Here is a 94,673-nt window from a genome sequence, read left to right as displayed (position 1 = left end):
GAGACCAGCCCCGCGACGCGGCGCAAAAACACCGCCGCCTGCGCATCCCTTCTCACAACACGGTATCAACTTGTCCAAGAAACCGCAGCGCCCGTCCGGGAGCCGCATCGGCCGGCGCTCAGTCTCCGCTGTGGAGCGAAGCGCCGAGGCCGCATCATCTAGAAGCTTCGACGTTCGATGTCAAGCGGTCATTTCTTCCTGACCGCCGCCGTCTACTTCGTCTTGTCTTCTGTTTCCCTTGCGGCGTCGCCGTTTCGTTGGCGGCCACCGCGTCGGGAGGCGGTATATAGGCCGGTCGGCCGAGCCGCGCAACACCTTTTTTCCGAAGGATGAGCTTTTCCGGTCAGGGCGGCGCGGCGCGTTGGGCTTTTGCTCCACGCGACCACAGCACTACCTTCGACATCGAATGACCAAAAACCTCTGACCTCGGAGACAGCCGACCGCTCTTAAGAGTATGAGCGCCCACTTTTTCGGAATGATGTTGGAACTGATCCCGTCACGTAAAGTTGGCAACAATTATATCGCTCTTAAACGGTGATGCCACCGTGAGGTGACGCGCCCAACCGGTCAAGCGATACGTCGAAAGACCAGTGCCATGCCGAACAAGACGCTGCCGAGCGCCATCTACTGGCGCGCGCTCAAGGAAGCTCGTCCTTGGTATCCGCAGTTGGGGCTCATCGTCGCGCTTGGTCTTTTGGCGACGCCCATTGCTCTGCTGGCGCCGCTTCCCGTCAAGATCATCGTGGACAGTGTGCTCGGCGATCAGCCATTGCCGTCCTTTATGACGCGCTGGTTGTCGCCCAGCATCACCGATGACAAGAATCTGATTTTGTACCTGTGCATCGGCTTCGGCGTCCTGGTCGGCCTTCTGACCGTGCTGCACGGCGTCGGGGAATGGCTCTACCGCGAAACGGTGGCCGACCAAATGGTGCGGCGGTTCCGCGCCAAGGTGCTGGGGCAGGCTTTGCGCCAGACTGCCTCGCGCGACGCCGGACGCGGCGTGGTGGATCAGGTCTTCCGCATCAGCCAGGACGCCCCGGCCTTGCAGGCCATGACCATCTGGGGCGTGATCCCGCTGGTCACGAAAACCGGCTCGGTCGTCTGGGTCGTGGCGATCACCTCCATGATCAGCCCGCAGGTCGCCGTCATCGCGCTGGCGTCGTCGGTTCCGCTGATCGTGCTGATCGTGCTGAAGCAGCGCCCTCTGTGCGACCGTTGGCACCGGTCCCGCCAACTGGAAAGCCGCCTGACGCAGCTCGCTTACGAGGTGTTGGGCGCGCGGCGCATCGTGCTGACCTCCTGCCAGGAGGAGCATGAGGTCCAGCGCCTGATCGACCAGGGCCGCGCCTGCTTCATGGCGCGCCTGTCGGTGATGCTGATCGAGGCCGGCTTCCGCGTGGTGCTGACGCTCGCGATCGGCTTTGGCACCGCGGGTATCCTCTACATCGGCGTGCGCGACGTGCAGGCTGGCGCGCTCAGCGTCGGCGACCTGATCGTGCTGCTGGCCTATATGACCCAGCTCTACGAGCCCCTGAAGGCGATTGCCGAGCACATCATCGCCCAACAGGCCGCCTTCGCCTGCGGCGAGCGCGCCTTCGAGCTTCTGGAGGCCCCACCCGCCGTTCCGGACAAACCGGCCAGCCCCGAAAAAAAGGCCCGGCCACGGCGCACACAGGGCAACCTGTCCTTCGACCGGGTCAGCTTCGCTTACCCCGAGGGTCCGGAGGTGCTGCGCAACACGTCCTTCGACGTGCCGGCCGGCACCTGCGTCGGTGTCGTCGGGCGCACGGGGTCGGGCAAGAGCACGCTGACCAACCTTCTGGTCCGGCTGATCGACCCAACCGGCGGCAGCATCCGCCTGGACGGCCGCGATTTGCGCGATTTCCGCCTGTGCGAGTTGCGCCGCCAGTTCGCGATCATGGAACAGGAACCGTCCCTGTTCTCCACCACCATCGCCGAAAACATCGCCTATGGCCACCCCGAGGCCAACCGTGGGGAGATCGAGGAGGCGGCGCGCCGGGCGCACGCGCACGACTTCATCATGGCGCTACCGGACGGCTACGACAGCATGGTCGGCGAGCGCGCACTGACCCTGTCCGGCGGCGAGCGCCAGCGCGTTTGCCTCGCCCGCGCCTTCCTGAAGCAGGCCCCGATCCTGATCCTGGACGAGCCGACCAGCGCGCTTGACCGCGACACCGAAGCGGCCATCACCGACGCGATCGAGGAGCTGATGCGCGGGCGCACCACCTTCATCATCGCGCACCGCCTGTCCACCCTGCGCCGGGCCGATCTGATTTTGCGCGTCGAGGACGGCCAGCTTCAGGTGGAGCGCCGGGGCAGCCTCGCCGCCGCGCTGGACGCCGGGCAGACTGAGCAGGGTGTGGCGGCGGGCGGCCGCGTCATTGATGCCGCCCGGTGGGCGCAGCAGCACGGCAAAGGAAACACGCTGCGGACGCTCGACACGCTTTGAGAAGAACTCACGCACAGGCCGGGACCTGAACGGCGGGCAGCCCATTCCACAGGATCGCGATCAGCGCCGCCCCGGCAGCGAATGCCGTGAACCAGCGGATGAAACGGCGCGGATCCTCGCTGGCCCGCGCCGCCGGTCCGCCACCCCACAGCGCCGCCAGCAGCACGAGCGCGGCCAGCAGAAGCGCCGCCGCCGTCGCGGCCAGCACCAGCGCGCTTGCCAGCGGCAGGCTAAACAGCTCCATGGTGTCGAGATTGCGGGCGCAGATCAGCCCGTTGATGCCGTAGATTGCCCCGAAATGCGCCGCCCAGATCAGGAAGGCGGCCATCATGCCGGCGAAGGTGACGGGAAAGCTGTGCTTCTCCATGGCGTCCGCCCTACACCGCAAGCCGGGGGAACAGATGCACCAGCAGCAGGGCCACCGCGCCTTGCCCGCAGCTGTAGTGCCACATCAGCATGGTGTTGTCGAAGGTGACCCGCCGCCGGGCGTGCAGCTTCCCGGCGAAGGAGCGCGCCAGCGTGTAGCCGGTCATCAACAGCAGCACCGCGACGTGGAAGCCCTGCCACGCCGCCAGCATGTAGACGGCCGCGCCATAAGCGCTGTCCGCCCCCTTCAACCCGGATTGAATGTGGGGATAGGGCTGCAACACGGCTGCGGCGAGCAGCAGCAGGAAGCCAATGACCAAGGCGATCCGCATCGGCCAAGGACGGTTGCGCGCCACCGCCCGGCTCGCCGCCAGCATCGCTCCCGCCCCCAGCGCCCACAGCGCCACGCCCCCCGCCAGCCATTCCAGACCGGGAAGGACCGCCACATCGGTGGGCCAGACCTCGGGGCTGACCGTCCACAGGAACAGGTAGGTGAAGATCAGACAGGCGAAGGCCGTGCCGTCCACCAGCAGCAGCACGACCACCGCCCACCAGGAATGGCTCTCCGGCCCCTGGACGTAGACCGGCACGCGCCAGCCGCCGCCGATGTCCTGGGGCGGGTGGTCCTCCCCCTTGTCCAGGTCCCACACCCACCAGAAGACCGACGCGATGGCCAGCACGGCGGGCAGGATGGACAGCCAGTACCACTGCACGGTCAGGCACAGGAAGTGCGCCGCCGTGAACAGTCCGGCCAGGAAGTGCCCCCAATGCGGGCCGGGCATGGGCATCAGGTATTGGGGTTTCGCCTCGATGGGGCTGGTCACGATGGTCTCGCGCCGGTTGGTCGGCGCGCCGGGCAGGAAGTGGCCGCCCTCCTCCACCTCGCGCGACAGGCGGGGGTTGTCCCACAGCGGGTAGAGCGAGGAGACGCGCGGGATGCTCCGCGTCGCGTAGGTGTCGTTGGGGATCCACTCCAGCGTGCCCGCGCGCCAGGGGTTCTGCGGCGCCGGCTCGCCCCAGCCCAGCGCGTTGCGCGCCATGTCCGCGAACACCAGCAGCACGCCAAGCGCCAGCACGAAGGACCCAACGGTCGAGACCATGTTCAGAGCGTCCCAGCCGAGGTCGCCGGGGTAAGTGTAGACGCGCCGGGGCATGCCCAGCAGGCCGCTGAGGTGCATGGGAAAGAAGGTGACGTTGAAGCCGAGGAACATCAGCCAGAAGGCCCACTTCCCCAACCGCTCCGACAGCAGCCGGCTGGTCAGCGTCGGCCACCAATAGTAGATGCCGGCGAAGACCGGGAAGACCATGCCGCCGATCAGCACGTAATGCAGGTGCGCCACGATGAAGTAGCTGTCGTGGGCCTGCCAGTCGAAGGGGATCACCGCGACCATCACGCCAGTCAACCCGCCCAGCACGAAGATGAACAGGAAGCCCAGCAGGAAATAGGTCGCCACCGTCCACTGCACCCGCCCCTTGCCGAAGGTGGCGATCCAGGCGAAGACCTGCATGCCGGCCGGCACGGACACGGCCATGCTGGCGGCGGAGAAGAAGCTGAGCGACAGCTGCGGGATGCCCGTGGTGAACATGTGGTGCACCCACAGGCCGAAGCTGAAGAAGCCCGTGCCGACCAGCGCCAGCACCACCCAGTCGTGGCCGACCAGCGGCCGTTGCGCCAGCGTCGGCACCATCATCGACACCAGCCCGGCGGCCGGCAGGAAGATGATGTAGACCTCCGGATGGCCGAAGAACCAGAACAGGTGCTGCCACAGCAGCGGGTCGCCGCCCTGTTCCGCCATGAAGAAGGGCCAGCCGAAGACGCGCTCGATCTCCAGGAGCAGGGTCGCGACGATCACGGCGGGAAAGGCGAAGACGATCATCCCCGCCATCACCAGCATCGACCAGGCGTAGATCGGCAGCTTGTCCAGCGTCATCCCCGGCGGGCGGGTGCGCAGGATGCCGACGATGATCTCGATGGCCCCGGCGATGGCCGAGATTTCGATGAAGCCGATGCCCAGCAGCCAGAAATCGGCGTTGATCCCCGGCGAGAAGCGGCTGCTGGTGAGCGGCGGGTACATGAACCAGCCGCCGTCGGGGGCCGCGTCGAAGATCAGCGAGCAGAAGAAGGACACACCGCCGAAGAAATAGGCCCAGAAGGCGAAGGCCGACAGGCGGGGGAACGGCAGGTCGCGCGCCGCCAGCATGGCCGGCAGCAGGTAGACGCCGATGGCCTCCACGACGGGCACGGCGAACAGGAACATCATGCCCGTGCCGTGCACGGTGAAGAACTGGTTGTAGGTGCCGTGGTCGAGCAGGTCGTTTTCCGGCACCGCCAGCTGCGCCCGCATGGCCAGCGCCAGCAACCCGGAGATCGCGAAGAACAACAGCGCCGTGCCGATGTACAGGACGCCGATGCGCTGATTGTTGACGGCGGTCAGCAGGCCGATGCCCGGCCGCGCCCACCAGACGCGCTTCAGCGTCGCGATCTCCTGCGGTGGGCGCGGCAGCGGGCTCGGCAGGCCGGGGTCGTCGAGCGGCGGCGTCATTTCAGGCTCTCCAGCCAGGCGGCGGCGGCCCGCAGGTTGTCGCCGTCGGCGATGGGGAAGGACGGCATGCGGTTTTCCGGCTTGATGTGCTGGGCGCCGGCGATCCAGCCGGCCAGCGCCTCGGCACCGTTGGGCAGCGTTCCCGCCGCCAGTTGGCGCCGCCCGCCCACATGGGTCAGGTCCGGGCCGGTTGCCCCGGCAGCATCCGTCCCGCGCACCGTGTGGCACGCCCCGCAGCCGAGCGACAGGAAGGCCTCCCGCCCGGCGGCCAGGGCGGGGTCCACCGGCTCGACGGCCGGTCGGCGCTGGTTGGCAAGCCACGCCTCGAACCGGTCGGGCGGTTCGACGATCACGTCGAACGCCATCAGCGCATGCTGCGCCCCGCAATATTCGGCGCACTGGCCCCGGTAGACGCCCGGCTTGTCGGCGACTAGGACCAGCCGGTTCGCGTGGCCGGGGATCATGTCGATCTTGCCGCCGAGGCCCGGCACCCAGAAGGCGTGGATCACGTCGGCGGCCTTGACGGTGAACTCCACCGGGCGGCCGGCGGGGATGACGATCTCGTTGGCGGTGCGCAGCTGTTCCGGGCCATCGCCGTAGCGGACATCCCACCACCACATGTGCCCGGTCACCTCGACACGCAGCGCCTCCGGACCGGCCGGAGCGGACAGCCGGCGCGCGACGGCGAATTCATAGATCTGAAGCGCGGTCAGCGTGACGATGGGAAAGACGATCCCGCCGCCGATCACCCAGAAGCGGGCGCCGGGAAACCGTTCCGGACGGGCGAAGACGGCGTAACCCGCCAGTGCCATGACGGCGAGGAAGATCGCCCCGCCCCCGATGAACAGGACCAGCGTCAGCTCAAGAATGGCCTCGGCGTCGCGCCCGCCGGCCTGGAGTGCGGACTGCGGCCCGTCGCAGGCTGCCAGCCAAACCAACCCGCCGGCCAGCCCAGCCGTCCGCCCCATGGTCTTCGCGTGGCCTGAACGGCGGCCCATGCACCGGCACTCCCCAAAGCACTCCCGCGGTCCCGGGCTTTGATCGTTGGGGCGTTCAACTCATCCCATCGCCCTTCTGTTCCGCCGGAACCTCGGCATTTCCATACGCATTCTCCAAGGGATGAAGCGCCTCAATCCCGGTTGGAGAGCCATGCGCAGACTTCTGATGATCGTCGGGGCGGTTCTCGTCCTCCAGGCCGTCGGGGCGTTCCTGTTCGCCTGGTCGGGGCTCTACAGCGTCGCTGCCAGCAAGGACCACTGGCCGCCGACGACCTGGTTCCTGGAAATGGCGATGCGCAATTCCATCGAGACGCACGCCATGTTCATCGACGCGCCGGACCTGAACGACCCGGCGCTGGTCCAGCGCGGCGCCGGGCATTACGAGGACGGCTGCGCCCCCTGCCACGGCGCCCCCGACGCGACGCGCAACCCGATCTCCCGCCACATGCTGCCCGCCCCGCCCTATCTGCCGGACACGGTCAAGGACTGGAATCCGGAACAGCTCTATTGGATCACGTTGCACGGCATCAAATACGCGGGCATGCCGGCTTGGCCGGCGCAGCGGCGCGACGACGAGCCCTGGGCGGTTGCGGCCTTCCTTCGGCGGCTCGACGGGATGGACGCGGCGGAGTACCGCCGCCTCGCCTTTGGGGAGGAGACGATGGCGGCCGACACCCGCGCGACCATGGATGAGCTGGAAGGCCCCATTGAGGAAACTCTGCGCAACTGCGCCCGCTGCCACGGCTATGACGGCGCGGGGCATGGCACCGGCGCCTTTCCCCGGCTCAGCGGCCAGAAGGCCGACTATCTCTACGAATCGCTGCGCGCCTACGCGAGCGGCGCGAGGCCCAGCGGCTTCATGCAGCCCATGGCGGCCGGGCTGGACGAGGCCACGATGCGCGCCCTTGCCGATCACTACGCGCGGCAGACCGGCGCCCCCCACCCGCCCGCGCCGGACGAAAGCGACCCGCAGACGCTGGAACTCGGCGCCAAACTCGCGACCGCCGGCGATCCGCAGCGCGGCGTTCCCGCCTGCTCAGGCTGCCACGGGCCGAACCGCGACCCGCGCTATCCCTCCCTGGACGGGCAGCACGCGGGCTACATCGCCGACCAGCTGCGTCTCTGGCAGAAAGGCGCGCGCGGCGACACCCCCCTGTCGCGGATCATGGCCGCCGCCGCCCGCGACCTGACGGAGGAGCAGATCCGGGCCGTGTCCGTCCACTACGCTCGCATCCGCCCCCAGCAGACCGCCGGGGCGCCGTAAACCCGCCTTTTTCCCGCTCGACATCCAAGCCCCGAAGCCTCCGCCATCCCGGCCGGGGCTTCGGGGCGAATCCTTCGCACGCATGCCTTTTCAGCCTGTGTCCGGAGAGCACGGGCCGCCATGTCCTCCCGGCATCATTTAACGGCGACGCGTCCCCCAAATAAAGCAAAAGCAATCATTTGAATAAACATTTCGGCCTTTTTCTATCACAGGGTCGCTAGTGATTACACGGTTGACACCAGGACGTCATTCAGCAACCGTCGCCGCACAAAAACAATGGAGGAGGCAGGCAGTGCATCGCGGATGCATGGTCTTAGCGTTTTTCGCCATGTCTGTTGGCGCATGTTCTTCTCATGCGCAGATAGCGACGACTGAGAAACCGACAGAATCTTTATCGACGGTTATTGTTTCGAAATCAGAGCCTGTTTTTGTTCATGAAGGCAAGGCGTCCTACTATGCAGATTCCTTCCATGGCCGGCGCACCGCATCCGGCGAGCGCTTCAGCCAGCGGAAACTGACCGCGGCCTCGCGGACGCTGCCGCTGGGCAGCACGGCCATCGTCACCCACGCCGACACCGGTAAGAGCGTGGAAGTCCTGATCAACGACCGTGGCCCCTACGTCAAAGGGCGCGTGATCGACCTGTCCCGAACCGCTGCCGAGGCGATCGGCATGATCGACGATGGAGTTGTCCGCGTCCGCGTCGAAGCCCGAATCCCGACGCAACCGGAACGCCAGCTACGGAAGGGGCTGACGAGGATGGTCGCCGAACTTCCCCCGGCGCCCGACGGCGAGCTGGGAAGCCCGCTCCCCTCATCGCCCGATTCCGACTGAATCCCGCGCGGAAGCGGGAACCGCCACACACGAGGTGAACCATGCTGAAACTGGTGATTCACGACGGTGAGCACGCGGCCGGCCTGTTCCTGAACGGCTGCGGTGGCGTGCGCCAACTGCTGACCGAACTGAAGGCCGTTCCGGAAACATCGTCCGCCTCCCTGCTGCTGGAGGAATTGGCGCTCCGCTGCCTGGAACGGGGGTGGAGGTTCATCCCCGCCGATCCTCTCGTCCACGGCTGCGCGGCCGGGATTCCTATCGTCGAAATCCACCTGGACGCCCGTCTGCCGGGCACACCGTTCGTTTCTCTGCACCAGCCGGGAAAGGACGGCAGCCCATACCGTTGGCTTCACGGCACGCTCGACGGGCTGGTCACCCGGCTGCGGTTGCCCCCACTCCATGGGCGCCGGTCCCAGACTCACGGGTCGCGCGCCCACTTGTCGCCCGGCATCGGCTCCATGGCCGCGTAACGTTCGCCGGCAAGCCGCGCCGAGCATCCCTCCTCGCTCCCGTTCGGGAGGGGCGCTCGGCGCTTGCCCACACGGTTCGCTTTCCCTCCGCACCGGCCTGCCCCCTTCAACTCTCCGGTTGTTTGGTCGCCTCCATTTTGATAATGATTATCACTATCAAATCACGAAGCGGCATCGGTGAGGGAGCAAGGACGATGTGTGAACGTTGCCGAACCACCCAAGCAGACCCGCCCCCCACGGCCGGGCGCCGCCGCAAGCTGTGGGCCATCCCTCCGGAATTTCACTGCTCCATCGTCGGGACGTGCCTGTCGTCCGACGACATCGCCTGGCTGTGCCGCCGCCTTGCGCTGGTTCCGTCCTCGGACGCCCGCCCCTACGACATCCATCGGTTTTTCGTGGAGCGGGCCGGGACCGATGGACGGGAAGCGCGCCTCATGCATAAGCGGATGGACGAAGCCTTCGCCGGGGCGATTCGCCGCTTCGCGCGGGAAAGCAGTGAAGACGGGTGGCTGGCCCTGTGGGAACACTCGGTCGCCACGGGCGCGGTGGCCGCGGCCTACTGGGCGGTGCTGAGCCACGCCGGCATTCCCGACGCGATCCGGGCGCGGGCCTTCGCCGACGTGCACATGCTGTCCCACATCATGGGCGGCGAAAGCCGGCGGCACCTGCGCGACGCCCAGGAACAGGCGCGCCGCTGCGCCGAGCTGGAAGCCCGGCTGGCCCGGCAGGAGCGCTCCTCCGCCGAGCGGCTCGCCGAGAAGGACGCGCGCATCCAGTCCCTGGAGGCGCAGCTGGCCGAACGGCGCCCGCCCGCCGCCGCCTCCCCGGCCGCCTCCGAACCGAAGCCCCGGCGCGTGGGACGCCTGCTGCGCGAGGTCGGGGCACTGCGCCGCCGGGTGACGGTGGAACGGATGCGCGCCCGCCTCGCGGAGGCGGAACTGGACAAGCTGCGCCACCTCATCGACGGCGTGGACCGGCTGGTGCCCCCGCCATCCGGGGAATCGGCGAAGCCCACGGCCTCCGCCGACCTTGGCGGGCAGGCCATCCTCTATGTCGGCGGGCGGCCGAGCGCTCTTCCCCGCCTGCGGGCGGCGGTGGAAACCCGCAACGGCTGCCTGCTGCACCACGACGGCGGTTTCGAACAGGCGGCGCGCTGCCTGGAAGGGCTGGTCGAGCGCGCCGACGTGGTGGTGTGCCCCGTCGATTGCGTCAGCCACGACGCCTGCCTGCGTGTCAAGGGGCTGTGCCGGAGGATGGGCAAGCCCTTCGTCCCGATGCGCAGCGCGGGGGCAACGTCCTTCGCGCGCATCCTGGGCTCCCTCGGTCAGGCGGGTGCGTCGTCGCCGCCAACCGCCGGCCATTGAGCGACCTCCCATGAACGGCCCCACCATGATGCCCACCATGATGGTTGAACCCGGCATCGAGAGCCCAGGCGGGGACGACTGCCCGTGCTGCGGCGGAGCCGCTCCGTGCCCGGCCTGCGCCCGCACCCACCGTTTGAACGCTCTGGACGACCGCATCGGAGCGCTGGAGGAGACGTTGCGGACATTGCGCGCGTTGCGGCGGGAACTTCGGTCGGAGACCGCCCCCGGCTGAGGCGCGCGCCCAACGCGAGCAGGATGATGGCACCGCCCGAGGGACGCCGGGTCAGGCCGCGTCCCCGCTGGCATCCGGCGACACCGGTTCCCACCTTATGGTCAGGGATTCCCGCCAGGCGAAGCGCGTCAGGTGATCGTTTACGACGAACTTGATGCGCTCCAGCGCCTCGCCGTCGTTGGCCTCGCAGCGCAAGGACAGAACGCCGTCACCGGCTTCCATGTGGCAGGTGCCCCACGCGAAGTCGGCGCGGCCCCGGCTGGCATCATAATCCACCGGGATTTTGTGCGCGAAGTGCTTGCACAGCTGCACCAGATAGCGCCCGGCACTCGCCGTGCTCACCTGAGCCTGCTGGATCATCATGAATCCATCCCCTCTGTGTTCGACCGTTCGCCCTCCGTGAGGGCGCGGTCCGCCAGAACAATGCAGAAACCCCTTGAACACGCCTCCACCCGCCCCACCACGCCGTAGGCGCGCCGCACGGCGTCGTCGCGTTCGAGGATGCCGAGCGCGGCGAGGAACCGTCCTTCTCCCATGACGATCCGCTCGCCCCGCGCCGGCACCTGAACCTTGCGGCCGGCAAGGTCGGTGACCTCTTCCCCCGCCGCTGGCCCGGCGAGGCCCAGCAGCAGGCCCAGAAGAATGATCAATCAATGCCGCAGCAAGGCTTTGCCTTCGCTCAGAACTTCAGCGTCGAAGACAGGTAGAAGGACCGCCCCTCCGCCAGGACCGGCGTGATAACGGAGGTCTGCGCGTAGGTGGAGCGGCTGGAGTAAGCCTCGTCGAACAGGTTGTTGGCCTCGACGCGCAACGTCCAATTCGCCAGTGACGCCACAGGCTGCCATTCGGCGAAGAGGTTGGCGACCTGATAGCTCTCCAGCTTGCCGAAGCCGGCGGCCCGCAGGGCATCGTCCTCGATGGCCAGCGCGATCTCCGACGAAGCGCCCAGCGTCAGGCGAAGGCTCTCCACCGTGTATTGCCCGCGCAGTGTCAGCAGGTCGCCCACCGGTGCAGCGGCGTTGTAGTCGCTGGGCAGCGCCATGCGGCCGCCATAGGTAACGTCCGTGTGCGTGAACTTGGCGCCGACGGCGGCGTTGCGCCAATCGTAGCCGGCCGCGAGGTCGAAGCCCTGGCTCTTCAGGTCCGGGCCGTTGATGCGGACGCGCGTGGTGTAGTTCCACTCCATGGGGTTTTCCATGAGGGTGCGGAACAGGGCGCCTTCCAGGGTCAGACCGTCCTGGACATAGCGCAGGCCGGCGCGGGCGTTGTGCGACGTGACCGGCTTCAGATTGGGCGCGTAGCGGTAGTTGGCGGCGTGGAACAGGGCGGTTTCGGCCATCTCCAGCCCACCCCAATTGTAGCTGTAGCCACCGAAGGCGGTGAGGCCGCCGATCAAATCGACCTCGGCCGACAGGTTGGGGCTGAGTCCGCTGTTGTCGAAGGTCTGCCCATCGACCGCGCGGTAGCTCTGATGATCGACGCGCAGGCCGGTGGACAGGCGCAGCCGGTCGAGCGGCGACAGGCGCGCCTGGACGAAGCCGCCGACGCCGGTGATCCGCTCGTCCACGTTCGTGGTGAAATGGAAGCGGTCCAGGGAGGCATCATCGCGGTAGAAGTCGAAACCGGCGGTCAGCTTGCCCGTGGGAATGGCGAAGCTGTTCTGCACCGTGCCGCCGACGCTCTTCACGTCGGCGTTGAACGCCCCGTGCGGCGTGGTCAGGCGGTTCTCCAGCGGCCGTTCCAGCCGGTTGCGGTTGACGTACAGGTTGATTTTGGGGTCGAACAGGTCGGTCGGCTTGGTGGTCTGGTAGCCGGCCGTGACGGTCGTGCGGGTCGCACGGGTGGTGTTCAGCAGGCGGCCCTGCGCGTTGTTCAGGATGCCCAGGTTCGCGCGCAGGCGGCGCACCCCTTCATCCTTGACGTGTTCGCCGGAGACCTGCAAGCGGTGCCCCTCGCCGGATTCGTAGGCCAGCTTGCCGAGGCCGCTGGTCAGGTCGTTGGCGGTGCCGGGTTCGCGCCGGCCCGCGCCGTTCTCGTAATCCTTGCCGCGCGCCAGGGAGCCGATGCCCAGCACCTCGAACCCGTGATTGGCGGCGTAGCCGGCGCCGGTGGTGCGCCACGTGCGGGAATTGGTATCATAGCCCAGGATTGCGGTGCCGCCCATCATCTGGCCGGGCAGCAGCATGTCGCGCGCGTCCTTGGTGGCGAAGCGCACCGCGCCGCCCAGCGCGCCGAAGCCGGCGTCGGCCGGCGCCACGCCGGCATCGACCGCCACCGACTTCAGGAAGATCGGATCGAGCGTCAGGTTTCCGTTGTGGTGCCACACGTTGTTGCGCTGCGGCGCGCCATCCACGGTGACGTTCAGCTTCGACTGGTCGATGCCGTGCACGTAGAGCTTCTGCGCGGCGGTGCTGCCGCTCGGCACCGTGATGGCCGGATCGTCTCGGAACAGTTCGCGCAGGGTCAGGGGCTGCTCCCGGTCGATGTCCTGCTGCGTGATGGCGCTGGTGGTGGTGAGCTCCCGCGGCGCCTCCCCCCCGACCGCGACCGGCGCCAGCGTCACCGTCTGCTGCGCCGACACCGGCCCGGTGATGACGAACAGGGCGGCAACCGACGCCAGCGTGGTGGAGCCGAGCAGCGCTGCCTTGGATCGCGGAGCCTCCGCACCCGTCCGGTGGTGGATTCGATTGGTCATCCTTGTTCGTCCTCTCTGTCGGCCCGTTCTGGACGGCCGGTCGTTCGCGTGATAACGATAATGAGAATTATTCGCAATAACACGGCGCGGCACGGCCCTGAATACCGGGGCTGTATAGCCCGGTCCTCCGGGAAAAGCCTTTGCAGGCCGGTCGATGTCCTTTGCCGGATGGTCAGAACGCAGGAGCGGCGCAGCCGATGATCGACGATGCATCCCGTGATACCGGCCACAATGCCGCCCCTAGCACCGGCCAAGCCCAACCCGGCGGCACGACGCCCCCGCACACGCCCGTCCACTGCCGGGATTTGCTGACCTCGCTGGGCCGGTCGCGCGAATCCTTCCAGCTGGTGACGCCGACGCTGCCGCCGGACGCCGCCGTTCTGCACGGCCGGTTTCAGCTGCTTCCCCTGCGCTCCGGCCTGTCGCTGCACGCTACCGACGCGGTCGATGTCCACGACCTGACGACTCAGGGCGTCACAACGGCGGGGCTGACGGTGGCGCTGTTTCTGCGCGGGAAGGCCGATATCTCGCTGGGCTCCCGGCGTTTTCTGGTGTCGGCCGGCGTGGCGCCGACGCTGTTCGTGCTGTCACGCGCCGAGCCGGACCTGTTCGTGCGGCGCGGGGCGCGCGGCAACTGGGTCCGCAAGGTCACCATCAACGTTCCGCCGGATTGGCTGGAAGACGATCGGCTCTGCGCCGACGGACGGCTGCGCCGCTTCGGCCGGACGCACGGGGCGAGCGCAAGTTGGACTCCGTCGGCGCGGCAGCTTCAGCTGGCCGAGCGGATGGTCGGTGCAACCCCCTTCGGCGCCCCGCTGGAAGCCTTGTATCTGGAAAGCCACGCGCTGGAGATCGTCGCCGACACCCTGTCCCGCCTTGCCGACCCGGATGGCGCGGACGGATCCGACGGCGGGCTGAGTTGCCGGGACCGCGCCCGCATCCGCACCGTGTGCGACTATCTCGACGCCCACAGCCGGGAGGAGCACAACGAAAGCCCCCGGCTCGACGACATCGCCCGCCATGCCGGGATGAGCGTCAGCGCGCTCCAGCGCCTGTTCCGCGCCGCCCACGGCACCTCGGTCTTCGACTATTATCGTAGCGTCCGCATGGACCGGGCGCGCGCCCTGCTGGAACAGGACCGGGTCAGCGTCACCGAGGCCAGCTATGCCGCCGGTTACAGCAACCCGGCGAACTTCGCCACGGCTTTCAAGCGCCGCTTCGGACTGTCGCCCAAGGACGCGCGCGGACGCGGCTCATGACCCGCCCTCCTTCGTTCCGGCAAAAAGCTCAGTCCAGCGTCCAGCGGGTCATATGGGGGAAGGCGGGCAGAGCGTTGTTCCCCATGTAGGCAAACATGCCGAAAAAGCCGGTCATGCCGGCCTGGGCCAGCGCCATAGGACCGAAATGGGTTCCCTGCTCCAGCCACGCCTGCATCGGATGCTTCCCTTCATACCGGTCGCACTTGTAGGAACCGGGGAAGAAGAGGCATCCCATCGGCAGCCCCAAATGCAGGACGGCCGCATAGGACCAGGCCTGGGACATGAATTCGCCCTGCCGGGCCGCCGCGTTCAGCTCCGGATTCGGGGCGTTGTCCGGCCCCGTTTCCTCTTCGAGGAGAGCCTCGATATCCACCTGCAAATCCCGCCCCAGCCGATGCCAATAGCGGCGCGGCACGACGATGATGTGCCCGGCCTCGTGCAGGAGGTCCCCCGGCCCGAGCAGGGTTTCGGGGTCCACATGGATCACCCCGGCGTGGATGTTCACGCCCGGCAGGAAGCCGTTGTGCGCGCCCTCGCCATACTCGACCTCCATTCCGATGCCGCGCAGGAAGCTGACGATGGGTTCCAGCGCTTCCGGGTGATACATCCGCCCTCTCCGATCGTTCGAAATCCGGCGGAGATATTCGCGAAAAGGGGGCATGCAGGCAACACATACTCCGACACACGCGCAGTACGCGTTGCCGCATCGCCAGAGCGGTGGCACCACTCCGGAAAGTCACGCCGCCCCAGACGTCACGCCGCCTTGAGCATGCCCTGCATGTCCTCGTAGGACGGCAGCCGGTCGAGCACGCCGACGGCCGACACCGCCATCGGGCCGGCGAAGGCGCGGTTGGCGGCTTGCGCCACATCGTCGGCCGAGACCGCGTCGATGCGCTCGAAGATCTGCTCGATGGTGCGGACCTCGCCGGTGCGCAGCAGGGTGCGGGCGAAGCGGTCGGCGCGCCGCATGGTCGATTCCAGGGACTTGCCGACCGAGAAGCGCATCTGTTCCTTCGACCGCTCCAGTTCGGTGGCGGTGACGCCGTCGCGGGCCTTGCGGAGTTCCTCGAAGAAGACCGGGACCAGCTCGGCCACTTCCTCAGACCCCGTCCCGGCGTAGAAGCTGAGCGCACCGCCGTCGATGTACTGGATCGGCGCGGCGTAGACGGAATAGACGAGGCCCCGCTTTTCCCGGATTTCCTGGAACAGGCGCGAGGTCATGCCGCCGCCGAGGATGTTGGCGAGGTGGCGCAGCGCGTAGCTCGCCGGGTCCTCCGTCCCGACGCCCGGAAAGGCCGCCATGAAGTGGACCTGCTCGGCGTCGCGCTGGACGAGGGAGGCGCCGCCGGTGTTGGCGACGGCCTCGTGGAAGGGCGCGTCCTTGGCCGTCAGGTGGCCGAACAGCGACTCCACCCGGCGCACCACCGTGTCGTGGTCCACGTTGCCGGACACCACATAGACCATGCGGCGCGGGTCGTAATGGGCGACGTAGTCGAACAGGTGGTCGCGGTCGAAGCCGGCGACGTTCTCGCGCGGGCCCAGGATCGGACGGCCGAGCGCCTGCCCCTGGAAGGCGGTGCGGCGCAGCGCCTCGTAGACCACGTCCTCCGGCTCGTCGGCGTAGCGGCCGATCTCCTGGATGACCACACCGCGCTCCTTCTCCACCTCACCTTGCGGGAAGACGGAGTTCAGCACGATGTCGCCGATGATCTCGCAGGACACCTCGACATGCTTGGCCGCCATCTGCGTGTAGTAGGCGGTCACGTCGTAGTCGGTGAAGGCGTTGAAGTCGCCGCCCCGGTTCTCGATCTCCATGGCAATGGCCAGCGCGTCGCGGCTTTCGGTGCCCTTGAAGATCATGTGCTCCAGGAAATGGGCGATGCCGTTCACCTCCGGCCGCTCGTTGCGCGCGCCCACCCCGACCCAGACGCCGCTGGTGATCGTGCCGAGATGGGGGAGATGGTCGGTCAGAACACGGAAACCGTTGGGAAGGGTGGTCAACTGAATGGACACGCGGAAACTCCTGACGGGCTTGGACCCTGATGATGTGGTTGACTGGCCGCCATGCGCAACCGTGACCGCGCTGGTTTCGCCGGTGACGAGATCAACATTGCTGGGGCGACGCTAGGCACAGGTGGTGGAGGCTTCATGTCCGGACCGCATCGACGCTGGGTGGTGATGGCCATGTTGATCGGCGTGGCGGCGGCGTCGTTCGCCCAAGATATCACGGCGGCGGAGCTGCGCGCGGGCGATGTCGCGGGGCTGGTGGTGCTGATGCGCCACGCTGAGGCACCGGGAATTGGCGATCCGGCGGGCTTTCGGCTGGACGACTGCGCGACCCAGCGAAACCTGAGCGAGGACGGGCGGCAACAGGCCCGCCGCATCGGGGAACGGCTGCGGCGCCTGGGGATCCGGAAAATTGCGGTGTATTCCAGCCAATGGTGCCGCTGCCTGGAGACGGCCCGGCTGCTGGGGGTTGGAGCGGTGCGGGAGATGCCGGCGATCAACTCCTTCTTCGGGCGCAACGGGGAGCGGGACGCGCAGATGGCCGAACTGCGGCGCTTCCTGGCGGGGCTTCCCGCGGGCGGGCCGCCGGTGGTGCTGGTCACCCATCAGGTGGTCGTCACCGCACTGACCGGTGTTCACCCGGCATCGGGGGAAGCGGTGCTGCTGCGGGCCAACAGCACCACGGAGCCGGCGGTCATCGGGCGGCTGGCGGCCGGCCCGGACCGATAGGTCAATCGAACAGGCCGGGTTCGGGCTCGTTTTCCGGGTCGATCAGGTCGGTGCAGCCGATGCCGATCAGGCGGATCGGGCGGCCGTCCGCCTCCGGCTCCAGCATCTCGCAACCAACCCGCCAGATCGCCTCCGCCAGCCGGGCCGGCGGATCGACGCGGCGGGAACGGGTGATCGTGTGGAAGTCGGCGGTCTTCAGCTTCAGCACCACGCTGCGCCCCTGAAGGCCGGCGGCGGACAGGCGGCGGGCCACCGTCTCGGCCAGGGGGCGCAGGGCTTCCTTCAGCGCGGCCGGATCGGCGGTTTCCCAGTCGAAGGTGGTTTCGGCGGAAATGCTCTTGCTGGGGCCCTCGGGCTCGACGCGGCGGTCGTCCTGGCCTCGGGCGAAGCGGTGCAACAGACGGCCCATCTTGCCGTGCCGGCGGACGAGGTCGATTTCCGACCAGTCGCGCAGGTCGCCCACGGTGCGGATGCCGTCGGCGAACAGCTTGCGCTGGAGCACCGGGCCGACGCCCCAGAGGATCGACACCGGCTTGGGAGCCAGGAAGTCCATCGCCTGCCCCCGTCCGATGACGGAGAAACCGCGTGGTTTTTCCAGGTCCGACGCGATCTTGGCGAACAGCTTGTTGTAGCTGAGGCCCACGGAGGCGGTGATGCCCAGCTGGCTTTCGAAGCGGCGGGACAGCTCGACCAAGGCCTGCGCCGGGCTGATGCTGAGCCGCTCCTCGACGCCGGAGAGGTCGAGGAAGGCCTCGTCGATGGAGATCGGCTCGACCAGCGGGGTGAAGGCCTCCATCAGCGTCCGCGCCTGCCGGCCCACCGACTTATACTTGGCCATGTCCGGGCGCAGGACGACGGCGTCGGGGCACGCCTCCAGCGCCTGCCAGATCGGCATGGCCGAGCGCACCCCGGCCATCCGCGCGACGTAGCAGCAGGCCGCCACCACGCCGCGCCGGTCGCCGCCGATGATCAGCGGGCGGCTGACCAACTCCGGCCGGTCGCGCTTCTCGACCGTGGCGTAGAAGGCGTCGCAGTCGATGTGGCCGATGGGCAGGGCGTGCAGTTCGTCATGCCGGACGACCCGCCGGCCGCCGCATTTCGGGCAGCGGGGCTCCGGGCCGCGCAACGCGGCCGCGCAGTCGCGACAAAGGGCCTTGCAGTCGGAAAGGGCGGGCATGGCCGCAGTCTATCAGGCCACGCCGGATTTGGCGCACCCTTCGGACCCAATGCATACCAGTGATCAGAAGGGCGTATCCGCCGGAGCCGGCAGCGAGGCCATGTCGATCACGAAGCGGTAGCGCACGTCGGCACGCTCCAGCCGCTCGAAGGCCTCGTTGATCTGCTCCATGCGGATCATCTCGACCTCCGGCACGATCCCCTTGCGGGCGCAGAAGTCCAGCATCTCCTGCGTTTCGGCGATCCCGCCGATCAGCGACCCGGCGACGCGGCGGCGCCCCAGAATGAGCGGGGCCGTGTTCGGCTCGGCGAGCGGGCCGACCTGCCCGACGAGGCAGAGCGTGCCGTCAACGTCGAGCAGCGGCAGGTACGGGTTGACGTCGTGCTTCACCGGAACCGTGTCGATGATGAGGTCGAAGCTGTTCGCCGCCTTCGCCATGGCGTCCGCGTCGGTGGAGATGAGAACCCGGTCGGCGCCCAGCTCCAGCGCGTCCGCCTCCTTGCCCGCCGAACGGCTCATCACCGTGACGTGCGCGCCGAGCGCGGAGGCGAGCTTGACCGCCATGTGGCCGAGCCCGCCCAGCCCGACGACGCCGACGCGGCTGCCCGGCCCGGCGTTCCAGCTGCGCAGCGGGGAATAGGTCGTGATGCCGGCGCACAGCAGCGGCCCGACCTTCGCGAGGTCCAGCGCGTCTGGCACGCTCAGCACGAACGGCTCGCGCACGACGATGTGCTTCGAATAGCCGCCCAGCGTGTTCTCGCCGGTCACCCGGTCCAGGCCGTTGTAGGTGTCCGTGCGGCCGTTGCGGCAAAACTGCTCCTCCCCCTTGCGGCACTGGTCGCAGTCCTGGCAGCTGTCCACCATGCAGCCGACCGCGACATGGTCGCCGATCTTGTGGCGGGTGACCTCGGGCCCGACCGCGACCACGCGGCCGACGATCTCGTGGCCGGGAAGCGCCGGATACTGCGTCCACCCCCAGTCGTTGCGGGTGGTGTGCAGGTCGGAATGGCAGACGCCGCAGTAGAGCACCTCCATCGCCACATCGTCGGGACGCAACGCGCGCCGCTCGAAACGGTAAGCGGCAAGCGGGGATTCCGCCGACTGCGCGGCGTAACCGATGGTCTTCATCGCTAAACCTGTTTGTTGATCGCTGTGGTCATGAGGGGCAGCCGGTCAGCCACCATATTTCAGCCGTCGTGCTTCAGCCGCCGTATTGCTCGTCGGTCACTTTCTCCAACCAATCGACCGCCTTGCCATCCCGCATCTCGGCAATGGCGATGTGCGTCATCGCGCAATCGGGCGCGGCGCCATGCCAGTGCTTCTCGCCGGGGGCGAACCAGACGATGTCGCCGGGGCGGATTTCCTCGACCGGCCCGCCCTCCCGCTGCGCGCGACCGAGGCCCGAGGTGACCAGCAAGGTCTGGCCGCGCGGGTGCGTGTGCCACGCGGTGCGCGCGCCGGGCTCGAAGGTGACGATCGCGCCGCTCAGATCGCCGCTGCCGCTGAACGGCGCGTCGATCCGGACGGTGCCGGTGAAATACTCCTCGGGCCCCTTCCTCGAAGGCTGCGAGCCGCTGCGCTTGATGTCCATCGTCGTCCTCCGCGCCGTTGGGGCCGACGGTTTTTCGCACGGCCGTCGGCAAGCGAGGATCTAGACCGGAGGCTTTTCAGGGATTAGCTGGTATAAATTGCATGCGGTCATATCGGGGGTTCATGAATGCAGCGCGAGGAGTTGGCCGACCTCAACGCCTTCCTGACGGTGGCCGAGGAGCGGAGCTTCACCCGCGCCGCCGCGAAGCTGGGCACCTCGCAATCAACGCTGAGCCACACGATCCGGCGCCTGGAAACGCGGGTCGGCGTGCGCCTGCTGACCCGGACCACCCGGAGCGTCGCGCCGACCGAGGCGGGAGAGCGGCTGCTTACTACGCTGAAGCCGGCCCTGGACAGCATCGGCGCCCAGCTTGCCTCGCTGAGCGAACTGCGCGAGAAGCCGGCCGGGATCATCCGCATCACGACGGCGCAGCACGCCGCAACCTCCATCCTGTGGCCCGCGCTCGAAAAGCTGCTTCCCGATTATCCCGACATTCACGTGGAACTGTGCATCGACTCCGCCCTGACCGACATCGTGACGGAACGGTTCGATGCCGGCGTCCGGCTCGGCGAGGCTCTCGCCAAGGACATGATCGCCACGCGGATCGGTCCGGACCTGCGGATGGCGGTGGTCGGCTCGCCCACCTATTTCGAAACGCGCCCCATTCCCCGCACACCGCAGGATCTGGGTGAGCACCGGTGCATCAACCTGCGCCTGCAGAGTTCCGGTACGCTTTACCCCTGGGAACTGGAAAAGGACGGCCGCGAACTGCGGGTGCGCGTCGAGGGGCAACTTGCCTTCAACAACACCAGCATGATCGTCCAAGCCGCCGCCGCCGGGTTCGGACTCGGTTTCGTCATGGAGGATGAAGTCACGGAGCACCTTGCGGACGGCCGCTTGGTGCGGGTCCTGGAGGACTGGTGCCCGTCATTCCCCGGCTACCATCTCTATTACCCGAGCCGGCGCCAGCCCTCGGCCGCCTTCGCGGTGCTGGTCGAGGCGCTGCGGTACCGCGCGTGACGACGCCTACGACGACTCCGAGGGCGACGCGATCAGGATCGCGCGGAAATCGTTGACGTTGGTCAGGGTTGGGCCGGTGACGACGCTGTCACCCAGCGCTTCGAAGAAGCCGTGGCCGTCGTTGTCGGCGAGGCGGTCCTTCGGGTTGATGCCCTGGCTCCAGGCGCGGGCCAGACTGTCGGGGCCGAGATAGGCACCGGCGATCTCCTCCAGCCCGTCCACCCCGTCCGTGTCGCCGGCCAGCGCGTGGATGCGCGGGTGCCCGTCGAGCGCGACCCCCAGCGACAGCAGGAATTCGACGTTGCGCCCACCCCTTCCCTGCCCGCGCACCGTTACGGTGGTCTCGCCGCCCGACAGCAGGATGCAGGGCCCGGTGAAGGGCTGCCCGCGTTCGGCCACCTGGAGGGCAAGGCCGGCCAGCACCTTTCCGACATCCCTTGCCTCGCCCTCGATGCGGTCGCTGAGGATGTGCACCGGGTAGCCGGCCTCGGCCGCCACGGATGCCGCCGCCTCCAAGGCCATCTGCGGGGTGGCGATCATGCGCGCCTCGCAGCCGGCAAGGCGCGGATCGTCGGGCTTGACGCTCTCGCCCTGTCCGCTTTCCAGCACCGTCAGGACATGCGCCGGAACGTCGATGCCGTAACGGCGGATGATCGCCAGCGCGTCGCCGCACGTGGTCGGGTCCGCGACGGTCGGGCCGGAGGCGATGTCCATCGGGTTGTCGCCCGGCACATCGGACAGCAGCAGCGTGACCACCTTCGCCGGATGGCAGGCGGCAGCCAGCCGGCCGCCCTTCACGGCGGACAAGTGGCGGCGCACGCAGTTCATCTCGGCGATGGTGGCGCCGGATTTCAGCAGGGCGCGGTTGACGGTCTGCTTGTCCTCCAGCGTCAACCCGTTGAGCGGCAAGGCCAGCAGCGCCGAGCCGCCGCCAGAGATCAGGCACAGGACGAGATCGTCGGGGGTGAGACCCTGGACCAGCGCCTGGATGCGCTTGGCGGCCTCCAGCCCGGCGGCGTCGGGCACCGGATGCGCCGCTTCCACGATCTCGATGCGCTCGCACGGCACTTTGTAGCCGTAACGGGTGACCACGAGGCCGGAGAGGCCCCCCGGCCAGTGATCCTCGACCGCCCGCGCCATCGCCGCCGAAGCCTTGCCAGCGCCAATCACCACCAGCCGGCCCTTGGGCGGCTCGGGCAGGTGGGCGGGCACGCAGAGCGCCGGCTGGGCGGCGCCGACCGCCGCGTCGAACATGCGGCGAAGCAGGGCACGGGGGTCGGTGGTCATCGAGAGGTCTCCGGTTCGTCGGCAAGCCATTTCATCATTGGGCGCCCGACACGAGGTTGCCCGGCGTAGCTTCGACGAAGTTCTCTGCGTTGTCGATCCGTTGATCGCCGATGGTCCCATCAGGAGGTGGCCAGCCTGTGCTTTCGAATCTTGTCGTGCAGGGTCGTCTTGGCGACCTGCAACTCCTCGCTGGCCCGCGCCAAACTGTTGCCGTTGCGGCGCAGCGCCTCGGCGATCAGGGCTCGTTCGAAGGCATCGACGGTCTCCGCCAGGGGACGGGCGGGCGTGACCGGCGCGCCGAAGGGCGGAAAGCCGCCCTCGATGCCGAGAACGCAGCGGTCCGCCACGTTGCGCAGTTCCCGCACGTTGCCGGGCCAATGATGGGCCATCAGGCGGCGCGTGCGCTCCGCGTCGGGTTCGGGGACCGGGCGCCCGTGGCGCGACGCGGCCTCCAACGCGAACTGCTCGAACAGCAAAGGGATGTCCTCGCGCCGTTCGCGCAGGGGCGGCAGCGGTAGAGTCGCGACGTTCAGGCGGTAATAAAGGTCGGCGCGGAATAGCCCCCGGTCCGCCAGCTCGCGCAGGTCCACTTTGGTGGCGGCGATCACGCGGCAATCCACGGGGATCGCGGTGTTGGAGCCCAGCCGCTCCAGCGTGCGCTCCTGCAGAACGCGCAGCAGCTTGATCTGCATGGGCATCGGCATGCTCTCGATCTCGTCGAGAAACAGGGTGCCGCCGTTGGCGTGCTCGATCTTGCCGATGCGCCGCTTGCCGGCACCCGTGAAGGCCCCAGCTTCGTGCCCGAAAATCTCGCTGTCGATCAGGCTTTCCGGCAGGCCGCCGCAGTTGACGGCGACGAAGTTGCCGGTGCGGCGCGGGCTGGCGTCGTGCAGGCAGCGCGCAACCAACTCCTTTCCGGTCCCGGTCTCGCCGTGGATCAACACGTCGGCCGCGCTGTCGCCGAGGTCGGCAATCAGCCGGCGCACTCGCTCCATCGCCGGAGAGTTGCCGATCAGACGGGCGTCGATGCTCCGCCGGTTCCGCAGCTTTTCCCGCAGGTCCCGCACTTCCAGCGTCAGGCGGCGCTTTTCCAACGCGCGCCGTACCACCTCGACCAGATAATCGGAGGAGAAGGGCTTCTCGATGAAGTCGTGCGCGCCCGCCTTCATCGCCTGCACCGCCAGCGACACGTCGCCGTGCCCGGTCATCAGCACCACCGGCAGGTCGGGGTCGAGGTGCAGCAGGTGATGCAGCAGGTCCATGCCGTCCGCGCCGGGCAGCCGGATGTCGGTGACCACCACGCCGGGAAAATCGGCGGCGACCAGACGGCGGGCTTTCTCGGCCGTGTCCACCGCCTCGACCGGAATATCCTCCAGCTGCAAGGCCTGCTGGCAGCCGAGGCGGACGTTGGCATCGTCCTCGACGATCAGGACCTTCAAGCCTCGCGGCAGGGCTTCGGGGAGAATTTCGGGCATTCGACGTCTCCGGCTGGTCGGGCCTCTTCGCCATCGGAATCGGGGGCGGGATCGGGGGCGGCTGGGGCGGCGGGAATGTTCACGGTGAAAACGGCGCCCCCGCCGGGTGCGTTGCTCCCGGCCAGCGTGCCGCCGAAGTCACGCACGATCCCGGCCGAGATGGCAAGCCCCAAGCCGAGGCCGCCGCCGGGACCCTTGCCGGAATCTTTCGTGGTGAAGAACGGTTCGAACAGCCGGGGCAGAACCTCATCCGGCAGACCCGTGCCGGTGTCGCGCACCTCGATCAGGACGCGCCCGTCCTCGCGCCGGCCGCTCAGCCGCAGCAGCGGGTCACGGCACCCGTCCATGGCGTCGAGCGCGTTGGCGATCAGGTTGACCAGCACCTGTTCCAAGCGGTTGGGGTCGCAGAGCGCCACGACGCCGTCGCCGAACTCCAACTCCACCCGCACACCGGCGCGGCGCAGGCGCTGGTCCAGCAGGAACAGGGCGTTGTCGGCGCAGGTCCGGACCGCCACCGGGCGCGGCGCTCCCGACGATTTGCGGGCGAAGGATTTCAGCTGGCTGGTCAGCGTTCCCATGCCGTCCACCAGCTGGCCGATGCGGTCCAGGTTGCCCTGGGCGGCCTCCAGATTGCCCCGCTGCATGAACTTGACCGCGTTCCCCGACAGGGTGCGGAGTGCTGCCAAGGGCTGGTTCAACTCGTGCGCCAGCCCGGCCGAAAGCTGCCCGATGACCGCCAGCTTGCCGGCGTGGACCAGCTCGTCCTGGGCGGCGCGCAGCGTCCGGGTCCGTTCCTCGACCTTGCGTTCCAGTTCGTCATGGGCGCGCTGCAAGGCCTCGCGGGCGCGCAGCCGGTCGCGCAGGTGCAGCCGGCGCAGGTTCCACAACACCAGCAGGATAGCGACGAAGGCGCTGCCGATAGCGGCCAGTGCGGCGCGCGTCCAGGCCATGCTGCTGACCTGCTTGACCGGCGACAGCACGGTCAGCGTCCAGCCCGTGCCGCGCAGGGGCGCCGTCTGGGCCAGGAAGGTGCCGGAAACGGGGAACACCGTCGCTTCCTCCACCACGCCATGGGATGGCCGGGCCAGGGTGACGAGGTCCGCGCCGCTCCCCACCGTCCGCACTGGGACAAGGCCGAGCGGCGGCAGGGGGCGGGCGTTGTATTGCAGCGTGCGCTCGAATTGGCGGCGGGTGCCCTCGTCAAGGGGGCGGATCGTGGTGAACTTCCAGGACGGCACGGAGGCGAGGATCACCACCCCGTTCTCGTCGGTGACCAGAACCGGCGCCTCCACCGTCGTCCAGGACTGCTCCAACTGTTCCAGGCTGACCTTGACGACGGCGACGCCGACCGTCTCGCCGCCGACCGTCTCGCCATTGTCCGTCAGCGGGGACGACAGGTAGTAGCCGGGCTCGCCCCGCGTGGTGCCGACGCCGAAAAAGCGGCCGGGGCGCCCGTTCGCCGCCTCGATGAAATAGGGGCGGTAGGACAGGTCCTCGCCCATGAAGCTGTCGGGCCGGTTCCAATTGCTGGTGGCGACCACATGGCCCCGGCGGTCCAGCACGTAGATGGACAGCGTGCCGGCGCGCTGGTTCAACCGTTCCAGATAGAGGTTGACCGCCTGCGCCACCGGCGCGCCGCGCGCCACGAGGTCGAGCACGTCGCGCTCCAGATCCAGCGTGGCCGGGAAATAGGCGTACTTGTCGATCTCGCGTTCCAGGCTGGCGCCGTAGAGATCCAGCCGGTGGTGGCCGGTCTGCTGAAGCTCGGCCAAGCCCATGGCCTCGCTGACGCGGTAGTCCACGGCACCGGCGGCCAGCGCCAGCACGGCGAGGCCCGGAAGCAGCAGGCCGAACCGGCGGAGAAGACGGGCGAGCGACATCCTGCGGACCGACACCAGAAAACGCCTGAGCATCATGGAGACGGCATCATAGCAGATGTGGCCCGAACGGGCGCCCGCCCGCACTCCATGAGGGGCACCCATGGACATGGGCGGGCGGTGACGGCGTCACCCGGCGGCAGCAGGGGCCGGGGCGGCAACGGCGGCCGTGGCGGGAGCCGGCTCGGGAACGGCCTCCTCGTCGGTCTCATCCCCGGTGCCGAGGGCGTTCTCCCACTTGGCGACCACCGCCGTGGCAATGGCGTTGCCCAGCACGTTGGTGGCCGTGCGGCCCATGTCCAGGAAGTGGTCGATGCCCAGGATCAGCAGGATGCCGGCCTCCGGCAGGTTGAACATGGGCAGGACGGCGGCGACCACCACCAGCGAGGAGCGAGGCACGCCGGCAATCCCCTTGCTGGACACCATCAGCACCAGCAGCATGATGATCTGCTGCTCGATGGTGAGCGGCAGGTTGAAGGCCTGGGAGATGAACAGCGCCGCGAAGGTCGTGTAGATCATCGACCCGTCGAGGTTGAAGGAATAGCCCAGCGGCAGGATGAAGCCGACGACCCGTTCCTTGACGCCGAAGCGCTGCAACTGCTCCATCACGCGCGGGTAGGCCGACTCGCTCGATGCGGTGGAGAAGCCCAGCAGGATCGGCTGGCGGACGGCCTTGACCAGACGGAACACGTCCTTGCGCAGAACCAGGAAACCCGCGCCGATCAGCACCGCCCACAGCACCGCCAGCGTCACGTAGAAGCTGCCCATGAACTTGCCGTAGACCAGCAGCACGCCAAGGCCCTGCGTCGCGACCACGTTGGCGACGGCGGCGAACACGCCGATGGGGGCGAAGCGCATGACGTAGTCGGTGACCTTCAGCATCACCGGCACCACCTCCTCGATGGACTGCGCCAGCATGCCCGCCTTGGTGTCGCGCAACTGCCCCAGCGCCAGACCGAAGAAGACCGAGAACACCAGGATCTGCAGGATCTCGTTGTTCGCCATGGCTTCCACGAAGTTGCGCGGGAAGACGTGGGTGATGAAGTCCTTCAGGTTCAGCGCCGAGGTCTTCAGGCCGGCCGAGGCACCGGCGTCGGGCAGCGGCACGCCCATGTTGGCGCCCGGCTGCAACAGGTTCGCGAAGACCAGGCCGATGGCGAGCGAGGCCAGCGACGCCATCAGGAACCACCCCACGGCCTTGCCGCCGATCCGGCCGACGGTGCGGGCATCGCCCATGCCGGCCATGCCGGCGACCAGGGTCGCGAAGATCAGCGGCGCGATGATCATCTTGATCAGGCGCAGAAAAATATCGGTCACCATGGCGAAATAGCCGGCGACCTCCTTAGCCGCCGCCGGGCTGACCAGAAGATTGAAGGCGTATCCGACCAGGATGCCCAGCACCATGGCGACGATGATCAGGGTCGTCTGCTTGTTCGTGTTCATCATACCTCACCTTCCCCGGTGCGGGCGCCCGGCCGGGGACCAGGGCAACAGATCGAAAAGAACCGGCGAAACGGGCCGCCGCACGGATCAGCCAGCCGTTTTGAGCGGGCACCCCTGCCGGTTCGGTGGGCCTCGGCGGCCACCTCCACCGCGTTGGCGTAACCGATGCAGAGGTTCAGCGCGGTGACAATTCCGATCGAATTGCGCACGCCGGCCTCCTGCCGGACACCACCGATGTCGGCCAGCGGGCGGCAAACCAGCGCGGCGGCTTGCGGGTGGCGGCTGTGCGGCTCATCGGACTGTTCCACTCCCCAGTGCATCCGCCCCGTTCAGACGGTGTGGGGACCACAGTCGCAACACGCATGCCAGCCCTCCGCCATTCGGAGACTGGCGCTAAATTGCTGATGTCACTGAAATGTTTTCCCGGAGCGGACGCCGGTCATTCGGATTTCCGAATGGATGCGGGCGCGGGCGTTCGGAAATCCGTACGCCCGCGCCGTCCCAACGAAGCTCCGGGGATCACGCCCCTCAGACCACGGTCCGGTGCCGCTCGATGCAGGTGCGCAGCACCTCGCCCATGGGCCGAGCCCACCAGCGGTTGGAGAAAATCTCGACCTCCGCATGGCCCTGATAGCCCTGCGCCTCCACGAGGGCGCGTATCTTTGGGATGTCGATCACCCCATCGCCCATCATGCCCCGGTCGAGCAGCAGGTCGGTCGTCGGCACTAGCCAGTCGCAGATGTGGAAGGCCAGCAGCCTGTCGCGGCCGGCGCGGGCGATCTGCGCCTCCAGTTCCGGGTCCCACCAGACGTGGTACACGTCCACCGCCACACCGAGCGCCCCGGTCCGCCCTGGATCCAGCCGGTCGCAGAGGTCGAGCGCGTGGCGCATGCTGTTCACGCAAGCGCGGTCGGCGGCGTACATCGGGTGCAGCGGTTCGATGGCCAGCGGTATACCGGCGCTGCGGGCGTATTCGAGCAACTCGGATATCCCATCCTCCACCATGGCCCTTGCGCCGGCGATGTCCTTGCTGGGCGCGGAGCCGGGACGGGAGAACTGCGGCAGGCCGCCGACCACCAGCACCAGACAGGCTGCGCCCAATGCCTTTGCCTCGTCCACGGCGCGGCGGTTGTCGTCGCGGACCTCGGCGCGGCGGGACGGGTCGGCCGGGAACATGCCGCCACGACAGTAGCCGGACAGCTCCAGCTCCGCCGCGCGCACCGCCTGCACGGCGCGCTCCAGCCCGACCGCCGCCACCTGATCCCGCCAGGGGGAGATGGCGCGGATGCCATGCCGGGCGCAGGATTCGGCGATCTGGACGAGGTCGCCCTGCGCCTTCACCGTGGCGGTGTTGATCGACAGCCAGCGATGATCACCGGAAAAATCCCGTGGAGAGAAATCGCGCATCACACCGCCTCGATCCCGCGCACCGCCAGCACGTCGGCCATCCGCCACACCGCCTCCTGCGGGTCGCGCAGCAGGCCGGCCTTGTCGGCGAGCTTGAAGATCTCCACCAGATGCAGGGTGGACCGGGCGCTCTCCTGCCCGCCGACCATGGTGAAATGGCCCTGATGCCCGTTCAGATAGGCCATGAACACCACGCCGGTCTTATAGAAGCGCGTCGGCGCTCGGAAGATGTGGCGCGACAGCGGCACGGTGGGTTCCAGGATACGGTGGAACGTCGCCGCGTCGCCCTGGGCCAGCGCCGCCAGCGCCGCCGAGGCGGCCGGCGCGATGGCGTCGAAGATGCCGAGCAGCGCGTGGCTGAACCCCCGCTCGTCGCCCGCGATCAGCTCCGCGTAGTTGAAGTCGTCGCCGGTGTACATGCGCACGCGCCCGTCGAGCCGGCGCCGCATCACGATCTCCTTATCCTTGTCGAGGAGCGAGATCTTCACCCCGTCCACCTTGGCGGCGTGGTCGTTGATGATCGACACCGCCGTGTCCATAGCGGCGTCCAGGTCGCGCGTGCCCCAATAGCCGGCCAGCGCCGGGTCGAACATGTCGCCCAGCCAGTGGATGATGACTGGCTCCCTCACCTGGGACAGGATGCGGGAATAGACCCGCGCGTAATCCTCCGGCGACCGTGCCACGCGGGCCAGCGCGCGCGAGGCCATCAGGATGATGCGCCCGCCCAGCCCTTCGACGGCCGAGACCTGCTCCTCATAGGCGCGGATCACGTCGTCGATGGAGCGCGCCTCCTCCGGCGCCAGATGGTCGGTGCCGGCCCCGCTGAACACCAGCCCGCCGCGCGGCTTGGCGGCGGCCAGCGAGCGGCGGATCAGCTCCAACGAGGCCGACCAGTCCAGCCCCATGCCGCGCTGTGCGGTGTCCATCGCCTCGGCCACGCCGAAGCCGAGATCCCAAAGATGCTCGCGAAAGGCAATCGTGCGGTCCCAGTCGATGGCTGGGGTCAGCCACGGGTCGTTGTCGGCCAGCGGGTCGGCCACCACATGCGCGGCGGCGAAGGCGACGCGGTTGAGCGGCCCGGTAATCTTGTTGGGGAAGCCGCGCGCTTCGGAGACCTCATAGGATTCCAGGGTGCGGTCGGGGCGCGGCAGGCGGATGGTGAGGGAGGTGGAGAGGGAGTTTGAGATCGACATGGGTCACGCCTCCAGCGCCGGGACGTCAATCCAGCGGCGCTCCTTCCAGCTTTCCAGCGCGGCCTCGACCAGCTGCACGCCCTTGGCGCCTTCCATCAGCGTGTAGCGGTAGGGGGCGTCCTCGCAGAGGTGGCGGATGAACATCTCCCATTGCGCCTTGAAGCCGTTGTCGAAAGGCTGGTTGTCCGGCACCGTCGCCCAAGTGTCGTAGAAGTCCAGCGTCTGCCGCTGGTCGGGGTTCCACACCGGGCGCGGGGTGGCGGCGCGCGGCTGGATCACGCAGTCATGCAAGCCCGCCACCGCCGATCCGAGCGTGCCGTCGGCGTGGAAGGTGACGAGGTCGTCCCGGTACACCCGCGTCGTCCAGGAGGAGTTCATCTGCGCGATCACCCCGCCCTCCAGTTGGAAGGTGGCGTAGGCCGCGTCGTCGGCGGTGGCCTCGTACCGGCGGCCCTGCTCGTCCCAGCGCTCGGGGATGTGGGTGGCGCCCAGGCACGACACGCTGCGCACCTCGCCGAACAGATTGTCCAGCACGTAGCGCCAGTGGCAGAGCATGTCGAGGATGATGCCCCCGCCCTCCTCCGCCTTGTAGTTCCAGGAGGGACGTTGCGCCGTCTGCCAGTCGCCCTCGAACACCCAATAGCCGAACTCGCCGCGCACCGACAGCAGCCGTCCGAAGAAGCCGCTTTCCTTCAGCATGCGCATCTTCTGGAGGCCCGGCAGGAACAGCTTGTCCTGCACCGTGCCGTTCTTCAGCCCGAGTTCCCCGGCGAGCCGGACCACCTTCAGCGCCTCGGCGAGGTTGGTGGCGATGGGCTTTTCGCAATAGACGTGCTTGCCGGCGCGCATGGCGCGCTCCAGCAGCATGGGGCGCATCTGCGTGGTGCCGGCGTCGAAGAACAGCTCGTCCTTAGGATCCGCCAGCGCCCGGTCGAGATCGTCGGTCCAGCGCTCCACCCCGTGCTTCTCGGCCAATGCGCGGATCTTGTCGGCGTTGCGGCCGACCAGGATCGGATCGGGCATGACGCGGGTGCCGTCGGACAGCGCGACACCGCCCTGCGCCCGGATGGCGAGGATGGAGCGGATCAGGTGCTGGTTCATCCCCATGCGGCCGGTCACGCCGTGCATGACGATCCCAAGACGACGCGTGCTCATGGAACGGACTCCTTGATGGCGGCCGGGGTGGCGAGCGGTTGCAGGCTGTCCCAACGCGGTTCCGCCGCGTGGGCGAAGCCGGGGACGCGAACTGGGGCTGTCGGCAGGCTGCCGCCGTCCACGTTCAGCCGGACGCCCCCGCCGTCGCGGGTGTAAAAACCGGGATGCGCGGTCAGGAAAGCCTCGGCCTCGGTGTCGGGCGCGCCGGCGAAGCCGTGGACGTACTGGTGACCGTTGCGCTCGGCGTGGCCGATGCCGAGCAGCGCCACCAGCGCGGCGTCCTGCTGCACGGCCAACCCGGCTTGGCAGGTCAGGTCCTCGGCCGAGACGAAGTGACGGGCGCCGTCGCCGTTCCACGCCGCGCAGCGGGCGGCGTTCAGCACCGCCTTGTAGAGGCCCTTGCAGGATTTCGACGAGACGCCGCGATAGCCCACGGCGCGGGCCTGCGGGAAGGCGGCGTAGGAATCGTCGGACTCGTCGATGATGAAGGCGTGGTACGCGCCGATAGACCCAAGCGGTTCGTCGAGCGCCCGTTCACGCGCGATGGGCTGCTCGATGTAGAGGAGATTGCGGCGGAAGGCGGCAAGGTCGGGGGCAGCCTCCATCCCGTCGAGGAAGGCGCCGAGAGCCGCCGTGTCGGGGTACTGCTCGTTGCCGTCCAGCGTGGCGCGGTAGCCGCCGGGCATCGCGTCGAGCACGGCGGCGATGGCGCGCAACCGGGCGATGTCGGCGGCTGGGTCTCCGCCCAGCTTGATCTTGAAATGGCGGAGGTTGGAGGCCAACGCCCGCAGCCCTTCCGGATCATCCAGAAGCCCCACGGTGTGCCGCACGCTCACCGCCTCCAGCGGCGACAGCCCCTTGAGGAAGCCATCCAAGTCGAAGCCCGCCAAATCCGGCGTTAGCCGCGCGTCGATGCCCGCGACGTTCGCAGCCATCCCCGTGAAAAAATCCAGCCCCACCGCCCGCAGCAACCCGTCGAGCACCGCCTTGGCGATCAATGCCGGGCCATAGGCCGCGCTCAGCCTCGTTTCGCCGGCCGCAAGGCAAGCGGTCTCCTGAACCTTACGCGCCTCGGCGTGGTGCGCGAAAGCAGCCGCCGGCCGCGCGACGGCCAGATAGGCCTCCCGCGCCAGCGCCAGCGACCGCCGCAGCCCGTCCACCGTTTGCGCCGGGCTGCGCTCCGGGCGCTTGTCGAACCAGCGGGGCATCATCATCTCGGCCGTGCAGCCCCAAGCCTCGCCCACTCCCTCCACCGCCACCAACGCGCGGACGAAGGCCTGCGGCGCCTCTTCCACGGTCACGGCACCGAAGCGGAAGGGTTTGACGAAGCGCACCGGCCGCTCGAACAGTTCGACGGCTTTTATCCGAAGCCTTGGCGCGTCCATCAGTCCAAGTGCCCCTGCGTGTAGAAGTGCGCACGGATCGTCTGCGTCAGCTTTACGAAGACCGGGTCGCCCATGACGTCCAGCGTGCGCGGGCGCGGCAGCGGCACCTCGTAGGTGGCGGCGATGGTGCCCGGCCGCTCGCTCATCACCATGACGCGGTCGGCGAGAAACACCGCCTCGGGGATCGAGTGGGTGATGAGCAGCACGGTCTTGCCGGTCTCGTGCTGGATGCGCTGAAGCTCAATGTTCATGCGCTCGCGCGTCATGGCATCGAGCGCGCCGAACGGCTCGTCCATCAGCAGGATCTTCGGGTCGTGCACCAGCGCCCGGCACAGGGACGCGCGTTGCTGCATGCCGCCGGAGAGCTGCCAGGGATATTTGTTGGCGAAGCCCTCCAGCCCGGTCATGCGCAGGAGAGCCTTGGCCCGCTCAAGATATTCCTCGCGCGGCAGGCCGCGCACCTCGACGGGCATCATGACGTTGCGCAGCACCGAGCGCCAGGCCAGCAGCACCGGGCTCTGAAACACGATGCCGACGTCGTCGTGCGGCTCCCTGATCTCGGTGCCCTCGATGCGGATGGCGCCGGTGGTCACCGGCAACAGGCCGGCGACCATCTTCAGCAACGTCGATTTCCCGCAGCCCGAGGGACCGACGACGACCAGGAATTCACCTTCCCGGATGTCGAAGGTCAGCGGTTGCAGGGACGGCACCTCGCCGTCGCGCGTGCGGTAAGTCTTCGACACACCCTCGACCCGGATCAGGGTCTGCGGCGACCGCTGCGCCGTTTCCGGCGGCTCCCCCACCAGCTTCAGATGCGATGATGCCATCCCCGGCTCTCCGCTTCCTTACCCCGATTCATTGGTCCCAAGCTCACTTGCTGGAGCCCATGGCCACCGAGCCCGGCAGGTAGGCGTTGGTGTAGTAGCTGGCGACCTTGTCCTTCGCCGACGCGTCCAGTCCGCCGTACTGAACCAGCAGATCGACCGATTCCTTCATGTTGTCCTCCGACACGCGGAAGGGCTGGCTGCTCTGACCGTCCGGGTCCTTGTAGAGGGGGATGGTCAGCTCGAACCCTTCCGTCAGGGTGGCGATCTGGCCGCCCTTGGGGTTGGCGTTCAGGATCGACTGGGCCGCCGCCTTCGGGTCCTTGGAGGCTTCCTCGACCGACTTGGTCGCCGCCGCCATGAAGCGCCGCACGAGGTCCTCGTTCTCCTGCACATAGCCGGTGTTCGACACGATGCCGGAGCTGACCATCTTGATGCCGTAGTCGGCGAAGCGGATCGGCGTCACCGACTTGCCGGTGGCGTCCTTGATCTTCATCGACTGGTCCATGACGTAGCCAAGCAGCAGATCGGCCTGCCCGTTGATGACGGCGTTCAGCTTGGTCTGCGCATCACCCGACACGACGCGGAAGTCGCTTTCCTTCAGGCCGGTCTTCTTCAGGAACAGCGGCCAGATCTGCGACATGGAATCGCCGGGCGTGACGGCGACGGTCTTGCCCTTGATGTCCTCCGGCTTGCGGATGTTCTTGTCGGTGAAGCCCATGGCCGACATGGGGCTGGTCTGCAACAGCACGCCGGTCGCCACCAGCGGCGCGCCCTTGGCCGCCGCCTTGATCATGGTCGGCACGTCGATGTAGCCGAAGTCGGCGGTCTTCGCCGCCACCGCCTGCGCCGTCACCGCCGAGCCGCGCCCCTCCTGGATGTCGAGGTCGATGCCCTGCTCGGCGAAATAGCCCTTCTCCTTGCCGTAATAGAAGGGGGCGTGCTCGCCGTAGACGTACCAGTTCAGCATCAGCGTGACCTTGTCGGCGGCGAACGCCGACCCTGAAACGGATGACGCGGCGAACAGCGCGGCGGCCGCGAACAGAGCCTTCTTCATGCGAACCCTCCCGTTATCCCTTGGTTTTTCACGTCAGGCGGTGGCGACGACGAGATGGCGCTGGCTCGCGTGCCAGGGGATGGCGAGCCGCTCGATGACGTCGATGATCCAGAAGAGCACCACGCCGATCAGCGCCAGCACGATCAGCGCGGCGAACATGGTCGGCAGCTCAAAATTGCCGATGGAGCGCTGAAGCACGAACCCGATGCCGGAGTTGGAGCCGACGAACTCCCCGACCACCGCCCCGACCACGGCCAGCGTGATCGACACCTTCAGCCCGGCGAAGATCGCCGGCAACGCGTGCGGCAGGCTGACCATGCGGAAGGTCTGGAGGCGCGACGCCTTCATGGAGCGCGCCAGGTCCATCATCTCCTGGTCCACCGACTTGAAGCCCTGCACCGCCGACACGACGATGGGGAAGAAGCCCAGCAGGAACGCCGAGATCACCTTCGGCACGATGCCGAAGCCGAACCAGACAACGAACAGCGGCGCGATGGCGACCTTGGGGATCGACTGCGAGAAGACCAGCAGCGGGTAGACGTAGGCCTCCACCGTGCGCGATCCGGCGATCAGCATGGAAATCGGAATGCCGAACGCCACCGACAGCGCGAAGCCGCCCAACGTCGCCAGCGTGGTCGGCACGGCGGCGGCCAGCAGCGTGTCCCACTGGTCGATCAGCGCCAGAGCCACGTCTTTCGGCGCCGGCACCAGATAGGGCGGGATCGCCATGACGCGCACCGTCACGTCCCAAAGCACGGTGAGCAGAACCAGGAAGATCAGCGGCCGAAGCCAGCTCGAATTCAGCACGCGCTCCAGCGTGCCTGCGCCGTGTCGGCGGTCCATGCGCTCCTCCCCGCCGGGGCGCGCTGTTCTGGCGTGCGCGTTTTAACCGGCTGGTTAAAAGCTACAGGGCCGCCGCTCGGTCCGTCAATTCGCCAAGATGGGTATGCTGATTGTCCGTTGTGCAAACCAATCAAGGCCGCAACGCCGACAGCACCAATTCGGTCATGTGGGCAAGCCGCTCGTCCTTGGCCGGCTGGGCCAGCAGGTCGCGGCCGAAGATCGCCGAGAGCGTGTGCGCGTTCGACAGGTAGAAATACGCCAGCGCCGCGATGGAAATATAGAGCTGCACCGGGTCCATCCCCGGCCGGAAGACGCCCTCGGCCTCGCCCCGCTTCAGAACGTCGGCGATCAGCAGCACGAAGGGGGAATGCATGGACTTGACGTTCTGCGAGCCTTTCAGGTGCTTGGCCCGGTAGATGTTCTCATTGTTGAGCAGCGCCAGAAACTCCGGATGCTCGATGAAATACTGCCAGGTGAAGGTGATCAGCCGGGCGATGGCGTCGGACGGCGCCAGGGTCTCCAGGCTCAGTTCGCGCTCGGCGGCGCGGATGTCGGCGTAGGTGGCCTCCAACACGGCGAGGTACAGGCCCTCCTTGTTGCCGACATGGTAGTAGAGCATGCGCTTGTTGGTGCCGGCCGCCTCCGCGATGCGGTCCACGCGCGCGCCGCCCAGCCCATACCGGGCGAACTCGTCGCGCGCCGCCGCCAGGATGCGCGCGCGCGTGCCTTCCGGATCGCGCGGCGTTGCCGTCTTGCGCTGGGACGCCGGGCGCGGAGCGTTCGGCTTGCTTAGAGTATCCACCGGCTGCGTTCCTCCCCCTCCATGCGGCAACCATAACACGGCGCGACGCCGCCCGGCGCCTCCCCCGAAAGGCGGTCCGCATGGGGCTTGATCCACCGCCCGCGCTTGCCGCACCCTGCCCGCAAGACGATTGACGGCACAACGATGGGAGGGCGAGGGTGAGCACGGATGTTTCCACGGATTGGGTCGCGTTGACGGCGGCGGACGGACATCGCCTCGACGCCTATCGGGCCGCCCCGCGCGGTGCTGCGCGCGGCGCGCTGGTGCTGCTGCCGGAGATCTTTGGCATCAATCCGCACATCCGCCGCGTCTGCGACGGCTTCGCCGCCGCCGGCTACGTCACGCTGGCACCGGCGCTGTTCGACCGGGCGGAACGCAAGGTCGAACTGGGCTACGACGACGCCGGCCGCACGCGCGGCATCGCACTGATGAAGTCCATGGAGACCGAAAAGACGCTGCTGGACGTGCAGGCGGCGCTGGACGAACTCGGGGATGCGGCGGTGGTCGGCTACTGCTGGGGCGGCTCGCTGGCGTGGCTGGCGGCGGCGCGCCTGCCGGTGCGGGCGGCCATCGGCTATTATGGCGGCCAGATCGGCAACACCCTCGACTCAGTGCCCAAGGCGCCGACGCTGCTGCATTTCGGCGAGAAGGACCAAGCCATCCCGCTCTCCGTCGCCGAAGGCGTGCGGCAACGCCACCCGGCGGTGATCGTCCACACCTATCCGGCCGGGCACGGCTTCAACTGCGACGAGCGGGCGAGCTTTGACGTCGACAGCGCGGCGCTGGCGCTGCGGCGCACGCTGGGCCTGCTGGAAGCGGCCTTCTAAAGAGGATCGCCAAGCGCCCCGGCAGCAGCGGCCCCGGCAGCAGCGTCAATCCGACGGTGGGAGGCGGTGCGATCAGCCGCGCGCGAGCCGGATCTTCGGACGATGTTTTCGAATGAAGTTGCGCGCGAACCTGCGCTGCTGCTTGAATACCCGTGTAGGGGCAAGGAAATCGACGCGCGATGGACATGGTGACACCCCGGCAGTCCGAGATTCTGGCGCTCGCGCGGTCGCTGGGGCGCGTGGTTGTCGAGGATCTGGCGATGCGCTTTGCCGTCACGCCGCAGACGATCCGAAAGGACCTGAACGAACTCTGCGACCGCCGCCTGCTGCAACGGGTGCACGGCGGCGCCGTGGCCGGGTCGGGCATCGAGAATCTGGGCTACGAGGCGCGCCGGCTGATTGCGCAGGATGAAAAGCGCGGGATCGGGGAACGGGCGGCGGCGCTGGTGCCCGACAACTCGTCCCTCTTCATCAACATCGGCACGACGACGGAGGAGGTCGCCCGCGCGCTTCAGGGCCGGTCGGGGCTGGTGGTCATCACCAACAACATCAACGTCGCCAACATCCTGCGTCCGGAACCGCACATCGAGGTGATCGTGGCGGGCGGCGTGGTGCGGCGGTCGGACGGCGGCATCGTGGGCGAGGCCGCCATCGACTTCTTCAACCAGTTCATGGTGGATTTCGCGGTCGTCGGCGCCTCGGCCATCGACGAGACCGGGGCACTGCTCGACTTCGACTACCGCGAAGTGCGCGTGTCGCAGGCGATCATGGCGAACGCCCGGCACGTCATCCTGGTCGCCGACCGCGGCAAGCTGGAACGCACCGCCCCTGTCCGCATCGGCCACATCTCGCAGGTCCACACCTTCGTGACGGATGAACTGCCCTCCGACCGGCTCGCCCGCATCTGCCGAGAGGCCGGCGTGCGGGTGGAGGAGGTCCTGCGGGCGCCGGCTCCGGAACCGCAGGAGTGATATCGAAGGCGAAGAGGGGCCGGTGAAGGTGCTGCTGGTATGTCTGCTGACGCTGATCCTGCTTCTCGCCGGGCCGGCCTTCGTGATCGCGTCGGGCACCGCGACGTTGGGCGTCGATTGGTCCAGGGCCGACCGCAGCCCCGTCGGCCTCGCGCCGGAACCGGCCACGATGCCGGAGGCGGTCGTGCAGGTCTACGCCGCGCGCGCCCTGTCCTGGCGCGGGGCCTTTGGCGTGCACCCCTGGTTTGCGGTCAAGCCGGCGGGCGCGCGGACCTACACCGTCTATGAGGTGATCGGCTGGCGGGTCTACCGGGGCCAGCCGGCCGTGGCGGTCAGCAACCGCGACCCGGACGGGCGCTGGTTCGGCTCCCCCCCGGTGGTCCTGGCAGAACTGCGCGGGGCCGAGGCGGAGGCGGCCATTCCCAAGATCGCGGAGGCCGCGCGGACCTACCCCTACGCCGGGGAATATCGCGTGTGGCCCGGCCCAAACAGCAACACCTTCGCCGCCTGGGTGGGGCGCGCCGTGCCGGAACTCCGGCTCGACCTGCCGTCCACCGCGCTCGGCAAGGATTATCTGGGCGCCGGCCTCGTAGCAAAGGCGCCCAGCGGCACCGGCTGGCAGATCAGCCTGTTCGGCGTCGCCGGCCTGCTGCTGGCGGTGGAGGAGGGGGTGGAGGTCAATCTCCTCGGCCTCACCGTCGGCGTCGATCCGCTGGACCTCGCGGTCAAGCTTCCGGGCGTGGGCCGCTTCGGCCTGCGCGGTGCCGAAGCGGTTTCGCCCGAAAGCTGAGTCTCATTCGTCCTCGGCCGCCGAGACGCCCGTGCCGGCGGGGCCGAGCGGCGGCTGGCCGCGCTTCAGGCCACGGCGGGTCATGCTCTCCCACGCCTCCTCGGCGGTGTCCACGATGTCGAACAGGCCGAGGTCGCCGGGGCTGATCATGCCGTGGTCGGCCAGCGCCTGGAAGTTCACCACCTCGTTCCAGTACTCGCGGCCGACCAGCACGATGGGCAGGGGCGAGGCCTTGTTGGTGTTGCGCAGGTTCAGGATCTCGAACGCCTCATCGAAGGTGCCGAACCCGCCGGGGAAGATCGCCAGACCGTTGGCGCGCATCGCCAGATGCATCTTGCGGATGGCGAAGTAATGGAAGCGGAAGGTCAGGTCCGGCGTGCTGTAGGGGTTGGGGTAGGGCTCGTGCGGCAGACTGATGTTGAAGCCGATGCTGGGCGCGCCGACCTCCTGCGCGCCGCGGTTGGCGGCCTCCATCAGGCCCGGCCCGCCACCGGTGGCGATCACGTTGTCGCGCTGCCCGTCCGGCGTCGGGGCCAGCGCGCCGCCGCATTGCGACACGATGCGGCCGAACTTGCGCGCTTCCTCGTACCAGGGGACCTGTTTGGCGCGGAGTTCGGCGCGCTGCCTGTCCTCCGGCGTGCGGGCGCCGCGGAGCATCTGTTCGGACAGTTCGGGCGAGGGGACGCGGGCGCTGCCGAACACCACGATGGTCGTCCTGACCCCCCAGGCCTTCAGGTGCTGCTCCGGCTTGGCGTATTCGAGCATGAAGCGCATCCCGCGCATCGGCTCGCTCAGCAGGAAGTCGCGGTCCTCGAAGGCAAGGCGGTAGCTGGCGGATTCGTGGTTCGGCATGCTGTCGGGCATTCTCGGCTCCGAAAGGTAGGCGGGCGTGTCTTGTAAACCATGTGGGGGCGTCGATGGCGCATTTCCGTCCGCATTCGGGGCACGCAATTGGATCGGGGTGGTCGTGTTCCGTCGAGCGGTACAGGAGCGCGAGGCTGCCCGTGGAAACGCCCTCATTAAGCTGGCGTATAGAGCTGGCGTAGACGGGCCAGCCGTCGGGCGGAAGCGGTCATTGCGAATTGAACCGCGCCGGGTTTCGTGAAGGCCCAATTTCATGAAAGGATGGGGTCATCATGACGACGCAGTCATCCCCCGAATACGCCCCCGAGGGTTTGGCAGCAGCCAATCCGGTCCGAAAACCGCTCAGAGTTCCGGGTTGGAGCGCCGATGATCTCGGGCCACAACAGCTATGCCCAAGAACCGACCGGGATAATAAATGAGCCCATAATTCCCCGCCGTGCCCCAGGCCCACTTGCCGCGTGGCGACGGCATCCACCTCAGACCGTGTGGGCGCCGGAGGCGGGAGGATGGCCCCACAGGTCGGCAATCAGGCCGCCGACGTCCTGCACGGCGGGCGAACTCCAGGCCGGGCGATAGCGCAACGACAACTCGCCCACCGGCAGGGCGGGAAGTTCCGCTGGCACGGCGAGGGCCTGCATGTAAGTCGGAAGCTGCTGGGCCGGCAGCGCGGTCACGCCGAGGTTGGCGCGCACCGCCGCCCGCAAACCCGCGAGGTCGTCGCTTTCGTAGCTGATGTGCCAAACCCGGTTCGCCGCTTCGAGCGCGTTGATGATCAGCCGGCGGAACATGCACTGGCCGGAGAAGACTACCAATTGCACGGCGTCCGAGGAATCGAACCGGTAGTCCGTGCCGCTGACCCAGGTGATCGGAATGGTCTGCAGCGTCGACGCGTCGGTTCCCCCCGCCTCCCCCAGCGTCAGGGCTAGGTCGATCTCCCCCTGCTCCATTCCGTTCATCAGCCGCTGGCTTGTACCGGTGCGGACGATCAGGCGGATTTCAGGGAGGCGGCGGGCGGATTCGGCGATGATCTGGTGCAGAAAGGCGTCCAGGAAGTGTTCGGTGATCCCGAGCGTGACCGTCTCCCGCGTGCGCTTCATGCCACCCATGTGTCGCACCGCTTCGTCGTTCAGGGCAACGATGCGGCGGGCGTAGCCGAGCAGGGTCTCGCCATGGTTGGTCAGCCGCATCAGCCGTCCGTGACGACGGAACAGCGGCAGGCCCAGCATCTCCTCCAGCCGCCTCATCTGCTGGCTGATGGCGGGTTGCGTCATGTGCAGAATGTCGGCCGCCTTGGCGAAGCCCCCGACGTCGTTGATGGTGATGAAACTGCGCAGCAGCTGCGTGTCGATGTTGCTCAACCTCATGGCTTCCCCCGCCCCGTCGCGCCTCGAAACACGCTTAGCGTGCTAAGCTTGATTTCTTTTTCTATTGAAAAAAGCTATTGCCGATCCGGGATCGATGGCAAGCCATTCCTGAAGCACCCACGCACGGCTGAGGCATTTCGCCACATCCGTCATCGGCGGGGGGTGGGGGAGCGGGCGCTTCCCCACCCCCCGCCGGATCCAGCGACATGCTTGGCTTACACCGCCGCAGCCTGACGAACGGGCGCTTTCTCCACCCGTCCGGACGCCGCCTGCGCGACCGACCCGACGATAGCCTCGGCGCGCAGCCGCGCATGGCGGGCCAGCACCTCCAGCACGCTGGTGAAGAAGTGCGTCCCGGCGGTCAGATCGCCGATGGCCGCCAGATCGTCGCGGGCGACGCCGCCGGCTCCCCGCACATAGCCGGTCCCGTGATCGACCTGGATGCCGCCGAACCGGTCGGGGCGCGCGATACCCTTGGCGAACAACCGCTCCAACAGCGGGGAGTCCAGCTTCGTCGCGTCGCGCGGGGTGCCCAGGCAGCCGATCACGGTGTCCACAGCGGTCACCTCGCCGGCACCATCACCGACGATGCGGAATCGGCCGTCCGCACCGCGCGGTTCGATCGCCACCGGCCCCGCATGGACTTGGACGCGGCCATCGCGGATCAGGTCACGCATGCGGATCGCGTTCTCCACCGGGATCGACACCCGGAAGGCGATGTAATGGCTGAAATGATCGCGCGCGAACCGTTCCTTGTCGGCTTCGACCATATGGTGCCACGCGTATTCCAGGATGGCGTTGCTGGCATAAAGCACGGCCTGCCACATGCGCGGCTGCCCGGCAGCCTCGATTTCCCGGTCGAGGAAGGTCAGCGGATCGGGGGCCGGGGCGAAGAAGGACGCGAAATCGAAGCCCGGCCCCTCGGCCAGTTCGATCTCCGCGCGGACCAGCCCCACCATGTCGGCCAGCCGCAGCTTACCCTTGGCGGCGACCATCTGCCGGACAGCATCGAGCGTCATGATGCGGGGGGTGTAGCGTTCCTGTGTGCCGCGTACGCTGGGCAGGCGACCGCTGCGCGAAAAGACGTGGATGCGCCCCTGGTGTCCGGCCGCAGCCAGCCCCAGCATGGCGTCCACCGCGCTGAGACGCGAGCCGATCAGGCCGACTTCGGCCGTCCGGTCGATGGAGCGGGCGACGCGCCGCACCGGGTAGGGGGTGACGAAGACGCCAGGCTCGGCCAGCAGGTCGCCCATCTCGCGCGACGGCAGATGGCCCTGGCACAGAATGACGTGATTGGCGCGGATCGTCAGGTTGGACGCCGTCTTGACCAGCAGATCGTTCGGGCCGTTGACGTCCAGATCCACGACCTCCGCATGGACCGGGATGACCCGGCTGCCGCAGCGCAGAGCCTGACGGCAGGTTTCCATAAACAAATGCTCCAGATAAAGCCCGAGCATCGGCCGCGGAACGAAGCTGTCCGCCGCGACGCGCCAACCCGGAAACTGGTCCTTCCAAACCGCCGTGTTGGCCTGGGTCCAACGCAGGAAATGGCCAGGGTCACCCGCCACTGGCGAAATCACGCCGGCGCGCGTGTTCATCAGATTGGTTTCCCAATCCGCCTCATAGGCGTTTCCGGCGCCGATGCGCGGGCGGCTTTCCACAACATAGATCGTCATACGCGGCATCGGCTGATGCTTCGCGGCCTCGTCGATCAAATGATAAGCGGCTGAAATGCCGGCGGCGCCACCACCGACGATGACAATGACGGGCTCATTCTTCATTGGTTTCCTCCAGTTTTCCGTCTTAGTAATTTATCTGATCGATATACCGTGGTATAATAAATAATATGTATCGATAACATAATAGAACGCACATCTCGCACAATTGCTTACGGATGTATTTGATAATATTTTCGACCAGTAAAGAGCGAAGCTTTTGCGGCTGACTTCCAAATAAAAAGCGGGCGTCATCGGGCCGGCCTTTCGGCCGATGCGATGACGCCCGCTGTCCGGAAGGCATGAATCCCGGCCGAAACGCACCACGGCCCGAAGGCCGGGCACGGTCACTGGAACAAGGCCGGATCCATGGTCCGGTAGTCGAACGCAACGACGAGGGGAATGTCCGTGCGCTCAAGAATGTCGCGGTGCAGGTCGATGCCCGGCGCTACCTCGATCAGGTGCAGCACGCCGTCCACCAGGGTGAAGACGGCCCGTTCGGTGACGAAGGTCACCGGGCGGCCCTGCGCGCAGGCGTAAGGCCCGCTGAAGCTGATCTGATCGACGGTGGGGACGAATTTCTGCACCTGTCCCTCGCGGCGGATGGCCAAGCGCCCGCCGCCGACCTCCACCTCCAGCCCGTCGGCGGTGAAGGTGCCGCAGAACACCAGCTGCCGGGCCGATTGCGAGATATTGACGAAACCGCCAACCCCCGGCAGCCCGCCACGGAAGCGGCTGACGTTGACGTTGCCCTGGCCGTCCACCTGGGCGAAACCGAGGAAGGCAATGTCGATGCCACCGCCGTCGTAGAAGTCGAACAGGGCCGCCTGCTCGATCACCGCCTGCGGCAGTGCGGAAGCACCAAAGGACAGTCCGCTGGCCGGGGTTCCGCCGATCATCCCCGATTCCACGGTCAAGGTGAAGCGATCGAGGCCCGCAGCGGCGGCTGCGGCCCCGATTTCGGCCGGAATGCCGATGCCGAGGTTGACCACGGGGTCGCGGTGCCGGCGCAGTTCCTCCGCCGCACGGCGGGCGATCAGGCGGCGCAGGCCGTTGGCCGGCTGGTCGGTCCGGGCTTCGGCCGGGCTCGCTGCCCCGGCCGTGGTGTAGAGGGGGTTCAGCCCCTCGCCATACGTCTGGGCGTGGTGCTCCGGTTCGTCGGCGACGACCAGATAATCCACCAGAATGCCGGGGATGCGGACCTGCTGCGGCGGCAGCGTGCCGGCGGGAACGACCTCCGCCACCTGGACGATGACGATGCCGCCGGAATTGCGTGCAGCCTGGGCCTGGGCGAGGCTGTCGGAGAAGGACACCTCGCGGTCCATGGTGATGTTGCCGCGCGTATCGGCCTGACTGCCGCGCAGGATCGCGCAGTCGATCCCCAGCCGGGGGTAATGCAGATAGGGCTCGCCGTCGATGTGGATCTTGCGGATCAGGCTTTGCGCGGTGCGGCCGTTCAAACAGCCGCCTTCCTGGTCGGGGTCGATGACGGTGTTCAGCCCGACCTTGGTGATCACCCCCGGCTGCCCACCGGCCACGGCACGGAATAGATGGCTGACCACGCCCTGCGGCCAGTTGTGCGCCTCGATCTCGTTGCGCATCGCCAGGGCGCCCAGCGCGGGGGCGAGGCCCCAGAAGCCCCCGATGACCCGGCGGATCAGGCCGGGATCGGCAAGCCGGTTGAGGCCCCGTTCCCCCCGGTCCCCCTGCCCCGCCGCGAACAGCAGCGTGAGGTCGCGGGGGTGCCGGTCGGCGCGGTAACGGTCGGCGAGCGCCGCCGTCACCGCCTCCGGGTGGCCACAGGACCCGAACCCTCCGGTGGTCACGGTCCATCCGTCCTGGACGGCCCGAGCGGCCTCGGCGGCGGTCACGATCTTCATGCTGATGGTCCGTCGTTGGGGTGGCGGGGGAAAGGTCCTGCGGGGCCGGTCATCACGACCCGTGCTCGGTCAGCAGTTCGCGGTGCAGCCGCTCGCTTTCCAAGCGGTCCGGCTCGACCGGCTGTTCCCAAACCACCAGGAAGACGCAGCCGGTGTCAGACCACAGCGCGTGGGAGCTGTCGGGCGGGCAGACCTCCAGCGTGCCCGGCCCATGGCGGCCGGAGTCGTTGACCAGTTCGCCCTCCAGCACGTAGATCAGCTCGTACCCCGGGTGGCGGTGGCGCAGCACCCGCGCGCCGGGCAGGTAGCGGACGAGCGCCGCGGCCGGCCCACCCGGTCCGGTGTCGCTGGTGTCGTAGAGCGGGTGGATTTGCACCCCACTCCGCCCCGGCTGGTCGTAGGACGTCCAGTCCAACTGCTTCAGAGTTTCCGAAGCGGTTGCGATGTTCTGGAGAACACGGGCTCCGCGCATCTTGAGCACTCCCTTCCTTTGAACGTTGTTTGCCGTCGTTACTTTTGGTTGCTGAGATAGACGCCGCAGGCGGCCAGCGAGAGACCGACGACGGTGTAGAGGTTGGGCAGTTCGGCCAGCATCACCGAGGCCATCACGGCGGTAACCGGCGGGATGAGGTAGAAGAGACTGGCGACGCGGGTTGCCTCGCCACGGTGGATCATCACGTAAAGAAGACTGATGGCGCCGATGGAGTTCATCAGGGCAAGCCAGCCGACCGAGGCGACGAATTCCCCGGTCCAGCGGATCTGCATGGTCTCCGTCTGGGTGGCCAGGATGAGCATGACCGTTGAGCCCACCATCATCTGTATGAAGCCGCCGGTGCGCAGATCCATGCCGCCGCAGAACTTCTTCTGGTAGAGCGTGCCGGCGGTGATGCCGAACAGCGCGACGCCCACCAGCAGATAGCCGGCCATGTCGCCGCCGGCCGTGATGCGCGGGCTGACCACGATGGCAAGGCCGCCAAGGCCCAGAAGCAGCCCGCACCATTGCGGCCAGGACACCTTCTCGCGCAGCAGCCAGCCTGCCCCAATGGCGGTGAAGATCGGCATCATGCCGACGATCAGCGCCGATACGCCCGCCGACACGCCGTTGTTCATGCCGGAATAGAGACCGCCGAACTGGGTGGCCTGCATGAAGAAGCCGACCACCGCGATGTGTCCCACCTTGGTCCAACTTTCGGGCCAGGGCGCCCCCATAGCCAGGGCGATGATGAGCAGCAGAATGCCGGCTGTCCCAAAGCGCAGGAACGTCATCGTGAAGGGCTCGGCGTAATGAAGCCCGATCGCCCCCCCGATGTACCCGGAACTCCAGAGAATAATGAAAGAAAGCGGAAGCAGAAGGCGCGAGTGCGCCGGTGTGGAAATCGCAGTTTGGTAAGTCATGATGCCCCCTTTCGATGAGGGCATTTTCATTCATCAAAGGGCAAACGAATAATCAATTGTTAATATTGAACACATGCGTGCCGCTTATTGATGCCCGATGGGCGTCAGCGACGCTGAGCGGGCGGTCATTGAGCCGCTGTTGCCGCGGCTGGCCAAGCAGGGCCGGCAGCGGAGCATCGAGTTGCGTGACGTGATCAAGGCGATCCGCGACTTGGCGCGCACAGGCCGCGGCTGGCGCATGCTGCCGAGCAACGTCCCGCCCTGGCAGACGGTGTACTGGTGGTTCCGCCGCTTGGTGCGCCGGCTGCGGTGCCGCATCATCCATGACTTGGCGGTGATGCTCGACCGCGGGCGGGCCGGGCGTGAGCGGATACGACGCCGACAAGAAGACCTGCGAGCGCAAGCAGAAGAACCGCGATGCCGAAACCTGGAGGGTTGCCGTCGATTGGCCCGTCGGCATCCCGGTCGATCTGACGTTCGCGTGGAAGAACCTCGATGTGTTCGATGTCTTGGCAGCCCGGCCAGCATTCTCACGTCCGTGGGCGGGGACCGGCAGCGCCCGGACCGCGCATTCTCCGGCAGAGGAAACCTGACGATTGCCTCCGCGAGGCCGTCAAAACTCTGTTTTTGAGACGGCAATAGACCGATGCCCACTACGGGTTGGGGATAACCATCCACCACGTGCTGACATTGGGCTGCTTGGGACACCTGCAGGCCGAGACTCCTCTGGTGTCCGTTGCCTAATTCATTGATAGCCATGATGTTTTTGGAACATTCCTGGAGGCACTGACGGCCAAAACGGAAGCCGCCTTTTCTGCGGATACCGGCAACACCCCGCTCTCACTTCGGCTGCATCTGAGGGCCTACAGCCCCAACCAGAGGCCGGGCGGCCCGCCGGTGCTTCAACTGCGCTCCGATGTTCCAGCATGCTCAAGAACGCGGTAACAAAGCTGAAGGGGGAAGATGGCGCGGCGCGCCCGGACGATAGCAAGTTGGACGCGCTCGGCCTGCCGGACCCGGCCCTCCCGCGCCATCGTCAACCAATGACCGCCCGCGGCATGCCCATCTCCCGGAAAATCGCCTGACGCCAACGCCTCAGGGCGAAAGCCGTCGATGCACCGTGTTTTGCACCAACGTCGAAAATCCCCCTTTCCCTTGCCGGGAAGAAGGGCTGTGATGGGGGACTTGCCGTCCGACACCCCACCCGACACCCCCAGGAGAATCCCTTTGGCGACACCCCCGTCCACCACGCCCTCCGCCATCCGCGTGCGCCCGCTGGAGGCCGCCGACTATGAAACGTGGCTGCCGCTGTGGCACGGCTATCAGGCCTTCTATAAGACGGACATCCCGGAGGAGACGACGCGGGTCACCTGGAACCGCTTCCTCAATCCCGGCGAACCAATGTTCGGCGCGCTGGCGTTCGACGGGGACAAGGCGGTGGGGCTGGTGCACTGGATATACCACCGCTCCTGCTGGACGGTCGGCGACTACTGCTATCTGCAGGATCTGTTCGTCGCCGAGGGGCGGCGGGGCGGCGGCCTGGGGCGGACGCTGATCGAGTATGTCTACGACACCGCCAAAGCCGCCGGCTGCTCGCGCGTGCACTGGCTGACGCACGAGACCAACACCGACGCCATGAAGCTGTACGACCGCATCGCCGACCGATCGGGGTTCGTGCAGTACCGCAAACTGCTTTCTTAAGGGGCCAGCCGGCGCAGCGTCTCGGCCAGCCGGTCGAGGTCGAGCGGCTTGGTGAGGTAGCCGGCAAAGCCGGCCTCCTCGGCCCGCGCGACCTCGTGCGAGAAGGCATCGGCGCTCAGCGCCAGCACCGGTCGGGCCGATCCGTCGGCGCGGACCTTAAACCGCCCCACCAGCTCGAAGCCCGAGGCGTCCGGCAGGTTGATGTCGAGCAGGACCAGATCCGGGTCCACCATCCCGGCCAGCGCCAAGCCGTCCGCACCGCTCCCGGCGGTCAGCAGGCTCACGCCGTCATGGCCGGTGAGATACTCCTCGATCAGCCGGCGGTTGGCGTCGTTGTCCTCGACGTAAAGAATCGTGCAGGGCGGAATGGTCCGGTCGGCCGTGGAAGCAGCCTGCGGGGACGGCGCATCGGACGGGCCGGCGGAGGGCAGGGAGAACCAGAAGGTCGAGCCCTCCCCCTCCACGCTCGACAGGCCGATGGTGCCGCCCATCAGCTCCACGAGCTTGCGGGTGATGGCGAGGCCGATGCCCGTGCCCTCGATGCCGCGATGCTCGGCGCTCAGGCGGTTGAAGGGCTGGAACAGCTCCGACAGGCGATCCTGCGGGATGCCGCGCCCGGTGTCGCGGACGACGAGGCGCGGCCAGGAGGGTTCGGAAACGTCGATCGAGATGGTGACGGATCCGTCAGGACGGTTGTACTTGACCGCGTTGGACAACAGATTGACGAGCGCCTGCCGGATCCGCCGCCGGTCGCCGCGCACGGTTGGCGGAGCGGAGGCTCCGGCCGTGTCGTCGATCATCACGATGCCCGCCGTCTCGGCGGCCGGGGCGACGATGTCCAGCGCCTCCAGGACGATGTCGCGCAGGGGAATGTCCTCGATGGTCAGGGTCACGCGCCCCGCCTCGATGCGCGCCAGATCCAGCACGTCCTCGATCAGCGCCAGCAGATGCTGCCCGGCGTTCAGGATGATGCGGACGTAATCGGCCTGCTTGGGTGGCAGGCCCGTGCCCGCGCTGCGCTCCAGCAGTTGGGCGAAGCCGAGGATGGCGTTCAGCGGCGTGCGCAGTTCATGGCTCATGCCCGACAGGAATTCGGACTTTGCGCGGTTGGCGCGCTCGGCCAGTTCCTTGGCCTCGATGAGCTGCCGTTCGATTTCCTTGCGCGCGCTGATGTCGCGCAGGCTGCCGATGAACAGCCGGCCCTCGTCGGTGACCAGTTCCGACACGGCGAGATCCATCGGAAACAGGGTTCCGTCGCGCCGCCGCGCCATCACCTCCCGGCTGCGGCCGATGACGCGCGTCACGCCGGTGCGGACGTACTCCGCGACATAGGCGTCGTGTGACCCGGCCTCGTCCGACGGCATCAGCGCGTCGATGGAACTGCCGACGGCCTCGGCGGCGGTCATGCCGAAGATGCGCTCGGCGGCCGGGTTGATGGCGCGGATGGTCCCGGCCTCGTCCAGCACCATGATGCCTTCGAACACGGTGTCCATGATGGCGCGGGTGTGCCGCTCGCTGGCTTCCGCCTCGGCGGTGCGCCGGGCCACGCGCTCCTCCAGCCCCTCGTTCAGGTCGCGCAGCGCCGCTTCCGCCTGCTGGCGGGTGGACACCTCCTGCTGAAGGGCGTCGATCAGGCCGTGCAGGCGCGCGGTCATCGCGTTGAAGGCGCGGGCCAGGTCGCCCATTTCGTCGTTCCGCCGCTCGTCGGCCTGACGCGTCAGGTCGCCGCCGGCGATGGCCCGCGCCGTGTCGGCGAGCGCGCCGAGCGGCTGGGTGATCGTGCGGCGCGCGCGGTGGACCATCACGCCGGCCAGCACGACGCCCGACAGCAGCAGGACCAGCATCACGGCCAGGATGCGGATCGTCGGCTCCAGTGCCTGGGCGGCGGGAACCTCCACGACGGCGGTCAGCGCCTGCGCGCCGACCAGCCGGCGCACGGCGGCGCGCGCCACCCACCCCCCGTCGAGGCCGGTAACCATCCCGACCTCCAAGGGCTGCGGGACGGTCATGCCCTTCAGCACGGCCGACGGGTTGCGATGGGCGATCACGCGGCCCGCCGAATCCACGACGTAAGCGCGCAATCCTTGCTCAGTCCAGGCCTGGGCGACGAGGTGCCAGATCGGCTTGATGCGCATGCGCGCGACGAGCGCGCCGTCCAGGGAGTGCTGGTCGTCGGCGATCGACGGCAGCGCGACGAGCATGGATGGCTCCCCGGTTGCCGGGTCGTACTCCGCCGGCCCGTAGACGACGGCGCCGGAGGCGAGCGCCTTGGTCACCGCGGGAATCTCCGCTAGACTGCCCAGGTCGTCCGACATCACGATGCTGTCGAAGTCGGCGCGCGCGATCTCGCGGCCGGCCTGATCGACCAGAGACACTTCGGAGAAGCGGTGGGCCTCCGCGATCAGCGCGTCGAGGCGCAGGTCGAGCGCCGCGCCCTCGTAGCCGGCGGTCTTGATCTCGCCAATGGCCGCGCGCATCGACTGCTCCGTCTCCCGGAACAGTCCGGTCACGTCCAGCATGACCCGCCGCGCCGTCTCCTCTTGCATCGCAAGCGAGGTGGCCAGCCGCGTCTGATAGCTGTAGGGCAGCAGGACCACGCCGAGCGCCACCAGCGGCCCGGCCGCCAGCCCGAAAAAGGCGGTGGTCAGCCGGCGCCGGATGCTGCGGCGGGTGGGGGGCCGGGCGGGACGGCGCGCGCGGCTGCTGACCGCGTCGGTCATGGCATTACCACGCGGGCCTGCCGCAGGATGGCGCGGGGAATGGTGATGCCAAGGCGGCTCGCCGTGGCGAGATTGATGGACAGGGAAAACTCCGCAAATTCGATCGGCAGGTCGGCGGGGGACATGCCGCTCAGGATCAGGGCGCCCTGGTTCGCCGCCTGCATGCCCACGTCCCTTCCTTCGAAGCCGTAGGACATCAGCGCTCCCTGCTCCACCCCGCCCTGGTGCGGCATGGTCAGCGCGATGCCCCGGTCGATGGCGAAGCGGGCAAGCTCGCGGGCGTGCGAAGCCAGGACGGGATCCGGCGTTACCAGCATCGCCCGCGTGTCCATGGGAAGCCGCGCCATAGCCTCCTGCATGCCCTCCCAGCCGTCCACCGGTTCGACGACCAGCGTGATGCCCAGCTTGCGCGCGGCCTCCTCCAGAATGGGAAGGCTGGCGCGGGGGCTGGCGTCGTCGTGGTTGTACGGCACGTAGACGGAGGTCAGGTCCGGCACGATGCGCGTCAGCCAGGCCAGACGCCGCGCCTCCTGGCTGCCGAAGGTCACGCCGGTGGCCACGCCGCCCGGTTCGCGCAGCGACTTCGCCAGCCCGGTCTGCACCGGGTTGCTGGCCGGGGCGAACAGCACCGGCACCGGGTCCGGCGTACCCTGCCCGGCGGAGATGGCGGCGAGGGCGGCCTTGGTGGTCAGCGCCAGGATCAGGTCGGCCTTCTGCTCCACCAGACGGTGGGCCTCGGCAGCCAGAGCCTCGTCCTTGGCGATGACGCCGCGGAAGACGTAGGTGACGTCCCGCCCCTGCTCCCAGCCCAGCCGGGCCATGCCCATGCGGAAGCCGTCGAAGGCGGGCAGCGGCACCTCGGCGTTGGTCAGGACCCCGACGACCTTCATCCGCCGGCTGTCGGCCTGCGGACCGGTGGCGGCGACGGCCGAAGCCACGAGAGCCATGACGCTCACGACCACGGCCGTCCGCCCCCATCGACCCTTTGGCTTGCCGGACTGTGTCACCCGCACCCGCTTTCCCCTGTTCCGCCCCGGCGGATTGGCCCTCGCCCTATCAATATCAGGCGAGGCTTAAAGCAACCTTATGGTGGCTTGATCCGTCTCTTCTGTCATCATTCGTATACATATTTTAGGTAGGATCAATGTTATCCCCAGGGCAGCGCCCGCTTTCCTACGGCGCCACCTTGGGGAAACGCAGGGTGAAGCGCACGCCGGAACCAAGCGCACTGCCCACCTTGATGGTGCCGCCGAGCCGCTGGACCACGAGGTTGTACACGATGTGCAGGCCGAGCCCCGTGCTGCCGTGGGCTCGGCGGGTGGTGAAGAAGGGGTCGAAGATGGTGGGCAGGTTTTCCGGGGCGATGCCCAGACCATCGTCGGTGTAGACGAGTTCCACGTTGCCCGGATCCGGCTCACTGACGGCGATGCGCAGATGCCCGACCCGCTCCGGCTCGTAGCCGTGCACCAGGGAGTTGGAGACGAGGTTCGTCAGGATCTGCGCCAGCGCGCCTGGATAATTGTCGAGAAGGATCCCCTCCGGACAGGCCACGCTCAGCGTGTGGCCGGGCTTGTGCCACATGGGGCGCAGGCTGGCGACCAGATCGCCGATCCAGTCGTCCAGCGTGAAGAGGCGGCGTTCGTCGCTGGTCTGGTCGGCAGCGACCTGCTTGAACCCCTGCACGAGGTCGGCGGCGCGGGCCAAGTTGGAAAGGAGGAGCCCAGCGGTCTCCTGCATCGCATCGGCGTAGTTTTCGAAGTCGGAGCGCTTCAACTTGCCGACCCGGACCGCATCGCGCATCCGCCCGGTCTCGTCGGCGATGTGGGAGGCGGTGGTCAGCGCCACGCCCAGCGGCGTGTTGATCTCGTGCGCCACGCCGGCGACCAACTGGCCCAGCGCCGCCATCTTCTCCGCCTGGACCAGCTGTTCCTGGGTTTCCTGAAGCTGGACATGAGCGGCGCGCACCTCGTCCAGCGTGCCGCGCAGCACCTCCGATTGCTCGCTGAGCGCGCGGGTGCGGTCGGCGACCTGGGCTTCCAGGCTGCGGCTGAAGTCGGCCAGCTCGTCGTACAGACGCGCGTTCTCCAGCGAAATGGCGATCTGCGCCGTCAGCAGCCGGGGCGCCTCCAGCCGCTGGTCCACGAAGGCGTTGGTGGCGAGGTTGTTCTCCAGATAGAGCACGCCGACCAGCGCCCCCTGGCGGGACAGCGGCAGGCACAGCAGGGACTTCGGCCCGCGCGCCTTGATGTAGGGGTCCTCGGAAAAGCGCGGATCGCGGGCGGCGTCGGACAGCACCACCGGCTCCTGCACGCGGGCGGCGTAGGCGACGACGGTGGCCGGCAGGCGCGGCCCCCCATCCCCAGCCCCTCCGTTCTCGGCCGGCGCGTCGAGGGGAAGGCCCGGCAGCGCCGCAAAGCGGTCGGTCGTCGCGTCGCCCTCCGCCGCCAGCAGAAGCTGGCCGTCCGGCCCGGTCAGCAGCAGATTGCCGCGCTGGGCGCCGGCCACCTCGAACACGGTGCGCAGCATCTTTTCCAGCAGCGCCTCGCGGTGGATTTCGCCGGAGATGACCTGGGCGGCCTTGAACACGGCCTCCACGTCCAGGGCGTTGCCGGTGAGGCGGTCGGTGCTCGATGCCGTCTGGGCCGTGCCGCGCACCATCACCGGGGCGGCGGCGATCTCGGGAAAGCGGCGCTCCATCTCCGCGACCTTGGCCCAGGCCTCCCACCGGCGATAGGTGTCGCGGGCGCGGGTGCGGTAGAAGCGCGCGAGCGCGTCCCGTCCTCGCTCCGCGAAGAAGTCGGCGGCGCGCTCGGCGGCGGTGGCGGCGTCCTGGATGAAGCCGGCCTCCAGCGCGGCGGTGATGGCGAGGTCATAGGTCTGGGCGGCCTCGGCCGGGCGATCGCGCAGGCGCAGCCATTCCGCTTCGACCAGCAGCAGCCGGTGGCGGTGGTTGGCCGGGCCAATGGCCGCGACCTTGCGGAACCAGCGGACAGCCGGGGCGATGCGCTGGGCGGCCTTGCGCCGTTCCGCGCGGGTCGGCAGCGGCCCCATGCCGTCCACCAGCGCGCGTTCGAACAGCAGGATGGCCTGCTGGTAGGTGCCGTTCATGATCCTGGCGGTCGGCGCCATCGCCTCCAGAACGGCGCGGCACTCCTCCACCTGCCCGAACAGCCGGGCGACCTGAAGCTTCAGCAGCAGAACGACGTTGGTGGACACGGAATTGCCCGACGCCCGATAGTCGGCCAGCACCTTGTCCTCGTCCACATGCTGGCCGGTGAAGCGCCAAGGGGCGAAGTCTCGGGCGAAGTCCTTGGCGGGCGCGCCGCGCCGCAGGTTCTCCACCATCTGCGACACCACCGAGACCTGCGGGCCATAGAAGTTGGAGCCGATGCGCACGAAGCGGCGTTGCGCGTCCTGGGCTTCGGTCTCCAGCCGCGACAGGTCCACGCCCATGTGCCAGCCGAGCCGCAGCCAGGAGGACAGCGCGTAGCCGGCGCTCTCGCCGTCACCGACCGCCAAGGAGCCGTCGTAGGTCTCCATGAAGGCGGTGCGCACGGCGGTCATCGGCTCGGTCCAGTGGCGGCCGAAATACAGGCAGAAATACATCGCCCGCGGCATCTTCTGGTGGTCGATGCCGGCGGCGAGGTCCACCACGCGGCGCGTCCAGGACACGGCGGACTTGTGCCTGCCGACCACGCTCATCAGCGTCAGCCAGCCGGTGTAGGCGGACGCCAACTCGATCGGCGTGCCGCTCGCCAGACCCGCCTCGATGTGGCGGACGGCGTTGGGCAGCCACAGTTCCCGCTTGGCGACGAAGGCGGCGGTCAGCAGGACCGACAGCACCTCGCTGGTCCAGTGGGCCAGGACGGCGTCCTTAGGCGGGGGCGGCGGAAAATGGTCGTGCCGCAGCATCGCCCACCAGCCCTGCAGCAGCAGCTTCACCCCGCCCAGCGGTCCGCGCTGCTTCAGCAAGCGGATGTTCAGCATGCGCGCCGCCGCGTAGCCGACGTCGATGGCCCCGACGAGGTCACCGCGCGCCATCAGGCTGCTCATGTGCAGGATCTGGGTGCGGGCGGCGTCGGTCGGCGTGCGCGCCCGCCGGGTGACGAGGCCGGCCAGCTGGTCCACCTTGGCGTAGTCGCTGCCGACGCTGGCCGCCTGCAACGCCACCTCGTGCAGGTCCAGCGCCAGGGCATAGTCGCTGGCCCAGCCGTCCTCGCCCAGCAGCGCGATACCGGTTTCCGCGTATTCGACCGCCGGTTCGAAGGCGGCGGATTCGTTGGCGCGCCGCGCGGCCTCCAGGTTCAAGCGGGCGACGGAGCGGCGTTCGGCCGCGTCCTCAATCAGCGCGCGGCCCTGGTTGATGTGGCCGAGGATGTCGAACAGCCGTTCGTGCCGGGTGCCTGCGTCGGCGCGCGCCAGCATCAGCCGGCCGATGGTCCGGTGGGTGGCCGCGCGTTCGGCCTCCGGGATCAGGGCGTAGGCGGCCTGCTGCACGCGGTCGTGCAGGAAGCGATAGCCGGCGGCGAGCGTCGCCCTGGCCGTCTCGTCCTCCGACGGGTCGCCAGAAACCTGCGCCATGTAGCGGTAGGCGGCGTCCACCGGCACCACCAACTCTTCCCTTAGCGCGGGCCACAGGGCGCCGACCAGCGTGGCCGGCGGCAGATCGGCCGCGACCGACAGGGTGTTGAGGTCGAAGCGGTTACCGACGCAGGCCGCAACGCTGAGCGCGCGCTGCGTCGCCTCCGGCAGGCGTTGCAGCTTGCCGACCATCAGCTCGACCACGTTGGCGGTGCTGGCGTGGCCGGACACCGCTTCCCGGTCCCAGCGCCACGCCCCGGCCGCGCGGTCGAATTCGATCAGCCCGTCCTGATGGAGAGAGAGCAGGAACTGGGCCAGGAAGAAGGGGTTGCCCTCGGTCTTCGTCCGGCAGATCTCGGCCAGCGGCCGGGCCTCGGCCTCATCGACGCGCAGGGTCTCGGCGACCAGACCGCACACCGCCTCGGCCTCCAGCGGGCCGATGGTCATCGTCTCGACCGCGCCGCCGGCGACCAGCACGGCCTCCACCGCCTTGTTCAGCGGATGGCCGGTGGGAACCTCGCCGTCGCGGTAGGCGCCGATCACCAGCAGGTGGCGCATTTCCGGGTCGCCGACCAGCTTCGCCAGCAGGTCCAGCGACGGGCGGTCGGCCCATTGCAGGTCGTCCAGGAATAGCACCAGCGGCCGGTCAGGCGTGGCCAGCGCCATCACGAAATTCTGGAAGGTCAGCTGGAAGCGCAACTCGCTTTCCGCCGGCCCCAAGCGCGGCACCGCTGGCTGGTCGCCGAGGATCAGCGCGAAGGCGGGGATCAGCTCGGTGATCAGCGCGCCGTTGCCGCCGACCGCCTGGGCCAGCGCGGCGCGGCGCTCCTCCAGCACCGCTTCGGGTTCGGCCAGCAGGCGGCGGGCCAGCTGGTCGAAGGCCTGGATCAGCGCCGCGAAGGGGACGGAGCGGTTGAACTGGTCGAACTTGCCTTCCACGAGGTGGCCGCGCTTGGCGGCCATGGGCTTGTGCACCTCATGCACCAAGGCGGATTTGCCGATGCCCGGCTGGCCGGCGACCAGCAGCAGCTCGGCATGGCCGACGCAGACCCGCTCATAGGCGGTCAGCAGGCGGGCGGCCTGTTCCTCCCGCCCATAGAGTCGTTCGGGGATGCGGAAGCGCTCGCTGCGGTCCTCGCTGCCCAGCGGGAAGGCGGGCACGGGCCGCCCGGCCTCCAGCGCTGCGATGCAGGCGCCAAGGTCGGCCAGCAGGCCGTGGGCGCTCTGGTAGCGGTCCTCCGGATCCTTGGCGAGCAGCTTGAGGACGAGGGCGGAAACGGGCTGCGGGATGGACGGGTTCAGGCTGTGCGGCGGGACGGGCGCGCGGGCGATGTGGCCGTGCACCACGGCCAGCGTGTCGTCGCCCTCGAAGGGCACGCGGCCGGTCAGCAGTTCGTAGAGCGTGGCACCGAGGCCATAGAAGTCGGCGCGCCAGTCGATGCTGCGGTTCATACGCCCGGTCTGTTCGGGCGCGATGTAAGCCAGCGTCCCTTCGAACACCTGCGCGCCGGCGCTGGCCGTCTCGCGCGCCAATTCGGCGGCGATGCCGAAGTCGATCAGCTCGACCACGCCTGTGGCGCGGTTCCACACGATGTTGGCCGGGGTGACGTCCTTGTGGATGACGTCGCGCGCGTGGACGGACCCCAGCGCGGCGGCGGCAGACGCCGCGATGCGCAGCGATTCCAGCAGGGTCGGCCGTTCGTCCCGCAGAAGGCGGTCCAGGCTCTTGCCGCCATGGTCGCGCATGACAAGCGTCGGGCCGTCGCGCCCCTCGTACAGTTCCAGCATCTCGACGATGCCATGGCTCGCCAGCGCGCGGGCGAGCGCGTACTCGTGCCGGAAGCGCGGCACGTCGGAGGAATTGGGACGGGGACGCTCCAGACGCTTCAGCACGACCGGCAGGCCGTCTTCCACCCGCGCGCCGCGATAGACGCTCACCAGGGCGCCGTGGTGGAGTTTTTCGCCGACCGAATACTTTGACGCTGTGACAAAAACGTCCATGAACAACTCTGAGTTGGGAGCAGGTGGCTCTGCCGCGCCGCTTCTGCTCTCCGAAATGCCCGTCACGCGCGACAACCGGCGGCTTTCTCCTTCATACCACTTACGAAGTCCGCCGCAAAGCCATGGCCGGGCGCTTCCACGGCGCGCGGTGCGCTGTGGTTGCGGAAAATCCTCATGCGGACGATGCGTGAAGGTGCTTGACCTGGGCCGGCGGTCCCGCTAGATATCGCGCCCCGGCCGGGCCCAAGCTTCGCCGGGACCCGATGGAAGGGTGGCCGAGTGGTTAAAGGCAGCAGACTGTAAATCTGCCCGCGTCAGCGTACGCTGGTTCGAATCCAGCCCCTTCCACCATCCCGCTTCAGACAGCTGGCGTCAGACATGCGGCTTCACGCCGGTCACGCCCTGAAGCTTCCCTTGAAGCCGTTGATTTTGGTCGCCCGCCACGCGACCGCCAGCCCGACCAAGCCGCCGAGCGAACTGGCCGCGAAATCCGCAAAACCCGGATGCCGGCCAGGCGAAAAATACTGCAACACCTCCATCGCTCCGGCCAGCGCGGCCATGAGGCCGGCCAGCATGGCCCAGTGCTCCTCCTCCAGATAGCCAAGCCCGACGAAGAAGGCTGTGCCGGCGTAGGCCATGGCGTGCTCCAGCCGGCTGTCGGCGCCGGTCCGCGCCATGCTGTCGCTGGGCAACAGGGAAAGCGCGACGATGATCGCGACGCACAGCCACGCCGCCAGCCTGAAGGCCTTTTTCATCATCCGCCACCCTCTCTCGCTTTCGGGAGTCGTGATATCGCGCCGGATGGTCCCATCCGACAATGTCTGAATGGGCGTAGCCCGCAAGGACATCACAGCCGCCGGCCGTCGGCGTCGAACAGATGCACGGTCTCGCCACCGAGGACGAGCGGCAGGATTTCGCCCGCCTGCACGGGCACGTCGCCGTCGAGCCGCACCAGCATGCGCTGGCCGTCTTCAAGCTGAACGTGGCAATGGGTTTCGCCGCCCAGCCGCTCCACCGCCAGGATGGCGGCGGGCATGCCCTCGGCCCCCACCCCGACATGCTCCGGCCGGACGCCGAGCGTCACCGGCGTGCCGGGCGCGGGCAGAACTTCCGTCGGAACACGCAGGGCATGACCGCCGGGCAGGATCATGGAACCGTCGGGCGCGGCGGTCACCTCCAGGAAATTCATGGCGGGGGAGCCGATGAAGCCGGCGACGAATCGGTTAACCGGCCGGTGATAGAGGTCGAGCGGGGCGCCCACCTGCTCCACCCGGCCGGCGTTCAGCACCACGATCCGGTCGGCCAGCGTCATCGCCTCGACCTGATCGTGGGTCACGTAGATCATGGTGGCGCGCAGATCCTCCTTCAGCTTGGCGATCTCCATGCGCATCTGCACGCGCAGGCTCGCATCGAGGTTGGACAAGGGCTCGTCGAACAGGAAAACCTTGGGCTCCCGCACGATGGCGCGGCCGATGGCGACGCGCTGGCGCTGACCGCCGGAAAGGTCGCGCGGCTTGCGGTCGAGAAGATTCTCGATCTGGAGCAGGCGCGCGGCGGCGCGGACACGCTCGTTAATCGTCCCCTTGGATGTCCGCGACAGCGTCAGGCCGAAGGCCATGTTGTCGTAGGCCGTCATGTGCGGATAGAGCGCGTAGGACTGGAACACCATGGCGATGCCGCGCTCGGCGGGCGGCAGGTCGTTCACGGTCACGCCGTCGATGGACAGATCCCCGGCGCTCAGATCCTCAAGGCCCGCGATCAGGCGCAGCAGGGTCGACTTGCCGCAGCCGCTTGGGCCCACGAAGGCGACGAACTCCCCGTCGCGCACGTCGAGGTCCACGCCGTGGATGACCTCGATCCGGCCGAAGCTCTTGCGCACGCCGCGCAGGGTGACCCCGGCCATGCCCTACCCCTTCACGGCGCCGGCGGCCAGGCCGGACACGATGCGGCGCTGGAAGACCAGCACCAGGGCGATCAGCGGCACCGTCACGACGACCGAGGCCGCCATGATCTGGCCCCAGGGAAGCTCGTACTGGCTGGCCCCGGACATCAGCGCGATGGCAACCGGGACGGTGCGCGCCTCGTCGGTCAGGGTGAAGGTCAGGGCGAACAGGAACTCGTTCCACGCGGCGATGAAGGCGAGCAGCCCCGTCGCCGCCAGCGCCGGCCCCATCAGCGGCAGGAACACCCGCGTCACGATGACGAAGGGCGAGGCGCCGTCCACCATGGCGGCCTCCTCCAGCTCCTTCGGCAGCTCGCGCATGAAGGTGGTCAGGATCCACACCGTGAAGGGCAGCGTGAAGATCATGTAGGACAGCGCCAGCGCCCCCATCCCGTTGTAGAGGCCGAGCCAGCGGATCAGCTCAAACAGGCCGGAAAGCACCGCCACCTGCGGAAACATGGAGACGCCCAGCACGACCAGCAGCAGCAGCGTCCGCCCCCAGAACCGCACCCGCCCCAGTGCGTAGGCCGCCGCGACCGCCAGCCCCAGCGACAGCGCCACCACCGATACGGATACGGCCAGCGAGTTCAGGATGTTCCGCCCGAAGGACTGCTGCCGGAAGATGGCCTCGTAATTCTCAAGGGATGGGTGCGTCGGCCAAGCCTCCACCGTGAATAGCGCGCTGCCGGCCTTCAGTGAGGTGACGATGGCCCAATAGAACGGAAACACGGTGTAGGCGACGATGCTCAACACGAGGAGCGCGAGGCCGGCGCGGCCGGCAATACGGCGGATACGCATGGATCAGCCTCCCGGATCGAACCGAACCCGCCCCAGCGTGATCGCCGCGACCGTCGCCAGCGCCAAGACCATCACCAGCACGGTCGCCGCCGCCGAGCCGTAACCCACATCCTGGAAGTCGATCAGGTATTGGCGCGCGTAGACGGACATGGACATGGTCGCGCGGCTGTTGCCGGTCAGGACGTACATCAGGTCGAACACGCGCAGCGCGTCCAGCGTGCGGAACAGGATCGCCACCATCAGCGCCGGGCGGATCAGCGGTAGCGTAACCCGGAAGAAGACCTTAACCGGATGCACACCGTCCACCCGCGCCGCCTCGTACAGCTCGCGCGGAAGCATCTGGAGCGCTGCCAGGATCAGCAGCGCCATGAAGGGCGTCGCCTTCCACACGTCCACGGCAATGACGACGGGCAGCGCGAGGTTCGGATCCGCCGTCCAGGCCTTCGGCTCCGCGATCAGGCCCAGCCCCAGCAGCGCCTCGTTCACCACGCCATACAGATCGTGGAACATCCAGCCCCACATCTGCGCCGAGACGACGGTCGGTATGGCCCAGGGGATCAGCACGGCGGCGCGCAGGATGCCGCGCCCCGGAAGATGCGCGTTCAGCGTCAGCGCGATGACGAGGCCCAGCACTGTCTCGATGCCGACCGACACGACGGTGAAGATCACCGTGTTCCAGACCGCCCGCCACCACACCGGATCGCGCAGCAGCCACACGTAGTTGTCGAAGCCCACGCCCTGGTAGGCATCCAGCGTGGCGAGGGTGGCGTCGGTAAAGGAGAAATAGACCGTCCGCAGCAACGGCCAGCCGGCCACCGCCGCCAGCACCACCAGCATGGGCAACAAGAACAGCCACGCCGAGCGGCGGCGCTGCCGCGCGAGTCCGCCCACGCTCACCATCGCCCGCCCCGGCTGACGCGCACCAGCGCGCGATCGAGGTCGGCCAGCGCCTCCTTGGCGCCGCGCCGGCCGGTGAGAATCTCGTGGACGGTAGCGGAGAACTCGGCCGAGACTTGGTTGTAACGCATGCCCGTGGCCTGGGCGGGGCGGTTGACGGTGTTGCCGACCGCCTTCGCTAGTTCGCCCAGGAAGGGGTTGGCGGCGAGGACATCCGGATCCTCGTACAGGCTGGGGATGGTCGGGTTCGCGCCGCCGTGGATGGCGCGGCGCTTCTGCTCGGCCAGATCGGTCAGGTGGCGGGCGAGGTCTACGGCCTCCGGAATGTGCGCCGAGAATTTGCTGACCGCCAGCATCTGCCCGCCGAGCGTCGCGGCGTGCCGGCCGTCGGCTCCTCCCTTGGGCAATGGCGCCACGGCGACCTTGCCGCGCACCGGGCTGTCGGGTCCGTCCACCAGCGTCCAGGCATAGGGCCAGTTGCGCATGAAGACGGCGTTGCCGGACTGGAAGACGCCGCGCGCCTCCTCCTCCATGTAGTTCAGGACGCCCGGCGGGCTGATGGCCCCGACCCAGGCGTGAGCGGCGGTTAGGGCCTCGGCGGCGCGGGGGTTGTCGATGGTGATGGTGCCGGCGGGATCGACGATGGTGCCGCCGTTGCGGCTGGCGATCCATTCCAGGGCGTTGACGGTCAGCCCCTCGTAGGCCCGGCCCTGCCAGACATAGCCCCACAGCCGGTCGTTGCCGGCGGCGCGCTCCGCCCGCTGGATCAGGGCGGCGGTGTCCTCTAGCTCGTCCCAGGTCTCGGGGATCGGGCGATGGTGCGCGTCCAGCAGGTCCTTGCGGACGTAGAGCAGGCCGACATCGGCGAACCAGGGCAGCCCGACCAGCCGGCCCTTGACGGTCGCGGCCTCGACCATGGCCGGCAGGTGCCGGTCGAGGATCTGCGGATCGACATGGTCCTTCAGATCGACAAAGTAGTTGCCGAGGATGCCTGGCCAGACCACGTCGATCTGGAACACGTCGATGTCCGCCGAACCGGCGGCGAGAAGCTGCTGGTAAAGTGCCAGCTGTTCCCCGGCACCCTTCGGCGGGGAGACGAAGCGGACCTCGTTCCCGGTGTTCCTGGCCCAGGCCTGCGCCCCGTCGCGGCAGAGGTCGGCAGCGATGCCCAGCCCGCTGCACGCAAGCGTGACCGTCGCCCCCACAGCCGGGGACGCCGTCAGCAGCAACGCCACGATGATCGCGCACAGCCCCGCCATGGAGTTTTCAAATCCGTTCAACGACGGTTTGAAAACTCCGGCGCTGCGGCTGGGTTCCCGTTACGCCCCTTCCCGTTACGCCAGGGCGTCGGCGTCGCGGCGGCAGTGGAGCAGGCTGAACAGACCGAAGGGGGGAACGGTCTGCAACTCCTCCACCTTCAGGCGGGAGCCCGACATCAGCGTGTCGAGCGTGAAGTCCGGCCGCCAGCCGAGCTTCTTGGAGAAGGGCGCCATCCAGCCTTCGACCGAGCGGCGGATGCCCGGTTTGTCGGCGGCGAAGTGGTTGACGATCAGGATGTCGCCGCCCGGTTTGCAGACCCGTTCCAGCTCCGCCATGGTGCCCTGCGGGTCGGGGACGACGGTCATCACATACATGGCGACGACCAGATCGAAGCTGCCGTCGGCGAAGGCCAGCTTGCCGGCGTCCATCTCCAGCAGCCCCTCGACGTTGTCGAGCCGCTCGCGCTCCACGCGCTCCTGCGCGACCTTCAGCATGTCGGTGGACAGGTCGATGCCAGTGACGCGGTTGTCCTTGCGGTAGTCGGACAGCGAAATGCCGGTGCCCACGCCCACCTCCAGAACCCGCAGGCCGCCACGCCGGTTGATCCATTCGACGGCGGCGTGCCGGCCGGACGCCAGCAGGTTTCCGAACACATGGTCGTAGAAACGGGCGTACCGCCGATAGGCGGCGCGGATGGAATCGGCGTCCATGGGTCTCCTCGCGTTTTCTGGACCGGGACCATAACGGGCTTCGGCCAGCCATGAAAGACGCTGTGAAGCCAAGTGTTCCCTCGGACACGCGCATCAGATGCGTACTCTTGCGATGGATGGGCGACGGTTGGGGGTCTCGCCACGCTCGCGCTGCGTACTCTTGCGATGGTTGGACAGCCCGCGACTCCGAATCGGCCTGGAAATCCGAATCGCGTACCATGCCGGAAAGCGAAGAAAGGCCGATTCGCCGGAATCCGCGTACTCTTGTGATGAGTCGGTACCGCGCCCGTGGAGATGTCCCTCGTACTCCTGGGATGGGGGTGCGCACTCCTGAGATAGACGACTCGGGCCGACTCGGCTTTTCCCCCGTACTCTTGTGATGAATCAACTAATAGAGAATCTACTAGTTAACCTACTAGGTCTGCTCTCAAGAGTACGAATTGAACGACGGCGGGAAAATCGCCACACTGCTGACCGCATGATGGGAGAGTGGCATGGGCACGTTGCATGAGCTGATCCGGACACATGGCGTCAACGACGCCCGGCGTCTGGTCCCCGAACAGGAACGTCCCTTCGTCGATCTGGCGGCCGAGGCTCTGGCGACCGAGAGCAAGGCGCTGGGCATCACCTACGCCGGCTTCTGCCTGACCAGCCTGCCACACAAGGCGCTTCCCGACGAGCAGCATTGGGAGCGGTCTGGCCACAAGGTCAAGCTGCTGATCGAACCCGGCCGCTTGCCGGACGGCGACGGCAGCACGAAATTGTTCGGCGTGCCCTACGGCAGCCGGGCGCGCCTCATCCTGCTGTACCTTCAGACCCGCGCCATTCAGACCGGAAGCCCTGAGGTGGAGCTGGGCGCCTCGATGCGCGACTGGATGGGGCGCATGAACGTCTCCACCGGCGGCAAGTCGTACCGTGACGTGAAGGAGCAGGCGAACCGCATTTCCGCCTGCAACCTGACCTTCATCTGGGACCGGGGCAACAAGAAGTCCGAATTCGCCAAGGACACCATCGTCAAAGGCGGCATCCAGCTTTACGATTCGGACGAAGACCAGCAGCTCCGCCTGTGGGTGGACACAGTGCGGCTCAGCGACAGCTTCTTCAAGGCACTGCGCGAGCATCCCGTCCCGGTGTGGGAACCGGCCATCAAGCTGATTTCCAACAAGAGCATGGCCATCGACATTTACATCTGGCTGGCCTACCGGCTGCACGTTCTGGGGGCGGCGACTCCGGTGACCTGGACGGCGCTGCACGGCCAGTTCGGGGCCGGCTACAAGAACGTCTTCCAGTTCAAGCCGCGCTTCCAGGACGCGTTGAAGGCCGCTTTGGCCGTCTATCCGGACGCGAAGGTGTCGATCGACGAGCAGGGCTTGGTTCTGCACCCCTCGCGCCCGCCGGTGCCGGAGCGCCAGTTCGTACTCTTGGGATGAGAAGAACCGGCCGCGTACTCTTGCGATGGTGAATCGCAGGAGTACGCGCCGGGCAGCACGACCATCATCCCCGATGCCGTCATCTGTGCATCACCGAAGTTGACACCACCATCAACATGACCGATGGTGCACGGGTCGTTACCCAAATTGGGGGAACCCCGTGGCCCGTGAGATGACCGGCGAGGAGCTGCGCAGCTACCGCGAACAGCGCGGCATGAACCAGCAGGCGCTGGTCGGCTGGCTGAACGAGCGGCTGAACCGCCGTTACGACCGCGCCAAGATCTCGCGCTGGGAAACGGGGGCGGAGCGCATTCCGCAGATCGTGGCCGCCGCTTTGAAGGATGGAACGGAGCCGGTGGGCATCCCGGCGGCAGCGGTGCGGGCGGCCCCCGTGGTGTTCTGTGCCGCCAACCAGAAGGGCGGCGTCGCCAAGACAACGACCTGCGTCAACGTCGCGTGGCTGCTTGCGGAATCCGGCTGCCGGGTGGTCCTGATCGACTGCGATCCGCAGGCCAACGCCACGGTGCATCTGGGCGTCGATCCACACGAGAAGGAGCTGGCCAAGGCCACCCTGACCCACGCGCTGAAATCCACCCGCCCGATGCGGGAGTTCGTGACGGCGGTGTGCGGCGGGGCCTTCGACCTGCTGCCCTCCTCCATCTCGCTGGCCGCAACGGACCGGGAGCTTCTGCGGCAGCCGAACGGCACGCTGATCCTGCGGGCGAAGATCGCGCAGCTGGCCGGTCAGTATGATTTCGTCGTGCTCGACTGCCCGCCGCATCTGGGTGAATTGACGGTATCGGTGCTGAACGCGGCCGACCAGCTGCTGATCCCGACGCAGACGGAAATGCTGTCGATGATGGGCATCCCGCAGCTGTTCGAAACCATCGCCGGCGTGCGCGAACTGGTGAACCCGCGCCTTCAGGTGCTGGGCATCCTTCCGACCATGTACAGCCCGCGCCGCCTTCAGGACGAGACGGTGATGGGCGAGCTGCGCGAGTTGGCGACGGCGGAGCAGATCCGCCTGTTCTCGCCGGTCAAGCGCGCCGCCGACTACAGCAAGAGCGTGATGGCCGGGCAGCCGGGGCTGGCCTACAACGCGAACTCCGCCGGGGCGGAGAGTTTCCGGGAAATCGCCGACGCGCTTCTGGCGCTCGCCAAGGAAGGGGTGCGCCATGGCGCGTAAGCTCGACACCTCCAACGCCGGCCTGTTCAAGCGGGCGATCAGCCGCACAGGATCCGGCGGGGGAAGCAACGCGGCGCTGTTCGGCCTGTCCAGCAGCATGCGTTACCGCGAGATCCCGCTGGCGCAGATCGAGCCGAACCCCGACCAGCCGCGCCGCAACGCGCGTACGGCCGACATCGGCGCGCTGGCCGCCTCCATCGCGCAGAAGGGTCTGTTGCAGCCGATCAACGTGCGCGAGGTGGCGCCCGACCGTTTCCAGATCGTGGCGGGCGAGCGGCGCTATTGGGCCTTCGACGCGCTGGGCCGTCCGACGATTCCGGCGCTGATCATCGACACCGACGACGTGCAGGCGCTGGCCCTGATCGAGAACGTGCAGCGGGTCGATCTGCATCCGCTGGAAATGGCCGCTTCGCTCGACCGGCTGATCGCCGAAAAGGGATTGATCCAGGAGCAGGCCGCCGTTCTCATCGGCAAATCGCAAGAGTACGTGGCCCGCCTGCTCGGCATCCTCCGCCTGCCGACCCGGATCCGGGAGGAGGCGCCGGCCCACCCGAACGTCTCTGCCTCGCTGCTGATGGAGTTGGCGGAGCTGGGCGACGCGGCGACCCAGGAATCACTGTGGGAACGGGCCAAGACCGGCCTGACCGTCAAGGACGTGCGGGCGGTGAAGCAGGAGCGCAAGGCGAACGCCTCCTCGCCCTCTCCATCGGTGGAACCGGTGCTGCGGGCGCTGCGCGGCAACGTCACCAAGATCCGCGACCTGCAACAGGCCGGGCTTCTCGCCGAGGAGCAGCGGCGGGAACTGCGGGCGTTGCGCGACGCCATCGACGCCGTGCTGGGAGAGTGAGAGCGCCCGGTTTGCTCCCTGCGTATGCATGATGCGGCGGTCTGTTCCCATTGCGGGCGGGCCATCGTTGTCTCTCGACTGTTGCGGGAATTTTGCTAAAGTTGCGCCCTTCCTGTCCACGGGGGCGCCGCCATGTCCGACACCATCGCCGATTCCATCACTCCGAACGCCCTGCCCGCCCCGGTCGTCGTGCCGCCCAGCACCGCCGCCGTGCAACAGAACGAGCAGGGCAAGGCCAACTCGCTCCTCAACAAGATCGCCGACAAGCTGGACCGGCTGTCGACCCTGACCGTCGTGACTGTGGTCAGCGACGTCGAGACCTTCCAGGACGATCCGGACCGCCCGACCTTCCTGTTCCGCCCGAAGGGCGGCGCGTCCATCGACGCCTTCCAAACCCAGGTCAATCTGGTCACCGGCGACATCGAGAACCTGATCAGCCGCGATTTTGCGACCAACCCGGCCTACAAGGACCTGTCGGACTTCCATCTGGCCCAAGTCACCAAAAGCAACGAGATCGTCAGCACGAATCTGAAGGCCGTGCGCGACCTTGCCGTGCAGCTGGCCGGCCGTTCCGAGTAGAGCGGGATCGCCCCGCCCTCCCCCATCCGTTCGGAGTTGGCCGATGTCCCAGTTCGTCGATCTCGCGCGCAACCTGCTGACGCTTGAAGTCAACACGGTGCTGAAGTCCGGGATGTCGGCCGAGAAGATGCCGCTGGCGGGGGATGCGCTGATCGACATCGCGCAGGACTATTACCTGTTCCTGTGCGACCAAATCGGCGTGTTCGGCGACCGGGACAAGCGGCGCCTGTATCCCTGGGCGGTCGAGCTGTCGGAAAGCTTCCAGTGGGGGATGGCGCCGCTGGCCGCCGAAGGTGCGGTGGAAAAGCCGGACCGCTACAGCCCCGCCTTTCTTGCCCAGGATCTGCCGGGGAACGACCCCGCGCGCGGCACCACCGTGCAGACCTTCGCCGCCATCCGCGAGGTGGCGAGTTGGCTGCGGCAGATGCAGGATCTCACGCGCGGCGCGGCGCTAGAGCCGGGGGCCGATCCCGCCATCCTGTCCGCCGCCGCCCTGATCCAGCCGGAGGATTTTCCGGTCCTGATGCGCATTCAGCGCAATTCGGACCAGATCAACGACATCCTGCGGCGGCGGAGCCTCGATCACATCACCTACCTGCGCCACATGGACGACGAGGTCCGGCGCATGCCCGACCTGAAGACCGCCGACATCGTGATCGTCCGCAAGGCCTGGGACATGGGCACGGAAGTGATCGTGATGCAATCCACGATCCAGATCGACGGCGACGTGGTGACCCGCATCCTGCGAGGCCGGGAAACGCCGGCGAACGACACGCTGATCGGCGTGCACAAGAACGCGGTGGACGTGTCGTTCCGTTATTGGAGCTTCATGGTCGATGCGCTGGGCCGCTTCGCCGGCAAAGCCGTGAACACCCTGGTGGGAGACACGGGGTAGCCGGGCGCGCCGCCTTCTGACGCACGACGCGCCGCACGCTTGGCGCTGGCGCAAGGAAGCGGTGATGCAGGCGCTCGGGCACTTGCGGCCGGGAACGGGTGGGATTCTGCCGCGCAAGGGGCGCGGGATCGGCATCCTGTTCCGCTTCTTCGCGCAGGGCGGGCGCCGGCTGGTCCTGCGCGTGCCGCTCGCTCATCGCGGCGGGGACGGGCTGCGGACGGCGCCGGTGCATGTGCTTCTTCAACCCGATGGCGACGTGCTGGTCAGCCTGCCGCGCGACGCGGTGGACGGCGGGCTGTTCGACGCGGGCGCGGCCGACCGGCTCGCCGCGCGGCTGAGGGAGCTGGCCGAGCGAACGTCCAGAACACCGCCGCTGTGGGGCTTCGACGCCCTTCAGGTGGTGGCGGAGGTCGGAGGCTTCGTCTCCGGAACGTTGCTGACCATGACGGAGTTCGCCAAAGAGACCGTAGGGAACGCGGCGCACGGCGCGCTGTCCGCGTTCCTGCTGGCGTTGCCCGTCGTCATCGTGGCGTTGCGCCCCTGGCTGGTGCGGGCCATCGTCCCGCGCTTGCTTCGCCTCGGTGCGACGGTTGGGAGGCGGTTCGCAGCGGCGTGACCGGGCCTGCCGCGAACCGCGGTCGCCTTACGCGTCCACAAGCCCGCGATGCTTCAACAGCGCCTGGATGCCCGGCTCGCGGCCCCGGAAGGCGGTGTAAAGCTCCATCGGGTCGCGCGTGTCGCCGGCCGAATAGATGTCCTTGAGACGCGCGGCGAGGTCCGGGTGGTACAGGTCGCCGGCCTCCGCGAAGGCCTCAAACCCGTCGGCGTCCAGAACCTCGGCCCACAGATAGGCGTAATAGCCCGCCGCGTAGCCGTTGCCGGCGAACAGGTGCTGGAAATGCGTCGGGCGGTGGCGCACGGCGATTTCCTCCGGCATGCCGATCTTGTCGAGCACGCGGCGTTCGAAGGCCCCCACGTCCAGCCCTTCCGGACCGGCGCCTTCCGGAACGGGGAGCGTGTGGAACTCCAGATCCAGCAGGGCGGCGGCGGTGTATTCGACCGTGCCGAAGCCCTGATTGAAGTTGCGGGCGGCCAGCAGGCGGCGCAGCAGGTCTTCCGGGATCGGCTCGCTCGTCCGGTGGTGGCGGGCGTAGGTGCGCAGGGTTTCCGGCGCGCTCATCCAGTGCTCGTACACTTGCGATGGGAACTCGACGAAGTCGCGGCGGACCGAAGTGCCGGACTGCGACGGGTAGCGCACGCGGCTGAGCAGGCCGTGCAGGGCATGGCCGAATTCATGGAACAGCGTCTCCGCGTCGTCGAAGCTGAGCAACGTCGGCTCGCCCTTCGCGAAGTTGTTGTTGTTCACGATGATCGGCGAGACCTCGCCATCGAAGCTCTCCTGGTCGCGGTAGCTGCTCATCCAGGCGCCGGAGCGTTTGGACGACCGGGCGAAATTGTCGTGCAGGAACAGCCCGACGTGGCGGCCGCCGTCCTTCTCCGTAACCTCGTAGACGCGGACGTCCGGGTGATAGACGGGCAGGTCCGGCCGCTCGGTGAAGGAGATACCGAACAGACGGCTGGCGCTGTCGAAGGCGGCGCGCACCATGTTGTCCAGCACGAAGTACGGCTTCACCTCCGCCTCGTCGAGGTCGTATTTGGCCTGCCGCACCTTCTCCGCGTAATAGCGCCAGTCCCACGGTGCGATGGCTTCGTTCATGCCCTCGGCGCGGGCGGCCTCCTGAAGCTCGGCGCGTTCGGCCGCCGCCTTGCGCTTGGCTGGCTCCCACACCTGAAGCAGCAGGCGTTCGACCGCCGAGGTCTGCTTCGCCATGCTGTCGTCAAGCTTGAAGTCGGCGAAGGTCTTGTAGCCGAGCAGCCGCGCCTGTTCGGCGCGCAGGCGCACGATCTCCTGGATCAGCGGGCGGTTGTCGTGCTCGCCCTCATGCTCGCCGCGCTTGGTCCAGGCCTCGTAGGCGATCCGCCGCAGGTCGCGGCGCGCCGAGAAGGTGAGGAACGGCTCCACCGAGGAGCGGGCGAGCGTGATGACGTACTTGCCCTCCAGCCCGCGTTCCCGGGCCGCCTGCGCCGCCGCCGAACGGGCGAAGTCGGGAAGGCCGGCGAGGTCGGAGTCCTCCAGGATTAGCTGCCAGTCCTTTTCGTCGTGCAGCACGTTCTGGCCGAACAGCGTGTGCAGGGTCGCCAGCCGCTCGGTGATTTCGCTCATGCGGGCCTTTTGCTCCGGCGCCAGCAGGGCACCGCTGCGCACGAAGCCCAGATGATGCCGCTCCAGCAGCCGCAGCTGGTCGGGGGCTAGGCCCAGCGTGTCGCGCCGCGCGTACAGGTCGGCCACCCGCGCGAACAGCGCCGGGTTCAGCGCGATGCGCATGGAATGCTGGGCGAACTTCGGCGCGTAGTCGAGCGCGATGGCCTCCAGCTCGTCGCTGCTGTGGCTGGAGTTCAGGTTGAAGAAGACGTTGCCGACACGGTCGAGAGCGCGGCCGGCGCGCTCCATCGCCTCGATGGTGTTGGCAAAGGTCGGCGCTTCGGGGTTGCCGGTGATCGCCTCGATCTCCGTGACGTTCTCGGCCATGGCCGTGTTGAAGGCCGGCGGGAAATGCTCCGGGCGGATGCGATCGAACGGGGGGAGGCCGAAGGGCGTGGTCCAGGCTTCAAAGAACGGATTGTCGGAAGAATGGTCGGTCATCGGGTCCTCGTGGTGATCGCATCCCCATGTGGGGCTGCCGTCCGCCGAAGGCAAAGAGTAGCCGGAAAAGAATGGAGCCGGAAAAAGATTGACGGGCTGGGGCGCGATTAGACGGCTAATACCCGACGGTGCTCGTCTCCGGGCGAAATCCCATCACCGCTTCGAAGCGGTCGGCATAGGCCGGCCAAGCCTCGGGATTGATCAGTCGCGGCGGCCTCTCGCCCTTGAGCACGCCGACGATCTGCTCCGCAGCGAGCGCCCACATGTTGCGCCGCGCCTCCGGCGTCACGCCGGCCGTGTGATAGGTCGCGACGACGTTGTCCTGCGCGAGGAGCGGATGATCGAGCGGCGGCGGTTCCTCGTCCCAGACATCGAGCCCGGCGCCGCCGACGTGCCCGCGCCGAAGGGCGTCGGCCAGCGCGGCCTCGTCATGGATGCCGCCGCGCGCCGTGGAAATGAAGACGGCGCCTGTCTTCATCCGGGCGAACGCCGCCGCGTCCATCATCCCGAGCGTGCCTTCGTCGCGCGGGCAGTGCAGCGACACGACATCCGACCGTTCCAGCAGATCGTTCATCGCCACGGGGATCGCGCCGCGACTGGCGATCTCCTCGCCGGTCAGATGGGGGTCGTGGGCAAGGACGGTCATGCCGAAGGCGTGCGCCAGCCCGGCGACCCGCCGTCCGACATGGCCGATCCCGACCAGTCCGATGGTCTTGCCGCTGATCTCGCGGCCCATGACGTCTTCGCGCTTGAAGCCGCGTTCGCGGCGCAGCCGCCGGTCGCTTTCGCTGATCCGCCTGGACAGGTCGAGCATCAGGCCGATGGTGTGCTCGGCGACCGATTGGGCGTTGCCGCCGGCCTGATTGACGACCAGCACACCGGCCTTCGTGCAGGCCGCGACATCGACCGTGTCATACCCCGCCCCCGAGGACGACACGCAGAGCAGCCGGGGGCAGTGTTCAAGCAGGTCGGCCCCGGCGTGCCACTGGCGCGGCAGTTCGTTCCGGGCGGCGGAGATCTGATAAACGTGCGCGTCGCCCAGCGCGGCCCAGGCATCCCCTTCGGGGCCGGCGAGGCGGCAGGTCGTCAAGGCGATGTCGGGTTCGCGCCCGAACCGTTCCTCCATGGCCGGATCGCTCCACAGGTCGAAGCGCACCACCGTCTTGACGCCCGCGAACACCGCTTTCCCCTGATCAATGGATGGTTCTCGATGGATGGTCCGCCCCGCTTATTTTTCCACCCACGGGGTTTCCTTCCAGAGCGTCCGGATTCCATCCTCGCCGGTGCTCAGAGCGGCGGCGAAGGCATCCGGTGAAAGGAACGACATGGGCGCGTAGCTCGCCTTCATTTTCGCCCGAAACTCGGGATTGGCGGCGACCTTCGCCACGGCGGCGGCAAGACGCTCGCGGATCGGCTCCGGCAGGCCCTTCGGCGCGGCGGCGCCCCGCAGGGAGTTGAACACGATGTCGAACCCCTGCTCCTTGAATGTCGGCACGTCTGGGGCGACGTCGCTGCGCTGGACGCTCATCTGGCCGAGGTTCCGCACGGGCGCACCGCCGGCCTGCGCCGCCATCGCCTCGCCGATGTTGATCGCGCCGACCATGATGTGACGGCCCGCCACGGCGTTCTGCACATCGGCCGAGCCCTTGAAGGGAATGTGCGTCAGCTTCACGCCAGCGATCCTCTGGAACGCCAGCACCGCCAGATGGTCGTCCGATCCGACGCCCGACGTTCCGATGGTCACCTTGAAGGGATTGGCTTTGGCATAGGCGACGAGATCGGCCAGGGGCTGTATCTCGCTGTCCTTGTGGACGGAGAAGTTGCCGGGATCGTCGATCACGTTTCCGAGAAGATCGTACGCACGCCAATCAAAACGGGGCTTCCGCTCGATCGGAATCGTCAGCACGTTCGGGGAGTTGATGAAACCGATCGTGTAGCCGTCGGGCTTGGCCTCGGCCAGCGCGGTGAAGCCGATTTCGCCGCTGGCGCCGGGACGGTTCTCCACCATTACGTTCACGCCTTCGCCCAGTTCCTTTTGCAGGAAGCTGGCGAGCGATCGCGCCGACAAGTCGGTGGAACCGCCCGGCGGGAAGGCCACGATCAACCGAATCGGCCGCTCCGGATACTCGGCCGCCGCCGGGTGAGCGAGGCACAGGACCGTCGCGGCGGCCAGCATGCCGATGGCCTTGAGGCCGCGGCTGATTCCCTTCATCGGGGTTCTCCGTTCATTGATTGGGCCCGGAAGGGGCGATGCGTTCTCTCGGCCTGCAATCTATAAGTTTAAAAACGTGCAGAAAATGAGACTTTTTATCGCTGGGTCGCGGATCACACGACCTTAACGGCCTGCATCATGCCCATGTCCTCGTGCGGCAGGGTGTGGCAGTGGAAGACGAACAGGCCGGTGTAGTCCAGGAAGCGGGTGCGGAAGCGCACGCGCTTGTTCGGCGGCAGCTCCACCGTGTCCAGCCACAGCCCCGGATCGACGTTGCCGCCGGAGACCATCTGGAACGGGTTGACGTGGATGTGGAAGGGGTGCGGGTCGTTGGTCTGGTTATAGATCTCCCACTCCTCCACCGCGTTCAGCGGGATCGACCAGGGCGTCTCGCAGGAGAAGGGGACGCCGTTGATCGTGTAGGTCACATGCTGCGGCGCGCCGGTCATGCCGAATTCCAGCCGCCGGCCCATGGTCACTTCCGTGTCGCTGATCGGCGCCAGATGGCGGTAGGACGGCAGCGCGCCGGAGAACAGCGGCTGGTCCCTGGCGGGCGCGTCCTCCACGACGACGGTGGCGATCGGGCCGATGGTGCCGCCGCCGTCCACCGTGTAGCGGCCGGGGCGGCGCGGCGCCTTGACCAGCAGATCGGCGCGGTTGCCCGGCACCAGCGGCAGCGGCCCCGCCAGGGGGCGCGCCATGGGCAGCGGGTTGCCGTCGGTGCACAGCAGCACGGACGTCAGCGGCTCCGGCACCGTCAGGCGCAGCAGGCGGTCGTGGGTGGCGTTGACCAGCCGCCAGCGCTGCACCTCTCCCGGTGCCATGGACAGCTCCGGCATCAGCTGCGCGTTGACGTAGGTCGGGCCGGGCAGGTTCAGCAGCGTTTCGTTCTCGCAGGTGCCGTCCGGACCCACGCACTGGCTCTGCACCATCAGGACGCGTTCCGTGGCCGCCCGGATTTCCGGGATGTCGTCCACCGCCCCTTCGATGATCAGGCAGCCGGCCATGCCGCTGGCCACTTGCAACGCCACCGCGCCGTGATAGTGGGCGTGGTAGAAATAGGTGCCCGGCGGGTGATCGGCCCCGATGTTGTAGACGTACTGGAAAGCGTGGATCGACCCGGCCTTCTGCGGCCCCTTGGGCACGAGGTTCAGCAGGATGTCGTCGCTCGGCTGGTTGGGCGAGACGTGGACCCCGTGCAGGTGCATGTTGGTGGTGTTGAAGGCGTGCGGGATGTTGCCTCCGCACATCTCCCCGCCCGGCTCCCACGGCAGGTCGTTCGACAGGTGCAGGCGCAACAGGTCGCCGGCGCGGACGCGCAGCGTGCGCCCGACCGGCAGACCGTCGTAACCGCGCAGGCTGACCGGCTTGCCGGCCAAATCGAAGCGGGAATAAGCGGCCCGCACGTCGGTGGCGAGCACGCCGCCCGAGGATCGGGCCTGCGGCGGCTGCCACAGCGGCTGTCCCTTGGTCCCGGCGTTCAGCAGCGTGGTGCAGCCGGCCCCCGAGGCGGCGGCGGCGGCGAGGCACAGGCCGCCTTCGAGCAGGGTGCGGCGGTTGATGGCGAAGGTCATGGCGTCGGTCCTCCCCTTCACGCGAGTCCGCGCGCGACGATGTGGTCGGCGGCGCGCAGCGTGAGTGCTGCCAGCGTCAGCGACGGCGAGCAGATCGTGATCGTCGGGTAGGCCGACGTGCCCAGGATGAACAGGTTCGGGTGGTCGTGGCTGCGCCCGAACCGATCCACGACGGAGGTCTTGGGGTCGTCGCCCATGACCGCCGTGCCGCCGATGATCGCGTAATCGACGGTCGGTTCGGCCTCCTGCGGGGAGGGGCAGGCCTTGCCGTACCGCTCGCCCGAGACCACGGGGGAAATGCAGGTCGCCCCCATCCGCTCCAAGGATGGCGCGGTCGCGGTCCTTGGCCGCGTTCCAGCCGCGAAGGGTGTAGTCGTCGATGCGGAAGTTCACCTTCGGCAGCGGCAGGCCCAGCGCGTCGCGGCGCGTCCAGTCCGGGGCGACGGTGTTCTCCGTGTCCGGCAGCACCTCGACCGAGCTGGACAGATGCACCTGGCGCGAGGTGTTGTCGTGGATGCGGTTGCGCAGCTCCGCCCCGACCAGCTTCTGCTTGATGGCCTGCTGCGCCTCGTTGATGGCGCCCAGGCTCATGTTGAAGCCGCCATTGACGATGAAGGTGGCCGCCGCCGCCTGATTGGCGCGGAACGGCCCGTCGCGCAGGCCGGTGACGCCGCCGGTCGCGCTGACCGGACCACGGAACGGCCAGACGGGGCTGGGCGCGTAGCCCTGCGTGTCGATGTCCACGTTGCACATCAGGTTGCGCCCGACGAGGCCGGAGCTGTTGGCGACACCCGCCGTGCCGCGGCGGGTGGACATCAGCAGAAGCTTCGGCGTTTCGATGGCGTGGGCGGCCAGCACGAACAGCTTGGCGCGCGCCTCGCCCCAGCCGCCGTCGGCCAGCCGGTACTGCACCTTTTCGACCTGCCCGTCCGCGGCCACGTCGATGTTGTAGACGACGCGGCCGTGCATCAGCTTGGCCCCTTCCGTCACCGCCTTCATGACGTGGACGGAGCCGTCGTACTTCGCCGCGATGGGGCAGATGAAGCGGCAGCTGGCGTTGCCGCAGCATTGCGGCCGGCCGTCGTAGCCCTGCGGCAGCGACACGCGGGCGTGCGGGTAGCCGCCGACAGCCCAGCCCAGCGGTTCCGCCGCCGCCATAACCATGCGGTCGAGGAAGGAGATCGGCACCGGCGGCAGTGGGTACGGCGCGTTGCGCGGCGGCCCGATGGTGTCCGGCCCGCCGGCCACGCCCCAGGCGACCTCGGCCTTCAGGTACCAGGGCTCCAGCTCTTCGTAGGAGACTGGCCAGTCGCGGCCCACCCCATAGACGCTCTTCATGCGGAAGTCGTTGGGGTGGAAGCGCTCGGCATGGCCGGTGAAGTGCCAGGAGGTGCCGCCGACCCCGCGCAGGTACAGGCCCTGGAAGGCCAACTGCGTCTTGGGCGAGGTGTTGCCCTGTGGCTGCTGGCCGTAAAAGACCCAGGGGTCCTGGTCGTCCGGGCAGGGGGCGTAGGGGGCGTTCTCGTAGGGCGCGTTGGCGCCCTTGGTCGGATCGGCGCGGAAGCGGGCGACCGCCTTGTCGCGGTCGATCTCCGGTCCGGCCTCCAGAATCGTCACGCTGCGCTTCTGCCGCGCCAGCTCATAGGCCATCAGGCCGCCGGCCACGCCCGCGCCGATCACCAGCACGTCGGCCTGGAGCGTTTCCCGCGCCGGGCCGCTTTCCTCGATCCGGTCCATGTCGTCTCCTTGAGATGCTGGCGGCCGTTAAACGGGGGGTTCGTCGTGCCAGTAGCCGAACGGGCCGCCGCAGGTGGCCGGCGGCTTGGTGAAGTCCTGGCAGACGGTCCAGGCCAGGGCATCGTCGTAGGTGATCACCCTGCTGCCGGCGGCGGCCGTGGCTCCCGCCGGGACCATGCCGGTGTACCAGGCGGAGATCAGCGCCTCCGTCTTCGGCCACAGCAGCGGGTTGTTCACCAGCTTGCGTTCCAGCGTGGCGTCGTCCGGCGCCGTGGCGGCGATGCGGCAGATCTGGAGAAGGTCCCGGTCACCCCGCGCGGCCAGCGCCTGCCAGATGGTGTTGGCCAGCTGGATGTAGCTTTTGTCGAGCGTGATGCCGCACAGCTTCGACGAGGCCGCCAGAAACGTGTCGGGCATCGCCGACGCGGACGCGGAGGCAGCTGCCGCCGGCAAGGCCGCCAGCGCCGTGGCGCCGGCCAGACCGGCAAGAACGTCGCGTCGCGTCGCACCGCCCTTCCCTGTCTTCCCCTGGGTGGCTTTCTTCTGGCCTGTCTTCCCCCGGGGAGTCGTCACCCTGTCCGTCATGTTGCCCGCCCGCTCTTGCAGAAGTGCCGCCCTAATCAACCATCCAGCCTGATTGCACATGATCGTGCGCGCTATGGAGGTTTTTCGTAATATTGCGTCAATCTATAGCAGAGGCTGTAAATCCGGCAAGCGTCATCAAGCCGCAGGGTCTGGCAATCCCCGCGAGCATCTTTGACGTGCCTTCATTTCCAGAAATATGAGTACAACGGCGTGCTATGGACGCTCTTGACGAAGGTAAGTTGCCTGAATGTCATTTTTGTGCCCGCAATGGTGGCGGGAGGAACTTGCCAGAGGGAACATGAAACCTTTATCGTCATCCAGGCGCCCTGCCCTCCACCTTGGCGGACGTGGATTCCGCGGCTTGGTTCTGGGAACCGCCGCCTGCGCCATGCTCGGCGGCGGCAGCGCCTTGGCGCAGACCGCCCAGACCGTGTCCAATCCGCCGGAACTGACCGTGGTGCGCCCGCAGGACGCGGGCAACGTTCAGACGGGCGCGGCGGCGCAGGCCCCGGCCGTGCAGCGGCGCGACGCCCTGCTGGTCCGCCCCTCCCCCACCGCGCGGGAGGCGTTCCTGTCGCTGACGGTGAAGTACACGGACGCGGTGCTGTACAACCCGGCCACCGGCGCCAACGACAAGCTGCGGCTGCGCACCTACAACGACAGCCTGGTCGGCCCGACCGCCCGCGTCCTGCCCGGCGAGACCGTCCGCATCGACGTGAACAACACGCTGCCGCTGGACGAGTGCGTCAACCCGCAGGGCAACCACAACATCCCCAACTGCTTCAACACCACGAACCTGCACGGGCACGGCCTGTGGGTCTCGCCGTCGGGCAACAGCGACAACGTGCTGCTGGAAATCCAGCCGGGCGTCTCGTTCCAGCATGAATACAACATCCCGCCCGACCACCCGGCCGGCACCTTTTGGTACCACCCGCACCGCCACGGCTCGACCGCCATCCAGGTGGGCAGCGGCATGGCCGGCGCCCTGATCGTCATGGGCAACCGCGCGCCGACCGCGAAGGCGAACGGTGAGATCGACAAGACCGGCGACATCGACACCATCCTGCAGACCGCCAACGGTACCGCCTTCACAGAGCGCCTGTTCGTCATGCAGCAGGTCCCCTACGCCTGCTACGACGGCAGCGGGGCCATCAAGAAGGACAAGGATGGCCACTGGACCTGCGACGCCGGTGACGTCGGCGTGGTCAACAACTACGCCCTGTTCGCCCCCGGCGTCTGGGACCAGTCCGGCCGCGCCACCTCCATCAACGGCGTCGTGCAGCCCATCGTCAGCGGTGTTGAGGCCGGCCGCGTGGAGCGCTGGCGTTTCCTGCACGCCGGCGTGCGCGAGACCATCGGCCTGGAGGTCCGCAAGCTGAAGCCTTCCCCCGCCCCGGTCACCGCTTTCACCCGCGCCGAAATGGAAAGCTGGGTGAAGGACAACTGCAACGGCCCGCGCGTCGGCCTGTTCTCCATCGCCCGCGACGGCCTGACCCAGGCCGCGGCGGTGCGCGAGGAGACCATCGTGCACGAGCCGGGCTACCGCACCGACGTGCTGGCCGCCTTCCCGGAGGAGGGTGACTATTGCGTGGTGGATGCGGAGCTGGACACCACCTCCACCATCAACGCGCAGAAGGAAAAGACCAGCCTGCTGGCCTTCGTGCAGGTGCGCGGCGGCAAGCCTTTCTCGGGCGACGGCACCGAACTGGTCCGGGCGGCCCTGCTGGACGGCGCCAAGACCCTGCCGCAGGACGTGCGCGGCACGGTGGAGAACGAGTTGAAGGATCTGTCGCTGGCCGCCTTCGTCCCCCACCCGACCATCACCGCCGCCGAAGTGACCGGCCGCCAGGACCTGATCTTCGGCATCGACGTCACCAGCAGCCCCGCGCGTTTCGGCGTCAACCACCAGCCCTTCGAGCCCGGCCGAGTCGACCGCGCGCTGACGCTGGGCGGCGTGGACGAATGGACGCTGACCTCCACGACGGTGAACGGCGGCCCGATCGGCCATCCCTTCCACATCCACGTCAACCCCTTCCAAGTCGTCCGCATCCTGAACCCCAACGGCGTGGACGTCACCGACCCGAAGGAACTGGCCAAGCTGAAGCCGGAAGAGCGGGAGAAGGAAATCGACTACGCCTTGCTGAAGGGCGTGTGGAAGGACACGCTGTTCGTGAAGTCCAACTACCGGGTCGAGGTGCGGACCCGCTACCGCCGCTACATCGGCGACTTCGTCCTGCACTGCCACATCCTAGACCACGAGGACCAGGGCATGATGCAGTACGTTCGCGTATCCCTGCCCGGCAGCAGCCTGTCGTCCCACGCGCATTGATCGCGGTGTGAAACGACGAAGCCCCCGGCGAGCACTCGCCGGGGGCTTTTTGTTCTTCGGTTTGGAGGAACTGGTTTCGGGGGTGGTACAAGAGAATTCGGCCGCCTTTATGAGTAAAAATCTACTTCAATAGCGAAGGTGCCATGGCGATCCGCGGAAGGAAGCGGGCCTTTCTCCTCTGTAAACTATAGCTTTGGATTTTCTTCGATATCTTCTCGCATCTTTTTTACATTGACGCACATCGTGGTTGTAAATGCTGTTAGAAGAGAAAGCGAAATGCAAGGCATGAAAATGGTTATGTATATGAGTCCTATGGCAAAAGGATCGAATCTCATGCTTTGCATCGTCGATTTTGCTTTCCTACTAATATCAGGTGGATTTTCTATATATTCATACATGGTGTGATGTGCAGACCATGCGAAAAATATTATGATAAATAAGCATGAAATCATAAGTTTTAACAAGGTGTTGAAAATAGTTTTCTTATTTGCATCAATGATCATGCTGTCAACGTTGTAGCCATATTTGGATTTTTCTTTCTTTGCAGCCATAATGGCAACTTCTGAAATATAGATTGCTCCACTCTTCCAGTGCAATATGCCGAAAACAATTGATGATAATGGGCAGAAAAAGAGCGTAAATATGTAAAACCGTTCGATTGATAAGACTGAATTTGCTTCCATTGCGGAGTGAAATTGTCTATTGTGTGTGAAAAACTGAAGGCGTATTGCATCAAATTGGCTGGCTAGTTGCCCGGGGGTAAATAAATTAAAAAATGGATTCTGCACCATGCATGGGCTAGAAAACTCGCGACATGCGATAGTCCAAGAGTATCCGTGAAAAACTCCAGCCGATCCAATGATAATGTAAATAGAAAACGGCATAACCATGAACTTGTACGTGCACGGCATTATGCCGTTCATATTTTTCTTGTGCATATTTTCGTTTGTTTGTCTGCATGTTGTCGCCATGGCATAGCCACAAGCCAATGCCCCAATATACGATCCGGCAACGAAGCCCACCACCGCTCCATAGCATGCCCAAACCGTCTCTTCAGGCGTGAGATGCCAACACTGAGTTCCCTTACCCATCAGGCCAATGCTTTCACGACTTCTTTCAGAAAAGAGAATATTAAAATCAAACCAGCAGATTTTAGAACAATGTATAACTGCGCCGGTTTGTCGCAGTCTTTGCTTGCACGCTCACCTAAAAATGCACGGCGATCAGAACGCTTATGAACGGCTCTGGCTTCCCCTGGCTCTTCGCATGCGTGGTGACGGAAAACGTTCTTTCTTTGTTCTTGGCGTTCGGCTAACCTTTTACCGCTACCACCCGAATTGCATCTGTTTGGAACGCCCGAATGCCGGGCCACGCTGACGCTTGGTCCAACCTACGGGAACCGTACGCCTTCGTAATTGGGCCAACTGAAGGGGGACTCGACGCCCGTTAACCAATGCGACATTCCCTGGAAAAGTGCTGCATTGTGTTGCACTGGTTAACGCGGCTTAACAAAGCGGCCCCTTGTTTGTGCACGACGCGTGCACAACGAACGCATACGAACAGATGGGCGCAAATCGCTGATCGGAAACGGGAAAGCGATAAATACGCCCGTTGTGCGGAAGTGCGCCTGTGCACAATCCGCACAATGGCGCACAAACAGCGGTGCACAGGGCCGCTTACGCCACCAAGCGGCTGCCGAGCGTGCGCTCCAGGCGGTCGAAGCGGCTGTTGAAGTCGGCCTCGTTCATGTCCTCGGTGCGGAAGCGGACATGCAGCAGGTCGTCTTCGTGGCCGATCACGTCGAACGGCACGGGCATCCCCAAGTCGGCCAGAGTTAGCATGCCCTGGCCCAGCAGCGGTGCTGCGGCGTCCGTGCGCAGGGCAGCACCACAGCGCGACAGGTCGACGAGGCGGGCCTGCGTCGACGCCCCGACTCCCACGGTCAGGGTGCAGGCGGCGTCGAGGCGGTAGCGGGGGAAGCGGCGCCGGTCTACTTCGGTCGTCGCCGTGCGGACGACGCGGACCAGCACACGCTTCAGCTCGTCGATGCTGGCGGCCACGCCGCCGGCAACCTGCCGGACCTCGTCGGCGCGCTCGCGGGTGTTGGTCGCCTCGGCCGACACCTCGGCGATGCGGAAGGAGACGGCGGTTGCGGCGGCGGCGGTCTGGTTGACGTTGCGGGCGATCTCGTCGGTGGCGGCGGCCTGCTGCTCCATGGCGGCGGCGATGCCGGCGGCGATCTGGTCGATCTCGCTGATGGTGGCGCCGACGTCCTCCACCGCGTTCACCGCCGCCTGGGTCACCGCCTGGATTTCAGCGATCTGGCGGGTGATCTCCTCGGTCGAGGTGGAGGTCTGGTTGGCGAGGTTCTTGACCTCCGACGCCACGACCGCGAAGCCCCGGCCGGCCTCGCCCGCCCGCGCCGCCTCGATGGTGGCGTTCAGCGCCAGGAGGTTGGTCTGGCTGGCGATGGACTGGATCAGGCCGGTGACCTCGCCGATGCGGCCCACGGCGGACGAGAGCGACTGGATCGTCTCGCCGGTGTGGCGGCTGGCCTCCACCGCCTTGGCGGTCGCGCGGCTCGCCTGGGTGACCTGAAGGCCGATGTCGCGGATCGACGCGGTCAGCTCGTCCGACGCCGAGGCCACGGCCTGGGCGTTGCTGAGCGCCTGTTCGGCCGCCGCCGCCACGTCCTGCGCGTTGGTGCCGACCAGACCGGCGGACTGCGCCATGGCGCCGGCGTTGCTGTCCATCGCCTCGGTCCGTTCGGCGACGCGGCTGACCGCCTCGCGGCTTTCGCGCTCGACCGTCGCGGCCATTTCCTCAAGGGCGCGGCGCTTCTGCTCCTCGCCTTCCAGGCGCTGGCGCTCCTGCTCGGCGCGCAGGCGCTCGGCCTCGACCATGCCATCGCGGAAGACGACCACGGCGCGGGCCATGTTGCCGATCTCGTCCAGGCGGTTGGTGCCGGCGACCTGTGCCGACAGGTTGCCCTGCGACAGAGCGTCCATGACGCGCTTCAGCGCGCTCAGCGGGTCCAGTAGGCCGCGCAGAAGCAGGAAGCCGGGGACCGCCAGCAGCACGGCGAAGCCGATCACGCCGATGGTCGCCAGCCGCATGTTCTCGTCGAAGGACTTGAAGACGGTGGCCTTCTTGATGCCGACATAGACGATCCCGACGACCTGCCCGGTCTTGTCCTTGATGGGGTCGTAGGCGGCGTAATAGTCCTCGCCCAGGATCTTCACCATGCCGCGATAGCTGCTGCCGCGGCCGATCACGGCGTCGTAGGCCGGGCCGGCGTCCAGCTTGGTGCCCACCGCGCGGCTGCCGTCGGGCTTCGCCACGTTGGTGGCGACGCGGGTGTCGCCCTGGAAGATCGTCGCCGTGCCGCCGGTGATCTTCTTGATCTTGTCCACGACCTCGTTGTTGTCGTTCAGCACGAAATTGCCCAGCATCAGCTTGCCGTCGCGCAGGGCGAAGTCGCCGCCCTTTTCCGACAGAGCGCTCCAGGCGATCTCCATGCTGAGCGTCTGCATCTCGACCGCCTGCCGTTCCAGGTCGCGGGAAAGCACCTGCCCGATCACGCCGAGAATGGCGCCGCTCAGCATCAGCATGCCGGCGAAGTTCAGGATGGACACCTTGGTGGAGATGGACAGGCGGGCGATCATGCTTTTCATCGGGCGGACCGGCCTTTGCAATTCGTGATGGCGCGCGGCGCTGGTGAGCCATGCGCCACGAACCGCCTCCCGAACTGGTCGGGCGCGGTCGTGGCGTTCTGGCGGGCGCAATTTCAGATTTTGCTGATAATTTTAATATAATACGGAAGGGTTAGAAACGGTCCCCTTGCCTCAACCCGCAAGGCTCTTTCAAACCGACCTCCGGCGAGCGTCGGGATTGTGGGGCAATTCAATTCTCCTCCCGGCAGATCTTGACTTTATTCCTATAACTTGGCAGTGTTTGGTTGAACTCGGGCGGAATCCGCCCTGCCTTCCCCTATTCAATCGACCCGCAACCGCCGCGTTTCCGCCGGAACCGCGTTCAAGGAAGTGTGCGCCCATGTCAACGATCATGCCAACGATTACGCCTGCGACCATCCTCGCCTTGGACATCGACCGCATCACCCCCCTGCCCGACCACCCGCGTCGGCGGTTCGATCCCACCACCATCGATGCACTCGCGCTGTCCATCGAGCAACATGGTCTGCTCCAGCCGATCCTGGTAAGCGCGCTCGGTGCCGGGCGGTACGGTCTTCTGACCGGCGCGCGACGGCTGGAGGCGCATCGTTTTCTGGGGCGGCGGGCAATCCCGGCGATGCTGGTGGAGGAGCCGGACGCCGGCCGGGCGGGCGAACTGTCGCTGGCCGAAAATATGCAGCGCGAGGGATTGGACGCGCTGGAACTGGCCGAAGCGTTGCGCCGGCTGGCGGAAGAGGACGGCTATGGCCGTGACGATCTCGCCCGGCTGATCGGCCGCAGCCGCACGGTGGTCGGCGACATCCTGAGCCTGAACGGTTTGCCCGAGCGCATCAAGGCGGAATACCCGGCGGTGCGTCGGGCGGTGTCGCGCTCCGTCCTCGTGGAGGTGGCGCGCACGCGGGATCCGGAGGCGCAGGCCGCGCTGTGGGATGCGGCCAAGGCGGGCACCCTGACGGTGCGGGAGGCGCGTCGGCGCCGGCTGAGAGCCGCGGCAGCGGCTCCCGTCACCCTGCCCCGCGTGTTGATGGCCGCGCGCCGCTGCGTGCGCCAGTTCGAGCGCATGGAGACGGCGCCCCGCGACGCCGTGCCGCTGTCCACGACCGACCGCGAGACTCTGCACACCCTGCGCCGCCGCATCGACGCCCTGCTGGCGAATGCGGGCGATAGGCCCGGGCAAACGGTCCGCGATGAAGGTTGTCCCCCGACATCCGTCCTGGACCACCATCACCGCCAACTCACGGGAGTAAATCCTGCTTCCTGCTGAAAAGTGACGAAGGGTGCTGGATTGGCGGTTGCCTCCCTTGACCGACGAAAGACAACCCGGTAGCTTCCCCTCTACCCCTATCGGTGGAGGCACGGCATGGACGGCGACCAGATCCGGGCGCTGCGGGAATCACGCGGGTTGACTCAGGCGGATTTGGCGGCGGCGCTGAACGGAATGACCGGACGCAAGCTGGACAAATCCAAGGTTTCGAAGTGGGAAAGCGGTAAGGAGAAGATTCCGGCCGATGTCGCTGGGCTTCTTCTGATGCTGACGTTGGAACGGCCGCAGGACGCCGCTCCCGGCCGGTGCGTGACCGTGTCGCTGGCGATCCAGAAGGGCGGTACCGCCAAGACGGCGACGAGCCTGTGCCTGTCCTATGTTCTGGCCCGCGCGGGCTACCGGACGCTGCTGATCGACGGCGACAGCCAGGCGAACGCGACCGTCCAAGCCGGCGTGCCGGTCGGTGAGACGGTGGAGCTGACTAAGGCCGATCGCACGCTGTACCACGCCCTGACCGGGAAGGCGCCGGTCGATTCCTGCATCCTGCGGACCGCCTACCCCAACCTTCACCTCCTGCCCTCCAGCATCGCGCTCGCCGTCGCCGAGAAGGAGATGACTCAGGACCAGATCAGCCCCAGCGGCTTCATGCGCCAGATGATCGGGCAAATCCGGGACCGCTACGACTTCGTGGTGATCGACTGCGCCCCTGCCCTGTCGGCGCTGACCATGAACGCGCTGGTCGCGTCGGACTACGTCCTCATTCCGTGCCAGACGGAGGCGCCGGCGATCCTTGGGCTCGACCACCTGAACAACACCCTGCGCGAGGTGCAGCAGCGCGCGAATCCCCGGCTGCAAATCCTCGGCATCGTGCCGACCATGTACAATTCCCGGCTCAGCCAGGACCGTGCCTCGCTGGACGACATCCAACAGGTCTGGGGAGCCTCGATGCACGTGTTCGAGCCGATCCCGCGCGCCACCATCTACTCCCAGGCGGCGGCCAGCCAACGCATTACGGTGGAGGCCGATCCGGGCGCGCCGGGGATCGAGACCTTCGTGGAGATCGCCCGGCGCCTGATCCAGGCCGCCGGCACCGCATCGGAGACCGTTGCATCGGGGAACGTCCATGCCGCCTAAGCTTCAACGCACCACCCGCACGCAGATGATGGCCGGCCCGGCGGGCCGCGAGGCGATTCCGGAGGTCAGCACCAGCCTACACGGCCTGTCCGGCGTGCTGCCCCGTCTGGTCGAGGCCGATGTGGATCGCATCGGCACCAATCCCGACCAGCCGCGCACGGTCTTCGACGAGCAGGCTCTCCGCACGCTGGCGGAATCCATTGAACGGCACGGCCTCCAGCAGCCGATCCTGGTCCGCGAGACGGAGGAATTCGGCCAGTACCGTCTGGTCGCCGGCGAGCGGCGCCTGCGTGCTCACCGCATGCTGGGCCGGTCCACCATCCCGGCGATCATCACGAAAGGGCGGCCGGAGGAAATCGCGCTGATCGAGAACGTCCAGCGCGTCGATCTCGACGCCGTGGACCTCGCGCGCGGGCTGAAGGCGCTGATCGACAACTATGGCTTCTCGCAGGTGGAGGCGGGGGCGGCGGTCGGCCTGTCGGACAGCGAGACCTCGCGCCGGCTGAGCGTGCTCGCCCTGCCCTCCGACATCCTGGCCGAGTATCAGGCGGCACCCGACGCGGTCAGCCGCTCCGCGCTCTACGAACTGGCCGCCGTCGAAGGCGAGAAGGCTCAACGCGCGCTGTGGGCGCAGGCCAAGGACGGCATGACGGTGCGGGAAATGCGCGCGGCCAAGCCCCGGACGCGCCCGAACCTGGAGCCGATGCGCGTGTTGGGCACCAGCCTGAACCGCATCGGAAAGGACATTGAGGCGATGCGTGCCGTTCGCTCCGCCATGGTTTCCGAGCATCACGAGCGGCTTCGCGAGCTGCGCCGTCAGATCGACGATCTGCTGGGAGAGTGAACGGGGCGAGCAAGCGGACTTGCGACGTCGGGAGCAGCCGTTAATTGCACATGCACCCAATATGCAATTACAAGGTGCTTTCGACGTCGCAAGTCGGTCGTTCCGATGCGGGGCTACAGCAGCTTCGCGGTCAGGGAAATCTCGGTGCCGGCCAGCGCCTTCGACACCGGGCAGTTCTTCTTGGCGCCATCAGCCTGCTGCTGGAAAGTGGCATCGTCGATGCCGGGGATCTCGGCATCGCAGTCCAGCTCGATCCGGGTGATGGCGAAGCCCTCCCCCACCTTGTCCAGATGCACGCGCGCCGTGGTGTGAACGCGGGTCGGTGTGTGCCCGGCCTTGGACAGGCCGGCCGACAGCGCCATGGAGAAACAGCCGGCGTGGGCCGCCGCGATCAATTCCTCCGGGTTGGTGCCGGTGCCGTTCTCGAAACGGGACGGGAAGGAATAGGCCCCCTCGAACGCGCCGCTGCCCAGCCGCATGGTGCCCTTCCCCTGGGCCAGATTGCCGCGCCATTCCGCATCCGATTGCCGTATTGCCATGTGAGCCTCCCGGTGTCGTCGAATGGATGATCCGTTGCGGGCAGCAAGCTAGGTCCGGCGGGCCGAATGGCAAAGGTGTTGCCGCGACGGGATGCGCGGGCTGCTCCAAAAGGACGAAAAGCACCTCTTCAAGTATTAAACGCATATTACGCCTGCCTCTCATAAGAGACGCGAGGGATCCCGAAAAGCCGGGTAATCTGGCGAACAAAAATCGTCGATCCGCGTTGTCCCGGCACGTTGTTCCGCGCACAGGGCAAGTTTCCGGTTCGAGAGGCACCGTTCGAGAAAAGGGGGAGGCGAGATTGATGCGTCAGACGGCTTTCCAGCCGGCGGTTGACGGCACCCAGGCTGCGGCCACCGAAACCGTCGCCAGCGAGGATATCCGATCCCTGCTGGGCGACAGCGGGTGGCTGACCGTCGATGTGGGGGAGTTGTCGGATGAGGATGACCTCTACGCCGCCGGCCTGACTTCCCACGGGTCGGTGAACCTGATGCTGGCGCTGGAGGAGCGGTTCGACATCGAGTTTCCCGAACATCTCCTGCGCCGCCGCACCTTCGAAAGCATTACCGCGATCCGCGATGCCGTGTCCGGGATCCTGAGCGGGACATCCGTGCCATGAACGCGCTGCCGTCCTCCGTCGCCGCCATGGTCGCGGAGCACGCGGCTTCCGTGGATCGTGACGCGCGCTTTCCTTCGGAAGCCTTCACCGCGCTGAAACAGGCCCGATTATTGGGCGCCATGGTGCCGCGCGACTATGGCGGGGAGGGTGCCAGCCTGACCGACATGGCCGCCGTGGCGCACGCTCTGGCGCAGGCCTGCCCGTCCACCGGGCTGATCTTCGCCATGCACCAGATCCAGGTCGCCTGCGTCGTCCGGCACGGGCAGGGCAGCGCGTGGCACCGCGACCTGCTGGCGCGGCTGGCGTCGGACCAGTTGCTGCTCGCGTCGGCGACGACGGAGGCCGGCATCGGCGGCGACGTGCGCTCCAGCTCCTGCGCGGTGGAGGGCGAGGGCGAGCGCTTCCGGCTGGAGAAGCAGGCGACGGTCATTTCCTACGGTGCCGAGGCCGACGCCATCTTGGTCACCGCGCGCCGCGCGCCGGACGCGCCGGCGTCGGACCAGATCATCGTGCCGCTGCTGCGCGACCAGTTCCGCCTGGAGGAGATCGGCGGCTGGGACACGCTGGGCATGCGCGGCACCCGCAGCATCGGCTACCATCTGCGGGCGGAAGCGTCGCGGGCGCAGATCATGCCCCTGCCCTACGCCGACATTTCCGCCCAGACCATGCTGCCGGTCACGCACATCCTGTGGGCCAGCGTCTGGCTGGGCATCGCCACGGACGCCGTCGCCCGCGCCGGCGCCTTCGTCCGGGCGGAGGCGCGCAAGCGCCCCGGCACCCAGCCGCCCGGCGCGCGGCGGCTGGCCGAACTGACCGCCCTGCACCAGACCATGCGAGGCGCCGTGCGCGGCGCCATCGACCGGTTCGACGAGGCGGCCGACAGCCCCGACCGACTGACCTCCATGGGCTTCGCGGTCGCCATGAATGCGCTGAAGATGCAGGCTGCGGAGATGGTGGTGCGCATCGTTGAGCAGGCGATGCTGGTCGCCGGCCTGTCGTCCTACCGCAACGATGGCCCCTACAGCCTGTGCCGCCATCTGCGCGACGCCCATTCGGCGCCGCTGATGATCAGCAACGACCGGATCCTCGGCAACACGGCGAACCTGCTGCTGGCGCACAAGGATAACGCCTCGCTTTTCGGGTGAACCCTTCGTGGAAGACCATGGACACGTACTCTAGCGATGCGCACACCGAATTCCGCGACGCGCTGATCGCGGCCGGTCTTCTCATCCCCACCGGCGTGGACGGGCTGTACGGCCGCAGCGGCGTCTTCGAAGACGTGGTGGAGCGGTTCAACGACCTGATTTCCGCCTGCGGGCGGGGGGATGGGGCGGAGGTCATGCGCTTCCCCCCGGCGCTGGCCCGGTCGCATTTCGAGCGCAGCGAGTATCTGAAGAGCTTCCCGCATCTGGCCGGCACCGTGCACAGCTTCATGGGCGACGAGCGCGCTCACCAGTCGATGCTGCGCCGGCTGGAGGAGGGGGAGGACTGGGCCGACGGCCAGATGGCGACCAACGTCGTCATGACCCCCGCCGCCTGCTACCCCATCTATCCCACAGTCGCGGAGCGCGGCCCGCTGGGCGCGGACGGCGCGCTGGTGGATGTCTATTCCTACTGCTTCCGGCATGAACCGTCGCTGGACCCGGCGCGCATGCAGCTGTTCCGCATGCGGGAATACGTGCGAGTTGGCACGCCAGACCAAGTAATGGACTTCCGCCAGGGCTGGCTGGAGCGGGGCAGGGCGTTAATGGAATCGCTGGCCCTGCCGGTCGCCATCGACCTCGCCAACGATCCGTTCTTCGGGCGGGCCGGGCGGATGCTGTCGGCCAACCAGCGCGACCAGGGGTTGAAGTTCGAGCTGCTGATCCCCATCGCCTCGGCCGAGAAACCGACCGCCTGCCTCAGCTTCAACTACCACCAGGATCATTTCGGCCTGCTGTGGGACATCCGCACACCGGACGGCGAGGTCGCGTATACCGCCTGCGTCGGCTTCGGGATGGAGCGCGTGGCGCTGGCGCTGTTCCGCCATCATGGCTTGGACGTGAAGGCCTGGCCGGCCTCGGTGCGCGCCGCGCTCTGGGGGTGACGACGATGCACGCGCTGCACGCGCCCGACCGCGCTTGGCCCGACCGTGTATGGGTTGAGACCAACTGCTACACCGACCTGTGGATCGAACTGCTGCACGCGCTGGAGTTCGATCCGCTGGCGATGCTGCCCTTCACTGTGGCGCAGGATTTCGAAGGTGACCAGTTCACCTTCTTCAAGCCACCGCCGGAGGATCTGCGCACCCTCTACGGGCTGGAGGTTCAGGAACTCGCCCTCTACGACCGGGTGGAGGCGCACGCGGCGGTTCAGCTGCGCCGGGGCCGGCCGGTGCTGGTGGAGGTGGACGGCTTCCACCTGCCGGACACGAGGGGCACCTCCTACCGCAGCCAGCACGTCAAGACGACCATCGCGATCCTGGGGCTGGACGAGGGGGCAAAGCGCCTCGACTACATCCACAACGCCGGCCGCTTCACGCTGGAGGGGGAGGATTACGAGGGCCTGTTCGCGCCGCCGTTCCTGTTCCCCTACGTCGAGTTCGTGAAGCGCAGCGCCCCGGCCCTGGAGGGCAGGGCGCTGACGGACGCCTCCATCGGCCTGTTGCGCCATCACCTGCGCCGCCGCCCGGCGGAAAACCCCGTCACCGCCTACCGCGCCGCCTTCCCGGAGCATCGCGCCGCACTGGCCGCCCGGCCCATGGACTATTTCCACCTCTACGCCTTCAACACACTGCGCCAGCTCGGCGCGAATTTCGAGCTGCTGGGCCGCCATGTCCGCTGGATCGACGGCCCGGCGGAGGCGGCGGAAGCCTGTGACCGGCTGGCGGGTTTGGCCAAGGCGTTGCAGTTCCAGCTCGCCCGCGCGGTGCACCGGGGCCGCTTCGGCGACGACACGGCTCTGCTGGACGCGATGGAAGCCGCCTATGAGACGGCCATCGGCGCGCTGACCCGGCGCTATGGGTGACGCGCATGGCGCGGATCGTTTCCGTCACCGGCCGAACCATGACGCCCCTGACCGAGGGGTGGGAGATGTGCGTGGCGGGAGAGGAAATCCGCCCCTCTCCCGCGCAGCGGGGGAGGGAGGGACCCACGCGCCAGCGTGGGGGGGAGGGGGCCGCCGACGATTGGCTCCCCGCCCCCGTCCCCGGCACCGCCGCCCAGGCGCTACGGGCCGCCGGCCTCTGGTCGCCGGACGATCCCGCGCCGCTGCACGGCCGCGACATTTGGTACCGCACCCGCCTGACCGGCGAGGGGCCGCGCACCTTGCGTTTCCATGGTCTCGCCACGCTGGCCGAGGTCTGGCTGGACGGTGAGCGCATCCTGACCTCCGACAGCATGTTCCTGGCGCACGAGCTCCCCATCACCCTGCGCGGCGAGCACACGCTGACCATAGCCTTCCGCGCCCTCGGCCCCGTCCTCAAGACGCAGCGCGGCCGGGGGCGCTGGCGCGTGCGGTTGGCCGAGCCGGCGGGCTTGCGGAGCGTCCGCACCACGCTGCTCGGCCACATGCCCGGCTGGTGCCCGCCCGTCCACGCGGTCGGCCCCTGGCGCCCCATTGAACTGATCGAGGAAACCGGCCCGCTCCGGGTCCGCTCCGCCGATCTCCGCGCGACGCTCGACGGCAAGGACGGCCTTTTGACGCTCGACCTGTCGGTGGAGTGGACCGGTGCCGCCCGCCCGCCCGCCTTCGTGGCGGTGGGGGAGGCCACCGCACCCCTGGCCTGGACCGGCGCGACCACCCTGCGCGGCCACATCCGCATCCCCGACGTGGAGCCCTGGTGGCCGCACACCCACGGCAACCCGACCCTGTATCCCGTGCACGCCGGCATCGGCGGGGAGCGCATCGACCTCGGCCGCACCGGCTTTCACCGTATCGAACGGGAGGGCGGCGAACTGGAGGAGAGCGACGGCTTCGCGCTGCGCGTCAACGGGGAGCGGATTTTCTGCCGGGGCGCCTGCTGGAGCAGCCCGGACATCGTCGCCCTGCCGTCGTCGCGCGACGCCTACGCCCCGTGGCTGGCGCTGGCGCGGCAGGCCGGCATGAACATGCTGCGCGTCCCCGGTATCACCGCCTACGAGGCCGACGCCTTTTTCGAGCTGTGCGACGAGCTGGGGATCCTGGTCTGGCAGGACTTCATGTTCGCCAACTTCGATTACCCCACGGACGAGGGCTTTCTGAACGCTGTGCGTCTGGAGGCGGCGCAGTTCCTCGACCGCACCCAGGCGTCGCCCAGTCTCGCCGTGTTGTGCGGCGGCAGCGAGGCGGAGCAGCAGGCGGCCATGCTGGGCCTTCCCCGCGCCGCCTGGACCCAGCCGGTCTTCGACACCGCCTTGCGGGAGGAGGCTGCGCGCCTGCGGCCCGATCTGCCCTACGTCGCCAATTCTCCGACCGGCGGCGCATTGCCCTTCATCGCCAACGCGGGCGTGACCCATTATTATGGCGTCGGCGCCTACATGAAGCCGCTGGAGGACGCCCGCCGGGCCGAGGTGCGCTTTGCCTCGGAATGCTTGGCCTTCGCCAACATGCCCGATGCCCGCGCGCTGTCCGGCGTTCCCGCCGTGCACGATCCCCGCTGGAAGGCCCGCGTGCCCCGCGACCCCGGCGCGCCCTGGGATTTCGAGGACGTGCGCGACCACTACCTGCACCGTCTGTACGCCGTCGATCCGGCCAGCCTGCGCTATGAGGATCCCGACCGCTACCGCCGCCTGTCCCGCGCGGTGAGCGGGGAGGTGATGGAAGCGGTATTCGCCGAATGGCGGCGGGCGGGCTCCACCTGCTGGGGCGGGTTGGTCTGGATGTTCCAGGATCTGTGGCCGGGCGCCGGCTGGGGCGTGGTGGATTCCTCCGGCGCGCCGAAGGCGGCGTGGCACGCCCTGAAGCGCGCCTTCTGCCCGGTGCGGATTCTGCTGACCGACGAAGGCGTCAATGGGCTGGCCGTCCACCTCGTCAACGAGACGCCGCGCATGGTCGAGGCCATTGTGACTCTCACATGCCTGCATGCGGGCGAAACGCCGGTTATGACGGCGGAACGGGCCGTGACCCTGCCGCCGCGCAGCGTCCGCGAACATTCGGCGGCGGCGCTGTTCGATCGCTTCTTCGACACGACCTACAGCCACCGCTTTGGACCGCCGGCCCACGACGCGACCGTGGCGACCCTGACCGCCGCCGCGACCGGCGCGCCTCTGGCCGACGCCGTCCATTTCCCGCAATTCCACCGGATGGAGCGCGCCGATCTGGGCCTGATCGCCAAGACCGACAGGGCAGGGGAGGGCTGGACCCTGACCCTGCGCAGCCGCCGGCTCGCCCGCTCCGTCCACATCGAGGATGACGCCTTCCGCGCGGAGGACGACTGGTTCCACCTGCCGCCGGGCGTCGAGCGCACCGTGCGCCTGATCCCGCGCGGTCGCGCGGATAAGATCCCTAATGGCGAAATCCACGCGATCAACGCCTGTGCACCGGTGCGTTTCCGGGGGGTGGCATGACGCCCGTCGTCTTCGAGGACTGCTTCGGATGGCTGCACCCCGCCGCCGGGCGGCGCGGCGTGGTTCTGTGCGCCCCCTACGGGAACGAGGCGCTGACCACCCACCGCGCGTGGCGCGCCTTTGCCGAGCGGCTGGCCGAGGCCGGGTTGCCGACCTTGCGCTTCGACTATCCCGGAACCGGCGATTCCGTCGGCGACGAGGAGGACCCGGACCGCTTGCGCGCCTGGATTGACGGCATCCACGTCGCCGTGCGCTTCCTGCGCGCCAACACGGGCGTGGAGGAGGTCGCGCTGGTCGGGCTGCGCCTCGGCGCGCTGCTCGCCACCGTGGCGGCGCAAGAGGCGAGGGGAGTGAACGCGCTGGTCCTGCTTGCCCCCTGCCTGTCGGGGCGCAGCTTCGTCCAGGAACTCCGCGCCATGTCGCTGCTGTCGGCCCCGCCCGAGGGCGCGCCGCCCGCCGTCACGGAGGAGGGCATCGACAACGGCGGCTTCCGCCTGACGGCCGAAACGATGTCGGCGCTGCAACGGCTCGACCTGCTGGCCTTGACGGAGCCGCCGGCCCCGCGCGTCCTGCTGTTCGACCGGCCCGACGCGCGCGGAGCCGGCCGGTTGCGTGACCATATCCGCAAGCTGGGCGTGGACCTGCGGGAGGAGCCGTTCCCCGACTTCGCCCAACTGATGAGCAACGTGCAGCGCGCCACCGGCCCCTGCGAGACCCTGGAGCGTGCGACGGCGTGGCTGAAGGAGGGCGCGCCGGCCGGGAATGTCCCGCAGGCCCCCGGCCCCGGCGCGTCGCTCGCCCTCCCGGGAGCCATGGAGCATCCGGTGCGGTTCGGTCCCACCGAAGAGCTGTTCGGCGTCCTGTGCGAACCGGCCGATCCGGCTGACCGGCGCGACCGGCCGGCGGTGCTGCTGCTGAACAGCGGAGCGACCTGCCATGTGGGGTCCGGCCGCATGTCGGTGCGGCTGGCGCGGCGACTGGCGGCGCGCGGCTACGCCTCGCTGCGCATCGATCTGGCCGGGCTGGGTGACAGCGGGTCGCGAACCGGCCGCGCCGACAATCTCATTTATTGCCAGGAGGCCGTATCCGATGTGCGGGCGGCACTCGATTGGCTGGAGGCGAGGGGGTACCGGCGTTGTGTCGTGGTGGGCCTGTGCGCCGGGGCGGCGACCGCGCTGCACGGCGCGCTCGCCGACGCACGGATCGTCGGGCAGGCGCTGATCAATCCCGGACGCTACGTTCTTGGCGATGGGGTCACGTCGGAGGCAGTCACCGGCACGGCGATCAAGCCGATGGCGGCCTATCTCCCCCGCCTTGCTGACCGGGCGACGTGGCGGGCCATCCTGCGCAAGGACCGCAAGGCCGCCCGCGTGGCCCATGGCCTCACGAAACGGATTGTTCAGCGCGTGCGCATCAAGGCGGGTCGCGTGCGGGCCTGGATGACCGGGCGGGGCTACGCCACCGACGACGTAGCGCACTGGTTCCACCGGCTGTCGGAGCGGGGCGTGCACACGCTGCTGGTCCATGGCGCCGACGATGTCACGCTGGGCGAATTCGAAACGCATTTCGGCCGCGACGGCGGGCCTCTGCGCGGCATACGCAATCTGCGGATGGAACGCATTGCCGGCGCCGATCACAGCTTGACCATCGGCCCGGCGCGTGATCGTTTTGCAAGTCTGCTCGACGAGCATCTTGAGGCCATCGATGCCGCCACGGCGCAGACGATGGCGCGCAACGGCGCCACGATGATACCGAAGCGCGCCTTCGCTTCCGGGACGGAGGGGTAGGGGAGGCGCCCCCCTCAGCCGCTCTGTCTGTCGCTGTCGGGCAGATCGGTTTAGAAGCCTGTTTGCTGCGGCCTGCGCCCTTGCCCCGTGGCCGTTTTGCAGAGCGGATCCGTTTAGAAGAGAGCGGATCCGTTTAGAACCGGGCCATTTCGCCGCCTTCAGCGGCTTCCGCCCGGCGCGATCAACGCCCAAGATGCTGGTGCTCACGGCGACATTGCCCCGGCCCTGCCGGCGATCGTTGGCCTTTTGTCGCGCGTTGGGAGCCGGCTGGCCGGGACACCGTGGTCGGCAGGCCCCCGCTCCGGACCCTGCCTCCAGGATCATCCGGGTGGATGAGAGCTACAGATATTCTGTACAAAGGTGGCGGGCGGACGTTTTCCCGCCCGAACCGTCCAGGAATCCCCATGGCCCTCGTCGCCTATGCCCGCGTCTCCACCGAGGAGCAGTCCACGGACTCGCAGCTGCTCGCCCTGCGCCAAGCGGGCTGTTCCATCATCTTTGAGGAGCACGCCTCCGGCGGCGACCGCGACCGCCCGGTGCTCGCCAAGGCGCTCGCCAGCCTGAAGCGGGGCGACACGCTGGTGGTGGCGCGCATCGACCGGCTGGCGCGCTCCCTCTTCCACTTGCTGGAGGTGATCGACGGCCTGGGGCAGCGCGGGATCGCCTTCAAGTCGCTGGGCGATCCGATCAACACCACCAGCCTGCAGGGACGCTTTGCCCTGCAAGTTCTCGGTGCCGCGGCCGGGCTCCGTTGCAAAGTTTGATGGCGGGCGCGGAGAGCCGCGGAGGCAGCGTCTTCAGGCGGCCGTCCCGAACAGGCTGGCGATGAAGGTCGCCTGGGTGGGCATGTCGTTGGCGGGAATGGCCGTGACCTGCCCCTTGCGCACCATCGCCAGGCTCTCGTAGCCGGCGATCGTCCGGCGCGCCGTGTGGAAGCTCTTGAACCCGAGCCCCGGCCGGACCAGCCGCTTGATGCGTCGATGATCCTGTTCAACGATATTATTCAGGT

80 protein-coding genes, 1 tRNA gene and 1 pseudogene are annotated in these 94,673 nt (G+C 67.7%); 34 read left to right on the top strand and 48 right to left on the bottom strand.

All coding sequences use genetic code 11. From position 1 onward, the window contains the following. Positions 1-595 precede the first annotated feature (595 nt). Positions 596-2,470 carry an ABC transporter ATP-binding protein gene (locus J2852_RS25190; RefSeq protein WP_209880987.1) on the top strand — a complete coding sequence of 625 codons (1,875 nt, stop codon included), beginning with the start codon at positions 596-598 and terminating at the stop codon, positions 2,468-2,470. A 7-nt stretch (positions 2,471-2,477) separates the two neighbouring features. Here J2852_RS25190 and J2852_RS25185 read toward each other — a convergent pair whose 3' ends face one another. The 3 genes from J2852_RS25185 to coxB are packed head-to-tail and all read right to left on the bottom strand — an operon-like array spanning position 2,478 to position 6,377. Continuing rightward, positions 2,478-2,837 carry a hypothetical protein gene (locus J2852_RS25185; protein WP_209880985.1) on the bottom strand — a complete coding sequence of 120 codons (360 nt, stop codon included), beginning with the start codon at positions 2,835-2,837 and terminating at the stop codon, positions 2,478-2,480. Positions 2,838-2,847: 10 nt separating this feature from the next. Beyond that, positions 2,848-5,379, bottom strand: coding sequence for a cytochrome c oxidase subunit I (gene ctaD / locus J2852_RS25180; protein ID WP_209880983.1), 2,532 nt, complete (start codon positions 5,377-5,379; stop codon positions 2,848-2,850). Continuing rightward, positions 5,376-6,377, bottom strand: coding sequence for a cytochrome c oxidase subunit II (coxB, locus tag J2852_RS25175; protein ID WP_209880981.1), 1,002 nt, complete (start codon positions 6,375-6,377; stop codon positions 5,376-5,378). The genes ctaD and coxB overlap by 4 nt, the downstream gene beginning before the upstream one ends. A gap of 151 nt (positions 6,378-6,528) precedes the next feature. On the opposite strand from coxB, the gene J2852_RS25170 reads away from it, so the two are divergent. The 5 genes from J2852_RS25170 (at position 6,529) to J2852_RS25150 (ending at position 10,539) form a co-directional block, all read left to right on the top strand. After that, positions 6,529-7,641, top strand: a complete 1,113-nt coding sequence (locus J2852_RS25170) for a c-type cytochrome (protein WP_209880980.1) — start codon at positions 6,529-6,531, stop codon at positions 7,639-7,641. A gap of 307 nt (positions 7,642-7,948) precedes the next feature. Next, positions 7,949-8,473, top strand: coding sequence for a septal ring lytic transglycosylase RlpA family protein (locus J2852_RS25165; RefSeq protein ID WP_209880978.1), 525 nt, complete (start codon positions 7,949-7,951; stop codon positions 8,471-8,473). A 41-nt stretch (positions 8,474-8,514) separates the two neighbouring features. After that, positions 8,515-8,943, top strand: coding sequence for a hypothetical protein (locus J2852_RS25160; protein ID WP_209880976.1), 429 nt, complete (start codon positions 8,515-8,517; stop codon positions 8,941-8,943). 194 nt (positions 8,944-9,137) lie between these two features. Further along, on the top strand, positions 9,138-10,307 hold the full coding sequence (locus J2852_RS32140; RefSeq protein ID WP_281418482.1) for a DUF2325 domain-containing protein: 1,170 nt from the start codon (positions 9,138-9,140) through the stop codon (positions 10,305-10,307). A gap of 10 nt (positions 10,308-10,317) precedes the next feature. Beyond that, the gene (locus tag J2852_RS25150; protein WP_209880974.1) at positions 10,318-10,539 is read left to right on the top strand and encodes a hypothetical protein; all 222 of its coding nucleotides are present in this window, start codon (positions 10,318-10,320) and stop codon (positions 10,537-10,539) included. 51 nt (positions 10,540-10,590) lie between these two features. Here J2852_RS25150 and J2852_RS25145 read toward each other — a convergent pair whose 3' ends face one another. From J2852_RS25145 to J2852_RS25135, 3 genes are read right to left on the bottom strand one after another with little or no spacing between them, the layout of a single operon-like run. Beyond that, complete coding sequence (locus tag J2852_RS25145; protein WP_209880972.1) at positions 10,591-10,902, bottom strand: DUF2218 domain-containing protein; 312 nt, start codon at positions 10,900-10,902, stop codon at positions 10,591-10,593. Continuing rightward, positions 10,899-11,189 (bottom strand): hypothetical protein, encoded by a 291-nt coding sequence (locus tag J2852_RS25140; RefSeq protein ID WP_209880970.1) that lies wholly within the window; start codon positions 11,187-11,189, stop codon positions 10,899-10,901. Before J2852_RS25140 ends, J2852_RS25145 begins: the two co-directional genes overlap by 4 nt. A 29-nt stretch (positions 11,190-11,218) precedes the next feature. Further along, complete coding sequence (locus tag J2852_RS25135) at positions 11,219-13,234, bottom strand: TonB-dependent receptor domain-containing protein (protein ID WP_209880960.1); 2,016 nt, start codon at positions 13,232-13,234, stop codon at positions 11,219-11,221. Between the two features lie 197 nt (positions 13,235-13,431). Between J2852_RS25135 and J2852_RS25130 the strand changes: the two genes are divergently transcribed. Further along, positions 13,432-14,493 carry an AraC family transcriptional regulator gene (locus J2852_RS25130; protein WP_209880958.1) on the top strand — a complete coding sequence of 354 codons (1,062 nt, stop codon included), beginning with the start codon at positions 13,432-13,434 and terminating at the stop codon, positions 14,491-14,493. A 28-nt stretch (positions 14,494-14,521) separates the two neighbouring features. On the opposite strand, the gene J2852_RS25125 is transcribed toward J2852_RS25130, so the two are convergent. Together J2852_RS25125 and J2852_RS25120 are read right to left on the bottom strand one after the other, a co-directional pair. Then, entirely contained in the window at positions 14,522-15,100 is a 579-nt protein-coding gene (locus J2852_RS25125; protein WP_209880956.1) for a hypothetical protein, read from the bottom strand. A 146-nt stretch (positions 15,101-15,246) separates the two neighbouring features. Beyond that, positions 15,247-16,506: a M16 family metallopeptidase gene (locus J2852_RS25120; RefSeq protein WP_209880954.1), complete on the bottom strand. Its 1,260-nt coding sequence runs from the start codon at positions 16,504-16,506 to the stop codon at positions 15,247-15,249. Positions 16,507-16,641: 135 nt separating this feature from the next. Here J2852_RS25120 and J2852_RS25115 point away from each other — a divergent pair, with 135 nt between their 5' ends. After that, positions 16,642-17,229 carry a histidine phosphatase family protein gene (locus J2852_RS25115; RefSeq protein WP_209880953.1) on the top strand — a complete coding sequence of 196 codons (588 nt, stop codon included), beginning with the start codon at positions 16,642-16,644 and terminating at the stop codon, positions 17,227-17,229. Position 17,230: 1 nt separating this feature from the next. Here J2852_RS25115 and J2852_RS25110 read toward each other — a convergent pair whose 3' ends face one another. The 3 genes from J2852_RS25110 to J2852_RS25100 all read right to left on the bottom strand — a co-directional run bounded on the left by J2852_RS25110 (position 17,231) and on the right by J2852_RS25100 (position 19,997). Beyond that, positions 17,231-18,406: a DNA polymerase IV gene (locus J2852_RS25110; RefSeq protein WP_209880951.1), complete on the bottom strand. Its 1,176-nt coding sequence runs from the start codon at positions 18,404-18,406 to the stop codon at positions 17,231-17,233. Between the two features lie 63 nt (positions 18,407-18,469). Beyond that, positions 18,470-19,534, bottom strand: a complete 1,065-nt coding sequence (locus J2852_RS25105) for an NAD(P)-dependent alcohol dehydrogenase (RefSeq protein ID WP_209880949.1) — start codon at positions 19,532-19,534, stop codon at positions 18,470-18,472. Positions 19,535-19,607: 73 nt separating this feature from the next. Continuing rightward, on the bottom strand, positions 19,608-19,997 hold the full coding sequence (locus tag J2852_RS25100) for a (R)-mandelonitrile lyase (protein ID WP_209880948.1): 390 nt from the start codon (positions 19,995-19,997) through the stop codon (positions 19,608-19,610). Positions 19,998-20,123: 126 nt separating this feature from the next. Between J2852_RS25100 and J2852_RS25095 the strand changes: the two genes are divergently transcribed. After that, positions 20,124-21,017 carry a LysR family transcriptional regulator gene (locus tag J2852_RS25095; protein ID WP_209880946.1) on the top strand — a complete coding sequence of 298 codons (894 nt, stop codon included), beginning with the start codon at positions 20,124-20,126 and terminating at the stop codon, positions 21,015-21,017. Positions 21,018-21,023: 6 nt separating this feature from the next. Here the strand turns inward: J2852_RS25095 and J2852_RS25090 are convergent, their stop codons facing one another. The 13 genes from J2852_RS25090 to J2852_RS25030 all read right to left on the bottom strand — a co-directional run bounded on the left by J2852_RS25090 (position 21,024) and on the right by J2852_RS25030 (position 35,765). After that, positions 21,024-22,304, bottom strand: coding sequence for a glycerate kinase type-2 family protein (locus tag J2852_RS25090; RefSeq protein WP_209880944.1), 1,281 nt, complete (start codon positions 22,302-22,304; stop codon positions 21,024-21,026). A 119-nt stretch (positions 22,305-22,423) separates the two neighbouring features. Next, on the bottom strand, positions 22,424-23,779 hold the full coding sequence (locus J2852_RS25085; protein ID WP_209880943.1) for a sigma-54-dependent transcriptional regulator: 1,356 nt from the start codon (positions 23,777-23,779) through the stop codon (positions 22,424-22,426). Then, the gene (locus J2852_RS25080; RefSeq protein WP_246499967.1) at positions 23,740-25,695 is read right to left on the bottom strand and encodes a sensor histidine kinase; all 1,956 of its coding nucleotides are present in this window, start codon (positions 25,693-25,695) and stop codon (positions 23,740-23,742) included. Before J2852_RS25080 ends, J2852_RS25085 begins: the two co-directional genes overlap by 40 nt. Before the next feature lie 90 nt (positions 25,696-25,785). After that, complete coding sequence (locus J2852_RS25075; protein WP_209880941.1) at positions 25,786-27,102, bottom strand: dicarboxylate/amino acid:cation symporter; 1,317 nt, start codon at positions 27,100-27,102, stop codon at positions 25,786-25,788. Then, positions 27,099-27,407: a hypothetical protein gene (locus J2852_RS25070; protein ID WP_246499966.1), complete on the bottom strand. Its 309-nt coding sequence runs from the start codon at positions 27,405-27,407 to the stop codon at positions 27,099-27,101. The genes J2852_RS25075 and J2852_RS25070 overlap by 4 nt, the downstream gene beginning before the upstream one ends. Before the next feature lie 220 nt (positions 27,408-27,627). Beyond that, entirely contained in the window at positions 27,628-28,506 is an 879-nt protein-coding gene (locus J2852_RS25065; RefSeq protein ID WP_209880939.1) for a sugar phosphate isomerase/epimerase family protein, read from the bottom strand. Continuing rightward, complete coding sequence (locus J2852_RS25060) at positions 28,506-29,699, bottom strand: dihydrodipicolinate synthase family protein (protein WP_209880937.1); 1,194 nt, start codon at positions 29,697-29,699, stop codon at positions 28,506-28,508. Before J2852_RS25060 ends, J2852_RS25065 begins: the two co-directional genes overlap by 1 nt. 3 nt (positions 29,700-29,702) lie before the next feature. Next, the gene (locus J2852_RS25055; protein WP_209880935.1) at positions 29,703-30,854 is read right to left on the bottom strand and encodes a Gfo/Idh/MocA family protein; all 1,152 of its coding nucleotides are present in this window, start codon (positions 30,852-30,854) and stop codon (positions 29,703-29,705) included. After that, complete coding sequence (locus J2852_RS25050; protein ID WP_209880933.1) at positions 30,851-32,239, bottom strand: enolase-like domain-containing protein; 1,389 nt, start codon at positions 32,237-32,239, stop codon at positions 30,851-30,853. The genes J2852_RS25055 and J2852_RS25050 overlap by 4 nt, the downstream gene beginning before the upstream one ends. Next, the gene (locus J2852_RS25045; RefSeq protein WP_209880931.1) at positions 32,239-33,066 is read right to left on the bottom strand and encodes an ABC transporter ATP-binding protein; all 828 of its coding nucleotides are present in this window, start codon (positions 33,064-33,066) and stop codon (positions 32,239-32,241) included. Before J2852_RS25045 ends, J2852_RS25050 begins: the two co-directional genes overlap by 1 nt. Before the next feature lie 43 nt (positions 33,067-33,109). After that, the gene (locus tag J2852_RS25040; protein WP_209880929.1) at positions 33,110-34,120 is read right to left on the bottom strand and encodes an ABC transporter substrate-binding protein; all 1,011 of its coding nucleotides are present in this window, start codon (positions 34,118-34,120) and stop codon (positions 33,110-33,112) included. Positions 34,121-34,153: 33 nt separating this feature from the next. Continuing rightward, positions 34,154-34,963 carry an ABC transporter permease gene (locus J2852_RS25035; protein ID WP_209880927.1) on the bottom strand — a complete coding sequence of 270 codons (810 nt, stop codon included), beginning with the start codon at positions 34,961-34,963 and terminating at the stop codon, positions 34,154-34,156. A gap of 130 nt (positions 34,964-35,093) precedes the next feature. After that, positions 35,094-35,765 (bottom strand): TetR family transcriptional regulator, encoded by a 672-nt coding sequence (locus J2852_RS25030; protein ID WP_209880926.1) that lies wholly within the window; start codon positions 35,763-35,765, stop codon positions 35,094-35,096. Positions 35,766-35,923: 158 nt separating this feature from the next. Between J2852_RS25030 and J2852_RS25025 the strand changes: the two genes are divergently transcribed. From J2852_RS25025 to J2852_RS25015, 3 genes are all read left to right on the top strand, one after another. Then, on the top strand, positions 35,924-36,592 hold the full coding sequence (locus tag J2852_RS25025) for a dienelactone hydrolase family protein (RefSeq protein WP_209880925.1): 669 nt from the start codon (positions 35,924-35,926) through the stop codon (positions 36,590-36,592). Positions 36,593-36,771: 179 nt separating this feature from the next. Beyond that, positions 36,772-37,563: a DeoR/GlpR family DNA-binding transcription regulator gene (locus tag J2852_RS25020; RefSeq protein WP_209880924.1), complete on the top strand. Its 792-nt coding sequence runs from the start codon at positions 36,772-36,774 to the stop codon at positions 37,561-37,563. A 22-nt stretch (positions 37,564-37,585) separates the two neighbouring features. Further along, positions 37,586-38,353: a DUF3750 domain-containing protein gene (locus J2852_RS25015; RefSeq protein ID WP_343206817.1), complete on the top strand. Its 768-nt coding sequence runs from the start codon at positions 37,586-37,588 to the stop codon at positions 38,351-38,353. A 3-nt stretch (positions 38,354-38,356) separates the two neighbouring features. On the opposite strand, the gene J2852_RS25010 is transcribed toward J2852_RS25015, so the two are convergent. The 6 genes from J2852_RS25010 to J2852_RS24985 form a co-directional block, all read right to left on the bottom strand. Further along, complete coding sequence (locus J2852_RS25010) at positions 38,357-39,217, bottom strand: LOG family protein (RefSeq protein WP_209880920.1); 861 nt, start codon at positions 39,215-39,217, stop codon at positions 38,357-38,359. A 476-nt stretch (positions 39,218-39,693) separates the two neighbouring features. Beyond that, complete coding sequence (locus tag J2852_RS25005; RefSeq protein WP_209880919.1) at positions 39,694-40,581, bottom strand: LysR substrate-binding domain-containing protein; 888 nt, start codon at positions 40,579-40,581, stop codon at positions 39,694-39,696. Positions 40,582-40,796: 215 nt separating this feature from the next. Continuing rightward, a complete protein-coding gene (locus J2852_RS25000; RefSeq protein ID WP_209880917.1) occupies positions 40,797-42,362 on the bottom strand; it encodes an FAD/NAD(P)-binding protein in 1,566 nt (521 codons plus the stop codon). A 281-nt stretch (positions 42,363-42,643) separates the two neighbouring features. Continuing rightward, the gene (locus J2852_RS24995; RefSeq protein WP_209880915.1) at positions 42,644-44,176 is read right to left on the bottom strand and encodes an acyl CoA:acetate/3-ketoacid CoA transferase; all 1,533 of its coding nucleotides are present in this window, start codon (positions 44,174-44,176) and stop codon (positions 42,644-42,646) included. A gap of 52 nt (positions 44,177-44,228) precedes the next feature. Beyond that, positions 44,229-44,648, bottom strand: a complete 420-nt coding sequence (locus J2852_RS24990) for a cupin domain-containing protein (RefSeq protein WP_209880913.1) — start codon at positions 44,646-44,648, stop codon at positions 44,229-44,231. A gap of 38 nt (positions 44,649-44,686) precedes the next feature. Next, positions 44,687-45,571, bottom strand: coding sequence for a DMT family transporter (locus tag J2852_RS24985; RefSeq protein WP_209880911.1), 885 nt, complete (start codon positions 45,569-45,571; stop codon positions 44,687-44,689). A gap of 97 nt (positions 45,572-45,668) precedes the next feature. On the opposite strand from J2852_RS24985, the pseudogene J2852_RS32425 reads away from it, so the two are divergent. The 4 genes and pseudogenes from J2852_RS32425 to J2852_RS24970 form a co-directional block, all read left to right on the top strand. Next, positions 45,669-45,938: pseudogene (locus J2852_RS32425) on the top strand (transposase); the annotation flags it as partial. Continuing rightward, positions 45,934-46,164, top strand: a complete 231-nt coding sequence (locus J2852_RS31735; RefSeq protein ID WP_246499965.1) for a hypothetical protein — start codon at positions 45,934-45,936, stop codon at positions 46,162-46,164. The pseudogene J2852_RS32425 and the gene J2852_RS31735, both read left to right, overlap by 5 nt. 333 nt (positions 46,165-46,497) lie before the next feature. Next, complete coding sequence (locus J2852_RS24975; protein WP_209880907.1) at positions 46,498-46,656, top strand: hypothetical protein; 159 nt, start codon at positions 46,498-46,500, stop codon at positions 46,654-46,656. A gap of 142 nt (positions 46,657-46,798) precedes the next feature. Beyond that, positions 46,799-47,272 (top strand): GNAT family N-acetyltransferase, encoded by a 474-nt coding sequence (locus J2852_RS24970; protein WP_246499964.1) that lies wholly within the window; start codon positions 46,799-46,801, stop codon positions 47,270-47,272. On the opposite strand, the gene J2852_RS24965 is transcribed toward J2852_RS24970, so the two are convergent. From J2852_RS24965 to J2852_RS24955, 3 genes are all read right to left on the bottom strand, one after another. After that, positions 47,269-49,992, bottom strand: a complete 2,724-nt coding sequence (locus J2852_RS24965) for an ATP-binding protein (RefSeq protein ID WP_209880904.1) — start codon at positions 49,990-49,992, stop codon at positions 47,269-47,271. The genes J2852_RS24970 and J2852_RS24965 overlap by 4 nt on opposite strands. Then, positions 49,989-50,939 (bottom strand): ABC transporter substrate-binding protein, encoded by a 951-nt coding sequence (locus J2852_RS24960; RefSeq protein WP_209880902.1) that lies wholly within the window; start codon positions 50,937-50,939, stop codon positions 49,989-49,991. Before J2852_RS24960 ends, J2852_RS24965 begins: the two co-directional genes overlap by 4 nt. A gap of 226 nt (positions 50,940-51,165) precedes the next feature. Continuing rightward, on the bottom strand, positions 51,166-56,574 hold the full coding sequence (locus J2852_RS24955; RefSeq protein ID WP_209880900.1) for a trifunctional serine/threonine-protein kinase/ATP-binding protein/sensor histidine kinase: 5,409 nt from the start codon (positions 56,572-56,574) through the stop codon (positions 51,166-51,168). 265 nt (positions 56,575-56,839) lie between these two features. On the opposite strand from J2852_RS24955, the gene J2852_RS24950 reads away from it, so the two are divergent. Next, positions 56,840-56,925 (top strand) — tRNA-Tyr (locus J2852_RS24950). Positions 56,926-56,969: 44 nt separating this feature from the next. On the opposite strand, the gene J2852_RS24945 is transcribed toward J2852_RS24950, so the two are convergent. The 6 genes from J2852_RS24945 to J2852_RS24920 form a co-directional block, all read right to left on the bottom strand. Next, entirely contained in the window at positions 56,970-57,332 is a 363-nt protein-coding gene (locus tag J2852_RS24945; protein WP_209880899.1) for a VanZ family protein, read from the bottom strand. Between the two features lie 89 nt (positions 57,333-57,421). Then, positions 57,422-58,477 carry an ABC transporter ATP-binding protein gene (locus tag J2852_RS24940; protein WP_209880897.1) on the bottom strand — a complete coding sequence of 352 codons (1,056 nt, stop codon included), beginning with the start codon at positions 58,475-58,477 and terminating at the stop codon, positions 57,422-57,424. A gap of 3 nt (positions 58,478-58,480) precedes the next feature. Next, positions 58,481-59,314: a carbohydrate ABC transporter permease gene (locus J2852_RS24935; RefSeq protein ID WP_209880895.1), complete on the bottom strand. Its 834-nt coding sequence runs from the start codon at positions 59,312-59,314 to the stop codon at positions 58,481-58,483. Positions 59,315-59,317: 3 nt separating this feature from the next. Next, positions 59,318-60,214, bottom strand: coding sequence for a carbohydrate ABC transporter permease (locus J2852_RS24930; protein ID WP_209880893.1), 897 nt, complete (start codon positions 60,212-60,214; stop codon positions 59,318-59,320). Continuing rightward, positions 60,208-61,470: an ABC transporter substrate-binding protein gene (locus tag J2852_RS24925; protein ID WP_209880891.1), complete on the bottom strand. Its 1,263-nt coding sequence runs from the start codon at positions 61,468-61,470 to the stop codon at positions 60,208-60,210. The genes J2852_RS24930 and J2852_RS24925 overlap by 7 nt, the downstream gene beginning before the upstream one ends. A 75-nt stretch (positions 61,471-61,545) precedes the next feature. Continuing rightward, a complete protein-coding gene (locus tag J2852_RS24920; protein ID WP_209880890.1) occupies positions 61,546-62,181 on the bottom strand; it encodes a class I SAM-dependent methyltransferase in 636 nt (211 codons plus the stop codon). 494 nt (positions 62,182-62,675) lie between these two features. Here J2852_RS24920 and J2852_RS24915 point away from each other — a divergent pair, with 494 nt between their 5' ends. The 6 genes from J2852_RS24915 to J2852_RS24890 all read left to right on the top strand — a co-directional run bounded on the left by J2852_RS24915 (position 62,676) and on the right by J2852_RS24890 (position 67,734). Continuing rightward, the gene (locus tag J2852_RS24915) at positions 62,676-63,611 is read left to right on the top strand and encodes a replication protein RepA (RefSeq protein ID WP_209880888.1); all 936 of its coding nucleotides are present in this window, start codon (positions 62,676-62,678) and stop codon (positions 63,609-63,611) included. Positions 63,612-63,771: 160 nt separating this feature from the next. Next, on the top strand, positions 63,772-64,797 hold the full coding sequence (locus tag J2852_RS24910) for an AAA family ATPase (protein WP_209880886.1): 1,026 nt from the start codon (positions 63,772-63,774) through the stop codon (positions 64,795-64,797). Beyond that, the gene (locus J2852_RS24905) at positions 64,787-65,644 is read left to right on the top strand and encodes a ParB/RepB/Spo0J family partition protein (RefSeq protein ID WP_209880884.1); all 858 of its coding nucleotides are present in this window, start codon (positions 64,787-64,789) and stop codon (positions 65,642-65,644) included. Before J2852_RS24910 ends, J2852_RS24905 begins: the two co-directional genes overlap by 11 nt. A 132-nt stretch (positions 65,645-65,776) precedes the next feature. Further along, the gene (locus J2852_RS24900) at positions 65,777-66,223 is read left to right on the top strand and encodes a hypothetical protein (protein WP_209880882.1); all 447 of its coding nucleotides are present in this window, start codon (positions 65,777-65,779) and stop codon (positions 66,221-66,223) included. 43 nt (positions 66,224-66,266) lie between these two features. Then, positions 66,267-67,118 carry a hypothetical protein gene (locus J2852_RS24895; RefSeq protein ID WP_209880880.1) on the top strand — a complete coding sequence of 284 codons (852 nt, stop codon included), beginning with the start codon at positions 66,267-66,269 and terminating at the stop codon, positions 67,116-67,118. Between the two features lie 64 nt (positions 67,119-67,182). Beyond that, positions 67,183-67,734, top strand: coding sequence for a hypothetical protein (locus J2852_RS24890; protein WP_209880878.1), 552 nt, complete (start codon positions 67,183-67,185; stop codon positions 67,732-67,734). 27 nt (positions 67,735-67,761) lie between these two features. On the opposite strand, the gene J2852_RS24885 is transcribed toward J2852_RS24890, so the two are convergent. The 5 genes from J2852_RS24885 to J2852_RS24865 all read right to left on the bottom strand — a co-directional run bounded on the left by J2852_RS24885 (position 67,762) and on the right by J2852_RS24865 (position 75,930). After that, positions 67,762-69,822 carry a M3 family metallopeptidase gene (locus J2852_RS24885; RefSeq protein WP_209880876.1) on the bottom strand — a complete coding sequence of 687 codons (2,061 nt, stop codon included), beginning with the start codon at positions 69,820-69,822 and terminating at the stop codon, positions 67,762-67,764. A 115-nt stretch (positions 69,823-69,937) separates the two neighbouring features. Then, the gene (locus J2852_RS24880) at positions 69,938-71,002 is read right to left on the bottom strand and encodes a hydroxyacid dehydrogenase (RefSeq protein WP_343206815.1); all 1,065 of its coding nucleotides are present in this window, start codon (positions 71,000-71,002) and stop codon (positions 69,938-69,940) included. Positions 71,003-71,050: 48 nt separating this feature from the next. Then, positions 71,051-72,034 carry a tripartite tricarboxylate transporter substrate binding protein gene (locus J2852_RS24875; RefSeq protein WP_209880875.1) on the bottom strand — a complete coding sequence of 328 codons (984 nt, stop codon included), beginning with the start codon at positions 72,032-72,034 and terminating at the stop codon, positions 71,051-71,053. 113 nt (positions 72,035-72,147) lie between these two features. After that, complete coding sequence (locus J2852_RS32420) at positions 72,148-75,345, bottom strand: FAD-dependent oxidoreductase (protein ID WP_209880874.1); 3,198 nt, start codon at positions 75,343-75,345, stop codon at positions 72,148-72,150. A 27-nt stretch (positions 75,346-75,372) separates the two neighbouring features. Further along, positions 75,373-75,930, bottom strand: a complete 558-nt coding sequence (locus tag J2852_RS24865) for a sugar dehydrogenase complex small subunit (RefSeq protein WP_209880873.1) — start codon at positions 75,928-75,930, stop codon at positions 75,373-75,375. Between the two features lie 361 nt (positions 75,931-76,291). On the opposite strand from J2852_RS24865, the gene J2852_RS24860 reads away from it, so the two are divergent. Beyond that, the gene (locus tag J2852_RS24860) at positions 76,292-78,259 is read left to right on the top strand and encodes a multicopper oxidase family protein (protein WP_209880872.1); all 1,968 of its coding nucleotides are present in this window, start codon (positions 76,292-76,294) and stop codon (positions 78,257-78,259) included. Positions 78,260-78,444: 185 nt separating this feature from the next. Here the strand turns inward: J2852_RS24860 and J2852_RS24855 are convergent, their stop codons facing one another. Together J2852_RS24855 and J2852_RS24850 are read right to left on the bottom strand one after the other, a co-directional pair. After that, positions 78,445-79,350, bottom strand: a complete 906-nt coding sequence (locus J2852_RS24855) for a hypothetical protein (protein ID WP_209880871.1) — start codon at positions 79,348-79,350, stop codon at positions 78,445-78,447. A 585-nt stretch (positions 79,351-79,935) separates the two neighbouring features. Continuing rightward, positions 79,936-81,933 (bottom strand): methyl-accepting chemotaxis protein, encoded by a 1,998-nt coding sequence (locus J2852_RS24850; RefSeq protein ID WP_209880870.1) that lies wholly within the window; start codon positions 81,931-81,933, stop codon positions 79,936-79,938. A gap of 379 nt (positions 81,934-82,312) precedes the next feature. Here J2852_RS24850 and J2852_RS24845 point away from each other — a divergent pair, with 379 nt between their 5' ends. From J2852_RS24845 to J2852_RS24835, 3 genes are all read left to right on the top strand, one after another. Further along, complete coding sequence (locus J2852_RS24845; RefSeq protein WP_209880869.1) at positions 82,313-83,215, top strand: ParB/RepB/Spo0J family partition protein; 903 nt, start codon at positions 82,313-82,315, stop codon at positions 83,213-83,215. Between the two features lie 96 nt (positions 83,216-83,311). Continuing rightward, positions 83,312-84,349, top strand: a complete 1,038-nt coding sequence (locus J2852_RS24840) for an AAA family ATPase (RefSeq protein ID WP_209880867.1) — start codon at positions 83,312-83,314, stop codon at positions 84,347-84,349. After that, the gene (locus J2852_RS24835; RefSeq protein ID WP_209880865.1) at positions 84,339-85,193 is read left to right on the top strand and encodes a ParB/RepB/Spo0J family partition protein; all 855 of its coding nucleotides are present in this window, start codon (positions 84,339-84,341) and stop codon (positions 85,191-85,193) included. Before J2852_RS24840 ends, J2852_RS24835 begins: the two co-directional genes overlap by 11 nt. 113 nt (positions 85,194-85,306) lie before the next feature. Here J2852_RS24835 and J2852_RS24830 read toward each other — a convergent pair whose 3' ends face one another. Continuing rightward, complete coding sequence (locus tag J2852_RS24830; protein ID WP_209880863.1) at positions 85,307-85,732, bottom strand: OsmC family protein; 426 nt, start codon at positions 85,730-85,732, stop codon at positions 85,307-85,309. Positions 85,733-86,037: 305 nt separating this feature from the next. On the opposite strand from J2852_RS24830, the gene J2852_RS32130 reads away from it, so the two are divergent. The 7 genes from J2852_RS32130 to J2852_RS24795 all read left to right on the top strand — a co-directional run bounded on the left by J2852_RS32130 (position 86,038) and on the right by J2852_RS24795 (position 94,428). Further along, entirely contained in the window at positions 86,038-86,352 is a 315-nt protein-coding gene (locus J2852_RS32130; RefSeq protein WP_209880860.1) for an acyl carrier protein, read from the top strand. Then, positions 86,349-87,497, top strand: coding sequence for an acyl-CoA dehydrogenase family protein (locus J2852_RS24820; RefSeq protein WP_209880859.1), 1,149 nt, complete (start codon positions 86,349-86,351; stop codon positions 87,495-87,497). Before J2852_RS32130 ends, J2852_RS24820 begins: the two co-directional genes overlap by 4 nt. Positions 87,498-87,514: 17 nt before the next feature. Then, positions 87,515-88,438: an amino acid--[acyl-carrier-protein] ligase gene (locus J2852_RS24815; RefSeq protein ID WP_209880857.1), complete on the top strand. Its 924-nt coding sequence runs from the start codon at positions 87,515-87,517 to the stop codon at positions 88,436-88,438. A gap of 5 nt (positions 88,439-88,443) precedes the next feature. Continuing rightward, the gene (locus tag J2852_RS24810) at positions 88,444-89,358 is read left to right on the top strand and encodes a DUF1839 family protein (RefSeq protein ID WP_209880855.1); all 915 of its coding nucleotides are present in this window, start codon (positions 88,444-88,446) and stop codon (positions 89,356-89,358) included. A 5-nt stretch (positions 89,359-89,363) separates the two neighbouring features. Next, positions 89,364-91,877, top strand: coding sequence for a glycoside hydrolase family 2 protein (locus tag J2852_RS24805; RefSeq protein ID WP_209880853.1), 2,514 nt, complete (start codon positions 89,364-89,366; stop codon positions 91,875-91,877). Then, positions 91,874-93,664: an alpha/beta hydrolase gene (locus J2852_RS24800; protein WP_209880851.1), complete on the top strand. Its 1,791-nt coding sequence runs from the start codon at positions 91,874-91,876 to the stop codon at positions 93,662-93,664. The genes J2852_RS24805 and J2852_RS24800 overlap by 4 nt, the downstream gene beginning before the upstream one ends. A gap of 404 nt (positions 93,665-94,068) precedes the next feature. Next, on the top strand, positions 94,069-94,428 hold the full coding sequence (locus J2852_RS24795; protein ID WP_343206814.1) for a recombinase family protein: 360 nt from the start codon (positions 94,069-94,071) through the stop codon (positions 94,426-94,428). A gap of 33 nt (positions 94,429-94,461) precedes the next feature. On the opposite strand, the gene J2852_RS31710 is transcribed toward J2852_RS24795, so the two are convergent. Further along, positions 94,462-94,673, bottom strand: a 212-nt coding sequence (locus J2852_RS31710; protein ID WP_246499963.1) for a DDE-type integrase/transposase/recombinase, incomplete at its 5' end; no start/stop codon positions are given.

This window comes from Azospirillum soli (assembly GCF_017876165.1).
Taxonomy (GTDB): Bacteria; Pseudomonadota; Alphaproteobacteria; order Azospirillales; family Azospirillaceae; genus Azospirillum; species Azospirillum soli.
Note: the sequence above shows the minus strand (reverse complement) of the source record. Positions and strands in the feature narration are given on the sequence as shown.

What these genes read in the sequence shown, in the direction of transcription:
- J2852_RS25190 (WP_209880987.1), top strand. Translation starts at nt 596, where the DNA reads ATGCCGAACAAGACGCTGCCGAGCGCCATCTACTGGCGCGCGCTCAAG.
- J2852_RS25185 (WP_209880985.1), bottom strand. Translation starts at nt 2,837, where the DNA reads ATGGAGAAGCACAGCTTTCCCGTCACCTTCGCCGGCATGATGGCCGCC.
- ctaD (WP_209880983.1), bottom strand. Translation starts at nt 5,379, where the DNA reads ATGACGCCGCCGCTCGACGACCCCGGCCTGCCGAGCCCGCTGCCGCGC.
- coxB (WP_209880981.1), bottom strand. Translation starts at nt 6,377, where the DNA reads ATGGGCCGCCGTTCAGGCCACGCGAAGACCATGGGGCGGACGGCTGGG.
- J2852_RS25170 (WP_209880980.1), top strand. Translation starts at nt 6,529, where the DNA reads ATGCGCAGACTTCTGATGATCGTCGGGGCGGTTCTCGTCCTCCAGGCC.
- J2852_RS25165 (WP_209880978.1), top strand. Translation starts at nt 7,949, where the DNA reads ATGGTCTTAGCGTTTTTCGCCATGTCTGTTGGCGCATGTTCTTCTCAT.
- J2852_RS25160 (WP_209880976.1), top strand. Translation starts at nt 8,515, where the DNA reads ATGCTGAAACTGGTGATTCACGACGGTGAGCACGCGGCCGGCCTGTTC.
- J2852_RS32140 (WP_281418482.1), top strand. Translation starts at nt 9,138, where the DNA reads ATGTGTGAACGTTGCCGAACCACCCAAGCAGACCCGCCCCCCACGGCC.
- J2852_RS25150 (WP_209880974.1), top strand. Translation starts at nt 10,318, where the DNA reads ATGAACGGCCCCACCATGATGCCCACCATGATGGTTGAACCCGGCATC.
- J2852_RS25145 (WP_209880972.1), bottom strand. Translation starts at nt 10,902, where the DNA reads ATGATGATCCAGCAGGCTCAGGTGAGCACGGCGAGTGCCGGGCGCTAT.
- J2852_RS25135 (WP_209880960.1), bottom strand. Translation starts at nt 13,234, where the DNA reads ATGACCAATCGAATCCACCACCGGACGGGTGCGGAGGCTCCGCGATCC.
- J2852_RS25130 (WP_209880958.1), top strand. Translation starts at nt 13,432, where the DNA reads ATGATCGACGATGCATCCCGTGATACCGGCCACAATGCCGCCCCTAGC.
- J2852_RS25125 (WP_209880956.1), bottom strand. Translation starts at nt 15,100, where the DNA reads ATGTATCACCCGGAAGCGCTGGAACCCATCGTCAGCTTCCTGCGCGGC.
- J2852_RS25115 (WP_209880953.1), top strand. Translation starts at nt 16,642, where the DNA reads ATGTCCGGACCGCATCGACGCTGGGTGGTGATGGCCATGTTGATCGGC.
- J2852_RS25110 (WP_209880951.1), bottom strand. Translation starts at nt 18,406, where the DNA reads ATGCCCGCCCTTTCCGACTGCAAGGCCCTTTGTCGCGACTGCGCGGCC.
- J2852_RS25105 (WP_209880949.1), bottom strand. Translation starts at nt 19,534, where the DNA reads ATGAAGACCATCGGTTACGCCGCGCAGTCGGCGGAATCCCCGCTTGCC.
- J2852_RS25100 (WP_209880948.1), bottom strand. Translation starts at nt 19,997, where the DNA reads ATGGACATCAAGCGCAGCGGCTCGCAGCCTTCGAGGAAGGGGCCCGAG.
- J2852_RS25095 (WP_209880946.1), top strand. Translation starts at nt 20,124, where the DNA reads ATGCAGCGCGAGGAGTTGGCCGACCTCAACGCCTTCCTGACGGTGGCC.
- J2852_RS25090 (WP_209880944.1), bottom strand. Translation starts at nt 22,304, where the DNA reads ATGACCACCGACCCCCGTGCCCTGCTTCGCCGCATGTTCGACGCGGCG.
- J2852_RS25085 (WP_209880943.1), bottom strand. Translation starts at nt 23,779, where the DNA reads ATGCCCGAAATTCTCCCCGAAGCCCTGCCGCGAGGCTTGAAGGTCCTG.
- J2852_RS25080 (WP_246499967.1), bottom strand. Translation starts at nt 25,695, where the DNA reads ATGATGCTCAGGCGTTTTCTGGTGTCGGTCCGCAGGATGTCGCTCGCC.
- J2852_RS25075 (WP_209880941.1), bottom strand. Translation starts at nt 27,102, where the DNA reads ATGATGAACACGAACAAGCAGACGACCCTGATCATCGTCGCCATGGTG.
- J2852_RS25065 (WP_209880939.1), bottom strand. Translation starts at nt 28,506, where the DNA reads ATGCGCGATTTCTCTCCACGGGATTTTTCCGGTGATCATCGCTGGCTG.
- J2852_RS25060 (WP_209880937.1), bottom strand. Translation starts at nt 29,699, where the DNA reads ATGTCGATCTCAAACTCCCTCTCCACCTCCCTCACCATCCGCCTGCCG.
- J2852_RS25055 (WP_209880935.1), bottom strand. Translation starts at nt 30,854, where the DNA reads ATGAGCACGCGTCGTCTTGGGATCGTCATGCACGGCGTGACCGGCCGC.
- J2852_RS25050 (WP_209880933.1), bottom strand. Translation starts at nt 32,239, where the DNA reads ATGGACGCGCCAAGGCTTCGGATAAAAGCCGTCGAACTGTTCGAGCGG.
- J2852_RS25045 (WP_209880931.1), bottom strand. Translation starts at nt 33,066, where the DNA reads ATGGCATCATCGCATCTGAAGCTGGTGGGGGAGCCGCCGGAAACGGCG.
- J2852_RS25040 (WP_209880929.1), bottom strand. Translation starts at nt 34,120, where the DNA reads ATGAAGAAGGCTCTGTTCGCGGCCGCCGCGCTGTTCGCCGCGTCATCC.
- J2852_RS25035 (WP_209880927.1), bottom strand. Translation starts at nt 34,963, where the DNA reads ATGGACCGCCGACACGGCGCAGGCACGCTGGAGCGCGTGCTGAATTCG.
- J2852_RS25020 (WP_209880924.1), top strand. Translation starts at nt 36,772, where the DNA reads ATGGACATGGTGACACCCCGGCAGTCCGAGATTCTGGCGCTCGCGCGG.
- J2852_RS25010 (WP_209880920.1), bottom strand. Translation starts at nt 39,217, where the DNA reads ATGCCCGACAGCATGCCGAACCACGAATCCGCCAGCTACCGCCTTGCC.
- J2852_RS25005 (WP_209880919.1), bottom strand. Translation starts at nt 40,581, where the DNA reads ATGAGGTTGAGCAACATCGACACGCAGCTGCTGCGCAGTTTCATCACC.
- J2852_RS25000 (WP_209880917.1), bottom strand. Translation starts at nt 42,362, where the DNA reads ATGAAGAATGAGCCCGTCATTGTCATCGTCGGTGGTGGCGCCGCCGGC.
- J2852_RS24995 (WP_209880915.1), bottom strand. Translation starts at nt 44,176, where the DNA reads ATGAAGATCGTGACCGCCGCCGAGGCCGCTCGGGCCGTCCAGGACGGA.
- J2852_RS24990 (WP_209880913.1), bottom strand. Translation starts at nt 44,648, where the DNA reads ATGCGCGGAGCCCGTGTTCTCCAGAACATCGCAACCGCTTCGGAAACT.
- J2852_RS24985 (WP_209880911.1), bottom strand. Translation starts at nt 45,571, where the DNA reads ATGACTTACCAAACTGCGATTTCCACACCGGCGCACTCGCGCCTTCTG.
- J2852_RS24975 (WP_209880907.1), top strand. Translation starts at nt 46,498, where the DNA reads ATGCTCAAGAACGCGGTAACAAAGCTGAAGGGGGAAGATGGCGCGGCG.
- J2852_RS24965 (WP_209880904.1), bottom strand. Translation starts at nt 49,992, where the DNA reads ATGACCGACGCGGTCAGCAGCCGCGCGCGCCGTCCCGCCCGGCCCCCC.
- J2852_RS24960 (WP_209880902.1), bottom strand. Translation starts at nt 50,939, where the DNA reads ATGGCTCTCGTGGCTTCGGCCGTCGCCGCCACCGGTCCGCAGGCCGAC.
- J2852_RS24955 (WP_209880900.1), bottom strand. Translation starts at nt 56,574, where the DNA reads ATGGACGTTTTTGTCACAGCGTCAAAGTATTCGGTCGGCGAAAAACTC.
- J2852_RS24945 (WP_209880899.1), bottom strand. Translation starts at nt 57,332, where the DNA reads ATGATGAAAAAGGCCTTCAGGCTGGCGGCGTGGCTGTGCGTCGCGATC.
- J2852_RS24940 (WP_209880897.1), bottom strand. Translation starts at nt 58,477, where the DNA reads ATGGCCGGGGTCACCCTGCGCGGCGTGCGCAAGAGCTTCGGCCGGATC.
- J2852_RS24935 (WP_209880895.1), bottom strand. Translation starts at nt 59,314, where the DNA reads ATGCGTATCCGCCGTATTGCCGGCCGCGCCGGCCTCGCGCTCCTCGTG.
- J2852_RS24930 (WP_209880893.1), bottom strand. Translation starts at nt 60,214, where the DNA reads ATGGTGAGCGTGGGCGGACTCGCGCGGCAGCGCCGCCGCTCGGCGTGG.
- J2852_RS24925 (WP_209880891.1), bottom strand. Translation starts at nt 61,470, where the DNA reads ATGGCGGGGCTGTGCGCGATCATCGTGGCGTTGCTGCTGACGGCGTCC.
- J2852_RS24920 (WP_209880890.1), bottom strand. Translation starts at nt 62,181, where the DNA reads ATGGACGCCGATTCCATCCGCGCCGCCTATCGGCGGTACGCCCGTTTC.
- J2852_RS24915 (WP_209880888.1), top strand. Translation starts at nt 62,676, where the DNA reads ATGGGCACGTTGCATGAGCTGATCCGGACACATGGCGTCAACGACGCC.
- J2852_RS24905 (WP_209880884.1), top strand. Translation starts at nt 64,787, where the DNA reads ATGGCGCGTAAGCTCGACACCTCCAACGCCGGCCTGTTCAAGCGGGCG.
- J2852_RS24900 (WP_209880882.1), top strand. Translation starts at nt 65,777, where the DNA reads ATGTCCGACACCATCGCCGATTCCATCACTCCGAACGCCCTGCCCGCC.
- J2852_RS24895 (WP_209880880.1), top strand. Translation starts at nt 66,267, where the DNA reads ATGTCCCAGTTCGTCGATCTCGCGCGCAACCTGCTGACGCTTGAAGTC.
- J2852_RS24890 (WP_209880878.1), top strand. Translation starts at nt 67,183, where the DNA reads ATGCAGGCGCTCGGGCACTTGCGGCCGGGAACGGGTGGGATTCTGCCG.
- J2852_RS24885 (WP_209880876.1), bottom strand. Translation starts at nt 69,822, where the DNA reads ATGACCGACCATTCTTCCGACAATCCGTTCTTTGAAGCCTGGACCACG.
- J2852_RS24875 (WP_209880875.1), bottom strand. Translation starts at nt 72,034, where the DNA reads ATGAAGGGAATCAGCCGCGGCCTCAAGGCCATCGGCATGCTGGCCGCC.
- J2852_RS32420 (WP_209880874.1), bottom strand. Translation starts at nt 75,345, where the DNA reads ATGGACCGGATCGAGGAAAGCGGCCCGGCGCGGGAAACGCTCCAGGCC.
- J2852_RS24865 (WP_209880873.1), bottom strand. Translation starts at nt 75,930, where the DNA reads ATGACGGACAGGGTGACGACTCCCCGGGGGAAGACAGGCCAGAAGAAA.
- J2852_RS24855 (WP_209880871.1), bottom strand. Translation starts at nt 79,350, where the DNA reads ATGGGTAAGGGAACTCAGTGTTGGCATCTCACGCCTGAAGAGACGGTT.
- J2852_RS24850 (WP_209880870.1), bottom strand. Translation starts at nt 81,933, where the DNA reads ATGAAAAGCATGATCGCCCGCCTGTCCATCTCCACCAAGGTGTCCATC.
- J2852_RS24845 (WP_209880869.1), top strand. Translation starts at nt 82,313, where the DNA reads ATGTCAACGATCATGCCAACGATTACGCCTGCGACCATCCTCGCCTTG.
- J2852_RS24840 (WP_209880867.1), top strand. Translation starts at nt 83,312, where the DNA reads ATGGACGGCGACCAGATCCGGGCGCTGCGGGAATCACGCGGGTTGACT.
- J2852_RS24835 (WP_209880865.1), top strand. Translation starts at nt 84,339, where the DNA reads ATGCCGCCTAAGCTTCAACGCACCACCCGCACGCAGATGATGGCCGGC.
- J2852_RS24830 (WP_209880863.1), bottom strand. Translation starts at nt 85,732, where the DNA reads ATGGCAATACGGCAATCGGATGCGGAATGGCGCGGCAATCTGGCCCAG.
- J2852_RS32130 (WP_209880860.1), top strand. Translation starts at nt 86,038, where the DNA reads ATGCGTCAGACGGCTTTCCAGCCGGCGGTTGACGGCACCCAGGCTGCG.
- J2852_RS24820 (WP_209880859.1), top strand. Translation starts at nt 86,349, where the DNA reads ATGAACGCGCTGCCGTCCTCCGTCGCCGCCATGGTCGCGGAGCACGCG.
- J2852_RS24815 (WP_209880857.1), top strand. Translation starts at nt 87,515, where the DNA reads ATGGACACGTACTCTAGCGATGCGCACACCGAATTCCGCGACGCGCTG.
- J2852_RS24810 (WP_209880855.1), top strand. Translation starts at nt 88,444, where the DNA reads ATGCACGCGCTGCACGCGCCCGACCGCGCTTGGCCCGACCGTGTATGG.
- J2852_RS24805 (WP_209880853.1), top strand. Translation starts at nt 89,364, where the DNA reads ATGGCGCGGATCGTTTCCGTCACCGGCCGAACCATGACGCCCCTGACC.
- J2852_RS24800 (WP_209880851.1), top strand. Translation starts at nt 91,874, where the DNA reads ATGACGCCCGTCGTCTTCGAGGACTGCTTCGGATGGCTGCACCCCGCC.
- J2852_RS24795 (WP_343206814.1), top strand. Translation starts at nt 94,069, where the DNA reads ATGGCCCTCGTCGCCTATGCCCGCGTCTCCACCGAGGAGCAGTCCACG.